The organism is Acinetobacter legionensis (assembly GCF_057165765.1).
Window position 1 is genome coordinate 2,998,916 of the sequence record NZ_CM169896.1, and the last position, 115,343, is coordinate 3,114,258.

101 protein-coding genes, 1 other RNA gene and 3 pseudogenes (2 of these 105 running past the window's edge) are annotated in these 115,343 nt (G+C 39.0%); 25 read left to right on the forward strand and 80 right to left on the reverse strand.

Annotated features, from left to right (window positions below):
• Window positions 1-404, reverse strand: partial view of a translation elongation factor Ts gene (tsf, locus tag AC2G3J_RS13715; protein ID WP_004722025.1) — the 5' end (the start) only. 472 nt of this gene lie to the left of the window's left edge; only the first 404 of its 876 coding nucleotides appear in the window; its start codon is at window positions 402-404; its stop codon lies beyond the left edge, outside the window.
• Window positions 405-543: 139 nt separating this feature from the next.
• Window positions 544-1,296, reverse strand: coding sequence for a 30S ribosomal protein S2 (rpsB, locus tag AC2G3J_RS13720; protein WP_004722027.1), 753 nt, complete (start codon window positions 1,294-1,296; stop codon window positions 544-546).
• A 219-nt stretch (window positions 1,297-1,515) separates the two neighbouring features.
• Between rpsB and map the strand changes: the two genes are divergently transcribed.
• From map to AC2G3J_RS13740, 4 genes and pseudogenes are all read left to right on the forward strand, one after another.
• On the forward strand, window positions 1,516-2,343 hold the full coding sequence (gene map, locus AC2G3J_RS13725; RefSeq protein ID WP_336953900.1) for a type I methionyl aminopeptidase: 828 nt from the start codon (window positions 1,516-1,518) through the stop codon (window positions 2,341-2,343).
• Window positions 2,344-2,672: 329 nt separating this feature from the next.
• Window positions 2,673-3,722 (forward strand): OmpW family outer membrane protein, encoded by a 1,050-nt coding sequence (locus AC2G3J_RS13730; protein ID WP_336953901.1) that lies wholly within the window; start codon window positions 2,673-2,675, stop codon window positions 3,720-3,722.
• 129 nt (window positions 3,723-3,851) lie between these two features.
• Complete coding sequence (locus AC2G3J_RS13735; protein WP_419328158.1) at window positions 3,852-5,078, forward strand: MFS transporter; 1,227 nt, start codon at window positions 3,852-3,854, stop codon at window positions 5,076-5,078.
• Window positions 5,079-5,346: 268 nt separating this feature from the next.
• Window positions 5,347-5,460 (forward strand): annotated as a pseudogene (locus tag AC2G3J_RS13740) (glutathione S-transferase); the annotation flags it as partial.
• A 69-nt stretch (window positions 5,461-5,529) separates the two neighbouring features.
• Here AC2G3J_RS13740 and AC2G3J_RS13745 read toward each other — a convergent pair.
• The 6 genes from AC2G3J_RS13745 to AC2G3J_RS13770 form a co-directional block, all read right to left on the reverse strand.
• Complete coding sequence (locus tag AC2G3J_RS13745; protein WP_336953903.1) at window positions 5,530-6,774, reverse strand: NADH:flavin oxidoreductase/NADH oxidase family protein; 1,245 nt, start codon at window positions 6,772-6,774, stop codon at window positions 5,530-5,532.
• 131 nt (window positions 6,775-6,905) lie between these two features.
• A complete protein-coding gene (locus AC2G3J_RS13750) occupies window positions 6,906-8,501 on the reverse strand; it encodes a dipeptide ABC transporter ATP-binding protein (protein WP_483770132.1) in 1,596 nt (531 codons plus the stop codon).
• Window positions 8,473-9,489, reverse strand: a complete 1,017-nt coding sequence (locus AC2G3J_RS13755) for an ABC transporter permease (RefSeq protein WP_483770133.1) — start codon at window positions 9,487-9,489, stop codon at window positions 8,473-8,475. The genes AC2G3J_RS13750 and AC2G3J_RS13755 overlap by 29 nt, the downstream gene beginning before the upstream one ends.
• Window positions 9,489-10,559, reverse strand: coding sequence for a microcin C ABC transporter permease YejB (locus AC2G3J_RS13760; protein ID WP_483770134.1), 1,071 nt, complete (start codon window positions 10,557-10,559; stop codon window positions 9,489-9,491). Before AC2G3J_RS13760 ends, AC2G3J_RS13755 begins: the two co-directional genes overlap by 1 nt.
• A 96-nt stretch (window positions 10,560-10,655) precedes the next feature.
• A complete protein-coding gene (locus AC2G3J_RS13765) occupies window positions 10,656-12,515 on the reverse strand; it encodes an extracellular solute-binding protein (RefSeq protein WP_419820689.1) in 1,860 nt (619 codons plus the stop codon).
• A 72-nt stretch (window positions 12,516-12,587) separates the two neighbouring features.
• The gene (locus AC2G3J_RS13770; RefSeq protein WP_483770135.1) at window positions 12,588-15,860 is read right to left on the reverse strand and encodes a LysM peptidoglycan-binding domain-containing protein; all 3,273 of its coding nucleotides are present in this window, start codon (window positions 15,858-15,860) and stop codon (window positions 12,588-12,590) included.
• 215 nt (window positions 15,861-16,075) lie between these two features.
• Here AC2G3J_RS13770 and dnaQ point away from each other — a divergent pair, with 215 nt between their 5' ends.
• The 3 genes from dnaQ to nudC all read left to right on the forward strand — a co-directional run bounded on the left by dnaQ (window position 16,076) and on the right by nudC (window position 20,026).
• Window positions 16,076-17,497 carry a DNA polymerase III subunit epsilon gene (dnaQ, locus tag AC2G3J_RS13775; protein WP_483770136.1) on the forward strand — a complete coding sequence of 474 codons (1,422 nt, stop codon included), beginning with the start codon at window positions 16,076-16,078 and terminating at the stop codon, window positions 17,495-17,497.
• Between the two features lie 127 nt (window positions 17,498-17,624).
• Window positions 17,625-19,268: a chemotaxis protein gene (locus AC2G3J_RS13780; protein ID WP_336953909.1), complete on the forward strand. Its 1,644-nt coding sequence runs from the start codon at window positions 17,625-17,627 to the stop codon at window positions 19,266-19,268.
• Window positions 19,268-20,026 carry an NAD(+) diphosphatase gene (gene nudC, locus AC2G3J_RS13785; protein ID WP_336953910.1) on the forward strand — a complete coding sequence of 253 codons (759 nt, stop codon included), beginning with the start codon at window positions 19,268-19,270 and terminating at the stop codon, window positions 20,024-20,026. The genes AC2G3J_RS13780 and nudC overlap by 1 nt, the downstream gene beginning before the upstream one ends.
• Window positions 20,027-20,068: 42 nt before the next feature.
• On the opposite strand, the gene AC2G3J_RS13790 is transcribed toward nudC, so the two are convergent.
• From AC2G3J_RS13790 to AC2G3J_RS13805, 4 genes are all read right to left on the reverse strand, one after another.
• Complete coding sequence (locus tag AC2G3J_RS13790; protein ID WP_336953911.1) at window positions 20,069-20,971, reverse strand: alpha/beta hydrolase; 903 nt, start codon at window positions 20,969-20,971, stop codon at window positions 20,069-20,071.
• Window positions 20,955-21,662 (reverse strand): BON domain-containing protein, encoded by a 708-nt coding sequence (locus AC2G3J_RS13795; protein ID WP_336953912.1) that lies wholly within the window; start codon window positions 21,660-21,662, stop codon window positions 20,955-20,957. The genes AC2G3J_RS13790 and AC2G3J_RS13795 overlap by 17 nt, the downstream gene beginning before the upstream one ends.
• Before the next feature lie 105 nt (window positions 21,663-21,767).
• Window positions 21,768-22,184 (reverse strand): YraN family protein, encoded by a 417-nt coding sequence (locus tag AC2G3J_RS13800; RefSeq protein WP_483770137.1) that lies wholly within the window; start codon window positions 22,182-22,184, stop codon window positions 21,768-21,770.
• A 13-nt stretch (window positions 22,185-22,197) separates the two neighbouring features.
• Window positions 22,198-23,148 carry a penicillin-binding protein activator gene (locus AC2G3J_RS13805; protein WP_336953914.1) on the reverse strand — a complete coding sequence of 317 codons (951 nt, stop codon included), beginning with the start codon at window positions 23,146-23,148 and terminating at the stop codon, window positions 22,198-22,200.
• Window positions 23,149-23,158: 10 nt separating this feature from the next.
• On the opposite strand from AC2G3J_RS13805, the gene rsmI reads away from it, so the two are divergent.
• Window positions 23,159-24,004, forward strand: coding sequence for a 16S rRNA (cytidine(1402)-2'-O)-methyltransferase (rsmI, locus tag AC2G3J_RS13810; RefSeq protein WP_336953915.1), 846 nt, complete (start codon window positions 23,159-23,161; stop codon window positions 24,002-24,004).
• A gap of 461 nt (window positions 24,005-24,465) precedes the next feature.
• On the opposite strand, the gene AC2G3J_RS13815 is transcribed toward rsmI, so the two are convergent.
• The 3 genes from AC2G3J_RS13815 to ubiH form a co-directional block, all read right to left on the reverse strand.
• Window positions 24,466-24,717 (reverse strand): hypothetical protein, encoded by a 252-nt coding sequence (locus AC2G3J_RS13815; RefSeq protein ID WP_336953916.1) that lies wholly within the window; start codon window positions 24,715-24,717, stop codon window positions 24,466-24,468.
• Between the two features lie 175 nt (window positions 24,718-24,892).
• Window positions 24,893-26,131, reverse strand: a complete 1,239-nt coding sequence (locus AC2G3J_RS13820; protein ID WP_483770138.1) for an FAD-dependent monooxygenase — start codon at window positions 26,129-26,131, stop codon at window positions 24,893-24,895.
• Window positions 26,128-27,339 carry a 2-octaprenyl-6-methoxyphenyl hydroxylase gene (gene ubiH, locus AC2G3J_RS13825; protein ID WP_034614245.1) on the reverse strand — a complete coding sequence of 404 codons (1,212 nt, stop codon included), beginning with the start codon at window positions 27,337-27,339 and terminating at the stop codon, window positions 26,128-26,130. Before ubiH ends, AC2G3J_RS13820 begins: the two co-directional genes overlap by 4 nt.
• A 918-nt stretch (window positions 27,340-28,257) precedes the next feature.
• Between ubiH and AC2G3J_RS13830 the strand changes: the two genes are divergently transcribed.
• Window positions 28,258-29,121, forward strand: coding sequence for a hypothetical protein (locus tag AC2G3J_RS13830; protein WP_419361025.1), 864 nt, complete (start codon window positions 28,258-28,260; stop codon window positions 29,119-29,121).
• Between the two features lie 5 nt (window positions 29,122-29,126).
• A complete protein-coding gene (locus AC2G3J_RS13835) occupies window positions 29,127-29,372 on the forward strand; it encodes a hypothetical protein (protein WP_336953919.1) in 246 nt (81 codons plus the stop codon).
• Here the strand turns inward: AC2G3J_RS13835 and AC2G3J_RS13840 are convergent.
• The 4 genes from AC2G3J_RS13840 to AC2G3J_RS13855 form a co-directional block, all read right to left on the reverse strand.
• Window positions 29,366-29,569, reverse strand: a complete 204-nt coding sequence (locus AC2G3J_RS13840; RefSeq protein WP_483770139.1) for a hypothetical protein — start codon at window positions 29,567-29,569, stop codon at window positions 29,366-29,368. The two genes, AC2G3J_RS13835 and AC2G3J_RS13840, sit on opposite strands and share 7 nt — an antisense overlap.
• Before the next feature lie 201 nt (window positions 29,570-29,770).
• A complete protein-coding gene (locus AC2G3J_RS13845; RefSeq protein WP_483770140.1) occupies window positions 29,771-30,019 on the reverse strand; it encodes a GNAT family N-acetyltransferase in 249 nt (82 codons plus the stop codon).
• 206 nt (window positions 30,020-30,225) lie between these two features.
• Entirely contained in the window at window positions 30,226-31,548 is a 1,323-nt protein-coding gene (pepP, locus tag AC2G3J_RS13850) for a Xaa-Pro aminopeptidase (protein WP_483770141.1), read from the reverse strand.
• Window positions 31,549-31,874: 326 nt separating this feature from the next.
• Window positions 31,875-32,507 (reverse strand): UPF0149 family protein, encoded by a 633-nt coding sequence (locus AC2G3J_RS13855; protein WP_336953923.1) that lies wholly within the window; start codon window positions 32,505-32,507, stop codon window positions 31,875-31,877.
• Window positions 32,508-32,571: 64 nt separating this feature from the next.
• Between AC2G3J_RS13855 and AC2G3J_RS13860 the strand changes: the two genes are divergently transcribed.
• The 3 genes from AC2G3J_RS13860 to ssrS all read left to right on the forward strand — a co-directional run bounded on the left by AC2G3J_RS13860 (window position 32,572) and on the right by ssrS (window position 33,692).
• Window positions 32,572-33,123, forward strand: a complete 552-nt coding sequence (locus AC2G3J_RS13860) for a hypothetical protein (RefSeq protein WP_336953924.1) — start codon at window positions 32,572-32,574, stop codon at window positions 33,121-33,123.
• 2 nt (window positions 33,124-33,125) lie between these two features.
• Window positions 33,126-33,410 (forward strand): cell division protein ZapA, encoded by a 285-nt coding sequence (locus AC2G3J_RS13865; protein ID WP_336953925.1) that lies wholly within the window; start codon window positions 33,126-33,128, stop codon window positions 33,408-33,410.
• A gap of 100 nt (window positions 33,411-33,510) precedes the next feature.
• Window positions 33,511-33,692, forward strand: a non-coding RNA gene (gene ssrS / locus AC2G3J_RS13870) — 6S RNA.
• Between the two features lie 689 nt (window positions 33,693-34,381).
• On the opposite strand, the gene AC2G3J_RS13875 is transcribed toward ssrS, so the two are convergent.
• From AC2G3J_RS13875 to AC2G3J_RS13885, 3 genes are all read right to left on the reverse strand, one after another.
• Window positions 34,382-34,846 (reverse strand): hypothetical protein, encoded by a 465-nt coding sequence (locus AC2G3J_RS13875; protein WP_419820696.1) that lies wholly within the window; start codon window positions 34,844-34,846, stop codon window positions 34,382-34,384.
• Between the two features lie 250 nt (window positions 34,847-35,096).
• Window positions 35,097-35,312 (reverse strand): hypothetical protein, encoded by a 216-nt coding sequence (locus AC2G3J_RS13880; protein WP_336953927.1) that lies wholly within the window; start codon window positions 35,310-35,312, stop codon window positions 35,097-35,099.
• Window positions 35,313-35,524: 212 nt separating this feature from the next.
• Window positions 35,525-36,433 carry a LysR family transcriptional regulator gene (locus AC2G3J_RS13885; RefSeq protein WP_483770142.1) on the reverse strand — a complete coding sequence of 303 codons (909 nt, stop codon included), beginning with the start codon at window positions 36,431-36,433 and terminating at the stop codon, window positions 35,525-35,527.
• A 94-nt stretch (window positions 36,434-36,527) separates the two neighbouring features.
• On the opposite strand from AC2G3J_RS13885, the gene AC2G3J_RS13890 reads away from it, so the two are divergent.
• Entirely contained in the window at window positions 36,528-37,505 is a 978-nt protein-coding gene (locus AC2G3J_RS13890; RefSeq protein ID WP_483770143.1) for an alpha/beta hydrolase, read from the forward strand.
• Between the two features lie 173 nt (window positions 37,506-37,678).
• Here the strand turns inward: AC2G3J_RS13890 and AC2G3J_RS13895 are convergent, their stop codons facing one another.
• Together AC2G3J_RS13895 and AC2G3J_RS13900 are read right to left on the reverse strand one after the other, a co-directional pair.
• Entirely contained in the window at window positions 37,679-37,819 is a 141-nt protein-coding gene (locus tag AC2G3J_RS13895) for a hypothetical protein (RefSeq protein ID WP_336953930.1), read from the reverse strand.
• Between the two features lie 378 nt (window positions 37,820-38,197).
• On the reverse strand, window positions 38,198-38,419 hold the full coding sequence (locus tag AC2G3J_RS13900) for a hypothetical protein (protein ID WP_004722098.1): 222 nt from the start codon (window positions 38,417-38,419) through the stop codon (window positions 38,198-38,200).
• A gap of 505 nt (window positions 38,420-38,924) precedes the next feature.
• Here AC2G3J_RS13900 and AC2G3J_RS13905 point away from each other — a divergent pair.
• Window positions 38,925-39,095 (forward strand): hypothetical protein, encoded by a 171-nt coding sequence (locus AC2G3J_RS13905; protein WP_336953931.1) that lies wholly within the window; start codon window positions 38,925-38,927, stop codon window positions 39,093-39,095.
• A gap of 384 nt (window positions 39,096-39,479) precedes the next feature.
• Here the strand turns inward: AC2G3J_RS13905 and AC2G3J_RS13910 are convergent, their stop codons facing one another.
• The 5 genes from AC2G3J_RS13910 to kdpA form a co-directional block, all read right to left on the reverse strand.
• A complete protein-coding gene (locus AC2G3J_RS13910) occupies window positions 39,480-40,187 on the reverse strand; it encodes a response regulator (protein ID WP_336953932.1) in 708 nt (235 codons plus the stop codon).
• A 27-nt stretch (window positions 40,188-40,214) separates the two neighbouring features.
• On the reverse strand, window positions 40,215-42,854 hold the full coding sequence (locus AC2G3J_RS13915) for an ATP-binding protein (protein WP_483770144.1): 2,640 nt from the start codon (window positions 42,852-42,854) through the stop codon (window positions 40,215-40,217).
• A gap of 244 nt (window positions 42,855-43,098) precedes the next feature.
• Window positions 43,099-43,704: a potassium-transporting ATPase subunit KdpC gene (gene kdpC, locus AC2G3J_RS13920; RefSeq protein WP_336953934.1), complete on the reverse strand. Its 606-nt coding sequence runs from the start codon at window positions 43,702-43,704 to the stop codon at window positions 43,099-43,101.
• Window positions 43,705-43,724: 20 nt separating this feature from the next.
• On the reverse strand, window positions 43,725-45,770 hold the full coding sequence (kdpB, locus tag AC2G3J_RS13925) for a potassium-transporting ATPase subunit KdpB (protein ID WP_419328167.1): 2,046 nt from the start codon (window positions 45,768-45,770) through the stop codon (window positions 43,725-43,727).
• Window positions 45,771-45,780: 10 nt separating this feature from the next.
• On the reverse strand, window positions 45,781-47,505 hold the full coding sequence (gene kdpA, locus AC2G3J_RS13930) for a potassium-transporting ATPase subunit KdpA (protein ID WP_419820699.1): 1,725 nt from the start codon (window positions 47,503-47,505) through the stop codon (window positions 45,781-45,783).
• A gap of 307 nt (window positions 47,506-47,812) precedes the next feature.
• Here kdpA and AC2G3J_RS13935 point away from each other — a divergent pair, with 307 nt between their 5' ends.
• The gene (locus tag AC2G3J_RS13935) at window positions 47,813-48,613 is read left to right on the forward strand and encodes an undecaprenyl-diphosphate phosphatase (RefSeq protein WP_419361035.1); all 801 of its coding nucleotides are present in this window, start codon (window positions 47,813-47,815) and stop codon (window positions 48,611-48,613) included.
• 408 nt (window positions 48,614-49,021) lie between these two features.
• Here AC2G3J_RS13935 and hfq read toward each other — a convergent pair.
• Both hfq and AC2G3J_RS13945 read right to left on the reverse strand, forming a co-directional pair.
• Window positions 49,022-49,234 (reverse strand): annotated as a pseudogene (hfq, locus tag AC2G3J_RS13940) (RNA chaperone Hfq); the annotation flags it as partial.
• Between the two features lie 285 nt (window positions 49,235-49,519).
• Window positions 49,520-49,714, reverse strand: a complete 195-nt coding sequence (locus AC2G3J_RS13945) for a hypothetical protein (protein ID WP_336953938.1) — start codon at window positions 49,712-49,714, stop codon at window positions 49,520-49,522.
• A gap of 150 nt (window positions 49,715-49,864) precedes the next feature.
• Here AC2G3J_RS13945 and AC2G3J_RS13950 point away from each other — a divergent pair, with 150 nt between their 5' ends.
• From AC2G3J_RS13950 to cueR, 4 genes are all read left to right on the forward strand, one after another.
• A complete protein-coding gene (locus tag AC2G3J_RS13950; RefSeq protein WP_483770145.1) occupies window positions 49,865-50,548 on the forward strand; it encodes a heavy metal response regulator transcription factor in 684 nt (227 codons plus the stop codon).
• A complete protein-coding gene (locus AC2G3J_RS13955) occupies window positions 50,538-51,923 on the forward strand; it encodes a heavy metal sensor histidine kinase (protein WP_483770146.1) in 1,386 nt (461 codons plus the stop codon). The genes AC2G3J_RS13950 and AC2G3J_RS13955 overlap by 11 nt, the downstream gene beginning before the upstream one ends.
• A 456-nt stretch (window positions 51,924-52,379) precedes the next feature.
• Entirely contained in the window at window positions 52,380-54,863 is a 2,484-nt protein-coding gene (locus tag AC2G3J_RS13960) for a heavy metal translocating P-type ATPase (protein ID WP_483770147.1), read from the forward strand.
• Window positions 54,864-54,885: 22 nt separating this feature from the next.
• Window positions 54,886-55,356, forward strand: a complete 471-nt coding sequence (cueR, locus tag AC2G3J_RS13965; protein ID WP_336953942.1) for a Cu(I)-responsive transcriptional regulator — start codon at window positions 54,886-54,888, stop codon at window positions 55,354-55,356.
• A gap of 71 nt (window positions 55,357-55,427) precedes the next feature.
• Here the strand turns inward: cueR and AC2G3J_RS13970 are convergent, their stop codons facing one another.
• Window positions 55,428-55,616 carry a heavy-metal-associated domain-containing protein gene (locus AC2G3J_RS13970; RefSeq protein ID WP_483770148.1) on the reverse strand — a complete coding sequence of 63 codons (189 nt, stop codon included), beginning with the start codon at window positions 55,614-55,616 and terminating at the stop codon, window positions 55,428-55,430.
• Between the two features lie 1,798 nt (window positions 55,617-57,414).
• Between AC2G3J_RS13970 and AC2G3J_RS13975 the strand changes: the two genes are divergently transcribed.
• Both AC2G3J_RS13975 and AC2G3J_RS13980 read left to right on the forward strand, forming a co-directional pair.
• Window positions 57,415-58,335, forward strand: coding sequence for a LysR family transcriptional regulator (locus AC2G3J_RS13975; protein ID WP_483770149.1), 921 nt, complete (start codon window positions 57,415-57,417; stop codon window positions 58,333-58,335).
• 518 nt (window positions 58,336-58,853) lie between these two features.
• Complete coding sequence (locus AC2G3J_RS13980) at window positions 58,854-59,729, forward strand: LysR family transcriptional regulator (RefSeq protein WP_419360890.1); 876 nt, start codon at window positions 58,854-58,856, stop codon at window positions 59,727-59,729.
• Between the two features lie 138 nt (window positions 59,730-59,867).
• Here AC2G3J_RS13980 and AC2G3J_RS13985 read toward each other — a convergent pair whose 3' ends face one another.
• The 18 genes and pseudogenes from AC2G3J_RS13985 to AC2G3J_RS14070 form a co-directional block, all read right to left on the reverse strand.
• Complete coding sequence (locus AC2G3J_RS13985) at window positions 59,868-61,025, reverse strand: fimbrial protein (RefSeq protein WP_483770150.1); 1,158 nt, start codon at window positions 61,023-61,025, stop codon at window positions 59,868-59,870.
• A 3-nt stretch (window positions 61,026-61,028) separates the two neighbouring features.
• On the reverse strand, window positions 61,029-63,608 hold the full coding sequence (locus AC2G3J_RS13990) for a fimbria/pilus outer membrane usher protein (protein WP_483770151.1): 2,580 nt from the start codon (window positions 63,606-63,608) through the stop codon (window positions 61,029-61,031).
• A 120-nt stretch (window positions 63,609-63,728) separates the two neighbouring features.
• Complete coding sequence (locus tag AC2G3J_RS13995; RefSeq protein WP_483770152.1) at window positions 63,729-64,439, reverse strand: fimbrial biogenesis chaperone; 711 nt, start codon at window positions 64,437-64,439, stop codon at window positions 63,729-63,731.
• Between the two features lie 31 nt (window positions 64,440-64,470).
• Window positions 64,471-65,082, reverse strand: a complete 612-nt coding sequence (locus AC2G3J_RS14000; protein ID WP_419360894.1) for a fimbrial protein — start codon at window positions 65,080-65,082, stop codon at window positions 64,471-64,473.
• Between the two features lie 875 nt (window positions 65,083-65,957).
• Window positions 65,958-66,208: pseudogene (locus tag AC2G3J_RS14005) on the reverse strand (transposase); the annotation flags it as partial.
• Between the two features lie 417 nt (window positions 66,209-66,625).
• On the reverse strand, window positions 66,626-69,049 hold the full coding sequence (locus AC2G3J_RS14010) for a glucose/quinate/shikimate family membrane-bound PQQ-dependent dehydrogenase (protein ID WP_483770153.1): 2,424 nt from the start codon (window positions 69,047-69,049) through the stop codon (window positions 66,626-66,628).
• A gap of 16 nt (window positions 69,050-69,065) precedes the next feature.
• On the reverse strand, window positions 69,066-70,391 hold the full coding sequence (locus tag AC2G3J_RS14015) for a carbohydrate porin (RefSeq protein WP_483770154.1): 1,326 nt from the start codon (window positions 70,389-70,391) through the stop codon (window positions 69,066-69,068).
• A 17-nt stretch (window positions 70,392-70,408) separates the two neighbouring features.
• Window positions 70,409-71,869, reverse strand: coding sequence for a right-handed parallel beta-helix repeat-containing protein (locus tag AC2G3J_RS14020; protein WP_419328174.1), 1,461 nt, complete (start codon window positions 71,867-71,869; stop codon window positions 70,409-70,411).
• A 20-nt stretch (window positions 71,870-71,889) separates the two neighbouring features.
• Complete coding sequence (gene aroD / locus AC2G3J_RS14025) at window positions 71,890-72,729, reverse strand: type I 3-dehydroquinate dehydratase (RefSeq protein ID WP_336953953.1); 840 nt, start codon at window positions 72,727-72,729, stop codon at window positions 71,890-71,892.
• A gap of 282 nt (window positions 72,730-73,011) precedes the next feature.
• Window positions 73,012-73,641, reverse strand: coding sequence for a protocatechuate 3,4-dioxygenase subunit alpha (gene pcaG / locus AC2G3J_RS14030; RefSeq protein ID WP_336953954.1), 630 nt, complete (start codon window positions 73,639-73,641; stop codon window positions 73,012-73,014).
• A 12-nt stretch (window positions 73,642-73,653) separates the two neighbouring features.
• Entirely contained in the window at window positions 73,654-74,379 is a 726-nt protein-coding gene (gene pcaH, locus AC2G3J_RS14035) for a protocatechuate 3,4-dioxygenase subunit beta (protein ID WP_004722139.1), read from the reverse strand.
• A gap of 10 nt (window positions 74,380-74,389) precedes the next feature.
• Window positions 74,390-74,803, reverse strand: coding sequence for a 4-carboxymuconolactone decarboxylase (gene pcaC / locus AC2G3J_RS14040; RefSeq protein ID WP_336953955.1), 414 nt, complete (start codon window positions 74,801-74,803; stop codon window positions 74,390-74,392).
• A 44-nt stretch (window positions 74,804-74,847) separates the two neighbouring features.
• Complete coding sequence (gene pcaK / locus AC2G3J_RS14045; RefSeq protein ID WP_336953956.1) at window positions 74,848-76,200, reverse strand: 4-hydroxybenzoate transporter PcaK; 1,353 nt, start codon at window positions 76,198-76,200, stop codon at window positions 74,848-74,850.
• 42 nt (window positions 76,201-76,242) lie between these two features.
• Window positions 76,243-77,022 (reverse strand): 3-oxoadipate enol-lactonase, encoded by a 780-nt coding sequence (gene pcaD, locus AC2G3J_RS14050; RefSeq protein ID WP_336953960.1) that lies wholly within the window; start codon window positions 77,020-77,022, stop codon window positions 76,243-76,245.
• 8 nt (window positions 77,023-77,030) lie between these two features.
• Window positions 77,031-78,389: a 3-carboxy-cis,cis-muconate cycloisomerase gene (gene pcaB / locus AC2G3J_RS14055; RefSeq protein WP_336953957.1), complete on the reverse strand. Its 1,359-nt coding sequence runs from the start codon at window positions 78,387-78,389 to the stop codon at window positions 77,031-77,033.
• Between the two features lie 8 nt (window positions 78,390-78,397).
• Window positions 78,398-79,606 (reverse strand): 3-oxoadipyl-CoA thiolase, encoded by a 1,209-nt coding sequence (pcaF, locus tag AC2G3J_RS14060; RefSeq protein ID WP_483770155.1) that lies wholly within the window; start codon window positions 79,604-79,606, stop codon window positions 78,398-78,400.
• 13 nt (window positions 79,607-79,619) lie between these two features.
• A complete protein-coding gene (locus AC2G3J_RS14065) occupies window positions 79,620-80,273 on the reverse strand; it encodes a 3-oxoacid CoA-transferase subunit B (protein ID WP_336954157.1) in 654 nt (217 codons plus the stop codon).
• Between the two features lie 2 nt (window positions 80,274-80,275).
• A complete protein-coding gene (locus AC2G3J_RS14070) occupies window positions 80,276-80,959 on the reverse strand; it encodes a 3-oxoacid CoA-transferase subunit A (RefSeq protein ID WP_483770156.1) in 684 nt (227 codons plus the stop codon).
• A gap of 250 nt (window positions 80,960-81,209) precedes the next feature.
• Here AC2G3J_RS14070 and pcaU point away from each other — a divergent pair, with 250 nt between their 5' ends.
• Window positions 81,210-82,034 carry an IclR family transcriptional regulator PcaU gene (gene pcaU, locus AC2G3J_RS14075; protein ID WP_336952606.1) on the forward strand — a complete coding sequence of 275 codons (825 nt, stop codon included), beginning with the start codon at window positions 81,210-81,212 and terminating at the stop codon, window positions 82,032-82,034.
• Window positions 82,035-82,233: 199 nt separating this feature from the next.
• On the opposite strand, the gene AC2G3J_RS14080 is transcribed toward pcaU, so the two are convergent.
• The 13 genes from AC2G3J_RS14080 to AC2G3J_RS14140 all read right to left on the reverse strand — a co-directional run bounded on the left by AC2G3J_RS14080 (window position 82,234) and on the right by AC2G3J_RS14140 (window position 98,154).
• Window positions 82,234-82,887: an ATP-binding cassette domain-containing protein gene (locus AC2G3J_RS14080; protein ID WP_336952607.1), complete on the reverse strand. Its 654-nt coding sequence runs from the start codon at window positions 82,885-82,887 to the stop codon at window positions 82,234-82,236.
• Window positions 82,874-83,572: a molybdate ABC transporter permease subunit gene (modB, locus tag AC2G3J_RS14085; protein ID WP_483770157.1), complete on the reverse strand. Its 699-nt coding sequence runs from the start codon at window positions 83,570-83,572 to the stop codon at window positions 82,874-82,876. The genes AC2G3J_RS14080 and modB overlap by 14 nt, the downstream gene beginning before the upstream one ends.
• 11 nt (window positions 83,573-83,583) lie before the next feature.
• Entirely contained in the window at window positions 83,584-84,327 is a 744-nt protein-coding gene (modA, locus tag AC2G3J_RS14090; protein WP_419820727.1) for a molybdate ABC transporter substrate-binding protein, read from the reverse strand.
• Window positions 84,328-84,355: 28 nt separating this feature from the next.
• Complete coding sequence (locus AC2G3J_RS14095; RefSeq protein ID WP_336952612.1) at window positions 84,356-85,648, reverse strand: molybdopterin molybdotransferase MoeA; 1,293 nt, start codon at window positions 85,646-85,648, stop codon at window positions 84,356-84,358.
• On the reverse strand, window positions 85,645-86,568 hold the full coding sequence (gene moaCB / locus AC2G3J_RS14100) for a bifunctional molybdenum cofactor biosynthesis protein MoaC/MoaB (RefSeq protein ID WP_336952614.1): 924 nt from the start codon (window positions 86,566-86,568) through the stop codon (window positions 85,645-85,647). Before moaCB ends, AC2G3J_RS14095 begins: the two co-directional genes overlap by 4 nt.
• Window positions 86,569-86,636: 68 nt before the next feature.
• Window positions 86,637-87,335 carry a molybdenum cofactor biosynthesis protein MoaE gene (locus AC2G3J_RS14105; protein ID WP_419328462.1) on the reverse strand — a complete coding sequence of 233 codons (699 nt, stop codon included), beginning with the start codon at window positions 87,333-87,335 and terminating at the stop codon, window positions 86,637-86,639.
• 1 nt (window position 87,336) lies between these two features.
• Entirely contained in the window at window positions 87,337-87,648 is a 312-nt protein-coding gene (locus tag AC2G3J_RS14110) for a MoaD/ThiS family protein (RefSeq protein ID WP_336952616.1), read from the reverse strand.
• Between the two features lies 1 nt (window position 87,649).
• Complete coding sequence (gene moaA, locus AC2G3J_RS14115; protein ID WP_336952618.1) at window positions 87,650-88,759, reverse strand: GTP 3',8-cyclase MoaA; 1,110 nt, start codon at window positions 88,757-88,759, stop codon at window positions 87,650-87,652.
• Window positions 88,760-88,945: 186 nt separating this feature from the next.
• The gene (gene mobA / locus AC2G3J_RS14120) at window positions 88,946-89,581 is read right to left on the reverse strand and encodes a molybdenum cofactor guanylyltransferase (protein WP_336952620.1); all 636 of its coding nucleotides are present in this window, start codon (window positions 89,579-89,581) and stop codon (window positions 88,946-88,948) included.
• Window positions 89,578-92,373: a molybdopterin-dependent oxidoreductase gene (locus tag AC2G3J_RS14125; RefSeq protein ID WP_483770158.1), complete on the reverse strand. Its 2,796-nt coding sequence runs from the start codon at window positions 92,371-92,373 to the stop codon at window positions 89,578-89,580. The genes mobA and AC2G3J_RS14125 overlap by 4 nt, the downstream gene beginning before the upstream one ends.
• A 94-nt stretch (window positions 92,374-92,467) precedes the next feature.
• Entirely contained in the window at window positions 92,468-94,093 is a 1,626-nt protein-coding gene (gene nirD / locus AC2G3J_RS14130) for a nitrite reductase small subunit NirD (RefSeq protein ID WP_483770159.1), read from the reverse strand.
• 99 nt (window positions 94,094-94,192) lie between these two features.
• The gene (gene nirB / locus AC2G3J_RS14135) at window positions 94,193-96,739 is read right to left on the reverse strand and encodes a nitrite reductase large subunit NirB (RefSeq protein WP_336952624.1); all 2,547 of its coding nucleotides are present in this window, start codon (window positions 96,737-96,739) and stop codon (window positions 94,193-94,195) included.
• A 38-nt stretch (window positions 96,740-96,777) separates the two neighbouring features.
• Window positions 96,778-98,154, reverse strand: a complete 1,377-nt coding sequence (locus tag AC2G3J_RS14140; protein WP_336952625.1) for an MFS transporter — start codon at window positions 98,152-98,154, stop codon at window positions 96,778-96,780.
• 431 nt (window positions 98,155-98,585) lie between these two features.
• On the opposite strand from AC2G3J_RS14140, the gene AC2G3J_RS14145 reads away from it, so the two are divergent.
• Window positions 98,586-99,173, forward strand: a complete 588-nt coding sequence (locus tag AC2G3J_RS14145; RefSeq protein WP_419328451.1) for an ANTAR domain-containing response regulator — start codon at window positions 98,586-98,588, stop codon at window positions 99,171-99,173.
• Window positions 99,174-99,176: 3 nt separating this feature from the next.
• The gene (locus AC2G3J_RS14150) at window positions 99,177-100,169 is read left to right on the forward strand and encodes an ABC transporter substrate-binding protein (protein WP_483770160.1); all 993 of its coding nucleotides are present in this window, start codon (window positions 99,177-99,179) and stop codon (window positions 100,167-100,169) included.
• 112 nt (window positions 100,170-100,281) lie between these two features.
• Here the strand turns inward: AC2G3J_RS14150 and AC2G3J_RS14155 are convergent, their stop codons facing one another.
• The 17 genes in view from AC2G3J_RS14155 to AC2G3J_RS14235 are tightly spaced (at most 57 nt apart) and all read right to left on the reverse strand, a layout consistent with a single transcriptional unit that may run on beyond the window.
• Complete coding sequence (locus AC2G3J_RS14155) at window positions 100,282-100,716, reverse strand: excinuclease (RefSeq protein WP_105713037.1); 435 nt, start codon at window positions 100,714-100,716, stop codon at window positions 100,282-100,284.
• A gap of 15 nt (window positions 100,717-100,731) precedes the next feature.
• Window positions 100,732-101,952, reverse strand: a complete 1,221-nt coding sequence (locus AC2G3J_RS14160) for a beta-ketoacyl-ACP synthase (RefSeq protein ID WP_419819514.1) — start codon at window positions 101,950-101,952, stop codon at window positions 100,732-100,734.
• Window positions 101,952-102,677, reverse strand: coding sequence for a 3-ketoacyl-ACP reductase FabG2 (locus AC2G3J_RS14165; RefSeq protein WP_004722179.1), 726 nt, complete (start codon window positions 102,675-102,677; stop codon window positions 101,952-101,954). The genes AC2G3J_RS14160 and AC2G3J_RS14165 overlap by 1 nt, the downstream gene beginning before the upstream one ends.
• A 13-nt stretch (window positions 102,678-102,690) precedes the next feature.
• Window positions 102,691-103,116 (reverse strand): hotdog family protein, encoded by a 426-nt coding sequence (locus AC2G3J_RS14170; RefSeq protein WP_004722180.1) that lies wholly within the window; start codon window positions 103,114-103,116, stop codon window positions 102,691-102,693.
• A complete protein-coding gene (locus AC2G3J_RS14175) occupies window positions 103,113-104,327 on the reverse strand; it encodes a beta-ketoacyl-[acyl-carrier-protein] synthase family protein (RefSeq protein ID WP_483770161.1) in 1,215 nt (404 codons plus the stop codon). Before AC2G3J_RS14175 ends, AC2G3J_RS14170 begins: the two co-directional genes overlap by 4 nt.
• A complete protein-coding gene (locus tag AC2G3J_RS14180) occupies window positions 104,311-104,907 on the reverse strand; it encodes a DUF3261 domain-containing protein (RefSeq protein WP_419819516.1) in 597 nt (198 codons plus the stop codon). Before AC2G3J_RS14180 ends, AC2G3J_RS14175 begins: the two co-directional genes overlap by 17 nt.
• Complete coding sequence (locus tag AC2G3J_RS14185) at window positions 104,907-106,211, reverse strand: NAD(P)/FAD-dependent oxidoreductase (protein WP_419819517.1); 1,305 nt, start codon at window positions 106,209-106,211, stop codon at window positions 104,907-104,909. Before AC2G3J_RS14185 ends, AC2G3J_RS14180 begins: the two co-directional genes overlap by 1 nt.
• 16 nt (window positions 106,212-106,227) lie before the next feature.
• A complete protein-coding gene (locus tag AC2G3J_RS14190) occupies window positions 106,228-108,540 on the reverse strand; it encodes an MMPL family transporter (RefSeq protein ID WP_483770162.1) in 2,313 nt (770 codons plus the stop codon).
• Window positions 108,515-109,114: a LolA family protein gene (locus tag AC2G3J_RS14195; protein ID WP_419820728.1), complete on the reverse strand. Its 600-nt coding sequence runs from the start codon at window positions 109,112-109,114 to the stop codon at window positions 108,515-108,517. Before AC2G3J_RS14195 ends, AC2G3J_RS14190 begins: the two co-directional genes overlap by 26 nt.
• A gap of 57 nt (window positions 109,115-109,171) precedes the next feature.
• Complete coding sequence (locus tag AC2G3J_RS14200; protein WP_034613982.1) at window positions 109,172-109,591, reverse strand: acyl-CoA thioesterase; 420 nt, start codon at window positions 109,589-109,591, stop codon at window positions 109,172-109,174.
• Window positions 109,581-111,140 carry an HAL/PAL/TAL family ammonia-lyase gene (locus AC2G3J_RS14205; protein WP_483770163.1) on the reverse strand — a complete coding sequence of 520 codons (1,560 nt, stop codon included), beginning with the start codon at window positions 111,138-111,140 and terminating at the stop codon, window positions 109,581-109,583. The genes AC2G3J_RS14200 and AC2G3J_RS14205 overlap by 11 nt, the downstream gene beginning before the upstream one ends.
• Before the next feature lie 2 nt (window positions 111,141-111,142).
• Entirely contained in the window at window positions 111,143-112,069 is a 927-nt protein-coding gene (locus tag AC2G3J_RS14210; protein WP_004722197.1) for a lysophospholipid acyltransferase family protein, read from the reverse strand.
• A complete protein-coding gene (locus AC2G3J_RS14215; RefSeq protein WP_004722199.1) occupies window positions 112,062-112,817 on the reverse strand; it encodes a glycosyltransferase family 2 protein in 756 nt (251 codons plus the stop codon). Before AC2G3J_RS14215 ends, AC2G3J_RS14210 begins: the two co-directional genes overlap by 8 nt.
• 10 nt (window positions 112,818-112,827) lie before the next feature.
• Entirely contained in the window at window positions 112,828-114,516 is a 1,689-nt protein-coding gene (locus AC2G3J_RS14220) for an ApeI family dehydratase (RefSeq protein ID WP_419819519.1), read from the reverse strand.
• An 11-nt stretch (window positions 114,517-114,527) separates the two neighbouring features.
• Complete coding sequence (locus AC2G3J_RS14225) at window positions 114,528-115,079, reverse strand: COG4648 family protein (RefSeq protein WP_353159971.1); 552 nt, start codon at window positions 115,077-115,079, stop codon at window positions 114,528-114,530.
• Window positions 115,076-115,324, reverse strand: a complete 249-nt coding sequence (locus AC2G3J_RS14230) for an acyl carrier protein (protein ID WP_004819854.1) — start codon at window positions 115,322-115,324, stop codon at window positions 115,076-115,078. The genes AC2G3J_RS14225 and AC2G3J_RS14230 overlap by 4 nt, the downstream gene beginning before the upstream one ends.
• Window positions 115,325-115,333: 9 nt before the next feature.
• Window positions 115,334-115,343, reverse strand: the 3' portion of a protein-coding gene (locus AC2G3J_RS14235) for a phosphopantetheine-binding protein (protein ID WP_004819853.1). 251 nt of this gene lie beyond the right edge of the window; the window shows 10 of its 261 coding nt (coding positions 252-261); the start codon falls outside the window, past its right edge; it ends in the stop codon at window positions 115,334-115,336.

A 115,343-nucleotide genomic window follows, 5' to 3' on the forward strand; every position in this document is an offset into this window, starting at 1 on the left:
TCACCGATTTTTTGAACAAGCGCAATACGAGCTTCTTCAACAGTTGAACCATCTTCAAGTTTCAATTCAGCAATTTGAGCAGCATCAGTTACACCAGCAGCAAGTGCAGCAGCAGCAACTTTCGCAGAGAAACCAGCAAAGTTTTCGTCTTTCGCAACGAAGTCAGTTTGACAGTTTACTTCTAAAAGAATTGCTTTATTACCTTCTTGAGCAATTGTGATCGCGCCATCAGCAGCAATGTTACCAGCTTTTTTAGCTGCTTTTGCTTGACCTGATTTACGAAGATTATCAATCGCTAATTCGATGTCACCGTCTGCTTCTGTTAATGCTTTTTTGCATTCCATCATTGCAAGACCAGTACGGTCACGTAATTCTTTTACCATGCTCGCAGTAACTGCAGTCATGTTGTTCTCCTAAATACGGTAGAATATGAATCTGTTCAACAAAAACGGCCCAAAGGTTCCTCTGGGCCGCTTTGCTTTCTCGACGCTCAATTTGTCATCATTTTAAATCACAAAAATGACAAGCTTGCGTCAAAACGCATTAAGCCTCAGGAGCTTCTTTCGCAGCTTCTTCGCCTTTAGCTTGAGCATTCGCTTGAGTTTGAGCGTATTCTTTACCAGCAAGAATTGCATCAGCCATTGCAGAAGCATAAAGTGTAACAGCACGGATCGCATCGTCATTACCAGGAATAACGAAATCTACGTTATCTGGGTTAGAGTTTGTATCAACGATACCGATTACTGGAATACCAAGGTTTTTAGCTTCTTTAATCGCGATTGCTTCGTGATCAACGTCGATGATGAACAATGCGTCAGGTAAACCACCCATGTTCTTAACACCGCCTAAAGAGCGTTCAAGTTTTTCCATTTCACGAGCGCGTTCTAATGCTTCACGTTTAGTCAGTTTAGCAAAAGTACCATCTTGTGATTGAGTTTGAAGATCTTTCAAACGGTTGATTGACTGACGAAGAGTTTTCCAGTTAGTCAACATACCACCCAACCAACGGTGATCAACATAAGGCTGACCAGCGCGTTGAGCTTGTTCACGAATGATGTTAGAAGCAGCACGTTTTGTACCAACGAACAATACTTTGTTCTTTTTGCTTGCTAGATTGTTAACAAAATTCAAAGCATCATTTAACGCAGGAACAGTATGTTCAAGGTTGATGATGTGAATACGGTTACGCGCACCAAAAATGTATTGACGCATTTTTGGGTTCCAGAAGCGAGTTTGGTGACCAAAGTGCGCGCCAGCTTGAAGAAGGTCGCGCATGCTTACGTTGTAATCTGCCATTTTCTTTACCTTAAAAGTTTGGGTTAGGCCTCCATATGTCCGCATTCTCCACCCTTTCAGGCACCCAGAGTAATGTGACGACATATGTGCGGATTTTTAAATTACCCTTATCAATATTTCCATAAACCATTCACAAAGAAAGTCACAGAAAGCATTTGATAAATTGGGCGGCTATTTATACCATAGTCACATACAAATTTCCAAAAGTTTTTAAAGATCATGAACAGTACTTACGAAGCGCCACGTCGATTAATCAAAACCGCAGATGAAATTGAAAAAATGCGTGTTGCAGGTCGATTGGCTGCAGAAGTTTTGGATATGATCAAACCGCATATCAAACCAGGTGTCAGTACACTTGAATTGGATACGATTTGTCATGACTATATTGTCAACAAACAAGACGCTATACCTGCATGTTTAGGTTATGGCGCTGCGCCTGGTCGCCCTGCATTCCAACATGTGATTTGTACCTCTGTAAATCATGTGGTATGTCACGGTATTCCATCTGCAAATAAAATTTTAAAGAAAGGCGATATTCTCAATATTGATGTCACTGTGATTAAGGATGGTTATCACGGTGATACCAATATGATGTATGTGGTTGGTGGTGAAACATCGATTATTGCTGAACGTTTGTGTAAAGTTGCTCAAGAAGCAATGTACCGTGGTATGGAAACCGTGAAACCGGGTTCAACCATTGGTGATATTGGTGCGGCGATTCAAAAATATGTTGAATCAGAACGCTTTAGTGTAGTGCGTGAATATTGTGGTCACGGTATTGGTACCGTATTCCATGATGAACCACAAGTCCTTCACTATGGTCAACCTAATTCAGGCATGGTTTTAGAAGAAGGTATGACCTTTACCATTGAGCCAATGGTAAATGCGGGTGTTTGGCAAACACGTTTAATGGGTGATAAATGGACGGTGGTGACCAAAGACCATAGTCTTTCAGCTCAATACGAACATACCCTGCTGGTGACCAAAGACGGTGTAGAAGTTTTAACCGCGCGCCCTGAAGAAGATCTATCTCGTTTTCAAAAATAATGAAAGTCATTGACTAAAATGACTTATACTGCTTAACAAAAGGTCATGTTCATATGACCTTTTGTTATAACTTGAATTTTTCCTTTTCTGCCAAGTCAATGTTTTATCATTGTTTTTAACCGAGATCGTGACTTATTTTTAGCATGTAATATCATGACAATATGATTACAGTTATATTACATATATAAACTTATGATAAATAAAACATTAAAAAAAGAACATTCACTTAAAAAAAGCCTTTGTAAAGACTACATTAATTAACAGCAAAAACTTCTAATAATAAAAACGCATAAAAATTAGTATCAATTACGGACATGGAGTCCAAACCTATGAAAAAACCATTACTTTGCATCATGACCTCATGCATGACTTTACCGATGATGGCGCATGCAGATTCACCTTATTTTAGTCTTAAAGATGGTGATGGGTTTAAACGCTTTTCTGTTTCAGCAGGTTGGCTACATGCAATGCCACAGGGTAACGCTAATCCGATCAAAGTGAATACTGCCGTTGCAGAAGGAACACAATCTAAAGTAGGTGATATTTCTAAAAAGGCAGTTTTAGACGCAGCAGTTAAAGAATCCAATCCTTTTCTTTATGGTGCAATCGGCCTTTTGGGTGACACAATTCCTGGCGCTTTAACGGGCACAGCCACAGTCAATGGTCTATCCAGTTGGACCTCTGAAGGCACTGGTCTAACAGCAAAAGATGTGGATACTTTTGGCCTGATGGGAAACTACTACTTCACTGATAATCTTTCATTAGAGTTTAAAGCAGGTGTTCCACCTAAAGTTGAGATTGAAGGCGAAGGTCAAATCTATGCACCATTGACCGGTAAAGATTCTACACCACTTGGCAGTATTGACTTAAAAAAAGATATTGCGATTACTGATTTAACAAAACATTCAAAAGCAGCATCTGCAACTGCATGGTTGCCAGCGGCAGAACTACATTATCAATTTGGTAAATCTGGTGTGAATAAACTTCGGCCTTATGTGGGTGTAGGTGTCATGTATGCACATTTTACTCACCTAAAAGTCGATAATGGCGTAAAAGACGATCTGATTGCAGCGGGTCACATGATCCAGAACGTATTAGATGGACAGGCTGGGGCAGCATTAGATGGCAAAAAATCATCTGCAAATCCTGTAGTTAAAGTAGAAGCAGATGATGCTTGGGCACCTATGGCCACACTGGGTGCAACCTATGATTTTAATGATCGCTGGTTTGGAGTAGGCTCTGTCACTTATGCACCAATGAGTAGTGATGCGACCATTACCATTTCAGACTCAAATACCAACAAACAACTTGTTACAGCCAAAACCAAAATTGATATTGATCCTCTGATTACTTATGTCGGTGTGGGTTATCGCTTCTAAAAATTAAATTTATTTTCGTTAACATATGCTGACTGATCACTGAAATTTATCGATTGATAAATTTTTATTCTATCGCGAAGTCCCATTGAATCATCTACAATTCTCGCATGATGATTCAATGGATAGCTTATGTCAGCACTATACGACGACACACGTTTCTCTAAACCACTCATTTATATGCTCATCGGTAGTGCTTTTATCTTGGCACTCTCTTTAGGTGTACGTCACGGTTTTGGGCTTTATCTTGTACCCATGAGCCATGAGTTTGGTTGGAGTCATCAGGTTTTTAGTTTAGCCATTGCCATACAAAATCTATTCTGGGGTGCAGTACAACCTTTTACTGGTGCGCTTGCAGACAGATATGGCAGTAAAAAGATTGTTGCAATAGGCGGGGTGCTCTACACCATTGGTCTATTGTTAATGTCTATCAGTTCAAATGTGCTGTTACTAGATATCAGTGTCGGCTTAATTATCGGCTTAGCCCTCTCTGCAACATCATTCTCGGTATTACTTTCAGCCGTAGGACGAGCAGCGCATCCAAGCAAGCGTAGTATGGCAATGGGTATAGCCAGTGCGGCAGGTTCATTTGGGCAATTCATTATGTTGCCCACCACTCTACTTCTCATTAAGAACTTTGGTTGGTCATCTGCGCTAGTCATTACAGCAATACTCATCGTGCTGATTGTCCCATTGGCATGGATGCTTAAAGCGCCTATGTATGTACCGCCAAATGCAATTAAACAAGCGATAAAACCCAATTTAAGCTTTAAACAGATTCTTAAAATTGCCTTTCAGCATAAACCTTTTTTATGGTTAGCCTTTGGTTTCTCGGTGTGTGGATTCCAAGTGGTTTTTTTAGGCATTCACCTACCCGGTTATTTGATTGATCATGGTTTTGATGCATCCACTGGAACGATCTTTCTTGCATTGGTTGGTCTATTTAATATTATCGGAACCTATACCGCAGGTTGGCTTGGTGGTAAGTATTCCAAACCGCATCTGCTTATGGGTTTATATGGTTTACGTGGCGTTGCGATTGTTGCGTTTCTGATGCTGCCATTGAGTATTTGGACTGTTTACGCCTTTGGTATCGTTATGGGGATCTTATGGCTCTCGACTGTACCCCTAACCAACGGTATTGTAGCCAATATGTTTGGTGTAAAATACTTAACCATGCTAAGCGGTCTAGTGTTTTTCACTCACCAAATTGGTTCATTTTTTGGTGGATGGCTAGGCGGTTTAAATCATGATATAACGGGTAACTACAACATCATTTGGGGATGCTCAATTGCCTTGTGTATAGTCGGTGTTATTGTGCATTTCTTTGTCAATGAAGAGGCTGTGGTTAATGACTAACTCATTCTCGTGGTTCAAGCTCAGTATCTGGTTGGTTATTGTTATTCTGTTCGGGCTGTCAAGTATGCTGTGGTTAAATACGCCTGAATTATTTGAATATTTTAATATGGCTTTTTGTGCGCATTAACCCATTGTCCAATAGCTAGATTAATTGCTTTCTGTCAAAGCCCTAGCTGCTTTTAGGGCTTTGTTTTGTAATAATAAGCAGTTCAACATTTTTTAATTTAGACCTTGTTGAAACAAAGCCTGTTTTGAACCTCACCCAAGATATCAAAAGTTCACTGAAATTCAGCGCTATCTTCTGCAAATAGAAAGCAGACCCGCCTTTCAAACGGCTTTAGTGAAAGGACAATGGTCTGCTGACACATTTAAATCGTATTGATCTAAAGCAGACCAATAGCAACCTTAAAATCAATTTTTTAAGTCGCGACTACGCTTCTCCCAATCTTTATTAGGCTGATTTTCGCGAGTTTACTCGTCCTTGAATCACCGCTTTGATATTATTTTTTGCATAATTAAAGAAAACCTTGAGTGGAGAAAGCTTAGGATTTGGCTTCTTCCCTTCACCAATTGCTTTAAACTGAGCGGCATACCACAGAATTTCCATGATCGCCATTTTATCAACAAAAGGGATACCCGTTTTGATTTGTTCTACTGCATATCGAACATCCTGACCAGCAATCAAGTTGTTGCTGACTTCAGGTTCTACCGCAAGAGGACGTGCAATCCCAATAAATTCACACGCACCACTGTCTAAAGCCGCATTCATTCCTTGCGCTGTACGGAAACCACCTGTCACCATAAGATGACATTTGACTTCTTTACGAATTTTTTCTGCAAAATCCAAGAAATATGCTTCACGTGCAATCGTACTTTGCTTACGTTTATCCGCTTTTGCGCCTGCCATTGCCGGTGCTTCATAGGTACCACCAGAAATCTCAATCAGATCGATCCCTGCTGTATCAATGGCTTTAAATACTTGAACCACTTCTTCTTCTGTGATTCCGCCACGCTGGAAATCTGCAGAGTTCAGTTTGACTGAAATAATAAAGTTTTCTGAGGTTTTAGCACGCACTGCAGCATAAATTTCTAATAAGAAACGCATACGGTTTTCAATCGAACCACCCCATTGATCTTGACGTTTATTGGTCAATGGTGAAAGAAATTGACTGATCAAATAACCATGTGCACCATGTAATTGTACACCTTCAAATCCTGCTTTTTCACAGATCCGCGCAGCTTCAGCAAATCGTTGAATGATATCCAAAATTTCTGCTTCATTAAGTGCACGTGGTGTACCAAATGTCGTCGCCAACATTGGACTAAAAGGCACTGCTGAAGGCGCAACAGTTTCTTTATTGAGCCCTTTTGGACACTGACGACCTGGATGTGATAACTGAATCAGTTGTACCATCCCGTGCTTTTTACCCACATTTGCCCATTCAGTCAGTTTGGCAAGATCACGTTCAGTTTCAACTACAACAACACCCGGCTCATTCTTAGCACGGAAATCAACCATCACATTCCCCGTAATGGCACAACCCAAGCCGCCTTTCCCCCAAGCATCATATAAACCTAAATGCAATTGGTTCGGTTGCCCTGCATGGTTGGCCAATGCTTCACTCATCGCACCTTTAATAATTCGGTTTTTAAATGGTGTGTTTTTTATTTCTAATGCTTGTGCAAGATGGCTCATGGTCAAATCTCTTTAGTGATTAGAGCTTTTACTCTAATTTAAATTTATAATAGTTCAAGCGTAAATCTGACAATGCATTTTGTCAACTTTGTTAATGTGAATATTTTTTAAACTAGACCATCTATACAGCGTTAATACTGACTCGCGGCAATTAATCGCTTGGTATAGTCATTTAAAGGTTTATCAAATAAGGCTTGAGTGTCATGAAATTCGATAACTTTAGCATCTTTTAATACCAGAACTTTCTGACAAAGTGCTTTTACAACCTGTAAATCATGACTAATAAATAAATAACTCATCTGATAATCCTGTTGTAACTGACGCAGTAATTTTACAATCGCACGCTGTGTGGTCCGGTCAAGTGCTGAGGTTGGTTCATCGAGAATCAATAATTTAGGGCGTAATACCACAGCACGCGCTAAAGCCACACGTTGCCGTTGACCGCCAGACAACTCATGTGGATAACGCTGTTTAACTGTTATCGGGAGATCTACTTTATCTAAAATTTCATTGATACGAATCAGCATTTCAGCTTCTTTTAGACGTTGTAGTGTTAAGCCCTCTCGAATAATCTGGTCAACAGTCATACGTGGATTTAAGCTGCTTAACGGATCTTGGAATACAATCTGAAAATTGGATCGAAGTGGACGTAATTTACGCTGGCTCAACCTGTTCAAGTCTTGATTGAGTAGGAAAACATTACCCGAGCATTGTTTAAGTCGTGCGATTGCCAACGCCAAAGAGGTTTTACCAGAACCACTTTCTCCAACAATGCCAATGGACTCAGCTCGATCTAAACGTAAATTGATCGGTTCAACGGCAACAAAATAATCTTTAACTCGATTAAATATCCCCTTTCTTATTGGAAATTTAACCCCAACACGATGCAGAGATAAAACTAAGTTACGTTTATGTGGTAAAGCATTGGCTTCACCAAAATCATGATCCAATAAATATTGGGTATAGCTGGTTTTAGGGTTTTGAAAAATATTTCGAACTGTGCCTTTTTCTTCAACCTGTCCCTGATTCATCACAATCACTTGATTGGAATATTTACGCACCAAATTCAAGTCATGGCTGACTAAAATCATCGCCATTTTATGGTTTAGAATAAGCAGTTGTAATAAGTTTAAAACTTGCGATTGCAATGTAACATCTAAGGCTGTTGTGGGTTCATCCGCTATAATAATTTCAGGCTTTTGGGCCAAAACTGATGCAATCAAAACACGCTGTCTTTGACCACCTGATAACTCATGTGGATAACGATTCAACTTATCCTCAGGTTCTTCCATCCCGACATCACACAATAAATCATAGACACGCTTTCTGACTTTTTCCTTGGACATCCCATCTAAAAGTAAAGTCTCACCAATAATCCGCTCAACTTTATGTAGTGGGTTGAGTGCAGTCATCGGTTCTTGAAAAATCATGGCAATTTTTTTACCACGGATCGCCAACTGCGCATTTTGATTAAGAGACAATAGATTTTGCTCATCATATAACGCTTGCCCAGTCACAGTTAAATTTTCAGGAAGCAAGCCAAGTAACGCCAAACCACTAATTGATTTGCCTGAACCACTCTCCCCGACAATCGCAACAGTTTCCCCAACATGTAGGTCAAAGTTAAGATTATTGACCAGCACCTCTTTACGCTCATTTTCAATATGGAGATGTTGGACAGACAACAACAAAGATTGATCATTTTTGACGTCTTGGATCGAATGCATCGCGTGTCGCCTCCCCAATATAAATCAATAAAGATAGCACCAAGGCCAAAGTAAAAAATCCGGATAAAGCCAGCCACGGCGCATTTAAATTATTTTTACCTTGTAGTAATAATTCACCGAGGGAGGCTGCATCTGGTGGAAGCCCATAACCTAAAAAATCCAATGCAGTAAGTGCGGTGATATTTGCAGTCAGCATAAATGGAAGTTGAGACAAACTTGAACTGATCACATTGGGCAAGATATGTCGGAACATAATCACCAAGTCACTCACCCCTAAGGCACGTGCTGCTTGAACATAATCTAAATGACGGGCGCGAAGAAATTCAGCACGCACTATACCGACCAACTCTGTCCAGCCAAAAATCAACATAATCAGAAATAGCCAATAAACACTCGGGGTAAATATACTGACCAAGATGATCACCATAAATAAAGTCGGCAAACCACCCCAAACTTCAAGCAGACGTTGCCCAATTAAATCTACCCATCCGCCATAATAGCCCTGTATCGCCCCAACACTAATTCCAATAAATGCAGCAAATAGTGTCAATGCCAAACCAAACAACAGTGATATGCGTAGACCATAAAGAATACGGGTAAATACATCACGCCCTTGATCATCTGTACCTAACCAGTTTTGTGCGCTGGGTGGTGATGGAACAGGAACGGCTAAATCTAAATTGGGAGTTTGGAAGGAATAACGAACCAGTGGCCAAATCGACCAGCCTTTTTCCTCAATCAACTGCTGAACCACCGGATCACGATAATCGGCTTCTGTTTCAAAGACCCCTCCAAAATGTGTTTCAGGATAAGCCTTTAAAACCGGCATGTAATAATGCTGATCGTATTTGACCAATAAGGGCTTATCATTGGCAATAAATTCGGCAGAAATTGAAAGGATAAATAAAACGATAAATACAATGAAACAGACAAAACCCAAGCGATTATTCTTAAATTTCTGTATTCGTGCTTGCATGATCAGTGACATTATTTTGCACCTCTCGATTCAAAATCAATTCGCGGATCAATCACACGATAAACCACATCACAGATTAAACGTAAAATCAGCCCAAATGAGGTTAGAAAGAACAAAGCACCAAAAATCACAGGATAATCACGTTGTTGCACGGCTTCAAAACCCAGCAAGCCTAAGCCATCCAAGTTAAAAATAATTTCAATCAGTAGATTTCCAACAAAGAACACTCCAACCAATACTTCGGGCAAACCGGCAACAATCACCAACAATGCATTGCGAAACACATGTTTATATAACACGTCATTTTCAGTTAAGCCTTTTGCTCGTGCTGCAAGCACATACTGCTTATTGAGCTCTTCCATAAATGAATATTTTGTCAGATAGGTTAAACTCGCAAATCCACCCAGCACCATGGCCAACAAAGGTAAAGCCATGTGCCAAAAATAATCTGCTATTTTTTCAAATAGATTGAGGCTGTTAAAGTTGTCCGAAACAAAACCTTGTAAAGGAAACCATTGTAAATAAGAACCACCAGCAAAAAAAACGATCAACAATATTGCAAATACAAAAGCGGGAACGGCATAGCCCACAGCCAAAAGTAATGAAGTTGATTTATCAAAAAATAAGCCATGTTGTTTGGCTTTTTTAATCCCTAAAGGAATTGAGATTAAATAAATTAAAAAAGTACTCCACGCACCCAAGGAAATGGTGACTGGCATTTTTTCCCATAACAGTTCAGTCACCGGCTTATCTTTAAAAAAACTCGTGCCAAAATCTAAAGCTAAATAGTTTTTTAACATCAACCAGAATCGTTCATGTGCAGGTCGATCAAAGCCATATTGCTGTTTGATTTTATCGACCATATCTTCGCTTAAGCCCTGTGCACCACGATACTCATGGTTATTTACCGAAGATGATAGACCTCCAGCAGTCATATTGACCCCTTGGAAGTTTTCTGCTTGTTGAATCGCTTGTTCAACAGGCCCACCAGGTGCAATTTGAACCACAACAAAATTGATCAAGAGAACAAAGAACAATGTCGGGATGATCAGTAACAGCCTTTTGAGTATATATGTGCCCATTGAAACGATGTTCCTTATGACCTCATGAGGGTAGATATGTCAATTTAAACATCACTCACGTTGAGCCACTGATGTTTTAACCATGAAGATTTAAAATTATGCTTTTTTAAATGCTCGATTTTTTAAATATTGCTCTACTTTTTTCGCTTGATCTGCATCTACCCACCAATACTCTAAACCGAGGGATAATTTTGGTTTAACTTTGGGTTGCTGATACATATTCCAATAAGCATACCAGTTTTTATCATTGCCATAAGTCAGAATTTGATAATAGCCTGCACGTAATACCCGATCCAGTGCTCGGGTACGAAGTACCAATTGTTCACGGTTTGGTGCATAAATAATCTGTTGAATCAGCTGATCGACCACTGGGCTTTTGACCCCCGCATAATTGTAATTGCCCACTTCATCGGCAGCTTTACTGCCCCACATCTGTGCCTGTTCAGCACCTGGTGTTAATGATTGCGGCATATCGATAGCGGTCATCTGAAAATCTAAACGGCGCATACGCTCTGTATATTGTGGTAAATCGACTTGACGAATATTTGCCTGAATCCCAAGTTTTTTTAAATTACGAATATAAGGCAACAAAGTCCGTAGTGCACCATCTTGATGAATCAGAAATTCAATTTGAATGGGGCGACCTTGTCTATCCACCAATAGTCCATTGTGAAAACGATAACCCGCCTTTAATAGCATCGAACGTGCAATCAATAAATTCTGTCGGTTAAAACCACTGGCATCTGAAACTGGGTATTTCCAATCTGCCAATACACCTTGCCGTTGTAATGCGGGCAATTGCTTTAAATAAGGTGTTAAAATTGCAAGTTCTTTCGCGCTTGGTTTTCCAGTCGCAGCAAGCTCACTGTTTTGAAAGTGGCTTTGCAAGCGAATATTTTGACCATATAACAATGCTTTGTTGATCCATTCAAAATCATAAGCATAGGTTAATGCTTGGCGAAAATTGAGATCATTGAATGGCGCCTTTCGGGTATTAAAAACCAAACTTTGCGTGAGCGCTGGTGTTTCAATCTTAGAAATATATTTTTTCACCAAACCTTGTTTTACCGCAGGAAAATTATATTCAGTGACCCAGTTACGGGCATTTTTTTCTTGATAAAAGCGATATTGTCCAGATTTAAACCCTTCAAAAGCGATTTCAGGGCTTCGATAATAAACATATTTCATGCGATCAAAGTTATAACGACCACGATTGATGGCTAAGTCCTTTGCCCAATAATTTGGATTGCGCTTATAGCTAATACTGCGCCCAGAATCAATATGCTCAATCAGATAAGGCCCCGATCCTAAAATCGGTTGCAAGGTCACTTTGCTATAGTCTTTATTTTTCCAATCTGCTTTTGAATAAATCGCAATTTTTGCCAAAATAAGGGGCATGTCTGCATTGTGGTCTGATTTAAATGTCATTTTCACTTGGTATTTAGACAATACCTCAGTCTTGGCTAAATCAGACAAATACATTTGAAAGCCTAGATTGGCTTTACTTTGAATGGTATCAAAACTAAATTTAACATCCTCAGCCGTGACAGGTGAACCATCACTAAAACGGGCTTTAGGATTTAAATGGAAAATAACAAATTTGGTTTTAACAGGATCATAAGTGACTTTTTCAGCGAGAAGCGGATATAACACACCCGGCTCATCCAGTGAGCTATCCATTAAGCTATCAAATAGATAATTAATCCCTTCAGTTGAACTGCCTTTGCCATTCATACTGTTGAGATTATCAAAGGTGCCTATACTCGCTGTACTGATATAGCCGCCTTTGGGTGCATTGCTATTGGCATAAGGCATCGCCTGAGCTTTGTCATACTGTGGAGCATTATGTACAGCAATATATGCTGTTGTCTGTAGAGCAGCATCAACATTTAAGCTTGCAACATATAATCCCAATGCCAGCCCGATCGGGCTGACACATGCAAAACTTAGGCGCATTCCCCTATTTTCCTTTATTCAAAAAATTTTTTGAAATGTTATGCTTTAAACGTTGCTCCAATAAAATGGCGCTTAAAGATTCGGAACTTTAATTATGCTGCCAATGCGTAATGACGCGTTTGGTTTTATTTCATTCATCTCAGCAAGTGCACTGGTATCAATCCCAAACTTGCTGGCTAAACGAATCAATGAATCACCACTTTTCACTTTGTATTCAGTCACTGTTTTAGGAATACGAATAGATTGTCCACGTTGTAAACCCGCACGTGGGCTCAGATCATTCAATTCAGCCAGTTCTTGAACTGACATACCAACACGGTTTGCAATCGCATTTAACGACTCACCAGACTTCACCGCATAGCTTTCAGTATTCTTACTCGAAGCTTTAGCTGTTGCTTTCGCAGTCGCCTTTAGGTCTTCTTTTTCTTTAGATAGTGTGGATTTACTGGGTAATTCCCCATCAAGCTTTAAGCGTTGTCCAATATCCAAAGCCTGATTACGCGACAAACCATTTAATTCACTTAAATAAGACAACTGCAGTTTATATTTTTTTGCAACGCTTGCCAGTGTTTCACCTGATTTGACCACATGGATATCTTTACTAGCGCCTTCTGATTTCGATTCATTTCTCGCTTGTGTTTTGTCTTTACTGCTGCTTTCAGGCGTGCCAGTCAACTTCAATTTCTGCCCAACAAATAAACCAGATGTACTCTTTAAACCATTTAAATCGGCAATTTGGTTAACTTGCAAATTATATTTATTTGCCAGCGCTATCAGGCTATCACCAGATTGCACAGTATAGGTTTCTGGTGTTGTTGTTCCAACAGGGATCTTAATGATTTGACCCACAAGCAAGTTTTTAGATGTCGAAATTTTGTTTAATTCAGCTAATTCTGCCAAGCTTAATTTAGACTGAACCGCAATACTGGATAAGCTATCGCCACTTTGAACTTTATAATTCTCAGTTTTATAGGTTGTTTCAGCTTTTATATTCTTAAACTTACTTTGATCAATCACTTTAGAGTCAAGTTTAGCTTCTGGCTCATTGACTTCACTGAGTGGCACATTGATCTTTTGCCCCACAAATAAGCTACTTGAGGTATCTAGACCTGGAGTCAAATCAGCGAGTTCATGTACGGATAAAGCATAACGATCGGCAATCACTTTAAGATATTCGCCACGTTTAACTGCATAAGCCTTGGTTTTGATTTTTGCAACAGGCTTAGAGGTATCCGCACGAACAACTGCTTTATTGATTTCAGATAATTTATCATCTGAAGCATCTTTAAGCTTTAATTTCTGACCGACAAATAAATTACTGTTACTATTCAGATTATTATAATTTGCCAATTGTGAGACAGATAAATCAAACTGATTTGCCACACTGGTTAAACTGTCATTTGGTTTAACCACGTAATTGGTAGGAGCGGAATCCGTGGTTTTGCGAGAAACCACAGGGGTATCAATTTGTGGTTTGGCATCATATAAATACAAAGTCGCCCCAACAAATAAAGTTCCATTTGGATCAACTTGGTTCCATTTGGCAATATCGCGCCAATTTACGCCATTCTTTAAAGCAATCGTTGCTAAAGTATCCCCTGCCAAAACGGTATAAGTACTGCGTTTACCTCTTGGTGGTTCAACCACAACTTCAGTTTCAGTTTTCTTAAAGTTCTTATCCTGATTCAGTTTAGCTTCTTCCGAGTTTGCAGGTGTGGTATCTGCTAAACCTTTAGGATATGAGAATCCAACCGTATTTTCTTTACCTTGAACCTCTGCAACAGATTGACTGGTTTGAATTGCAGTCAGTTTAATTTTACCATCATATGGATCAAGTACTTCTGTCCCTTGTGGAGCAATCGCCTTAATCTCTTTGACCACTTCTTCTTTTTCAGCTTGAGTGGCTTGAGGTTCTAAAACTTGCTTGACCGTTTCTTTTTCACCTTCAGCTTTTACTGCGGCAAGGATTTGTGCTTTTTCATGTGCAGAAATTGGAGGTTCCGCTGCAACAGGTTTAACATTGGCTGCATTTGTCACAGCAACAGGAATACGTGGCGCACTAGGAATATCAGCATTGGCAGCAAATTGCGCTAATGCATTCGAGCCTTGTGGTGTATTTTTGAGTGTGCTCAATGAGCCTGTGGTTGTGGTTTTTGCTGTTGTTAAAGAAGGTGGCGTTGCTTTACTTGGAGTAATCGATTGAGTGACTGTCGAGGTTACCGCTGTAGGCGTTAAAGTTCGTGTAGCTGTGGTTGGAGCAGTATTACTTGCCCATAACCCACTATCAGAACCCGGTTTTAACCCTCTTAATTTTGCATCAATCGTCGGACTAAGATCCGCAGGAATCAAAATACGCAAGGTACTTGATGGGTCAACCACTTCACCACGATGACCAGGGTTTAACGCGTATAATTCAGCACGACTTAAATTGGTAATTGAAGCAATTTGATTGAGTTGTACGCCTGGTGGCACCGCAACTTCTCTAAAGTGCGGACGATTGGCAATCGGTGGTAAGCTCACCCCATATTTAGATGGGCTTTTAATAATCTGCGCCACTGCTAAAAAGCGTGGTACATAGTTCATGGTTTCTTGTGGTAATCTCAATGACCAATAATCTGTTGGTAAACCCGCAGCTTGGTTACGGTTAATTGCTTGCTGGATCCGCCCTGGACCTGCGTTATATGCGGCCAAAGCCAATTCCCAAGAGCCAAATTGATTGTATAAACTACCTAAAAACTCATAAGCAGCACGTGTTGATTCAACTACATCACGGCGCCCGTCATATAAACTGGTTTGTCTTAGACCGTAGATTTTTCCTGTGCTTGGGATAAATTGCCACATCCCTGCTGCTGCTGCACTACTGGTTGCTGCTGGATCATAAGAACTTTCAATAATCGGTAACAATGCTAATTCAGTAGGTAAACCACGACGTTCAGCCTCTTTCACCGTATGATAAAGATAGCGTGATGCGCGTGCGCTTAAACGGTCAATATAGGGTTGGCGGGAAACAAACCAGCTCCTTTGCGCATCAATACGAGGATCCCAATGATTTTCATCCATTTTAAAACCGACTGACATCCGCTTCCATACGTCACCGTGTTTTAAAATCAGTAGGCGATCGCCCTCTACTGCACGAATATCTGTTGCAGAAAGTAAATCTTCTAGAGAGTCCAAACTGCTGGCATCCAACATACCTGCTGACTTTGATGTTTGAACTTTTGATGTTGTCGACGTTGAAGAACACCCTGCAGTCAACCCTAATGCTGCGAATGCAGATGTTAATAATGATAATTTAAAGAAAACAGTCGCAGTAGGTTGCCACACCATTGTGGTAGGTTTAAACATAAGAGTTCCGAACAACATTTAGTAAATTATTTTATCATTGCCATTTTAGTAGAGCTAAACGCGCTTACAAGGCAAATTTTGAATGCGAATTGCATACAAATGTTACAAGAAATTAAAAAAATCTCAGTTCATGCGTAGAAAACGCCGATTTGCGTATACAATAAATTCTTAAACCGCGATGTTCAACTCTTAATTCACTTTCATTGGTTATTACTATGTCACAAACAATCACACTTTATGTCGACGGTGCTTGTAAAGGCAACCCAGGTCCTGGTGGCTGGGGCGCTTATATCATCACTGAAACAGAAGAACATAAGTTGTGTGGTGGTGAACTTGATACAACCAATAACCGCATGGAGCTTACCGCAGCCATCGAAGGGATCGCATTTTGCCCAATCGAAGCAAAATTAGTGCTTTGGACCGATTCAAACTATGTAAAACGTGGCATTACCGAATGGATTGAGGGTTGGAAAAAGAAAAACTGGAAAGATGTAAAAAATCCAGATCTTTGGAAAAAGCTTGATCAAACCTGCCAAGGTCGCAAAATTGAATGGAACTGGATTAAAGGTCACGCCGGACATGCAGGCAATGAGATGGCAGACCAATTGGCGAATTTAGGTACACAGCAAATACTCGACGCAAAAAAAAACAACACTGCGCCAACCAAACTGACTCAACCTATGACAGTGGCTGATGATAAAAAAAAAGATGAAAAAGACTGGCTGCTTGACGATCCCTTTGGATTTGACCTGATTGAATCAGACGAAATGATAGAATCGGAAATTAGCCCTCAGCAGGATGTCATGCCAGCGCATAAAATTGTGATGGAACAACCATCAACCCAAGATATCAATGAAAATGATGAGCCAGCAATGAGCCAACCCGCAATGCGAGATATTCATCCACAAATTGTGATTACACCTGCTACTGTCAAGTTACATGGCCCTAAACAGTTTATTTTGGATACGGAGACCACAGGTTTCTATTATCAGGACAGTGACCGAATTGTTGAAGTTGGCGCTATTGAAATGGTCAATCGAAAACTGACCGGCAGTTCGATTCATATTTATATTAATCCAGAGAAACCAGTTGGCGATTCAGAAGCCATCCATGGTATTACAGATGAATTTTTAAAAGATAAGCCAAAATACAATGAAATTGCCCAAGTTTTATTTGACTACTTAAAAGGCAGCGAAATTATTGCGCATAATGCAAGCTTCGATATGAACTTCTTAGATATGGAGTTCAAGCGCAGTGGCCTACAGGCACTCTCAGAAGTATGTGAAGTGACTGATACCTTGGCGATGGCGAAAAGCAAACATCCTGGGCAAAAGAACTCTTTGGATGCTCTAGTTCGCCGTTATGAAATTCCGCAACGAGATCGTACTTTCCATGGTGCCTTACTCGACGCTGAAATTTTAGCTGATGTTTATCTTGCCATGACAGGTGGTCAAGTATCCTTTGACATGGATGCTCTTTCTGCACATACTGATCAGGCTCAAAGGAATACAACTCGGAAAAAAATTGAAATCAATGCCCCAGTCATTTTACCTTCAGATGAAGAATTAGAAGCACATGAGAACTGGGTCAAACAATTTCAAGAAAAACATGGGGAAGCCTGCATTTTTGCAAAATAAAATTTAAAATTGAGGGCTATTTTTTCTGTAAAGATGGTCTTCTTCGGCTATATTAAAACTTAGAAAATTAGCCTCATTTTGAGGCTATGAAATAAAACATTCAGATACCCAGGATAGGTGCAGATCAATGTCTTACCAAACCTCTATACATTTTGATCCGACAGCATTACTTATTATTAAAAAAGAAGTCGATAATTCAATTTTACAGGTAGAATCTGCTGTCAGTAGCTTAGTTGAAGACCAAACTTTACCCTTCGGTATTGATGATGCTTTGCTCCAATTTGAACAATGTGTAAATGTGCTGATGCTCATCGATATGCCGCATGTTGCTAAAATTGCGCAACTCTCAGCAGCGGTGATGCGTAAAGTGATGCAAAACCCACATGAGATCAATACTCAAGAAGTCATCGCTTTGAGTGAAGGCACCACCATGCTCAAACGCTATATTGAGTTTATTTGCCTTCGTGAAGTCAGAGCGCCACAATTTTTGCACGACACCTTAAATCGCTTAGAACTTTCTTTAGGTCTAGAGCTGACCCCAGAAGGCCAAGCGATTATTCCATTGCTCGACTGTGTTACACCGAATTTTAACTTGCAGCAATCACCTGAGTTAGAGCATTCAGTGTATGTACATAAGCTGTATAAATTATGCTTACATAAACTGCTCAAACAACAAGAAACAGATTTAGATTTACAGGGCATCAAGCTGGTTGGGTCTTATTTGGCAAATGCAGCCAAAGGCCAAGCAAGTGAGCAATATTGGGCTTTGGTTTCAGTTGCTTTAAATCACATTGAAAATATCATTCTCAATGATACACGCCTCAGAACGCTAATCAGCATTGAAACCAATATGTCTTTATTCTTTAAAGATCTATGCGGATTCAATCCATCTTTATTAGATACTGCCAATATCCTAAGTATTTGTATCAGCCAAGAAGATGAAATATCACAACACATCCGTGAACAGATTAATGTTGGTGAAGATATTCTGACTGACACTCAACTACAAATATTTAGTCGCCATTTATATGGCCCTGACTTTGAAACCATTCATAGTGTGAGCCAACTGATTACGGATGAAATGTCGCAAATCCGTAATGATATTGAGTTTAACTACAAAAATATGAGTGATGAAAAAACGCAAGAATTGAAAAGCAAACTGACCGATCTTGCACATGTATTTAAAGTCTTGAATCTTAATGAAGCCTATAGCGGACTGAAACAACAGGCTGACCTACTGTCTCAAGACAACATGCTCAAAGATGAAAATTACGCACAACAGTTGATGAACAGTATTTTATCAGCAATGAATTCGATTGGTATCTTAGAGCGTAATTACACATCGAGTCGTTTACAGTTAAAAGTGAATAACTTGCAGATTTCATTAGATCGTCTAGATGAAGCACATGCAGCATTATTGACCGAGACTAAAGCATTGGTTGATTTAAGCTCACAAACATTGGTGCAATATTTACAAGATCCTCAAAGTACAAGTTTAGACCAACTGCCATCACAATTAAGTGAAATTGGTGGTGCGCTGTTGTTCCTTGCAGCGAAAGATGGTCAAAAGGCATTGCTGCTTTCTGCGGAGTTTATTCAGACGAGTCTTAACAAAGAACAAGCGTTTAACCTTGCGCAAGTCAATAAACTGCTTGATGTTTTAGCCAGTGCAGACATGATGATTGAAAATCTACAAAACAAACAACCTGTTTTACAATCCATGTTTGATGTAGCATTAACAAGTAGTCAAAGTTTAAAATCGGTAGCCTAATGTCAGAATTATCACTTGCATATATCTTTCACCATCAACAACTTTTAGTGGATGAAAATTTACAACTGCCTAAAGTAGAAAAATTAGCAAGTGATATCAGCTTTAACTCGGGCGATCAGATTATTGCCCGGGATCTTTTTATTGAAGATCAAATTCCAGAGGGATATCAATTGATCCCAATTCGACAATTGATTTCACAATGGACAAAATCTGAGTTTGAACAAGCCAGTCGTGCTGTACAATTGCTTGAATGGCGAAGAAACCATAAGTTTTGTAGCCACTGTGGCCACGAAACCGAGGTTCATCCCAATGAATATGCTATGGTCTGCCCTAGCTGTCGTTATCATCAATACCCGCGTGTACAACCGTGTATTATCACCATAATTACTCGTGGCGATAACGAAATTCTATTGGCAAAAAATGCCAAGAATAAAAGCAATATGTATGGTCTTATTGCGGGTTTTGTTGAGGTCGGTGAAACACTGGAAGAAGCGGTTAAAAGAGAAACTTTGGAAGAAGTTGGCCTACATGTCAAAAATGTCCAATATTTATCAAGCCAACCTTGGCCTTTTCCAAGTAATCTTATGTTGGCCTTTAAGGCAGAATATGAATCTGGTGAAATCGTCTTGCAAGAAGAAGAAATTAGTGAGGCTCAGTTCTTTAAATTTGATCAGCTACCCGAAACGCCTTTTAGTGGCAGTATCGCCCATGCCATGATTGAACATGTGATTCACAATAGACCTATGCATAAAGACTGATCTTGATTGAGATATGTTCAAATCAAAAATGTCTAGCGATCGCTAGGCATTTTTCATTGCTTCATTTAAAACCTTAATAATTTCAGGTCGGGTTTTATAGAATCGACTAAATAGACTTGAAACACTGCCCATAATTGAAATATGACCAGTTTTAGGAATCGTGTAAATTTCACAATGATTACCTTGTTCAAGTAATTGCTGTTTAAAATCAAAAGAGTTTTTAGCTTTAACAATCTGATCATTTTCAGCCAAGAACAAATAATGCTTTACCTCATTTTTTTCAACAAAATAATACGGCATTACTTGTTGGTAAGGAATGCTTTGATCAAACGCATTTTCGGCTAAAGCATCACCTTTATAATCGAAATGATAAGGTCCAGCGATTCCAATCAAAGCTTTAATATTTTGTTTGATGGCTAGTTGGTAGTGCTTAGGATGATAAAGCAAAGACGCAATATTAAATGCGCCTGCTGAATGCCCCATCAAGGCAATTTTATCCATTGAAATACCAAACCGTGCTTGTTGTTGCTCCAAATAATTCAATGCAACAGCAAGATCATCAATATAGCTTGGAAATTTATGCTCAGGTGCCAAATGATAGTTCAGCACTGCCACGTTATAGCCAAAACGACTAAACGCCTCACCTACAAATTTATAAGCACTTTTATCACCATGGCTCCATGCCCCACCGTGAACAAAAAGAATCAGCGCATTTTGTTGCTTTTTATTAGAAATATATAGATCTAAACGTTGTCTCGCCTTTAAGCCATAGGCAATATTATACTGAATGGAATAGCCCTTTTTAGGGGTCAAGCCATTAATAGTTATACTACCTAAATCGTATAAACGAAAATCTTGATAGTGCGATTTAAATTGAGATTTTAGGTATTCAAACTGCTTTCCAAATCTAACTTTTAAAGCTTTTAACCTATTGTTGAATAACATTATTGTTTGGCTCTGTAGCATTAGGATCAATCGCAACAGGTGTCTGTACATCAGGCTGTTGTTGTACATTATTTACCACAGGTGCTGTGAAAGATGAAGTTTGGACTGAATTATTCGTTTGTTCGATGTTATCAATCAAGGTCACAATTTTAGTCACATTTCCAACTTTTTGTAAAACATCATTTAAATCTGCTATTTCAGCATTATTTAAACGACCTAAAACATACAGTATGCCGTCTTCTGTATGAATCAAAACTTTATTGTCTGAAACCACTGGTGCTTTCATCACTAAACCACGGGTATTCACAGTGACCGATGCATCTTGCATAATCGTGCTATAACCGATCTGATTACCCACAGTAAGATAATTATGAACAGTTTTAACATCACTCATTGCCCGTAGATTATCTTCAGCTAATTGCTTTAGATGTGCATCAGGCACTTGACCTGTGAGTAAGACATTGCTGTGAAAACTATTAATATTGACACGAGATTGCTTAAATCGAGCATCAAGCTTATACAAGTTGATTTTGGCAGTCCGCTCAATAGAGGAATCAATAAACACTTGTCCTAAAGATCGAACACCACTATCTGTTCCCACTGGTGAAGAACCAGTACCACCTGAGATAAAACTCGCGCAACCAGATAAACTTGCTACACACATCATGGTGATGACAATACGTTTTAACACTCAGCAAGACTCCTATTAATTTCAGCCTGCTAAACAACCATTTTAAACGCTGTTAACATGCTGGAAAATATATTTATTTTTGAAATAACTGTACCTAAATTTCAGTCACAGATTAATCAAGTCTGCATCCAAAGTAAATGCATTTTCAATCCAAGATTGATCATAAGAGATTTTACTGAGATCTTGCTGTACGTTTTTTGCAATTTTATGATGTAAATCAAAACCAATCACATCAAAACGGCAATAATATTGTTCATATTGTGGATGTTCTTGTAAAAACTTAAACGCCGTTTTAATCATTTTTTGTTGTTTTGATTGATTTAACGTTTCAAAAGCATGCCCCATCTGTGTCGGAGTTCTTGCTTTCACCTCAACAAAAATTAACTCTTGTTTAGATTGGGCAATAATATCTATTTCACCAAAGCGCGAGAAATAATTCAATTTTACGATATCGTAGCCATGTTGAAGCAGTAATTTCACTGCTTCTTGCTCCGCCCATTGTCCTAAATTATTTTTTGCCATGAGAAACCTGTCATCACAAAGGTACTAAATTATTTTTTGAACGTTCAAAACATTGTGGAATACGTTCAACACGATTTCCATCAATTTTAATTTTTCCAGTGCGCCCATTAAAGGTTAAGCTTTTTACATTAGGGTCCAAAACAAATTGTTCAGCAATATGCCAAGCATCTCCACCAAAGGCATATAAACGCTGATACGGTAACGAGGTCGGTTTATCTTTATAGGCTTTGACCACATCATCCCATTCGGCGATGTATAAGGCTGGAACATCACAGAATTTCATCCCTTTAGGCAAGGCCTTTTTTTCATCGACGGCAATGGCTTGGGTATAAATTTTTTTCTTCTGCAATTTTGGAAAACTGGTCAACCATTGGTTTGAACCTAACAGTAAAATACCCTCTCGCTCCGAAATCGACTTTGGCATATGCTCTACAGGATCAACTTCACCCATATAATTGGCAAATAATGCATTTAAAAAGTTAATAGATTCTGCTTCTGTGCCTTTTTCACGCACCACATAGAGTTTGCTAACTTTATCATGCTGGATATAATCAAGCAGCGCCAATGCATCGTCATTTTTAGAAAGACTATATTGCCAAACACTTTTATAGCTTGGATAAACTTCATTGAGTGCCAATACAGGTACTTTAGGCTTTAAATTAATTAAAGCCTCAACATCAGGACGAGCCAAAGGCCCAATAATCATTTTAGTCTTTTTATTGACATGCTGTTTTAACAGCGCTTTGATGGTCTTTTGATCTGAATCGACAAATTTTAATGGTATTTCATTCTTTGATGTCTGCGCGGCACTTAATATTCCTTGTTTAATACTCAAACCCGCTCGCGACATAGGGCCTGTTTCAGGTAATATAACCAGAATTTCTGCGTGAACTTGGATTGCGAATCCAACCATTCCCAACATAATCACTCTTTTAATACTGTTCAACACTAACTTATTCTTCATGGAGACCTTTATGAGTGCTCAATTATTCGTCGTAGCGACCCCAATTGGGCACTTAGATGATATGACTTTTCGTTCTATTGAAGTTTTAAAGTCTGTTTCTGTTATTGCGGCAGAAGATACACGTCAATCTGCTCAATTATTAAAGCACTATAATATCTCAACTCCGCTCACTGCGTGTCATGATCATAATGAAAGTAACAAAATTGATATACTTATCGAAAAATTAAAAAGTGGTCAGAATATTGCACTGGTCAGTGATGCTGGTACACCATTGATTAGTGACCCGGGTTTTAAATTGGTACGCGCTGCTCAGGAGAATGGTATTCGCGTCATTCCTGTACCGGGTGCATGCGCTGCTATTGCTGCGCTAAGTGCGGTGGGTCTACCGAGTGATCGTTTTAGCTTTGAAGGCTTTTTATCATCAAAACAATCGCAACGATTAATTCAATTAGAAAAATTAAAACATGAGTCACAAACCATGATTATATATGAAGCACCTCATCGTATTTTAGATAGTGTCAAAGATATGGCTGATGTTTTTGGCGCAGATCGCCCTGTAGGTTTTGCACGTGAAATTACCAAAACATTTGAAACAATTAAAAAAATGACATTGGGCGAGTTGGTGACATTTATTGAAAAAGATCGTAATCAGCAAAAAGGTGAAATTGTGTTAGTCATTGGTGGTGCACCAGATGCCAAAGATCAAGACGTTGAACAAGAGAAGTTAGATCAACTTTTAAATCGCTTATTACAAGATTTATCTGTCAAGGCGGCATCACAACTTGCTGCGGATCTAACCGGCATCAAAAAGAAAATCGCCTATCAACGTGCTTTAGAGCTGACTAATCAACAATAATTTTATTTCTTGAGTTGAGAAAGGCGTGTATAGGCATTTCTCAACTTACTTTATATATTAACCCACATTATTTCGCTATTCTGTTTGTTTTTCTACTTGCTTGCTCTCTCAACGCACTTTATTCCTCAATCTGCATTGCTGCAGGCGACTGATTGTTCTGGTCGCTTTTTTACCTCCCTTAATCTTTTAAAAAACAATAAATTTTAATCCCACACTGATCAATCTGGCACGTATAAAAATAGATATAGGAAAACAAATAATCAAAAGTACAACATTCCTGATGATTTAATCACTCATATACTTAAAGCAAGCAGCAAGGATCCATAAAAATAAAATAGTTCATTAAAATTTCAAGTAAAAAGCCACAAACACTAAAATTTTTTAAGATTAGGATTTAAACATCGAAAAAATAGACAGCATTTCAACCAAATTTAAAAAAGCACCTTTCGGTGCTTTTAAAATCAATCTTTAGCAGATTCATCAGGTGGAACTTCGGTAATTCTCCCACCACGCGCTAAAAATGCAGCGACCTCATCTTCCAACGCTTCACGCTGTCTTTTTTTCGCTGTCACAGTGAGTGTTTCAGCTTCAGCTAAATCTGTATCTGAAACTATAGAATCACTTGCCGCAGCACCTTTTTCAGCCGCTTTAGCTTCATCATCGTCTACTGCATGATCTTCTGAATTATCATCATAATCATTTGTATCTGTCATCTTTAACTCCCCATCAATGACGTCAATGTACCATCCGAAAAATGGTGATGTTTTACAGAGAAATGTATCAAGCTCTTCGCCATTCGACTAGTATCTAGATACACAAAATCGTATTTTTTTTCATCAAATTCGTAATGTTGTTTAAATGATTGGTTAAAAAATATCAGAAATCCAATTAAATGGCATATTGCGTGCTTTTTAAAGTTGCTAGCCCATTGGCTTGGGCCATAAATTGATCTTTTAAAAATGGCATATTTTCAACTTGTTTTAAGCCAAAGTTACGCGCCCAAACCAATGGAAATATTTCCGCAGTTTCTAAAAAACCAATCATTGACATACTATGCATCATGGCATCATTTTGCCCTTTGCGTTGGTGTTCGTAACGCTTTAAGGTTTGTTCATGTGCCCAGACGCCACGCTGTTTATCTTTAAGTAATACATCACACAGAATAGCAGCATCTAAACAGCCAATATTTACACCTTGTCCTGCTAAAGGATGAATCACATGCGCTGCATCACCAATCAAGGCCAACCCATCTTTTACATAACGTTGTGCTGCGCGTGCCTTGAGTGGAAATTGAGCCCGTGGGGTTGCTTCAACGATCTTGCCCAACATATGATGACTTTCACGTGTCAATAACTCACAAAAATCAGCATCATTTAAGCGCGCATATTCCTCTGCATAATCATCTGGTAAGGTCCAAACGATTGAAATCCAGTGTTCAGCTTGTTCTGGCTTTAAACTCGCCATCGGTAAAAATGCCAATGGGCCTGTCGGATGGAAAATCTGACGAGCCACATATTGGTGTGGTTGTGTGGTACGAATCGCACAGGTCAAACCTGCCTGTTGATAATCTAAAACATCAAGATCGATAAATGCTTGATCACGAACAAATGAATTTGCACCATCTGCACCAATCACTAACTTGGTCTTTAGCTCAGTCCCATCTGCAAGTTTAATGATCCAGCAGCCTACACCCTGCTCTACTCGCACAACTTTAACTTGAGTACGATAATCTTGCAGTTGCTCCAACATTTCCTGTTGGATGGCAAGGTTTAATAAACTTGGTTCAACCATTGAACCTAAGCTTTGCTCAGCTGTGGGAAAGTTTTCTGAGGCTTGCCCAAAGTTAATTTCGCCATAGCCATTTTTATTCCAGACTTGCATGCCTGTATAAGGCATTTGGCGAGCGATTTTTTCCCATACATTCACCGTTTTTAACAAGTGAATCGTGGCTTGGCTCAAGGCTAAAACCCGTGGATTAGCAACAGCTAAAGTCTTTTCTGCATCTAAAATAGGGGCTGCATCTAAAACAGTGGCTTGCATACCACCTTTTGCTAAAAGTAATGCGGTTAAGCCACCCACCAGACCACCACCAACAATCACCACATCTAACATATCTTGCTGTGTCATGCTTTTAATCCCATCGCATAATTGGCAACCAAAGGTTTAATCCCCGGAATCACATCAAAAGCCACCAAGCCGGTATTACGCAATAATTTTAAGACCGGATTTTGATTACTAAATCCACGCACTACAGAATCACAAAATTTAATCACACGCTGCTGATCAGTTAAGCGAGATTGTTCATAGGCCTTTAACATCTCAGGTTGACCAATATCATCAGATTGCGCAATTTGCGTTGTGATATAACGCATCAGCACATCTGCATCACGCATACACAAGTTAAAACCTTGCCCAGCAACAGGATGAATGGTATGTGCAGCATTGCCCATCAAAATTACCCGACCCACCGCTTGTTTTTCAGCAAGTACTTGTGCCAATGGGAAGCTAAAACGTTTGCCTGTTTTTTGGAATTTTCCTGCGCGATCACCATAGGTTTGCTGTAAAGCATCAAGGAAATGTTGGTCATTTTCATCCCCTAACCATTCATCTTCAGTGCCTTTTTTCACTGGCCAAACCACTGAACGACGACATTCCCCCGGCAATGGAAGCAATGCCAATGGACCTAAATGGCTAAAGCGTTCAAAGCCCACTTGATGATGTGGTTTCGAGGTTTGTACTGTTGTGACAATTGCCACCTGATCATAATCATGTACATCCACACCAACACCTAAAGCTTGGCGGCAGAAAGAATCACGACCATCTGCAGCAATCAACAATTTGGCTTTAAGTGAATGGGTATATTCTTCACCACGATTGGCTTCAACATATACATAGTCACCCTCTTGTTTTAGTGAAGTGACTTGTACACCGTCAATCAATTCAATTAAAGCTTGCTGGCGAACTTGAGTCAGTAGTACACGGCCTAGCCATGCATTTTCAATCACTTGTCCAAAACTTTCGACTTTTTCTTGATCTGCGACTAAGCGAGCTTTACCAAAACTGCCTTGTTCAGTGATATGTACTTCGAGAATAGGAGTCGCATGTTCTTGCAAAGCATCCCAAAGACCGAGTTTTTGATAAATTTGGACGGTACGACGTGATAGCGCGGTATTTCGTGCATCAAAACTGGAATGATAGGGTGCAAGATTGGCATCATCATAATTTGGATATTTCACAGCCTCTAAAAGCTTTACCGCAATATTGGCTTTAGCCAACATCAGAGCCAAGCTCAGCCCAACCATTCCACCGCCGACGATGATGACTTCTTGTTGCATGCTTTTATCCTTTCTATATGTGATTCAGCGTACTGAATACTTATAATCTTGATTGATTTCATATTACATCATGGAAAGTTATTTTTATATTGAAATAGGAAATTGTTGGCTGTATTTGTACTGAATCAATACGCTATTTTTAATAAAAGTATGAAAAATGAAAATTTCAGCCAAAGGATTAAGCAATAAAACCTAACAGCCATCATCATGTTTATTCTTAGTATCGCACTCCTACTTATCCCATTTTTTGCAACCATCACGCCGTGGCTTACCCTTATACCCATTGCAATATGAGAAACTCACGGTTGGGCATTAAAAATTCAACAAAATGAACAACAAATTTTAGTCAGAAAAAACAGGTGGTTGAAATTTAGCTTTTACACTTAATGAGTCAGCCTTATATGTAGGAGGTGCCTTAGGTGCCGGTATTGGTAGAATATTCTTTTATTTCCAAGTTCCATTATTTTTACTGCCCAAGCTTGCCAGCGCTGTTGTTTTTATTGGTTTTATTTATCACTTAATTATATTTTAAATGCTTAAAAACTCGATCACTCAATCGACTTACTAAAATAAGGTTTTAACTACAAAAATAAAGAATAAATTACATCCAATAAAGACCCCAAATAAAAACCCGCTATAGATTAAGCAATTCACCATGCGATAATAATCATATAATTTAATTTAATAATAAATTTAATTAACAATTAAAAATGTTTAATTAAAAACAAAACATAATAAATCTATATAAAAATTTAAAAACTTCAATTCCACTTAAATACAATTAACATAAAATATCCATTAAATATAAAATAAAAAATGTAATTATTAATATTTTGTATCAATTAAACTCCCCTGAGAATTGCATCATAAATCTAATTTTGATAAAAACTTAAATACAAAAAACTTGAGCATGCATTCATGAAAAAAATTAAAATATTAGGTGTTGTTTTATTTTTATTAAGTTCAACAGCATATACAGATAATCTAAATATTAAATCATATGACACCTTTAAAACAGTTGAGCATATATCATCAGACACAACAATACAGTCTCAATTACGAATAGTACTGGGTCAAGATTATTCAAAGTTTTATCAAAATATAGAAACTTATGCTTCTCCATACAAACTAAAAACTGCTAATGCACTTTATTATGAAGGAAGAAATAAAGAGGCTACAGCCTATTCAGCAGCGACTATTTATGAGGATGGAAGAATATTTGCTGCGACATTTGATCAGGAAAATAATATTCTAAAATATTTTACAAATGATGCTAGCTGTACAACAGATTTACACCCAACAATCAAAGCCTTTTCAAAACAATTTATCACTCCTAAAATTGTTTACGCTAATTCAAATAACAATTCAATTCTTAGATTTAATATTAATCAAAAATCCAACTGTAGCTCCTATATTACGCCATCAACTCAACTACAAAGTAAAATTAAATCAAGAGCCTTCGGTAATCAAGAAGCTGCAAGAAATGTTGCAACAGATATATGGAATGCATCTATTGCAAATTCTTGGGATTATAATGAAGAAATTGGAGTAGTTTTATCACAAGCAATCAACGCTATTAAAACTTGTTCTGCTAATTTTAATTTAGTACCAAAGCCACCTGGATATGGATCAGCTCCTGGACTTAAATATATCGGAAAATATTTCACTAACATCTTAGCTTATATTACTGGTGTTAAAACACAACCAATATATAGAACTTGTATTGTCACAGTAGCAGCGAGCTATAGAACAGCTATGCAACTTGCCTCATTAGGAATATAGCTAAATTGAGCTTATCAATTTGGATTATACTATTCTTTATTAATTCATTATTTTGGAAATGGGTTATCTCTTGGGGTGGTGCAGAATTGATTAAAGGCTGGAAAGCTGGTCTATTTTTTGATTGGCTTGTTGCAGATTTAAATACTGAACAAATTAGAGCCTATGCTTTATTGGTTTGGATAGTTTCAGGAATTTGGTTCCTTGTAGGAATTTTTATGCCTGAACTTAGATTCTATAGTTTGAGTCAATAAAAAACGATTGTCCAATCAAGTGATAAAAAATTCATTCCAGCAGGTTGGCGATCTATAGGAGTATGGCTATATTGAATAAAATCTTTTAGGCCTTGCTCACCAAAATGTAGGTGGATAACGTCTAATTGCTGGCTTGTTAATTGAATATTCTTATTTGTGATGTTACTTGGCTGAAATGCCAACAAAGAAGAGGACATTACTGTCAAAAAAGTTGCAATAAAACTGAATCTCATATGTATCACTATGATTTACCCTTATTTCTATTTAAATATTTTTATTTATTTCAATCATAAAACCTAGACAATCTCTCTTATTATCTCCCAAAGCTGGAAATATAGCCCAATGCTTTAACAAGATTATTTCAGTAAATCCTGTTTCAATCAGAACCTTTCGTGATTTCACATTTTCTGCATCATAAAAAGTCTCAATTCTTTTAAGCCTACTGTTATTTTTAAATAGACAATGACAGCAGTGATCGCCTCTCTCATAAAGCCCTGCCCTTGAAACTCACTTCCAAGCCCAAAATGAATTTCGCCATAATCTCCTTTGTGAATAAACATCACGAGCCCTATGGCTAAATTGGTTTTGCGCTCGCCAATAATCCAAGCAAAATCTTTATCATTATTCTCCCATTTTGACCACTCCAATTTTCGAACATACACTTCGTTTGCTCAATATTGGCATGGGGTAACCTTTGTAAGTATTTCGAAGACTCCCTGTCTCCGCAATACTCATTAAAAATTGAGATTTCATCACCTTCAACAAACTTTCGTAGAATCAAACGATTTGTTTCTACTGGCTTAACTAAAACGGTGTAAGTATCCATACATACTCACCTTTTAAATTGAAAAACTTATTCTGACTTTGCCATCAATGCTTCAATCTCTTCAATCGACTTCACCACATTTTTAGTCAAGACCAAAGGACCCTGTTCAGTTGCAACCACATCATCTTCAATTCGGATACCTATACCACGCCATTTTGCATCCACTGTTTCATCATCAGGTGCAATATATAAACCGGGTTCTACAGTAACAACCATACCCTGCTCATAGCTACGCCATTGACCATTTTCATTTTTATATGCGCCAACATCATGCACATCCATACCGAGCCAATGCCCTGTACCATGCATATAAAACTGACGATAGCGTTCAGATTCAATAATTTGATCGACATCACCTTGCATAATACCAAGGTTGACCAAACCTTCCACCATGATCCGTACTGCAACATTATGCGGTTCTTTATAAGAATGACCGATTTGAATTGCATCAATCGCAGCAATTTGTGCATCTAAAATAATTTGATATAGCGCTTTTTGTTCAGGACTAAACTTACCATTTACAGGAAAAGTACGGGTGATGTCTGAGGCATAGCATTCATACTCAGCAGCCGCATCAATCAACACCAAATCACCATCTTTTAAGGGTTGATTGTTCTCAACATAATGTAAAATACAGCCATTTTTCCCACCACCCACAATACTGTTATAGGCAGGTACACAACCCTTCTGACCAAAGATATAATTCAACTCAGCTTCTAAAGCATATTCCATCATCTCAGGATGAACTTTTTGCATGGCACGCATATGTGCATCTGCACTGATATTTGAGGCGATTTGCATCAATTCAATTTCTTGAACTGACTTATGCAAACGCATTTCATCTAAGATTTGATCAAGTTGAATCAACTGCGCTGGAACGCCAAAACCACGTCCAGATTCATTGGCTTTGGTGATCCAAGTACTGACCTTGGCATCAAAATCTGCACGTTGACCAATACGATAGAATAATTTTTCTTTATTTAAAATTTTGGCAATAATTTCTTCATCAAGCAAATCAATCGCATAAGCTTCATCCGCTTCATAATCATCAACCGCACCATCGATTCCAGCGCGGTAACCATTCCAGATTTCCATTTCACGATTACGTTCACGACAGAACAAGCTATAGATATATTCCTCACCTGCTTCGTCTGTTTCTATCACTGCGACTGCTTGTTGTTCCGCGAAACCAGTTAAATAGAAAAAGCTACTGTCAGCACGAAACTTATAATCTGCATCTCGGTTACGCATGACTTCTGGACTGGTTGAGATAATTGCAATGCTATTGGGACCCATTTGTTCAGCGAGGCGGTCACGACGTTCCTGAAAATCTGCTTGAGTTAATTTCATTCTCTATTCAGCTTGTATTTCAGATGATTAATTTGGAAGAAGCTTTAACTTACAATTACGCTTAGATGAATGCAAATACTGATGATTCAATATCTGCATTTTTTAAAGTAATTGTATTATTACTCTCGTTCTGCGCTAAACCTCGACAACAGAACAAGGGAAACATTCCAGGCTAAAAAAATTAACCCTTTGCTGCACGACTTGATTCAACTTCTATATTTTCAAAGTTAATAACCTGACGCCGCAAAGGGAGCTGTAAAACTAAGTACTCATCAAACAGATGATGTTCTTAAAGTTTAAGTTTCTTAGCTTGCTTTATCTTAGTTTTAGCTTGGACGATGTGGAGTAAACATCTCTACAACATTGTTGCTTTCAGAAGCATCAATCGCTTGTTTCATTTTGCTATGAAAATTTTGTAATAGAGGGCTTTCAGATACTGGAACTTTTTTTCGTCCCATTGATAATGACACAGGGATCAAGCGTACAAATTCATACAATTCAAGATAGCTTGCTTCCCCCTCGTCATCGTCATCTGATTCATCAAACTCAACAGACGCTACATCTTGTAAACTTTCAATGAGCTCTTGTTCATCTGCACGAATATGACCAGAAGCCAATCCAAAGCCAAGTACAACCCCAGCACACCAATCTGCCAATGATTGCACACGCTCTGCCAAAGTATGCTCATCATCTGGGAGCATCGGAAGATAGTCTAAATCATCATCCGAAAGTGCATGTGACACATCCTCAGCTTCTTCTGACAATAGCGCAAGCACTTCATCGTCTAATTTTGGAACATCAAGCGTAGATAAAATTTGTAACCATTCATCTCGAGTTGGAACTTCAGTAACACAAACTATACCTGTCAGTATGCCATGTAACTCACTCGGGCTTGAAATTTCCTCAATCCCCTCAAAATTTTGATTCCAATCTGACCAACCTGAAATATCGTCTTGCATTCGTTTATCCAATCTCTATACTTCTGTATATATTACCTTTGATTGCAAATCTGTGCGACCCGTTATGTTAGAACAATTACAGCGTCTACAGACGCATATTGGTGTTTTAAAAACACGAATTGAAACTGTTGAGAAAGAAAATGCATCGCTGTTAAAAGAAAAGGATAACAGCGAAGAGCAAGCTCATGCTCAAATTAGTCATAAAAATAGCATTATCACCCAAAAACAAGATGAAATTGATACGCTCACTGAGCAACTCTCTCAGTTACAAAATCAGTTTCAACAGCTCAATACAGATGCCACATCTTTGGCGGAGCGTTATGGGCGTTTGGAAAAAAGCTGTACCGATTTAAAAAATCGTTTTCAGGAAATTTTAGCTGAACGTAATGAATTACGCGTAGTCAAAGAAAAGATGGCAAATGAACAGCGCCATCACTTACAAGATATCAAAAATCTTCAAGATGAGCGTGAACGTTTAATTCAAAAAAATGAACATGCCAAAACAAAAGTAGAGGCCATTATTCAACGTCTTTCGATTTTAGGGACTGAACAAGATCATCATGCGCAAGAAATCCAACAGCTTGCTCATCCATCAGAGTCTAATGAGGAGGTATGAGTATGTCTGAACATGTGACTGTAGAATTACGCTTAATCGAACAAAGTTTTCGTTTAGGCACCACAACAGATAAGCAACCAGAACTAGAACGTGCGGGTCGACTTTTAAACGAAAAGTTTCAAGAGTTTCGCCGTAAAGCACCCAATGTTGAACATAATAAATTGGTAATCATGGTGGCTTTAGAACTGATGCAAGAAGTTTTAGGCATGAATAAATCGTTACAAGAATATGCACAATGCGAACGTTTATTAGAAACAATGCTAGAAGATGTTGAAAAAGCGGGATAAACCGCTTTTTTTTCGTGCAATCAAGTGGCTTTTTTGCATTGTATTTATAAATTTTGAGCGTTGGTGATTTGCCACAATCCCCAAATTATGTATACTTAATATAACTCTAGGGTGTTCGCCAGTACGTCTATTCCCCTGCCGATACTTAAACTTATGGATGTGTTCTGTATATTTTGAGTGTATGCCCACCTTGAGTGGGAAACCCATTAAGTGTACGTCGCGTCCACCTTGAACTCATCGGGTTCAGGGTAACGACCATGCAGCGGCATCTCTGGAGTGTTTTATTTTAAATAATAACAATAATTTATGTGGTTTTAATTTGTTTTAATAAATCGTTTCAACTTATCCCATTTAATGCTTTGTATTCTTCATCCTTAAGAATTGAAACAAAATCATCTTTGATTAGAATTCATCACTTTACTGGCACTAAAAGCATTTTATTATTAGTTAAGTTAATAATGAAATGATTTGGATGATCTAGACTCAAAGCTAGGTCAATTCCTAAACTCATTACAGCATTGAGAATATTCATTTTCTGTATAACAAAAAATGATTTCATTTAATTCACCAAAAAAACCCAATTAAATATTCACTGCGTTTATGAAAAAATCAAAAGTGGATTACCATCACTACGTCCACTAGAGCTGAAATATAGCTATACCCTACATGAGCTTGGTACTTAAACTTATGTTACTATCTCTGAATTCTTATGATGTCTAAGCTTAAGAGAAATATAGGAACAACACCAATCCTAGAATGATCAAAGATATGATTAGCCATACATTTATACAATTAAAACTTTTAATGAAATTCCACATTTTGCTATCCCTTAGAAATGGCTAAGGAATTCTACTTTTTGGAATTTAATTTAAAAATTATAAATTAGTCTGAGCTACAAAAAAATTCGACTGTAAAATAAGTATTTAAATATATGGCAATTATCCTAATATATTCATTTAAACACCGAATATCTATAGACATTCTTTATAGTTGATTGTAAAGCTTTTCAAAAACTCACCTTTAGCATTATTTAATTGATAAACAATATTGCCTTGTGTGGTTTTTTTAAAGACATCAGACTCAAATAAATCACTTTTACTACAGATGTTATTTTTGGTCAGATTTTTATACTTGTTTTCATCAAATTTCTCTGTTAAATCTTCTGTAGACTCAATCCCCTTTAAATCCGATATCAGCAACAATCCATTGCTGGTTAATCTAATTCTAGAAATGCTGGCTAAGTCATCTGTTCGATCAGGCTTAATTTGCGAAAAATTATAATTAATCACTTTGACTAAATCATTATACAGTTCGAGATTAATGATATTGAATTGATCATCAACTGCTCCAATTTGCAAAAAAGGTTGGTCTAATGAGCTCTGAGCTTTCAATTCAGCACATAGTAAAAAACTGAGTATAAATAATAAATTTCGCAACTTGTTTCTCCTCATCAACAATCCATCCATTGAAGTAAAACACTGCAAATACAAGTTTAAACTGCTGTATTACTAAATTCACGATAGCAGAAATACTCAATTTGTTATGTATACAACCAAAAATTGTTGCTGCTAACGTGTATATTCATCCTTTGTTCATTGAAAGAAAAAGTTAGATGCTGAATAGATTCAAAAATCTATTCTTTCATACACTAAAAAGCCCACCTTTCGATGAGCTTAAGTCTAAAAATTATGAGTTATTCCACTCATTAGAGTGAACACCCAACTCATCATCACCTGTCATCAGAACTGCTGTTAAAATTGGAACTGCTAAAATAACAGGGAAGAGAACAATCCATAGATCAATGGATAGCTGATTCGAAAAAACAAAATGAATCACGATCGCGATTAAAGCCAATATTCCAAACAAAATACTTGCGAATCGAGTGGCAAATTTTGAAAGCATTATTTATTCCCCTAGTAATTAAAAATTTTCACTCTAATAGTTATGTCCTATTTTTCGAAATTAAGCAAAGTACTTTGACAAAAACCCTAAAAAAAATATGGATTTCTATAAAATACTTTTTATTTTTTCCTTAGAGGTGAATAACTTCGGTTCTACAATCACATCTTTTTTGTCAAGCTTTCTTCAACAATTGGGAAAATGCATAATAAATATCAATAACCCAATGAATCACGAAGCATATTGATAAGCGCCTTGAGTGTAGTGGATACATGACGATAACCTGGATAGTAAAGGCTAAGACCACGATAAATTGGGCTAAACTTTTCCAAAACAATACTTAATTGTTGCATTTCCACAGCATTTTTCACCAAATGATCAGGCACAAATGCGATACCAATACCATCTATTGCAGCGTCAACCATTAATGTTTGATCTGTAAGTGTCAGTGGGCCTTTGACGTCTATTTTTTCAATAATGCCATTCATATCAAATTCCCATCGAAAGATTAAGCCACTATCAAAACGGAAACGAATACAATCATGTTCATAAAGATCATGCGGAACAAGTGGCGTGGAATTTTTTAATAAATAGTCAGGTGATGCGACAGCTACAAAGCGTGCGGTTTCAGTCAAACGGATTGCAACCATCTCTTTAGGAATATCATCTGCAAGCCGTATGCCTGCATCAAAATTTTCTCCAACGATATTGGTTAATTTACCATCACACACAATATCTAAATGAACCAATGGATAATGTTGTAAGAACTTTTTAAGAACGGGCTTTAAAACCAACCTAACTGCCCCTTCACTGGCATTAATTCTAAGTACACCACTCGGCTGATCTCTAAAATCATCTAAATGATTCAGCGCATTTGAAATATTTTCCATGGATGGTCGAAGTGAATCAACCAATTTGATTCCAGCATCAGTCAAAGAAACGCTACGTGTGGTTCGATTAAAAAGCCGAACACTTAAGCGGCTTTCCAAACCTTTTATGGCATGACTAATTGCTGAAGGTGTGACGTTTAACTCAACCGAAGCTGCACGAAAGTTTCGATGAGAGGCCACAGATAAAAAAATGGTTAAAGCAAAGAGTTCACCGCTTTTCAATTGATGAGCCATTTTCACTATTCTATAAAGTTTTATGAGATTGTTCTCAATAATATATTTATATAGGCTGAATGAGTACTCAAAATTGATGATAAGGAAAATTACAATGCCCAAACATGGTAACTATGCTGTAGAAAAAATAACATTTGATTCACATGGCGATGCCGTAGTTGGCGATTTATATAAACCAAATACTGATGGGAAACTCCCTATTATTATCATTCTTGGGCCATATTCTTTTCAAAAAGAACAGGCACCCACTCAGTATGCGACGCGTTTAGCAGATGAAGGTTTTATCACCCTCGCATTTGATCCAAGAACTGTTGGCGAGAGTCAAGGCATGCCACGACGTCTTGAAAATCCAAAAATGAAAAATGAAGATGTCATTGCTGCAATTGATTACATCTGTACCCGTAACGATATCGATACCGATAAAATATTTCTATTAGGAGTTTGCCAAGGTGGACCTGAAATGCTAGATATCGCTTCTTATGAAGATCGTGTCAAAGCCGTTGTTTCTGTTACTGGATACTATCGAGATAAAGAAACTGATTTATTTATGCTTGCGGCAGGTGTTACAGCAAATCCATTTGATGTTGAATCTGCACCTACGATCGAAGAGTTAGAAGCACTATTAGCGATCCGTTTAGAGAAAGCACATAATGCCAAAATACTTTATGAAACAACAGGTGAGGTGATCTACCAACCCTTAGTATCGCCAGACCTTGGTGATCGCGTCAAAGGCTCGAATGCAGGTTTACCTGGTCCAATTATATGGAGTTGGTATGGAGCATGGACGCTAAAAAACTGGGAGAATCGCTACGCGATTATGAGTGATCTTGATCATTTTTCTTATTCAACTGTAGCGGGTGTTGCAAAATTAAAGAAACCTGCGCTTATCATTCATTCAGATACCTGTATGAATCCAGCAGCGGCCCGTCGTCATTTCGAGTCAATTCCAACATCAGATAAAAAGCTTATCTGGGAAAATGGAACCAATCATTTCCAGTATTACGAACAACCTGACATTGTTGACAGAACAGTTGCACATGCAACGGATTGGTTTAATCAACATCAAAATTAAGTCCGATTCGCTTTAGCTCTGAGCTATCAAAACAAAGCCCTTTAAAGGGCTTTTATTGCCGAAGCTTGTTGTTACTTTAAAGTACACTTTTCTAGATTATGTTTTCCATTGCGTTAAACAAATGAAAAAACCACCTACTTGGTGGTTTTTTCATTAAAAAGTTAGTTTAATACTTATGCTAAGGACTCTTTGTGAGCATCCTCTTTGGTTTTCGCTAAATTTTTGCCCTTGGTTTTTTCAGCATTATTTTTATGAGACCGATAGTAATAAGCAATTGCAACGCCTGTCCCTAATAATGCTACTGTCTTAAACATGACATACCTCATACTGAATTGAATAACGTGTATTAGTGATACCATCAAATTCTACATAAAGTATTTCGATATGTGAGTTATGCAAGTTTGTGTGAAACTTTATTACATTTAATTTCAGAAATATAAGTAATTCATAGAATTTTCAGTATCATGCGTGATTGAAAAAAATCCCCCATGTAACCAAACAGTCACATGATAAGTTTTTATCATTTAGACATTCCTTTTCAGTTCAATTATTTTAAAAATGTACAATATTCATCAATAAAAACAGATTAAAAACGATGGCTTAATTTTTAGTGTTCAAGCATCCAGGATATGCTTTTCGCCCATAAAAAAAGCCCATCTAGCGATGAGCTTTTTTAAAATATCTATTACGAGTTATATCGCAATTCGATAGAGTTGATTTTGGTTAAGATAGAAAGATGAACCATCAATATTAAATTGACGATCGTCACCAGATTCTAACTCAATCTTTTTCCCTACTTCGACCCAACTCATACCAGTGCGGTTGCTTTGTTGTCTTTTTAAAGGAACGATCTTTACGCGAATTTCATCGCCATTTACTGCAGAGGCTATTGTCCAGCCATTTAAAATATTCATTTTTCACTCAATTGTTTTGAGCTTTTGCAAACAGAGAAGTATTTAACTATTAAGACCAACAGATATATTTTTGGAACTAACGATAAGAAGGCATCTAACCTTAATTTAAACTTTTGATATTTACATCAGCTTGATATTGCAGAAGTCAGAGTTGAAGCCAACCTTCAAGTCTTGCTTATATATTAAGCACATCTACTTTAGTATTTTCCATACTACGCTAAAGCAATATAATATGCAACTTAAATAACATTTAATTATTTTAAATTAAAAATAGCCTTTTATATAATGGCTTTGTAATGTTTATGTACGTGGCTGTATTTACAAATTATTTATATCGCCATTTAAAACAATACACTACAAACATTTGATATTTTTATAAATATATTTTGTCGATATAAACTCAGTCTACCGAACATATCTCCACATATGGCTCTCACAACTACCTTAGTGTAAGTAAATTTAAAGACTACTATACAGACTCACTTCACAATTTAAGAAGACTAGAATGTCATTTAAAAGTTTTTCACAAAATTCAACTCAAGCAAATTCAGATACTAAAAACGTTGAGCAAACTCCACCTAAAGATGCACCTCAAGCAACACCAGGGGCGACACCTCCTAATCCAAATCAGGACAATAAAGAAGTGAAAAAACCTGATACAACTCAACCTAAATAATATCTAAAGCTTAATCTAAAAAACTTACCGATGTTCGGTAAGTTTTTTTGTGTTTTTTATAAAACTATAATTCATATAAAAAATCAAGATTATCACAAGATGTAAAAAAGCCCACAAAAATGCGGGCTTTTAGATCGGCATGCTGCGAACTCATGCTCAGCGTTAACTGCTTAGGTTTTAAATCTATTTAGAGGGAATACGCAATTCCTGTAACAACCTAAACACTTCCGTTTCGCTTACGGATTCGATCAAAGCTAAGGTAACACAAATCAGTAGCTTAAACTGGATAAAATATATTTCATTACGCTTTATTTATTAAACTATAATTGCACCAAATTTAGACTGTGTGTTTCACAACTATAAAGATACAGTTAGACGTAAAATTTATCCCACAAAGCGTAGCCCTACGCCTGGTTCAGTTACAATATATTTGGGTTGTACAGCATTATCATTCAGTTTTCCACGTAATTTGGCCACCAAAATTCGTAGATAGTGGGTATCTTCCTGATGGGTTGGACCCCATAAATCACTCAAAATCTGAGGTTGAGTAATCAACTGACCTTTGTGCTGAGCCAATAAAGTGAGAAGTTGATATTCTTTTCGGGTTAGAGAAATAAGTTGCTGGTTTAAAAACACTTGTCTTTGGGCAAAATCAATCTTTAAAAACCCATCATCAAAAAATGCTGACTCCACAGCAACGTTTTGAAATTGTCTGAGCAACACCCGAATCCGAGCCATAAGCTCCTGAACACTAAAAGGCTTGGTCACATAATCATTGGCTCCAGCATCTAGCAATTTGACTTTTTCCTCTTCATTGGAACGTACTGACAAAACAATCACAGGGACATGCGACCAAGCCCTTAACTCAGATAAGACCTCTAAACCATCTAAATCCGGCAGTCCTAAATCTAGAATAATTAAATCAGCTCCCTGTAAAGCCAAAAGCTCTAAACCCTTTTGTCCATTTTCAGCCAACAGTGTCTTATAACCCTGCGCTCTAAGTGCAATATCAAGAAACTTACGAATTTGAGTTTCATCATCAATAATCAACACATTGGTCATGGAGCTTGTCGATACATTTTGTTCTGGCATGCTTTTTCCTAAAATTACTAAATGCACTTATCCAATCTGCTGGATAGGCAATTGCATACGGATGCAAGTCCCTTGATTATTTTTGGCTGAGGATGCGCTAATTTTACCCATATGCGCACCAATAATTGCTTTGACGATCGTTAAACCTAATCCTGTGCCATACTGCCCACGGTCCCCTCGTTCCATAGTATAGAACATATCAAAAATACGCTCACGTTCATCTTCTGGAATTCCTAAGCCTTGATCACTAATCGAAATTTCAAGTTCATTTTCATTCAGTTGTAGAACTTTAATACTGACCGCTTTATGTTCTGGTGAAAACTTGGCTGCATTTTCCAATACATTAAAAATCGCTTGTTCAATTAAAGCTGCATGAACAAATAGGCTGAGTGTTTGGTCGGGTAAATCAACGTCAACAAGACTATTTGGCATATAACGTTTTAAACGGCGCACCGCTGAACCAATCAATTCATCGACACCAATCCAGTCTCGTTTAAGCGTTAAACCTTCATGCCCTAAGCGTGTCATATCTAACAAATTTTGAATATAGCGATCGAGTCGCTCACCTTCTAAATGGATGGCTTCTAACAAACTATCTTGATCTTGTTGATCCATCGAGTGACGATAATTGCTCAAAGTATCAGCCGCACCAATCATAGAGGCTAAAGGTGAGCGTAAATCATGAGAAACGGATGATAACAGTGCCGAACGTAATCTCTCGGTTTCTGAACTCACATTAGCAATTTCCAATGCTTTGGTGAGTTGGGTTCGAGAAATCGCTTGAGCAATATATTCAACCATGGCTTCAGTCAGTTGCTTCTGTTCAGTATTTAATACAGATGCGTTTTTGAGAAACTTTACGCCCACCACCCCGAAACATTGCTTTGAGGCCAATAAGGGTAAAAACCACCAATCATTTTCAGTCAATGTTTGGGTAAATCGTCCTGAAGGTTGATGGTTTTTGAACGTCCAATCTGCTGAAATTTTTTCTTTACTGTTGATAACTTCAAGCGAAGACGTTGATGATTCTGGGAAATAAAACCAGACCTCGGCCGATAAATTTTTACTTAAACTACTTTCTGCTATTTTCTGGACTTGCTCTAAATCAATCGCTGTGGACAACTTTTGACCTAAATCTTGCATAATACTATTATAGCTATTGGCAGCTTTTAAAGCCATGACTTGCTCTTTAAGTCGTGAAGCTAAACGACTGGAAATCAATGCTGCTCCTAAAAAAGCAACCACGGTAATCACGCCCTGATGTGCCGAAATCTGTAAGGTAAATTTAGGTGAAATAAAGAAAAAGTTATAAGCCAAAAAGAACAACAGCGCTGAAAATACCGCAGCCAGCATTCGTGTCCTAGATGCCACAAATACCACGGCAGTGATAAAAATTACGGAAAGCTCTTCAATCCCTAAATACTTTTCGCCTAGACTTGCAATCACAATACTGATAACAGTGGTGGCTAAAACAAAAAGTATTTCTCTAAGGTTTAGAAACGAATGCGTATCGTGGAAAAAGGGCTGCCGACTTTGTTCAGCGAGAATCGGGACAATACTTAATTCAAAATTTGGCTGGTATTTAAGTAATTGATCAACAAAATTTAAACCCAAAGGAAAGACTTGCCGATGAGATTGCGCCAATACCAAAGTTGAAATGCCTCGATCAATCACATAGTCAAAAAGCGTTTTTGCATGTTGCTGACCATAGAGTATTTCAGTCATTCCACCCAATTGACGGGTTAAGTTTAGAGCTCGTTCAATTTCTCGACTCGATAAATTATCTTGTTTTTCCGTTATTTTTGAATCTTTAGAAAAAATTACCACAGTCCAATTTGCCTGACGATTTTCTGCAATTCGACAACCAGCACGAACCAAAGCCTCCGCCTGTCCATTGCCTTCAAGCATAATTAAAATATGATTTTTCAGAGGAATGGGAACAAGCCCTTGTATGGCAAAATTTTCTCGAACATCGGTATCGACATGACTAGCAACGGTTTGCATTGCCAATTCACGTAATGCTGTAAGATTTGAACTGTTGAAAAAGCGTTGCAATGCCTGTTCAGCTTGCTCAGGGACATAGACTTTACCCTGATTTAAACGCTCAAGTAATTCATTGACAGGTAAATCAATTAATCGAATATCACGAATCCGCTCAAACACTCGATCAGGTACGGTTTCAGTCACCCGAATACCCGTAATTTGATAGACCACGTCATTTAAACTTTCTAGGTGCTGAATATTCATGGTGGTAAATACATCAATACCCGCATCCAATAGCTCATTGATATCTTGCCAACGTTTTTCATGACGACTATTTGGCATATTGCTATGCGCAAATTCATCCACTAAAACAATACTGGGTTTGCTTGCAAGTACAGCATCAAGATCCATTTCTTCAAGATAATGCCCTTGATATTCAATCGCCTTTCTTGGAATGATCACCAAACCTGAGATGAGGTTTTCAGTTTCAATGCGACCATGGGTTTCAACATAGCCAATTACAATGTTGACACCTTGCAAGGCAAGTTCATGTGCACGCACTAACATTGCAAAAGTCTTCCCCACGCCAGGTGCAGCACCTAAAAATATGGTGAGGCGCCCAGATTGATATCGCTGAGTGTGTTGCAGCAGAACATCTGCTTTATTATTTCTATAATCGGTCATCACCGTCTGCTTGTTTAATATTTATGAATCGAGGTCCAGTTGTGTCGCTGTACTGCCACTCAATAGCACAAATTCCCATTGGGAAATATCGTTGGATTGCACTTGATCCATCTATGAGCAAAAGCAAAAAGAGAGGCTGTTTGAATTCACACTAAAAATAGAATCCTAATAACCCCCTCTTTAAAATTAGGGAAATACTGTGCCCTCATCCTAGGTTCATTTCAGTTTGATGCTCTTAATCAATTCATTTTTTTACAATTTGATCCAAAGCCAAATTTAATTCAAGTACATTGACTCTGGCTTGCCCTAAAATTCCAAATGTCGGTTGTAAGCTACTTTCTTGTACTAACCTTATCACATCCTGTTCCTGCAAATGTCTTGCTTTAGCGACACGTTTCACCTGAATCATTGCAGATTGAAGACTGATTTGAGGATCAATTCCACTCCCTGAAGCTGTGACCAAATCAGCAGGAATAGCACTTTTTTCAATGTGCTCCTGCATCGCGATTTTATCTAAACGTGCATCTACAGCCTTATGCAAATCAGGATTGGTTCGTGCCATATTACTTCCCGCCATTGCCATAGGATCATAATTGGCAGCAGATGGTCTTGGTTGAAAATATTGCGCTTGCACAAAAGGTTGTGCAACCAGTTGAGAGCCTAGTACTCGATCATTTTCAACAATCAAACTCCCGTTGGCTTGTTGATCAAAAAGAATTTGCCCCAGTCCTGTTGCGGCGGCACTGTAGACAAACCCACATAGGCCCAAAGCAACGATGGTTAGTCCGAATGATGCTCGGGTTAAGCCAACAAACGCTGATTCAACCAATAGATTATTTTCAGTCTTCATTTCTATCATCCTCAAAATTTCTAAAGCGCCAATAAAGGGCTGATCATTAGATCAATCACTTTGATAGCGATAAATGGCAACAACACACCACCCACACCGTAGATCAACATATTTCGACGTAATAATTGCGTCGATGTTGAAGGCTTAAACTTCACCCCACGCAATGCAATTGGAATCAGTAATGGAATAATGATGGCATTGAAAATAAGTGCAGAAAGAATTGCACTTTCTGAACTTCCCAAGCGCATAATATTTAAGGCGCCCATTTGGGGAATGGCTGCTACAAATAAAGCAGGTAAAATTGCAAAGTATTTTGAAATGTCATTTGCCAATGAAAAGGTGGTCAATGCGCCACGCGTAATCAACTGCTGTTTACCTATCTCAACCACCGATAACAATTTAGTTGGGTCCGAATCCAGATCCACCATATTGCCAGCTTCTTTTGCTGCTTGGGTCCCAGAGTTCATAGCCAAACCAATATCAGCTTGCGCCAAAGCAGGTGCATCATTGGTTCCGTCTCCAACCATAGCGACCAGATGACCTTTATTCTGTTCATCACGAATACAATTTAACTTGTCTTCGGGTTTTGCTTCAGCAATGTAATCATCGACACCGGCTTCAGCCGCAATAGCAGCAGCGGTTAAAGGGTTATCACCTGTGACCATGACTGTTTTGATACCCATTTCACGTAAGCGGGCAAATTTTTCCTTGATGCCTTGTTTAATCACATCTGAAAGTTCAATTACTCCAAGAATATTCTGATCTTTTGCCACAACTAACGGCGTAGCACCTTTTGAAGCCACCTGCTCTACACGGGTTCTCAACTCACTATGATTCTCAAGATTCTGTGAAACAAATTTAAGAATTGCATCTAATGCCCCTTTGCGAATTTGAGGTCCATTCAGTAAATTTACCCCAGAGATTCGAGTTGCTGCATTGAATGCAATAAACTCGACTTGTTCAGGCTCAACAATATGTTCGCCTTGCTCTTTTGCCAAAACTACAATGGATTTGCCTTCTGGGGTTGGGTCTGCAAGTGAGGTCAATATTGCGGCTTGACGAAGTTCCGACTCAGTCACGCCTGTCAGTGGGAAAAATGCTGTTGCCTGACGATCACCGTAAGTGATGGTACCTGTTTTATCGAGCAGTAATACATCCACATCACCAGCCACCTCAACGGCTTTACCCGATTTGGCAATCACATTGGCTTTTAAAGCCCGATTCATCCCCGCTATCCCGATTGCAGGCAACAACCCTCCAATCGTAGTTGGAATTAAACACACCAACAGCGCCACCAAAAGAATAGGATTGATTTCAATTTTTAAGAAATGTCCAATAAAAGGTAAACTCACCACCACTGCAATAAAAGTGACAGTCATAACAGTCAGTAAAATGCCCAGTGCGATTTCATTGGGTGTTTTCTGACGATTAGACCCCTCAACCAAAGCAATCATACGATCAAGAAAGCTGTTACCCGCTTCTGCGGTGACTTGTACCACAATACGATCGGTTAAAACTTTAGTTCCCCCAATCACACCCGACTTATCTGTACCTGCTTCACGTAATACAGGTGCTGACTCCCCTGTCACCGCTGCTTCATTAATTGTCGCAAAACCATGAATAATTTCACCATCCGCTGGAATAAGTTCTCCTGCACGGACTTCAATCAAGTCATTCATTTTTAATAAGCTTGCAGCAATTTGTACCCCATCTACATCCTCTTTAGAGCTGAGTCGACGTGCGGTCAAATTTTGACGGGCTTGTCTTAAAGAAGAAGCTTGACCACGACCTTTGGCTTCTGCAATGGCTTCAGCATAGTTAGCAAACAATACGGTGATAAATAAAATCAAAGTCACAGATAAGCCAAATATTATATTGGCTTTGCCCGCTAAAGTACTGACTAGTGTGATGATGGTGCCCAGCCAAACAATCGCCATCACCGGATTTTTAATGGCATGTTGTGGTAACAATTTAATCAAGGCATTTTTCCAGGCTTCGCCTTGGAATAAAGTTGATGATATATTTTTAGTAGAGTGTTTTTGAATAGATTGTTTTGAATGATTCATTGTCTTCACCTTAGCCTTGTACCAATAACAGCTGATCAGCAATAGGCCCTAAAACAAGGACTGGCATAAATTGTAATAAAGTCAACATCACCACAATTGCGATCAGAGTGAAGGCAAAAGTTGGGGTTTCCACTTTTAAACTACCACTGCTTTCAGGAGCTTGACGCTTTGCAGCTAAACGAGCAGCAATCATTAGCGGGATGATCAATGTTGGGAAACGTCCAAGCAGCAAAGCAATGACACAGCTAACATTCCACCACACTGTATTGTCAGCTAAACCTTCGAAACCGGAACCATTATTGGCAAAAGCCGAAACATACTCATACAAGACTTGGGAAATGGCATGATATTGCGGATTGCTATTACCTGTAAGCTCAGGGAAAAACAAAGCAATTGAGCTTAAACCCAGAATCGTAATCGGCTGAATTAAGATCACCACAGCAAGTAATTTGATTTCACCTGCTTCAATTTTGCGTCCAAATAATTCCGGCGTACGTCCTGTCATCAACCCAGCAATAAATACAGCCAAAAACAAATAGATCATAAATTGTTGTAAACCACAGCCAATCCCACCCCAGATCGCATTGATTAGCATATTTGCAAGCGCAACTAAACCAGTTAAGGGAGATGCAGAATCATGCATCATATTGACTGAACCGTTGTTGACCTGTGTAGTTAATGCTGCCCACAGCGCAGAAGATGCTTCACCAAAACGTACCTCCTTGCCTTCCATGGCATAAATTTGCATTGCTGAAGATGAAAGGCTTTCAGACCAGATTGCCGTTGTGGCGGAAATCACTGACATCAGCAACATCGAGCCAAAAACAAAGCCAGCAAATTTTGCCCGTTTGGTTAAAAATCCCAACATAAAAATCACGGCGATAGGAATAAGTAAAATCGCAATCATTTCTAAGAAATTTGAAAATGGGGTTGGATTCTCTAATGGCACACTACTGTTAGGCCCATACCAACCACCACCATTACTGCCCAATTGCTTAATCGCAACCATTGGTGCAACTGGACCAAGTGGAATTTTTTGAGTTTTTAATTCAGCGGCTTGGTCAATGACTTGAACTTCTGGGCCACCTTGAAAGGTTGATGGCACACCTTGGCTATTCAGTAATAATGACCAAATCATGCATAACGGAATTAAAAACCGAAAGGTTGGGCGAATCACGTCGGCCCAATAATTACCCACATTGATTTTTTTAACTTTATTTTCAAAGCTTAGATTTTGATCTGATTCTGATAAAGTATTTGATTGAGGATAAAACAAAGCACGTACCGTTGCCACCACCATTGCCAAACCCATCATTGGAGTAATGATTTGCAACCCAACAATTCCAACCATCTGTGATAAATATGACAGTTGTGCCTGACCTGAATAATGTTGTTGGTTGGTATTGGTCAGAAATGAAATCATGGTATGTAGTGCTAAATCCCATGACATATTGGGTGCATTATTTGGATTGAGTGGCAAACTTGCTTGGCACATAAACAGTACCCAAGTCACCAATCCAATCACAATACAACTCATCACAAAGCTGAGTGAATAGGTCTTTGCATTCATGCCCTGTTTAGGATTTGTGCCAAAAACACGATAAATTGGCTTTTCAATCCAGCTAAACACTGGATCAATTTTCATGTCTTTATTTTGCATGATACAGGCAAGATATTTCCCTAAAGGAAAAGCCAAAAGCACCACAATCACCAAGACTAAAATCAACTCTAACATGACATTCCCCCCCAACTTGAATGACTCAAATTAAAAATGTCGATATTGCAATGATTTATATGTTTTTGAAGTAAGCATAATTTTGGATGCTGTACTTGTTGATGCGCTATAAATTTAGCACTCATCTTTTTTCATCCTAAACACTGGGATATTCCACGACTCAGTATCTAAAAATTCCCCGTAAACTCTCTATTTACAGTCAGATCAGCCGCGTAAAAATTTCGTAAAATTTTGTCTTTTTTCATTTATAAACAGCCCTAAATACATTACAAAGGTTCAAATTTTAAAACGCTTGTTTATTTCATTTATGGAAAATTTTGAACTGCTTAAAGCTTTATTTTTGGGGTTAATCGAAGGTTTAACTGAATTTTTACCGATTTCCAGTACAGGTCATCTGATCTTATTTGGTCATTTAATTGATTTTCATTCAGATTCTGGACGCGTGTTTGAGGTTGTGATCCAATTGGGTGCAATCTTAGCGGTATGTTGGCTTTACCGACAAAAAATCATTGAGTTAATTCGAGGTTTTTTCTCAGGGGATGTTCAGGCTAGACGTTTCGCAATTAATGTTTTGGTTGCTTTCATTCCTGCTGTGGTGATTGGTGTGTTAGCGGTCGATTTTATTAAACAGGTTCTATTTAGTCCTTTGGTTGTAGCCTTTGCTTTAATCATTGGTGGTTTAATTATTTTTGCTGTGGAAGCGAGAAAGTTTGAACCCAAAACTATAGAAGCCACTGACATTACCTTGAAACAAGCTATTCTGGTTGGATTTGCTCAATGTCTTGCTATGATTCCAGGAACCTCACGTTCAGGCGCAACCATTATTGGCGGAATGTTGTCTGGTTTATCACGTAAAGCGGCAACTGAATTTTCTTTTTTCCTTGCGATGCCAACCATGTTAGGTGCTGCAACCTATGATTTGATTCGAAATGCAGACGTTTTAACTTCAGACAATCTCATCAATATTTCGGTGGGTTTTATTGCAGCATTTATTGCAGCATTATTAGTGGTCAAAGCTTTAGTGAAGTTTGTTGAAAAACACACCTTGAGAGTGTTCGCGTGGTATCGTGTGGTGTTGGGTATCATTTTGCTGTTGGTATTTTTATAAAATCTCATCGATGCTGAATAAGCGCTCGTTGAGAGATCTTGTTATTTTATCCTGTTGCCCTACATTTAGCGTGGGGCTTTTTTTAAGTTGTTTTTCTCATTTTTTATGTGGTTTCTTTTTTGCTTTTCTCATTAAGTGTATGAAAAGAAAATCCACAATGTACAGATCAATAATTGCATAGCTCAATGCTATATCTTAAATCTTAATTTTCATACAACTTATATCCAGTCTAAATTTATAATTTGCTTTTTTTCATCTTTTGAAAAATTCTTTAACTGGTATTTCGTCATTAAAGCCATCTTGATAACCATAATCAATTTGGCTCTAGCTATCTTGAGTACCAGCGTCATATGAATTGTTGAAATTATTTTGATCATCGAATCTTGCAAGAAAAACATTAACATTTACACGAATATTCCGTGTAGGCATTATGCTAGAAATTGAATGTTTATATATGATTTGTTCTTGACCTACGCTGTTTCTTAACATCAATACATAGGAATCAAAAGACTCAATATATCCTTGCAATTTAATTCCATTCACAAGAAAAATAAAAACTGCAATACGTTTTTTTCTTAAAATATTTAAGAACGGATCTTGTAAAGTTTGAATATGAGACATATAAAACTCCAAAAAATTTTAAACACTTAAAAGACTGTTATTTTTAGATAAATTTTTCATTAAACGCATCCTGCAAATTATGCTTTGTTTGACGATGATAAGGTCTCACCTCTCTTATTTATGCTTCAATTTTCAAAACAAAGTTTTATTAAAATTATCGAATAGGTGTAGCTAACCTCTCATATTTGCATGATTCATCCTCATCGTCGAAGAGTCCATTTAAGCATTGTCGTTGGATGAATTTTTGCCATCGTGGATAAGTGAACGTGCTGGTGTTGTGTATGTTCATTGGTTGAGGCTTCGACTGGGTAGTACATTACACCGCTTTATTAAACACTGCTTTTGGATTGTTTGTGTTGCATGAATATTCGTATTTTCATTGAGCGCCATTTTAGAAACATCCGCCCAAGATTGCTGAGCAACAATTGAAGTACCAACAAAGATAAACAACGTGGAACTGATGTACAAAATTGTGCGCATTTATTTCTCCGAGATTGAGAGACACTTATTAAGAGAGTAAATCGAAGAGTTGATCATCTAGATGACCTGAAAATGACATTTTTGTAATCAATATCCAACTTATGTTTTATCACGCTATTATGTTTCTAAAAGGTATTTTAGGACACTAAAATGAGAATCTTATTAATAGAAGATGAGCAAAAAACAGGTGATTACCTTAAACAAGGCTTATCTGAAGCGGGTTATATAACTGATTGGGTCACTGATGGGCTCACGGGTAAACAATATGCACTTACTGAGGAATACGATGTCATTATAATGGATGTAATGTTACCCGGAATGGATGGATGGCATATTATTGAAGCTGTACGTAAAAGCGGGAAAAACATGCCCATTTTATTTTTGACAGCTCGGGATCAAATCGAAGATCGAGTAAAAGGTTTAGATTTGGGCGCAGATGACTATCTGGTTAAGCCATTTGCTTTTGCCGAACTCCTTGCAAGAATAAAAAGCTTACTCCGCCGAGGACAGCAAAGAGAAGACCATAACTTAATCAGTATTGCCAATCTCGAACTTGATATCAGAAAACGCCGTGTTACTCGCGCAGGACAACGAATTGATCTAACGGCAAAAGAATTTGCGCTGATGGAATTATTTATGCGTAGACGTGGAGAAATTCTGCCGAGAGCGCTGATTGCATCGCAAGTCTGGGATATGAACTTTGACAGTGACACCAATGTAGTCGAAGTCGCAATTAAACGTTTAAGAAATAAAATTGATAGTAACTTTACACCTAAACTGATTCAAAATATTCGGGGAATGGGGTATGTTCTAGAGATCGAAGATGAGGCTTAAAGTCTTCAATGCGATCAGTTTTCGAATCGCGATTCTTTTTTCTCTCTCAACGGTCACCATCTTGATCATCATGGGCTTCGTGATACTTCTTGGTGTCTCGCAGCACTTCGAAAGTGAGGATCGAGTGCTACTTGAGGGAAAAATTCAGTCTATACAAAATCTCTTAAAACAAAACCCAACCAACACATCTAAACTTAATGCCTTATTAAAAGATTCTCTTATTGGGCATGATAATCTGATTGTTCAAATTGAACGACCTGTAAATCAAATTGTATTCAATTCCGCACAAATTGTCCTCACGCCACACGGTACTACCGACCAAAATCAATGGTTAAAATGGGAAGTACAAAATAAAAACTATCGTGGGCTGGCCTATCAAAATATTTTTGAAGATGATAAAGATGCACAATCTACACAAATTATTGTTGCGATTGATACATCAGAACATATATCTTTTTTAAAAGCATTCAAACGCCAGCTATTCTATATTTGTTTAATTGGCGCACTATGTTTAATGTTTTTAGGATGGTTTGCTGTTTGGCGAGGATTACGCCCGATCAAAAAAATAGCACAAGTTGCCGAAGGGATTTCAGCCCAGCATTTATCTGAGCGTTTAGAAGTTGAGAATACTCCAACAGAATTAAAACCACTAACCATCGCCTTTAATGAAATGCTGGACCGTTTAGAGTCGGCTTTAGAAAAACTTTCAGACTTTTCATCCGATCTTGCGCACGAAATTCGCACTCCAATCAACAACTTAATGACTCAAACCCAAGTATGTCTATCTCGCAGTCGTGATATAGAGGCCTATAAAGAAGTCTTATTTTCTAACTTAGAGGAATGTGAACATCTGGCAAGAGTCGTTTCAGATATGCTGTTTTTGGCTAAAGCAGAAAATGGTCTTAGTCTTAAAAACTTACAAACAATTAACTTGTATGAAGAATTTGATAAATTATTTGAATTTTATGATGCTTTCGCAGCACAAAAGAATATCACATTTCACCTTTTCGGTAATGGAAAAGTAAATGCAAATATTACTATGCTACGCCGTGCGCTCAGTAATTTAATATCTAATGCGATTAAATATGGCAAGCCAAACTCGGTCATTCAAATTAAATGCCAGCAAACAGCAGATTACAATAGTTTTTCAATTGAAAATGAAGGCTCAACCTTGTCAGCTGAACAGTTGTCTCGATTATTTGACCGTTTCTATCGAACTGATGCATCTCGACAACGCATGGAAGATGGGACAGGTCTAGGGCTTGCTATCACCAAGTCGATCCTGACACTTCATGGTGCAACTATCCAAGCTGAATCACGAGATGGTTTAGTAATTTTTACGGTTATTTTTAAAAAACAAGATCTTTCAACATGATACGTAAGGAAAAAGACTCATAAATAAAATGAAATTAGAAATAAATAAACCTTAACAACAATAAAGGGAGCAAAAACCCTCTATTGAGTGAGAATTACATCGTGTACTTTCGCCGAACGGTGATAGCCAATATCACTTCATGATAAAACGACTATGCGTGATTATACAAAGCAAAAAACAGGTTAATTTATATGCTTGTCATTATCAGGATTAATCTAAAATGATGATTTTTGACTCACGCAAGAGGCCTAATAGATAAAACAATAATGAACTATGATTAAGAATAAAGGGTTAAAGGTGAATTATGTTCAGAAGAATATCGTCTTAGGATAGGTTTGCAAACCAAATTTATAATTGCAACAATATTTTATAAAAAATTGAACTGTTTTACTTGACCTTAACATTATGTAAGAGTTTAGGATTTAGATCATGATATAAGACTTATAGGTGTGACTTATGGAAAATAGATCAACTGATCGTGTTTCCGGTTTAAAAAGTAGTTTACAAATCAAGGGAATGAGCTGTGCTAGTTGTGTAAGTCGAATAGAAACAGCACTTAAAAAAGTCAATGGTGTAACCAATGCATCGGTTAATCTAGCCACTGAACGTGCCGATATCACCTCCAATACTCCTATCGACCGTGATGCCTTGATCAAAGCCGTTGAACATGCTGGATATGAAGTGGCTAATGTAACCACAGAGTTGTCAATTGATGGCATGACCTGCGCCTCATGTGTCAGCCGGGTTGAGAAAGCTCTTAAAAATGTACCCGGCGTAAAAGAGGCCAATGTCAATCTTGCCACTGAACGTGCCACCATTTTCGGAACAACCAATGTAGCAGCATTAATCTCAGCCGTGGATAAGGCAGGTTATGATGCGAAAGAAATTCAAACGGCTATTCCAAATCAAGCAGAACACTTAGAAAAAAAAGATCAAGAACGCGCTGAATTAAAGCGTGATCTGACACTTGCTACTATCTTTGCCTTACCTGTTTTTATATTAGAAATGGGTTCGCATCTTATTCCGGGCATGCATCATCTAATTGCTCAGACGATTGGTGTACAAAATAGTTGGTATTTACAATTTATTCTCACCACATTGGTTCTAGTAATTCCTGGACGAAGATTTTATATACATGGTTTACCTGCTTTATTACGTTTAGCACCAGATATGAACTCTTTGGTTGCAGTTGGAACATTGGCTGCTTATTTATTTTCAATTGTCGCAACATTTATACCAAACGTCTTACCTGCTGGTACAGTGAACGTTTATTATGAAGCTGCTGCTGTGATTGTGGCTTTAATCCTATTAGGTCGTTTTCTTGAAGCCAAAGCCAAAGGTCGAACGTCAGAAGCCATTCAGCGTTTAGTCAGCCTACAAGCCAAAGTTGCTCACGTTTCTCGTCACAACCAAATCATCGACATACCGATTGATGAAGTTGTTGCTGGTGACTTTATCATTGTAAAACCAGGTGAGCGTGTTCCCGTTGATGGACGAGTCATTGAAGGCAGAAGCTTTGTTGATGAATCTATGATTACTGGTGAGCCTATACCTGTTGAGAAGAACATCGACAGTGATGTAGTCGGTGGTACTATAAATCAAAATGGGACCCTAAGCTTTACCGCAGTTGCGGTCGGTGGCGAAACCATGCTCGCACAAATTATTCGTTTAGTTGAGCAAGCGCAAGGCTCCAAAATGCCAATTCAAGCTGTGGTTGATAAAATCACCTTATGGTTTGTCCCAGCAGTAATGGTGGCTGCTGTACTGACATTCTTGATCTGGTTGATTTTCGGTCCTTCTCCTGCTTTAACCTTCGCTTTAGTGAACGCGGTAGCTGTCCTTATTATTGCTTGTCCTTGTGCCATGGGTCTAGCAACGCCAACCTCGATTATGGTCGGAACAGGTCGTGGTGCAGAGTTAGGGGTATTGTTCCGTAAAGGTGAAGCATTACAGTTACTCAAAAATGCCAAAGTCGTTGCGGTAGACAAAACAGGAACATTGACAGAAGGTCATCCTGTACTCACTGATTTTGAAGTTACTGAATCATTTGAACGTGATTACGTATTGAGTCGAGTTGCAGCTGTTGAATCTCTTTCAGAGCACCCAATTGCGAAAGCCATCGTAGATGCAGCAATCAAAGAAAACCTCACTTTGCCAAAAGTAGAACAATTTGATTCTGTAACTGGTATGGGGGTTTATGCTCAGATCAATGAAAATGAAGATATTCATATTGGTGCAGACCGCTATATGTTGCAACTCAATATTGATATCTTACCATTTACCAATGCAGCTCAACGTTTGGGTGACGAAGGTAAATCACCATTATATGTTGCAATTCAAGGCAAACTCGCAGCAATTATTGCTGTTGCAGACCCAATTAAATCTACAACACCATCTGCGATTAAAGCGTTGCATCAACTCGGTCTAAAAGTGGCAATGGTTACGGGAGATAATGCGCGTACAGCACAAGCTATTGCTCAGCAATTAGGTATTGATGAAGTCATTGCCGAAGTACTCCCTCAAGGCAAAGTAAAAGCAGTTCAAACATTGAAAGCAAAATATGGCAATATTGCATTTGTCGGTGATGGTATCAATGATGCGCCTGCTTTGGCTGAAGCAGATGTGGGGCTGGCCATTGGTACAGGTACGGATGTTGCAATTGAGTCGGCAGATGTTGTGCTGATGTCAGGTAATTTACAAGGTGTCGCTAACGCAATTGCCTTATCAAAAGCAACCATCGGCAATATTCAGCAGAATTTGTTCTGGGCGTTTGCTTACAATACCCTGCTGATTCCAGTGGCTGCTGGATTATTGTACCCTGCTTATGGCATTCTGCTTTCTCCGATATTTGCAGCAGGCGCAATGGCCTTATCCAGTGTATTTGTTTTGGCGAATGCCTTACGTTTACGTCGCTTTCAACCCGCTTCTACTTTCGAGTAGAAGCTTGTAGAGAGAAATCTTAATGAATATTGGAAAACTGTCTCAAAGTGTGGGGATATCAGCCAAAATGATTCGATATTATGAACAAATTGGTCTTATTCCTATAGTGGGTCGAAGTAATGCAGGTTACCGCTCATATACAACTCAGGATGCTGAACGCTTAAAATTCATTCGAAGTTCAAGATCGCTTGGATTTTCAGTTGCAGAAATCGCAGATCTGCTGGATTTATGGAACAATAAGAATCGACAAAGCGCAGATGTCAAACAAATGGCACTCTCACATATCGAGAAGTTAGAAATTCGGATTCAAGAACTACAGAAAATGACCAACACTTTACAAGATTTGATTAATTGTTGTGCTGGTGATGAACGACCGAATTGTCCTATTCTCGATGGATTGCAACAGCAAAAAATTGCATTAGAAGAAACCTATCATCAAAATGATTCTTTATCTTTTTCACCCCTTGCTCAACAAAAAGTAAAAAAAGATTGAATGCTTAGCTCTAAGAATGACTACTCAAATAAAAAAGCGACCCATTTGGTCGCTTTTTTATCATATAGCCTTCAGCGTGGGGGATAACCCACTGCGGTTAAGTTGTCTCTTAAATCATCTTCAGAAACACTGGTTTTCACTTTGAGGCTGCGACTAGGTGGATCTGCGATAACTTCCGCCTTAGTATCTAAAGACTGAATTGCTTTAGTGATACGACGCGCGCAAGCACCACAAGTCATGTTTGCGATATAAAATTCCATGCTAGACTCCTACATTAAATGGTAACGCCATGATAAAAGTTTCCATAATTGTAAGGTCAAGCAATTCCGTATCTTATTTTATAGTCTATTTGGGACATTTCTTTTAGCTACAACAATTATACTCATTCCCCTGTTGCATCATATACATGTTCAGCAAAAACATCGTTTGTATTACGCTTAATTTACAGCGGTTTAAGCTAATATTTTATATCCCTAAAGTAGTACTGCTTTGTCTAGCTATAACTAAACACATTAATCCCTAACAAATGCAACTTTAACCAACGCCTTAGTTATCAATTTCATTCTAGACTCCTAATCAAGATTAATCCGTAGAAAGCTTCTTGCTCGAAAAGTTCGAGCTGTAGGTTGGTTATCTGTTGCAACGATAGGTCAATGTTAAACTAAGCTTACAATCATAATATTTATTGAAATGCTGTTTGAAATATTCAATTGCAAACGTGCATTTGCATCTAAACAGGCTATATGTTTGAAATTTACTGGCTAAGCAAATACACAACTTGAAATCACCAAGCTGCTATTAAAATGGGCTATGCCGACAAATACATAATTGTCTGCATAGCTATTCATAGACCAAAACATACCCACTACACAGATAATTATTTACTCATAGGAAATCAACACATTTTTATGATAAATCCAAATTAAAATTTTAATTTATCTTGAGTTATCACTGATCTCAAAGTTACATCATCATTAGCTTTACAGACTGTAGAAACACCTATTGTTATAAGGCGCTGTCATGTATTTGTACCCTCATTGAGTGCTTTTCAGTAGAATGATTACTCCCCTCAACAGTTAAAATTTTAGAATCAGGATCAGAGATTTCTATACCCGCATTTGTTGTAGCAGATCCATTACCAACATCACCATTTACTGCCAAGCATTTACTGTTTGTACTTACTATTCAACCAATGAATGCAAAAGAAATACCGCTAGTTATATTTAAAGCATCACAATCAAGCAATTAAATATTGAATGATATAGCCGTTAATTTTTCAATATCAGTCGCTAAACTCGTTGTACAGTGCGGATTTAAATCAATAACTTGATCCTCATTATCAACACTTAGCCTATAAGCTACATTGAGTAATGTCATGTTGAAAGTAACGTATTCCGCCATTAATAATCACAATAAAAAATCTAATTTTCATCGCAAGACCGTCATAAAAAGTTATGGTTTATGTTAACTTCAATACATCTTTCTAATTTAGTCATTTATAAAAATAAATAGTTACGATGAATCAATTTTAATTTCATAAATCATCAAGAATAAAATTCAACCACATTAAAATAAAAAAATAGTAAGATCATTCAAATAAATAAATTACTTCACCCCATCACAAAAACCATCAATATTTCAAACTACTTTTGAACCACATTAATCAATAAAAATAAATTATAAAATTTAAGAAACCCAAAAAAACAATTTAAAAAATAAAAAAATTTTTACAATATTTAGATTACATTTCACACTTCCACAACTATTTAAATAATTCATGTTAAAATGAAAGATTTACTAAAAACCTCACTTACAATTCAAAAAATATGAAAAATTTATTCGCATAATATAAAATTTAAAATTTCTTAAAAAAATTATAATTTTAGTAAATGTTTTGGATTAGATTTATCAAAAAATTATCCATTACTTTTTATCACAACTACACATGATTAATTATCAAATTATTTTTATTGCTAAGTATATCTTCACTATATATTATTTAAGATCGGTCTTAGTGATCACAATCAAGCTTATTTAATTTAAATATGAGAAACTTTTATGCTAAAAAAAAGAATTTCCTTAAATTCTTTTAAGTTTTTTTATTATGCAGCAATTTACGAAAGTTTAACAATTGCTTCAAAAAAGTTGAATGTTACTCATGGTGCAGTCAGTCGTCAAATTAAGAATTTAGAAGATAATTTAAATACGGTGCTTTTTATACGCAAAGGGAAAAAGATTGAAATCACCAATGAAGGTTTATTATTACTTAACTGTTGCCAAAATATTTTTCATGAAATAGATAAATGCCTCATCAAACTAAACAATAGAGATACAGAATTAAATGATCTGGTTATTTCATGTGAATCCACGCTGTGTATGAAGTGGCTAATCCCTCGTTTAAAAAGCTTCAATAATCTAGATAAATCATTTAAAATCAAAATTATAACCAATAACAAATTATACGATTTAAATACTACTGATATCACAATTTGTCGAGATGATTTTCATTGGAAAGAACATATTTATAGCATTAAATTGGTCAATGAAATAATGTTCTTTATTCAAAATCCTAATCATATTGGAGATAATTTATTAATTTCTTCATCAAGACCAAAGTTTTGGGGAAGTTTGCTAAAAATGAATCAAATTAAAGATAGAATAAATCATCTCAAATATAAACAACTTGACCATTTTTATTTATGTATCGAAGCATGCTTATCTGGTTTAGGAGTAACTTTTGCTTCCGGCTTTATGATCGAAAATGAATTAAAGCATAATAAACTTCAACCTATTATTGCACCATTTTATGATAATTCATCTTATTATCTTCTATCTTCCTCTCCATTTGAAGAAGATTATCGCAAAATTGTATTTAAAAATTGGCTCATTGAGGAATTACATAAAACTCAACAATACTTGGAAAAATATATTCATTCATATGACTTTAATAATGTTATAGAACACTCCAAAAAAAAATAATGAAAATTTATTTTTTCTGATTTCAAATCAAGCACAATATACTAAAAGAGGAACCAAATGTTTAAACCAGAAATATCATTTAAAACAAGAAAATGGACCTGAAAACACTGCGGTTTATTAAAAAGCATATCAAAGTTGCAAATCAAAGCCGGAACAGAAGTCTTTTTCAATATTAGGTTTTTCAACAAGAATTTTGATAATACATTAAAAACAATAAGTGGAACTACTTTAGACCGACAGAATAATTTTCTCACTATTATAGACAAAAAAAATCAAGATATCTATTTTATTGATCAAGCTGAAGTTCAATTAAAATATTTACCTGCACTATTTTTATATAACATGTATGGAAAATGTGTATGTTATAGCAAAAATTGAGTTAATTTTATTTTACTTTCTTAACACGCAAATATATTGATAATTATCACATAAAGTAATAATATGAATTAGTTTATGTAATAAAGAATTAATATCTATTTACAACCTTCAATTCAATATGGTTTACCAGGGTTTTTAGTATGATAGAGAGGTTATCACTTAATTCACTAAAGTTTTTTTATTATGTTGCTATCGAAGGAAGTGTCACGATCGCTGCTGAACGATTGTATGTGACACAAAGTGCTGTAAGTCGACAAATTAAAAATTTAGAAGAGTTGTTAAATATTACTTTATTTGAAAGAAAAAATAAGTCTTTGATTCTTACCGCTGAAGGCAAGGTTTTGTTAGATTGCTGTCAAAATGTATTTAATCAACTCGACAATTGTATTATCGGTATTCGCCAACAAAAATATAAAAACAACAACTTAACAGTGTCTTGTGAGGCAACGATTTCAATGAAATGGTTAATTCCAAGAATGATGAAATTTAATGAGTTAGACCTTGGTTTTGGCATCACACTTTTAACTGGTGGTGGTCACTTAGATTTTCAAAATCAAAATATAGACCTTGCCATACGAAGAAATGATTTTGTATGGGCAAATCATCTTTTTAGCGAGAAAATTGCAGATGAATTTATGTTTTTAGTAAATTCCAACCAACAGAACGCCTCTAATTTAATCTTAAGTACCTCAAGACCAAAATTTAAAAACTATTTATTCAAAGCACATCCTGAAATTTCAAAGCTTAATACGATTGAGCTGGACCATTTCTACTTATGTATCGAAGCCTGTTTATCTGGCTTGGGGCAAACTATCGTATCGGGTTTTATGGTTGAACATGAACTGGAACATGATTTTATTCAAGTCGAAAAATATCTAGATTTAGATGATTCAGCATACTACCTACTCTCCTCCACACCGATTGAAGAAGATCATCGAAAAATTGTTTTTAGAGATTGGTTAATTAAAGAAATGCAATGCACCCAACAAAACTTGTTTAATAGATTTAGCTTTTAAAATGGCAAGCAATCTAAATATATATAATATTTTAAATAAATCAGTTTTAAATTAATTTTCCTCTGGAATATCAAAACCTAATATTGAAATATGATTTTCAATATTAAGCCCAATACTTTTTTATTACATAAGTTTAAATTATTTGTAATCTATAAATACTGTCGCTTGGGCTTGTACTAGACCTGGTGTCGCTATGCTTGCTGAACGGAAATATCTCGCTTTTAGCGCTTTGGTAAAAGTGGTCGAAGTAGAGCCTGTGGGTACTATGTAAAAAGAACTTTGGCTACCAATCGCCATTGGTGTGTCAGTCGCATCTCGTAATTGCACATCCACATTACTGCGGTTTGCTAAAGCAGGATGGTTTTTTAAAATACCCTTATTATTTATATTATTTGGTGTATAGCTATCTGTAATCATTGCCAATAATATTTTATTAGGCATTGTAGTCGTACAGTTTATGCTGACATTAAAATTCTTTTCATTGGCAGTTTGATTACTGCTTAATATGCTGGTGGGTACAGTCGCTAAATTTACGATTTGATTCGACATTGTACAAGTCGGGAGTGTAAAGCTCATCCTTAGGTTTACATATACTTCTGTTGTTCCTGTTTTAGGGACCCCACTTGGCTTGATTGTTGATCCATTATAATCATCAAACTTATAGCTGATTGTACCCAAATGAATTTGAACTATAGCATTATTCAAAGCATCAATCACTGCAGCAGAAGGTTTATAAGTCGAAAGTAATTTAAAATTGAATATTGAGGATCTTACAGCAGCAATCGCTGTTCCAGCATTTGTTGATCCTCTAAAATAAGATTCACCTGCAATTGTCACAGGTGTACCTAAACCAGTATTGGGTAAAATATTATAATCAGTATTCATAGATAATATATTTTGAATCATTGGAGGGCTATGATTACCATCATGCAAATTAAAAGAAATTTTTAAATTATTCATTAACCAAATCTTGGCTGCTGCTAAAGCTGTAGGATCTGTAATTGAACCTATAATTTTAATATCGGGTCCAACTGAAAAAGGACTGTTGCCCACCAAATCTGTCCTGCCTGTTATAGCAGCAAATGTAGAACGTACCGCCACAGATGGAGTGCAACTCAGTAACATAGATTCCGAATCTAAACTATTAATGGCCTGATCATAAGGAAAATTACTAATTGTCCCAACCACTCGATTAAAAGTCACTGAACTAGATGTGTTACAGTCCGCAATAGTCGCAAGTACAGACTGTGATAATGTAAATAATAATGGAACAGAGAACCAAAAAAGCTTATTCATAATTTATTTACACTCCACATCAACAATATTGAAGTTCACTGTGGTTTTTTGTTCGAGTTGCTGTTTAGAAATCGGTGCAATCTGACAACTTTCATTTTCACTGCTACCCCAGATCACACGACTGGTATTCATTAATGGCTGTTCTTTGTTAACAATCACTTGATTGCCTGCCCCAAGAATTCCAATTGTATTATTCTCGCTATCTTTAAACTGACTGCCCATTGGCAAATCTTGCCGCTGCGTTGAATGGATACGCAATAGTAAATTACTGGATTTGTTGGCTTTAAATTCAACCAACTGCGAACTGTATTTACGCGGAATTACATCGCTCTGATTGGATTCCAATGTCACGTTTGTAGGTAAATTCTTCGGATCCAAAGTAATGGTATTTTTGCTATAGGCGGAGTTAAATGGGTAGATAGCGTTACCAAAGCGATCGACTTTTACGCCCCATGCATTTTCCACATTGGCACCCTTGCCATTTTTAGCATGGATGATGGTGTATGTTTCTGGCAAGCTGTTAACAGGGGTTAAGCCATAACGATGTCCAACCACTGCACCCAGTGTTGACAATGAGTACTGTATGCTATGTGAATCAGACGAGATCGTTGACCCAACATTCATCATAGGCAAGAGGTAACTAATATTGCCATTATAACGGGTATTGTTCTGTGCATCGGAAACACCTAAACCAAATGTAATCTCATTATTGGCACCTGCTATACCAGACAAACTTGCATTTGAAGTGACTTGATCATTTTCGTTACGCTGTACACTAGAACTTGCATACATCTTCTGTTTACGCCATTCCAGTGGAATCGAGATAGAAAAAAAAGCGGTGGTGCTGCGTTCATGCTCACGATTAGTGTAATCGGTACGGCTTAAGCCAATATTGTAGCTGGCTTTTTTCCAATTATTACCATAACTTAGGTTATATTGGTAATAATCCTGGTTATCATCCCAATAGGTGTTTCTACGCGCACTCAGGTTTATATTTCCCCACCGAGTATCCGCTAAGGATTTAGAAATACTGATGCCGATATTTTCTTTTAAATTATAGTTATATAAAAAGTTATCATATTCACTTTCAGTTAGTATAGTTCGATTACGCTGATAGAGGTGTGAAGAAATACTCATGTAATCACGATTATATTTGGCATAATCTGCATATAAATATAAACTTTGAGGAATCCATGCATAACGATAATTTAAGGCATATTTCGTCCCTTGGTAACTTTTACCAAATAGCTCTGAGTTTGTATGCTCAATGATCGTAGTCACACCACCAATAGGGATATTTAATGCCAACATCCCCAAGCCGCTGGCATAGCCATTACTGATATTTAAACCAGCACCGAGGGTCAAACTATTAGTCAAACCATAATTAAAACTACCTTGGAATAATTTATCATCGGTGATTTCTGTTCGAGTACGATAACGACCACCCGCAACGCTGTAGTTATAACGTCCTTGGCGAACTAAGTCTTGATTACTTTGCAGAGACACAATAAATGTCCTCTTTTCTCCTCCTGTTTCGGTGATTTCAACAGTTAAATCACCGTTTGCAGCATTGAGATCATTAATCTTAAATGCGCCACGTGGGACTGTACGCTCATAAATTTTCTGTGCATTTTGAAATATCCTCACCACCGCATTGGTGTAGGCGAAGTTTTCAATCACAGGTGCATACTGACGATAAGCCCATGGCAACATGTCTTGTTCAGAGCTGATTTGAGCACCGACGATCGGCAAGTTATCCAGACGATACGTCATGGTATTAAATTGCCCCACACTCAAACGTGAGTTTATTGGAGTAATATCGCGGTAGAGAATATTTTGATCTGAATGGTATTGGCCCAAACCTGAGTTTTTTGACTCAAAAGCACCTGAGTGACGATAAAACCAACCCGCTAAATTTAAACCGCCATTTAAGCCTAAATATTTACTTTCTTGATCTTCATCACGATTGTAGTTAAACGCATAGCCAATAAAACCAGAGTTAACACCATTATTAAATAATTTAGGATTGATATAACCTTCTGGACGTTCCTCACGTAAAGCCTGAGGAATAGATAAAGCCAGTTTTAATTCTGCAAGATTAAAATCTTTGTAGGCATCGGCATCCAATGTTTTCATGGTCAAACAGGGTTTATTCGGCAACGTTGCACGGAAGTTATCTTTTAAATCCAAACGATCAAGCAAGTCTGGTGATAAACATAATACTGCCGATTTCTGTCCATCCAAGTGATCAAAATGCACATTTACAGTGTCCAAAGATTCACCATTTACTGACAAATGAACCAAATACTGACCAGGCGCTACAAAGTTTCGAGAGGTGAAACCACTTAAATCTACATTGGTTTGCTCACCAAACAATGAGGCTGCATTAAACGTAGTAAAGTCATTATTACTAGCCGTTAATTCATTATAGTTCTGAGCAATAAGCTGACTATTATCTTGGGTAATTAAATGACCATCTGTATTTGTATCAGCATGAGAAAATTGCACGTCTTCCGCTGAAGTCTGAACAGTAACAGTTGACATCAACATTAAAAAAAGTTCAGACTTTTTAAAATTCAGCATAGTAATAACCTGCTCATCATTACTGTTTTATTGCTAGCGCCCTATAAAAAAGGCAACAGAACTTCAAAGCTATTTTTCAAATTCTTAGTGAAATTATTAAAAAATGTCTTAATAATAAATTTATTGGATTGTTGTTTCGTATGTTTGTAATGTACCTAAATCATTAAGCACCTCGTAAACGATTTTTTTAGTTGAGGTATCCAGTTTAAAATCTTTCAGAATTACATGAGTAAAAGGTGCCAACATAATGGCTTGGTCTGCTGAGCTAAATGCCTGGTTTTTACCACTTTCAATTTGAACCACGGTCAGATAATAAGGTGTTGGATTATTCATACTTACGTTTTGAGCACCTTGATCATATTTAAACTGCACGCTTTGCTGTGCCAAAAATGCTGTCATGGCTAACTCACTAGGTCGGTAAAATAGTTTTATCCGCGTTCTTACTGTAAAAGATAAATAGTTTTTATCTTTCAGTGCTGGATCATCTGGTGGAATATCCATCATATTGAACCAAAAAATAGATTCACGATCCTGCGGTAATTTTTTAATATCCAAAGGAATAACTCGAATAATCTGACCTTTTCGTGCTTCAACTCGAGTCAATGGCGGATTTAGAATAAAAGGAACTTCACTTGCCTTGGGAATCTTTTCTGAATCCCCTTTATCTATCCACACTTGTACAAGTGATGGAGTGTCAAAGGCATTTCGGAGCTGGACATTTACACTTTTGGATTCAGCTGGGAAAATGATGCGAGTACCATCTATTGAGACACCGGCATAAGCAAATGACATCATCAAGTAAATGAATCCAGCAATTTTTAGGTAACGCATTATTTCCCCCTCTAGCAAACAGATTCAAAAATTAATTGTATTGCAACGTATAGTTGACAACTGCAGTCACGTTTTGTCCACTTACAGTTCCTGTCTTGCTCGCATACTGTGCTTTGTAAAGCATGGTGGCGGTACCACTACCATCCGCTGCAAGCCCTGTAATTGCACTTTTAGCTTGGACACCCCAAGGCTCAGAAAGATTAACAGCAATATCTGCATCTGTTAAAATTTGGATATAAACTGGATTTGCTATAGAAGCACCACCTTCTGTTGCTTTATTCACTAATAAAGTTTTATCAGTGGTGTCTAAGTCAGCTGTAGAAATTGGACTCAGGTATAAACCTTTTAGTGCTTTATTTGTTGATGCGTCGCAATTACCTGTACCTGCAGCATTTTTTAACTGTAGGCTAAAGTTTTTTTTCGCTGCAGTCATATTGGCCGCAGTAAAGGTTGACTTAAGTACAGTGTCTAAGGTCAAAACTAAATTTTGACTGCCGTTTACTCCAGATCCAGAGCCCGCTAATGTACAAGTTTCATCAGTTATCATACCGTTAATTGTAATTGTTCCGTCTGCTGCAAAAACACTTGAACATGCTAAACTTAAAGCTAGAGTGCCTAATGCTGGCAATGTTAACTTCTTCATTCAATAAACCTCTTCAACTTTTAAAAAAAATGATAAGACGGTTTTATTATGTCGTGCATATCACGCTTAAAATCGATAGCCACAAAAAATAATACCCCCTACAAAACCACTTTCAATTTATTTTAATCTTCACCTTACACTTATAAATAAAGAACAGTTTAAAATAAAAAAACATCCTAGCAAAAATAAATAAATATCACAATATCTATTATTTCAATTACTTATCACGCAAATAAAAATTAAGAATCATGATTATTTTATTTATTTACCTTAAATAATTCATAAAACAAAATAATATAAATCAAATAATTTTTCACAATTAAAAATGCTATTTTTATTATATAAAAATACAAACACAGATATTCTAAAATTTATCCTTAAACCAAATATAACAATATCACCCACCTCAATAACACTCAAAACATATGATTAAGCCAAATCACCCAAGATACATTTAAATTAAAAATCAAAATTTATTAATAAAATTCACTCATACTTTCCATTTATTTTAAGTTAAATATTGCTGAATTTTAATAAAAATCCTTCATTAAAATTAATTATCACAGATAAAAAAGACTAATTAAATTGCTATACATTATTATAATTTTCTCGAATTCCTTATAAATTTATGCTTCTAATGATTACTTATTTTAAAAATAAGCTTGGTATTCACTTATTTTTTATGAGCATTTAATGATCAAATGCTCTTTTTTAATGAAAAAAATCTCATTCATATTAAAAATAAGACTTAAATACAGAAATAAACGCTGTTTGAAATATTAGAAACTATTTTTTTCAAGAATAAAGTATAGAAGTTGCAGTTCTTTGGCTTTGTAATACAGAAATTTTTTCAATGTTGTTGAGCAATCTCATCAGCAAAGAAGAATGAGACTTTGAACAAAGCCGTGACCATACCTAAAGACAGACGGAATAAGGATTTCATCATTAAACAACATTAGATCGCTATATCTGAATAGGTTTGATTTCGACCTTGTTTGCCTTGCGGTTGTTCATACCACTGAGTATTGGGATCAAACCAAATGGCAATATTGCCACGATTAATGAGAGCTTGGTTGTATGAAGACCAATTAAGAGTACTGTAAATTTTAGGGCGAGGCTTATTCATTTGAAAATTATAGTATGGAGTCAACCTTTAGAGATAGGATTGCGCAACAAAGCCTATTGAGTGATCAAAGTTTTCTTTATAGTGTATATTAAATTTTTTTTACAAGAAAATCAGAATTTATTTAAAAAATAAGCGTTATTCGAAATTCGTAAAAAACAAATATTGAAGTTGTATTCTCGGTTTAATTCACTCAGATATCGAGCTTTTTGATGATGTTGTGTAGATAACTCTATTTACATTATCGACAGAGGAAATTGCTAAACTCGGTGTCTGTTGCTTCCAACGATGCTTAAGTCAAAAATTATTATTATTTCGATGAGTATACAAATGTATGTCTAAGCTCTTTAAATTTTAAACCCATAAAAAACTGCAACCGTTGAACGATTGCAGTTTTGTTTTTTAACGTTTTACTGCAGCTTATTTCAAACTATAAGCAATCACATAGTCACCATGATCAGGAGATTGCCGAGCACCGCCGGCAGTGATCATCACATATTGTGTGCCTGTTTTTGGTGAAACATAGCTAATAGGTGTTCCTTGGCTACCGACTGGTAAGCGTGATTTCCACAACTCTTGACCTGACGATGAATCCAGCGCGCGTAAGTAGTAATCTTGCGTTGCGGCAAAGAACACTAAGCCACCTTGTGTTGCCATTGGGCCCCCAATCGTTGGCATACCAATTGGTACCTTTAAGCCCATTTTTATGCCCATTGGTCCAGTATCTTCAACCGTTCCCATTGGAACTTGCCAAGCAATCTGGCGCGTTTTCATATCGATGGCGGTCATAGTACCGTATGGTGGTTTTTGACATGGAATATTTAACTTAGACCAAAAACGATCTTTATTGACTTTATACGGCGTACCTTTCATTGGTACAGCGCCCATGCCTGTATTGACTTTCTCGCCACCACTTGCCTGAATTGCTAAATCTTCAGGTGTCTGCTCAATCAACTGAATCCATAAACCTAAACGCATGTCGTTGACGAACATGTATTGATGACTTGGATCAAAGGCGATACTGCCCCAGTTCATGCCACCTAAAGAGCCTGGGAAGCTTAAAGATTTGTCTTTACCTGGTGCTGTATATAAGCCTTCATAACGCATGGTTTTAAATCCAATACGGCACATTAGTTGGTCAAATGGTGTAGCCCCCCACATATCCGATTCAGTCAAAGTTTGATTACCAATTTGTGGCATTTCAACTGAACGTGGTTGCGTCGGGCTATATTGTTCACCGGGAATATCGGCAGCCTTCACTGACTGTTCGATCACTTTGGTTAAAGGTTTACCTGTTAAGCGATCCAATACAAAGAATTGTCCAGATTTGGTTCCAATCACCACGGCTGGTTGATTAGTCCCATTTTTCGCAGGGAAATCAACCAAACTTGGTTGCATTGGTAAATCAAAATCCCATAAGTCATTATGAACGGTTTGATAAACCCACTTTTCTTTACCTGTGGTTGCATCTAAAGCCAATACAGATGAATTGTATTTATGATCCAAAGGTTGACGATTGCCCCCCCAAACATCCACAGAAGAGCTCCCCATTGGTAAAAATACCGTGTTCATCTTAGGGTCATATGACATTGCAGCCCAAGAGTTTGCTGAACTGCGTTTATAGGTTTCACCTTCTTTTAACACATAGTTTGGATCAGGATTACGTGGATCAAATGCCCAGCGCAATTGACCTGTGATCACATCATAAGCACGAATCACCCCACCTGGCATATCTGCGGCAAGGTTATCTGCAATACGACTACCAACCACAATCACTGTGCCCGCAATAGTCGGAGCGGAGGTCACTTCAAAACGTGGCGCGGTGGTTCCTTCACCCAAACCTTTAAGTAAATCAACCGTCCCATCAACACCAAAATCTTTACAACGTTCACCTGTGTCTGCATTGACCGCAATTAAGCGTCCATCAGGTGTGTTGGTATAAACACGGCGTAAGCAAGCGGTATTGTTTGCCACAGCTTGGACAGGTGTTGCACCCGCCAAAGTCGGTTGACTTAAAGGTTGAGTTGAATCGAAGTAGGCAACCCCACGACATCGTTCCCATGCATCTGATTTCGAGTTGACCTCTGCTTTCCACAGTTGTTTACCCGAATCTGCATCTAAAGCAAAAATATTGTTATGTGGCGTACATAAGAAAATCTTATTACCCACCTGTAACGGGGTCATTTGATCTTCTGCCCCATTACCTGAGCCTGTGGTAAAATCACCAGTACGAAAACGCCACGCTTCTTTTAATTGATGAACATTGTCGCGGGTGATTTGGTCGAGTGCGGCAAAACGACTGCCCCCAGCATCCTGACCATAGTGTTGCCAATTGCTTTGTTTCATATCGGTTTTAACAGGAACTAATGGCAATTCTTGACCTGATGCCGCCACCGTTGGATGCGGTTGGAACATTTGATAAAGTCCAATCAACATACCAAGAACCGTAACTATCCCTAAGCCATACGCAGGTAAGCTTGCACTCGGTTGAAACTGGTAGCGACGAATTGCGGGTAGGCTAAACATCAATGCAGCAAAGAGACCTGCTGGAAACATTAGTCTCGAAAATAAAGGCCAAAACTCCCAACCCGCATCTAGCAATGACCAAATGATGGTTCCCACAAAAACTAAGCTAAATAGCCAGACTCCCAGTGTTTTTTTCTTAAAAATAAAAATGGCTGATGCAAGCGTCAACACACCAGAAATCACGAAATACCATGATCCTCCGAGTGTCACTAATTTTGCACCGCCAACGGTAAAGAATAGCCCTGTCAGTAGCAAAGCCAAACCTAATATAAAACACCATATTTTTAATACGGTATGAGGGCTTGTAGACTTAGTCATAGGTCATACTCCTAGATTAGAAATTCACACGCATGCTCAAACCTGCAACCCATGCATCATCCACTTCTTTTACACCCGCAGGCTGATGGATATATTGTAGGTTCGGTCGTAACATGACCGCAGGTGACCATTGGTAGGTGTAGTTCAATTCAACATTGAGTTCATCACGTTGAACGGGCACATAATCTGCCGCAAACATGTCGTATTGGTCATAGCCACGGCTACTATTGGTTTCAATTTGGCGATTTTTATAACGATCATTGACTATATAGTTTGCTACACCAAATCCAATTGAATCATTTGGACGACTGTCAAAAGGCCCTTTATACCAAAGCGCAAGTTGTTGCGTACTTTGTACTGCGGTTGTGGCTTTATCATTAACAACGGCGTTAAAGCTTAGGAACAAACCATGTTTTGGATCCTGCCCTTTTTGGCTGAGTTGTTGTTGTGCATTAATCCAAAAACTATGTTTGCTATCATGTACCTTTCCAGCGATCGCGATATCATTGGCTTCAGCGGTCGAGTAAAGTGCACCAACTTTATACTCGCCTGCTAAACCATCAAATGCTGCTAGTTTTGGTCTCCATGCCAGTTCTACTGGAATAATGGCACCTTTGACATTATTCATATCCAAGTTAAAACCATCATTTTTGCCAGTTTTAATATTGTCAGGATTCACCTCATAAACACCAACACCCAATGTCCACTCAGGTGCGAATTGGTATTTGACATTGGTTCCCCATAAGCCTACGGGTGAGTTGTACCAAATTGAGCCAATGGATTTGCCAAGTTGCCCACCACAAAGTAATAAGTTTTGGAACTCACATTGTGAACCATTAAAGTCATCTGACATGCCCATACGTCCAACCTTGAATTGAATGGTATTGTCAGCAAAACCTTTTTTTACCCATGCTTGGGTTAAACGCCAAATTTTGCCGCGTCCATAAATTTCTTGTGAATTGCCTAAAGCGCTAGAACGAGGGTCTTTGATACGCTCCAAAGTTAAAGCGTTACCGTCACGTTTGGTAATTAAAATATTGGCGGTGGTGTCTTTCCAGCCTGCAATTTTATTTAAATCAAAGTTTACGCCTAAAGCCAGTTGTGCTGCGTTTTCAAAGCTGTTGTCATCGTTATAGCCACCATCTAAATTGGTCGCAGCTTGACTCATGATCGAAGCGGTAAATTTATAACCATCTTTTTCCAGTTGTTGGCGTTGTCCATTCCAATCGCCCAATAACCATTGGCGATCTTGTGACCAGCCTTGCTCAGCAAAACTGCTCTGAGCCGTACAAACTGCAACTACCAAGCAACTAAGTTTAAGAGATAAAGAATTTGTACTCATATTAAGCATCCTTACTTTTATTTAAGTTTTAGCGCTGAGCTAAGTTCAGATGTTGCACCTAAACGATCTGTGATACTGGCGGTGATCGATGCAACTTTCACTGTCGGTTTCCAAGTAACGGTTGCTGTGCCTTGAGCATTGGTTGCAACAGTGCTTGAGCCTAAATAAAACTCGGCTTCATGTGCGCTTGCTTGTGAGTTTCCAAAAAATTCAACTTGGTAACGTTGGTTCGGTTGTCCTTTTACCTCTACCGCAATTTGACCTTTTGCTAAGGTCAATTTAGGTGCTTGAATATTTTGATTCGGTTGGGCATTACAGCCTTGTTCATTGGGTTGCTGGCAGGTCTTTTGTAAGTTTGCTGGGTCAATTTTCACGCCATGCCCCCGTGAACCGACAAAGTGCGCATGTTCTAATCCCGGAATATCAAAAATGATTGCACCTAAACGTTGATTGGGCACACAGCTCCCACCCGCTTCACAGCGTTTGATGTCTTTGCCATTATTCCAAATTTGGTTTTTGGTTAATGTGATACGCGCATTGGCATCTTTTTCTGAACGAATGGCAACCCCAACACGATTGCCATGGACTTTATTGCTGTCAAAAATATTGCCATCACCCGTGAGGTTAAAGCCGTTGGAATTATTGGTCAGTTCGTTATAGGCAATATAATTGCGTTTGCCCCAGTTGATCTGTAAGCCATCTGAATAGTTTTCAAACTTGTTGCCAATCACTGCATTGTCATTGCCCCATAGAATTTCAATGCCTTGTGATGGCTCTGGGTTTGCCGTGGTTGAAATAAAGTGGTTATTGGCAACCAAGTTAAATGCCGCACCACGAGTTAATTCAAGTCCATCACCATTGTCTTGGAAATAGTTATTTAACACTTTGTTGTTATTGGTGGTGGTCGCAGTCGGATTACCTTTACCATCATCCCCTGTCAACATCACCCCTGCACCGCCATAGTTGTGCATAATACGGTTATTTTGGATCAGGTTATTGCTTGCACGGTTCATCAATATCCCAATACAAAAACGACGAATCTCTAGTCCTTGAATGCTCACCCCGTTGATGTCACGTAACACAATACCCGGTAAAGTTGTGGTACGAACATTGGTTCCGAACTGCCCTTCGACAGCACCCGGACAAGCTTCTACGCCTGTACCTTTAATATAATTTGAGCCATCAATCGCAATAAACTCACCTGTTTTTGCCCATTGTGTACCCATGATTTTTACAGGTGCTTTAATTTCTGGCAGTGGACTGTTGACCTTAATCACATACGGTGCTTGCCCAACTGCTTGAATCAAAATCTCACTAGCTTCACTCGGTTTGCTGTTGGCTTGTTCAATCGCCCAACGTAATGAGCCTTTTTCTGTATCATCTTGATAGCGATCTACTACATAGCTTTCTGCCATTGTTAAACTAGAAACCGCTAAGCCAAGTGCCAATGTGGTTAAACGTAACGAAATCATTTTCATGTCTAAAAAATCCTTTTAAATTATGGTGTAGGTTGAACTACTTTTAATAACTGTTTAAGTTGGGTCACATCAATTTGGCCAGGCGCAGAAGCTTCACCGATCATGCCAAAACTAAAGCTGCCCCCCATATTGGCGGTAGCAATGCGAGAAACCGTTCCGAGTTTACCCATCGACATCGTCAGCAATGGTTTTTTAGATTGTTGACTGACTTTTAAGGTTGCATTCATTAAGGTAAATACATCTTGTTTGCTTTGTGGCATTACTGCGATTTTAAGAATATCTGCACCAAGCTGATCTTGTTTAAGCAAACGTTGCACGATCTCAGCTTCTGGAGGTGTTTGTTTAAAATCATGATTGGACATCACAATCAATACTTTTTGTTGATGGGCCAATTGAACAGTGCTTTTTACCACTTGCTGATCTCGAAACATTTCAACATCCAGCATGTCCATAAAGGGCTGGCGTAAGTAGGCTTGATAGGTTTTGCCATAATCCGCATCACTTATGGTCAACTGCCCCCCTTCATTATGAGTACGAATGGTCGCAATCATGGGCTTAGAACCCAGAATCTGTTTAAGGTCATGACCCAATGCAATCACTTGTTTGGTGTTATTGGCAAAGTTGAGGAGATCTATGCGGAACTCAGCCAAATCGGCATCTGGATTATTGGCAATGATTTTTGCTTGTGCTAAGGCCTGCTCTTTGGTTTTTGCTGTAATCGGGACAATGGTTTTTACTGGGAGTTTTGCCAGTTCTGCAAGTTCAACTGGGCTTTGTGAAACAGGTTGCGCCTGTGTCATTTGAAAGGTAAATATGGAGCTAAGTGCAAGCGTCAATGCTGCAAGTTTTTGTAGTTTCATTTTTTCATCTTCCTTAATAGATTTGTTTTGGTTTTTTGGAGTCTTACCAAGTTTCCATTTAATGACAGGATAAACCTTCGGTTCGACCTCCTTTTCTTTCGGAAAAAGGAGAAGTGAAGCTTCGCAAGAAAACCATCTTGCGGAGCCTTACCCCTCACCACAAAACCTGTTCAATCCTTTTAACTATCCTGTTTATCGCAGATAACAATATCTTGTTGATCCAACGAAGGTTACGGATAATGTTTCCAAGTATCTAATTTGATCCTAAATTTTTTAGGCGCGTTAAATATCAAAAAATACGGTTTCGTCTTCACCTTGAATGCGAATATCAAAGCGATACACGATTTCACCATCTTCTTCACTGCGTTTTGCAATCAGAGTTTGGCGGCGGACTGCCCACTCAATGCTGTTCAGTACCGCATCATTGGCATTGGCTTCAACTTCATCGTCAAAATAAATACGGGTATTCAAACCAATGTTTATCCCACGGGCAAATAACACGACTGCAATATGCGGTGCTTGAGTCGTACCTTTACGCCCTGCCACAGCACCCGGTTTAATGGTGTCAAAACTCCAAAAACCTGTTTCAAAATTTGCGCCTGTACGTCCCCAGCCCTGAAAATGCGCATCCGCTGTTTTGCCTTGGGTATCTGCCCGACTTGGATAAACCCCATTGGCATCGGCTTGCCAGATTTCCAATAAGACATCTCGTAATGGTAAACCCAGCCCATCAAACACTTGACCTTCAATACGGATACGTTGGCCTTGGGTATGTTCCTTCACCAACTGGTTATCGAAGCTATGTTCAAACACTTCAATATTGGCTTGTTGTGGCAATAAACCAATATGCACATAAGGACCACCTGTTTGTGATGGGGTTTCCTTAATTTCCTGAAAATTCCATGCATTCATTGTGTGAGTTCCTCAAGTCAAATCATTTTCAAAATAAGTCGCACGACGACCACGCAGATGAATATCAAAGCGGTAACAACGACTATCTGATTCAATGAAATTGTTTTTATCTTCTAATGCGATCAAGGCACGACGCTGATCTTCAGATGGAATGGTTTTTAAAATCGGACAAGTATCTATCAGGGTATCGCCCTCAAAATAGAACTGTGAAATTAAACGTTGTGCCCAACCATCTGCTATTAATGAAAAATGGATATGTGCGGGACGCCATTCATTGATTCGGTTACGCCACGGATATGGACCCGGTTTAATGGTACGAAAAATATAAAAACCATTTTCATCGGTTAAGGTACGACCACAGCCACCAAAGTTAGGATCCATTGCGCCAATAAATTTATCATTTGGATGGCGATAACGACCCGATGCGTTGGCTTGCCAAACTTCCAATAAGGCATTTTTCACAGGGCGACCAAACTGGTCACGCACATAACCATGCACAATAATTCGCTCACCGACAGGGAGCCCTTCTTTGGCATAGTTCAAAATCAAATCATTGTCTTTTGCACCAAAAATTTCAGGTGAAAAATGCGGTGAAGTTACTTCAGTTAATGTTTCATTAATCGAGATCAATGCATTTTTTGGCGAGCGTAATACACTGGTTTTATAGCCAGGTGTATATGCTGGCGGGTGATCTTCTGTATTTCGTTGCGGATACGCACCCAATGTATGACTTAACATGCCTATCTCCTTAATCCTGTTGTTGTGCAGCGACAGGTTGCACTTCTATTCCGAGTTCTTTAAAAACATCTTCAGCCATGTGCATTGCAGCATTTGCGGCTGGCAGTCCTGCATACAATGAGCTGTGTAAAATCAGTTCTTTGAGTTCGTCCTTGGTAACACCATTGTTAAAGCAAGCACGGAGATGCATTCTGAGTTCATCTTCTCGTCCCAATGCCAACAGAATAGCAATGGTGACTAAACTGCGGGTATGACGTGGTAAACCTTCACGTGACCACACCTCCCCCCAAGCAAAACGGCTAATAAAGTTTTGAAAATCTTGGTTAAAGTCATTCAAATTTTCTAAAGAACGACCGACATGTTTTTCACCCAATACTTCGGTGCGAACCTTTAGCCCTTGTTGGTAACGTTGTTCATCATTCATTGAAATTGTCCCCCCTTTGTGATCTTATTTCTGATCTGAGAAAGTTAGGTTGCATCGGTATGCGCCACTAAGGATTTAACAAAAATTGCCACAGCCGCAGCGGTTGCAGGAATCATCAATAAGCTTAAGATCGCGGTAAAAGACCAATCATTGCCCAACAAAACAGCACCAATCCAAGCCCCAAACACTGCGCCAAAACGACCAATCCCTGTCATCCATGCCACACCAGTTGCACGACATTGAGTAGGGTAAAAACGGGCACTTAACGCTGGCATTGCAGACTGTGCCCCATTGATTGCCACACCCGCACATAACACCAGAATTGCCAATAAGGTTGGGTTACTGAGACTTTGACCTACGGCAACAGCAAATAAGCCTGCAATAAAATAGAATGCTGAGATAATGCGGTTAGGGTTAAAACGATCCATTGCCCAACCAATAAATAACGCACTCAATACACCACCAAACTGGAACAGACCGCCGATAAATGCTGCGCGTTCCATGGTTGCGCCCGTTTCACGCATCAAGGTTGGTAACCAACTGGTCAGTAGATAAATCACGACCAAGCCCATAAAGTAGGTTGACCATAACAATACGGTGCCTTTGGCAAATTTTTGAGAAAACAACATGCCAAATACATTTTTCTTTTGTGCTACAGCAGACTGTTCATCTGGGATATAAAAACTGTCAGCAAGCTGTACTTTTTCAGGAGCAATATGACTTAGGATTTTGCGAACTTTTACAGCATCTCGCCCCTTAACAATCAAGAAGCGATATGACTCAGGTAACAGCACAATCACCAATACCATTAGGATTAAAGGTGAAATACCGCCTAGCAAGAATAAGCTGTGCCAACCAAAGGTAGGAATTAGCCAACTACTGACAAAACCACCTGTTGCCATACCTAAGTTATAGCCACAAAACATACAGGTCACGAGCAGTGAACGAACACGGTTCGGACAGTATTCGGAAAACAATGTGGTGGCATTTGGCATTGCTGCGCCTAGACCAATACCCGTTAAAAAGCGCAGTACAACCAAACTGTCTAAGTTTGGGGCATAGGCGGATGCCAAGGTAAAGCCACCAAAGATCAACATTGAAATGGTTAATACAATCTTGCGTCCAAAACGATCCGCAGTAGGTCCTGAAACCAACGCACCAATGATCATTCCACCCAGTGCTGCACTCATCACAGGTCCAAGTTGAGAGCGATCAATCCCCCAATCTTGTGCTAAAGCAGGGGCAATAAAACCCATTGCAGCAGTATCGATTCCATCAACAAATACAATGAGAAAACAAATAATTGCAATCATCCATTGATACTTGCTGATTGGTGCATCATTAATGAGTGCCTGAGCATCCATACTATTTTTTGGGGCAGCAAATTCCTGTGCCATAGTTGCCTCCTTGTAGGCGAATTCCTTTCTAACCCTAGACGGTTATATGTTCTGAATAAACTTGGACAATGCCTGATTGAACACTTGTGGTTGTTCAATATTGGACAAATGAGAAGCCGCCAAGATTTCAAGTTGACTGTTTGGAATGAATTGATGCATAAATTCTGCATCTTGAACCGTCGTTATAGGGTCATATTGACCTGCGATAATTAAAGTTGGGATTTGAATTTGATTGAGCTGATCTCGAACATCGGCATCTGCCAATGCTCGACACGCATTGGCATAGCCTTGTGCAGGTGTCACCGCTAAACTTTGAATGGTTTTTTGAGCAAGAACATCATGTGCATAATCAAAATGCTCACTAAACCAGCGGGTATGTGTAGTTTTGACAATTTCAGCCAATCCTTGTTGTTCAACGCTATCGGCACGGACTTTCCACGCCTCGGCTGTGCCGATTTTGGCTGCTGAGTTTGCAACAGTAATGCTATAAAAACGCTCAGGATATTCAATCGCCAGTGTGAGTGCTGTAATACCACCCATTGAAATTCCACAAAAATGGGTTTTTTCAATGTGCAAGCTATCTAAGATATCAATCACATCTTCAGCAAAGTTATGCAATGTTCCATTGGCAATCACATCACTTAATCCATGCCCACGGGTATCATAAGTAACGATTTGATAGTGTTGCGCCAAAGCATCTACTTGAACTTGCCACATACCATGATCAGTTCCCAATGAGTTAGAAAACACGATCACTGCTGCATCTTTTAAGCCTTGGACTTGAACGGCAAGTTGATGTCCTTGACGGTTCTTAATTTTCATACTGGTTTTCATGATTCAGACACTCCTTGTGCTGCTTGTAGTACTGCATCAATTTGTGCCTGAATATTGCCCAAGTAAGATGCTGGTTTAAAAATCTCATCTAGGGCTTGTGAACTTAGATGAACATTCACCTCAGTCATTTCTGACAACACTGTTTTTAAATGCTGCTGTTGCGCGAGGGCTTGCTGACAAGCTTGTTCGACCAAATGATGCGCATTTAATCGGCCAATTTTGGGTGCCAGTGCCATCATTGCTGCTTCTGCCATGATCAAACCCTGAGTACACTCAAGGTTACGCTGCATGGCTTGTGCATCGACTTGCATATGTTCAAGCACATCCGTAGTGCGTTCTAAAGCCCCTGCACATAACTGGAAAATTTCAGGAATCACTAACCATTCTGCATGCCAAGTGCCTAAAGCACGTTCATGTTCTTGCAACATGTTTTGGTAGGCACTTGCCATTAATGCAGGGACACGGTTGGCTGCTGCAAGTACGCAAGCGGCTGCAACTGGATTACGTTTATGTGGCATGGTGGATGAGCCACCACGACCTTTTGCAGTGGGTTCAAAAACTTCAGCAATTTCAGTTTGCATCAGCAAAGACCAGTCTTTTGCCATTTTGCCGACATTACCCACAATCAGGGCAAGTACACTGGCAATTTCAACGATGCGGTCACGTTCACCGTGCCATGTACACTCAGGTGAAGTTAAATTCAATGCCGCGGCATAGGCTTTAACTACGGCTGAACCTTGATCTTGTAACGATGCCAATGAACCCACAGCCCCACCGAGTTGAGCGGTAAGCACTCGGCTTTTCATCTCGTGTAGACGGTCTAGATCACGTTTAAATGCTGCAGCCCAACGTGCAAACTTATGCCCTAATGTGATCGGTAAGGCTTGCTGTAACCAAGTCCGTCCAATCATGACTTGGGCACGATATTGTTGTGCTTGGTCTAATGAAACTTGATAAGCTTGTTGTAATTGTTTTTCGATCAGCCCTAATGCATCACGGCATTGCAGAATCGTGGCTGTATCGATAATGTCTTGGCTGGTTGCGCCCCAATGCACATAACGTGCTGTGTCATCATCGTATTGTTTTACAATCGCAGTAAATTGCTTTACGAAAGGAATCGCAATATTTCCCGCAAGTGCTGTAGCAGTTGCCAGTGCTTGAAAATCAATTTTTGCTAGGGCTTGTTGTCCAACTTGTTCAATGATGGTAGCAGCAGATAGTGGAATCACCTCCACTTGTGCTTGTGCTTTTGCCAAAGCCACTTCAGCTTGGATCATGTAACCTAATAAGGCATGATCGCTAAAGATTGCTGTGACATCAGGCTGATAAAATAAGCTGGCGTATAACTGGCTCATCGGATACCTCACTCAACACGTTGAATAATGAGCGCGATGCCTTGCCCGACACCGATACACATTGAACATAAGGCATATTGCCCCTTGATCTGTTCAAGCTGATTTAGGGCAGTGGTCACCAGTCTGGCACCTGATGCGCCCAAAGGATGACCTAAGGCAATCGCCCCACCATTAGGATTGACACGTGCATCATCATCTGCCAAACCTAAATCACGGGTGACAGCCAAAGCTTGGGCAGCAAAGGCTTCATTTAGCTCAATCACATCCATTTGCGCTAAACTAAGATCGGCTTGTTTAAGCAGTTTCTTGATTGCAGGCGCGGGTGCAAAGCCCATAATTCTTGGTTCAACCCCCACAGTGGTTGCTGCAATAATTTTCCCACGTGGTTTTAATTGGTATTTTTCTACAGCTTCATCTGAAGCAATCAATAAGGCCGCTGCACCATCATTAATTCCCGATGCATTACCCGCCGTGACCGTGCCATCAGCTTTTACCACACCTTTAAGTTTTGTCAGTGCGGCTAAAGTCGTTGATGCACGTGGATGTTCATCGGTATCCACAAGCACAGCATCGCCTTTACGCTGGGGAATAGTGACAGGCACAATCTCATTTTTGAAAAAACCTTGAGCTTGTGCTGCCGCAGTACGTTGTTGGCTGTTTAGCGCAAACTGATCTTGATCCGCACGGTTAATATTGAATTGCTCTGCCACGTTTTCAGCGGTTTGTGGCATGCTGTCCACACCATACAATTCTTTGAGCTTTGGATTGATAAAGCGCCAGCCCATAGTGGTGTCTTCAATCTTTTGACTGCGTCCAAAAGCACTGTCCGACTTACCCATCACATAGGGCGCACGGCTCATACTTTCTACACCACCGGCAATGATTAAATCAGCTTCGTTGGCTTTGATGGCGCGAGCTGCCATGGCAATCGCATCCAGTGATGATCCACATAAACGGTTCACTGTAGTGGCTGGCACTTGATAAGGTAAGCCTGCCAATAATGCTGACATACGCCCGACATTACGGTTGTCTTCACCGGCCTGATTGGCACAGCCATAAATCACATCATCGACTTGTTGCCAATCTACTGTTGGATTACGTTGTATCAATGCTTGAATTGGAATAGCACCGAGATCATCTGCACGTATTGGCGCAAGACCACCGGCATAACGACCAAATGGGGTACGGATGGCATCTATGATGTAAGCGTTTTTCATGTTGTCTATATCCTTAAGCCGGTATCGCGTCAATCAATGGAGCACCCGTCAAAGCCTGTAATTCTTCAAAGCTCAGACCTGCAACTTTTTCAAGCACTTTTAAACCCTCTGGGGTCACATCAATCACGCATAAGTCAGTATAGATACGATCAACACAATGCTTACCTGTCACAGGATAGCTCAGTTCTTCAACAATCTTAGGTTCACCTTGCTTGGTTACATGGTCTGTGGTGATAAAGACTTTCTTGGCCCCTACAGCCAAATCCATTGCACCACCTACCGCAGGAATCGCATCCGCCGCACCGGTATGCCAATTGGCAAGGTCGCCATTGGCCGCCACTTGGAATGCACCCAATACAGCAATATCCAAATGTCCACCACGCATCATGGCAAAAGAATCACCGTGATGGAAAAACGAGCCACCCGTTAGCATGGTGACATATTCTTTGCCTGCGTTAATCAGCTCAGGATCTTCTTCACCTTTGGCGGGTGGAGGACCAAAAGCCAATAAACCATTTTCAGAATGCAGGAATACATCTTTGTCTGTTGGCAAGTATTTTGAAATCTTGGTCGGTAAACCAATACCTAAATTGACATATGCACCATCGGGAATATCTTGGGCAACACGTTCAGCAATTTGGTCACGGCTTAGTTTTTGGTAGCTCATTGTTATTCTCCATTACCATTGGCTGCATCAACTGCAACCACATGCTGAACAAAAATTCCTGGGGTAATAATATGCTCAGGATCAAGTTGTCCTAGTTCAACCACCTCTGATACTTGTGCAATAGTGACGTCTGCTGCCATCGCCATGATTGGACCAAAGTTACGTGCTGATTTGTTATAAACCAAGTTGCCCCAACGGTCGCCTTGATGTGCTTTAATCAATGCAAAGTCTGCTTTAATCGGATATTCAAGTACGTAGTCTTTGCCATCGATATGACGTGTTTCTTTGCCATCTGCCAATAAAGTACCAAAGCCTGTTGGGGTAAAGACTGCACCTAAACCCATCCCCGCGGCTTGAATACGACAGGCGAGATTACCTTGAGGAACCAGTTCCAGTTCGATCTTGCCCGCATGATAGAGTTCATCGAATACCCAAGAGTCAGACTGACGGGGGAAAGAACAGATGATTTTACGGACTGCACCTGATTTAAGTAGTTTCGCCAGACCGTAATCGTCATTGCCTGCATTGTTATTGACAATCACCAGATCTTTAACGCCAAGTTCAATCAGCCCATCGATCAGCTCTGCGGGCTGTCCTGCTGTTCCAAAGCCACCAATCATAATGGTTGCACCATCTTTGATTTGGGATAGAACCTCAGTCAATGAGGTGGCATTTTTATCAATCATCTGACTACTTCCTGTACTTTGAATCACTCATTCATTTCATCCTAGAAACCGATGAAACTAAGCCGAGTGTTTTGTTCGGATTTCTAATCTTTATTCTTGATAAATTTTGTATTTACTTCTAGGCTTAAAGTTAGATTTTGTTCGATCATTATTTTTTATGTTCGATGATCGAACATTATCCCACTAAAACGGTCTGATTTGGATTGAGTAAAATTTTAATGTAATTGGCTTTAAATTAAGGATCTGCGTTATGGACGATGAACACAACAAAACTACCCGATTAATCCATCATTCTGAAAATAAAAAGATTATTCGCCATGAAGATTTTATTGCAGGGATTGCAAAAGGGTTGGCGATTTTGGAATGTTTTGGGCCTGAACGACATCGCTTGAATATCAGTACTGCGGCTGAAAAGACAGGAATGACCCGAGCAGCAGCGCGTCGCCAGTTACTGACCTTAGAGTACTTAGGCTATTTAGACTTTGATGGACATTACTATTATTTAACTCCCAAAATTTTAAAGTTCTCTGGTGCTTATTTAGATGGTTCACCTTTACCCAAAATTTGCCAACCTTTATTAAACTTATTGACCAATCAGACTTCGCTGATTTACTCGGTGATGGTATTAGATGGTTATGAGGCAATTACCATTGCACGTAGTGCCGCACATCAGCAAACAGACCGTGTTAATCCTTACGGCTTACATTTAGGCAATCGTCTTCCTGCACATGCAACTTCTGCGGGGAAAATTTTATTAGCGCATTTAAATGTGGAAGAACAAAAGCAATGGCTGACCCAGTATCCATTAAAACGTCTTACTAAATATACTTATACAGAAAGTGAGGCGTTTATCGAATTACTGCATGAGATTAAAGAACAAGATTGGTGTTATTCATGTGAAGAACATGAATTGGGAGTTCATGCTGTTGCGGTTCCAATTTATGACTCAAACGCGGTAGTTGTGGCCGCATTAAATATTGTCTCCCCCACTATGCGCACAACAAAAGATTATTTAATTACTCATATTTTACCGTTACTGCAAGAAACAGCACGTGATTTACGCCAAGTGATTTAATAGATATCTTGAACAAGTATATTTTTAGATCATTGCTAAATGAGCTAAACCTTATAAATCATGGAATTTAGACCATTTCATAAAGGTGAGTTTATCAAAATGTAGAGTTTGTACTGCGTATCTTGCATTTAAATTTAAATACATTTGAACAGACAATACTTCCTTTTTCATGGATAAAAAGATCTAATATTATTCAAGATTAGTGAGTTTTTGGGATTTCAGTGATGCTTCCCTGATCCATATAAACCACCTGTGCATTTAAATAAGCCAGCTCATCGGCATGATGGGTGACATAAATCATGGGTAATTGAGTTTCTAGTTTAACGCTATTTAGAAAAGGTAAAATTTGATCTTTTAATTTGTAGTCCAGCCCAGTCAATGGTTCGTCCAAGAGCAATAAATCAGGAGAAGATAAGAGCGCGCGACCAATCGAAATACGTTGTGCCTCGCCACCAGACAATTGATAAGATGCACGTTGCAATAACGGCTTGAGTTGAAGTAAATCAACAATCTGATCAAAGCTAAATTTCTTGTTCTGATCTGGACACAAATTTTCTGCATATTTTAGATTTTGTTTCACATTCATATGTGGAAACAGCCATGCATTTTGGAAGACTAATGCTATTCGACGTTTGTGCATGGGTAAATTAATTTTTTTTTGATCGTCGAAAACACACTGCTGATTGAGTAAAATTGAACCCTGTTGTGGCTGTAACAAGCCGGTAATGTTTTTAAGGAATGTTGATTTCCCACTGCCTGATGCACCCATAATGCCCAGCAATTGTTTTTGCATTTGCAACTTTACCTTTAAATTAAACTCAGCATATTGAAATTGAAAATCACATTGCAGCATCTTTGCCTCCCAATTTTCGCTGATAATTCTGAAGAATATAAGCATTTGCAATCAAAGCACCAAAGGCAACCAATATGGATAAGATCACTAAACGCATAGCGCCCTGCTCCCCATCAGGTTGCTGAATCAGCGAGTAAATTGCTATAGGAATGGTCCGAGTTTCATCGGGAATATTGCCCACAAAAGTAATGGTTGCACCAAACTCACCTAAGCTACGACTAAAACACAAAATACTTCCAATTAAAATTCCGGGTAAAGCCAAAGGTAGGCTGATACTGCTAAATACCCGTACAGGGCTTGCACCCAAAGAACCTGCAACCTGTTCCAGTTGCTGATTGATCATTTGAAAAGATAGCCGAATGGGTTGCACCATCAATGGAAAAGCCACGATCATGGAGGCTAAAACAGCTCCTTTCCAATTAAATGCCAATTGAATACCTAACTGATTGAGATATTGTCCAATCCAGCCATTGGCACCAAACAGGATTAAAAGCAAATAACCTAAAACCACTGGAGGTAACACCATGGGCATTTGTAACAGTGCTTCCACCACAAACTTTAATCTAAATTGATAACGTGCCAAAATCCAAGCGAGCATGATTGCAAATGGTAGACAGAATAAAGTTGCAATGAAGCCCACTTTCACCGACAAATACAATGCACTCCACTCTTCTGAACTTAGCATAAAGTAGGATCCTATAAACCAAAACCATACTGAACAAAAATCTTTTTAGCTTGCGCATTTTCTTTTAAATAATGGTTAAATTTCACTGCTGACTGATTGTTGATACCTTGTTGTGTCAAAGCAAGCGGATAGACAATTGGATGATGGCTGTTGCTTGGAAAAACTCCTGAAATTTTGATTTTTTTACTGATCAATGCATCGGTCTTGTACACAATCCCCACTTGACACTCACCACGTTCAACAAATGCCAACGCTGAACGAACATCATCCGTCCCCACTATTCGACCATTTAAACTGTTCAGCCAATTGAGTTTAATCAGACTTTGCTTGGCATATTTACCTACTGGTACAGACTCCATTTGCCCTGTGCATAAATGCCCTTGAAATGATTGGGCAAAATTAAATGTAGGCACAGCTTTAAACTGTTGTTTGCTTTGCAAAGGGCTAATCAACACCAATTGATTAAACAAAAATGGTTTAACCTGATTTACCTGAATCTTCTGTTTTTGGACTAAATAATTCATCCAGTCCTGATCAGCAGAAAAGAAAATATCACTGGGCGCACCGGCCTCAATTTGTTTTGCCAGTGCTGAAGATGCACCAAAAACAGTCACTATTTTAACCTCTGGTTGCTGCTTCTCATACAATTTAGCAATATCTGTCACCGCATTGGTTAAGCTTGCTGCAGCATAAATTTTGATTGTTTCAGCGTGTAATATGCTCATACTCGGCAGAAAATACAGGCCCAAGATCATTTTTAACGACCTACGCATCTTTTATCCCCTAATCTTGAATAAATAAACCTTGGAGGACTTGCCCCTGTTGTATGTTTTGATCTGAGGGTATACGCACAATACAATTGGCATCAATCAGATTACTCAACATATGTGATTGCTGTTTAGTTAAACTCTTCAAACTTAATCTTCCTTGTTCAAATACAGCATGCATTCTTAAAAAGCGCTCTCGCGCATCAGACTTCAGCGCATGACTCATAACGCCTGTCATCCAATTGAGTGGATGCTTTTGCCCCTGTAAAGAATTCACTAGAGTCGCCACATAGACTTGCATACCGATATAAACCGCAGCAGGATTGCCGGGTAAACCCAATAGGTAACAGTGAGTTTGATCTTGTTGCTGTTCTTGTCCTTTTCTTTCTTGTCCTTGTTTTTTTTGTTGAGAATACTTGGCGAAAAGCATCGGTTTACCCGGCTTTTGTTTGACCTTCCAAAAAATTTGCTGAAAACCGAGTTTTAATGCTGCGGGACGAACAAAATCATAATCTCCTACAGACACCCCACCTGTAGTAATGATTAAATCGTATTGTTCCTTAAGACGATCAAACAACTGAATTACACGATGTTCGATATCTTCAACATGAATTAAATTAACTGTTTGATTTCGGGTTTGAAACCATGCGCGGATCATGGGTGTATTTGCATCAAAGATTTTGCCTGAATTTAAACATTCGATCATATCTGCAACTTCGTCACCTGTAACGACCACAGCAATTTTGGGATAACGATAAACTTCTACTTGCTTTACACCTGCCATACTGAGTGCTGCAATAACACCGACATTGAGTTTTTGTCCTACTGATGCAATTAATTGACCGAGTGCAACTTCTTCCCCAACATCTCGAATATCAGCATGACTGTTTAAAGACTCAGTGAGTTTTATATTGTGTAAATCGATGAGCTCAACAATCTCTTGTCGAGCAACCGTTGTGGTACCTGCTGGGATTTTTGTCCCTGTAAATATTCGAATCGCTTGCCCTTGTTTCAATTCGACCTCAACCCTTTGTCCTGCACGAATCTCTCCAATCAATTCGAATTTAGAATCTGTTTGAGTCACTGCACTTGCATTGATCGCATAACCATCTACCGCACTTTGCGAAAAAATGGGTAAATTAATTTCTGAAAAAATATCTGCTGCAACATAACGATTAAGCGCTTGGTTTAAGGGGATGGTTTCACTACCTAGACTTGGAGTGTGATCCACAAGTAACTGCAATGCTTGATCAACTGAAACCAAGCCTTTTTCATTGCCACAATCATGAGCGACCGCAATCTGATTCATTGATAGCCCCCAAGATGTGGAATATTTTTTTGCACATCAAAAAGATGTACCAAGGCTGGTAGAATGGCAATCAGTGACTCTTTAGCACCTTGGCGACTGCCTGGCAAAGTAATCACCAAACTATTGTCAATATAGCCCGCGACCCCTCGGCTGAGTGCTGCATAAGGGGTACGTCTTTGACCAAAACTACGAGAAGCTTCCATCAAACCTGGAATTTCACGTTTAAGTAAAGGTTGAATGGTTTCAACAGTTAAATCTTTAGGGCCTAATCCTGTTCCACCCACAGTCAAAATAAGTGGATAGTGATTCTTTTGTTGTTCAATTAACGCCAATAACTGTTCTGGAGAGTCGGCAATTACTTGATAATTCACCTGACTAAAATTGGCTTCTTCAAGAATTTCTAAAACATTTTGCCCAGCTGTATCAGGCTTTTTCCCTGAAGCCACGGTATCGGATAAGACAATAACCGATGCAGATAAAGTCTCTTTCAATACACGGGTAAAATGTGATTTACCGCCTTTTTTCAGTTGTAATTTACATTGGTCAAGGCATAAGTCTTCAGGTTCACAGTGCGGCTTAAGCATATCGTATAAGGTTAAGCCTGCTAGACTGACTGCCGTGAGTGCTTCCATTTCTACACCTGTAGGACCAATGGTTTCGACAGTCGCAATAATTTCGACATGTTTTTCATGCAACTCATATTCAACATCTGCACGATAGATCGGTAAGGGATGGCACAAAGGAATTAATTCATCAGTGCGTTTTGCTGCCAAAATTCCAGCAATACGTGCGGTTTTTAGTGCGTCCCCTTTTTCTGTACTTCCAGTGCGTAATAGTTCTATGCAATGTGCAGGTGCATATAAAATTCCTGTTGCTACGGCTGTACGGTAGCTTTCTGCTTTCATACTCACATTTTTCATTGCCTGTTCCTTCTCTTACGATATTACTTACATGGCCAGACATATTTAGCTGAGTTACTCAATCAGGTTTACATATGCCATTGGTAAATCGTCTGTTCACACTGGTTGCTCAGCAACATTTTCTGTTTTGCATCATGTTGTAGATTGTTCTGTGCTGTATGTCTGTGCTGTGAATCTTGGTAATGGGAATGACTTGGTAAAGAATGATGATGCTGCGCGGCTCCATGCCTATGCTCAAAATCGCGCCCACAACTATGCTCAGAATCATGTTGACTCAATGAATCCGTTTGTGTGGCTGTATCCTGTTCAACATAATCTTTCCGAATACAGCACCCAGCAACATATTGGCTACTACCATCTAAATAAAACTCCTCTTTCCATACAGGAACTTCGTGTTTTACTCGTTCTACCGCTTCTTCACATGCGGCAAAGGCTTCACGTCGATGTGCTGCATAAGCAATCGCAATAATGGCTTTTTCGCCGATATTTAAGGTACCAATACGATGAATCACCCGTACATAAGCCACAGCGAATTTCTGTTGAATCTCTTGCTCAATTTGACGAATCATTTTTTCTGAAACCGGCGCATAGCTCGTATATTTCAATGCTTTCACCGCTTTGCCTTCATGGTGATTACGTACTGTTCCAATAAAGATGCCAATACCACCGCATTCAGGAAAGTGTAGGATCGGATCAAAACTCTCCTGAGTTAAAGGAGTATCCTGAATCCTATTAAATTGCTTGAGTGTAGAATCAAATGTACTCATCTCAACCTCCTGCAACCGGTGACAGTAAAACAACTGTACTATCAGATGTTAATAGGGTCTGACGCGGAATAATGTCTTCCCCCATTGCACATGCACAGTGTTGAATCATTTTTCCTGCGTCTGGATATGCACGCACCACGTATTCTAAAACATCAGAAATGAGCATGTTTGACTCACATTGCAGGATTAAATCTGCTGGCAATACACGTTCAATTGCACCAAAGCATTCAATTTTTACCGTCATCTGCTGCGGTATATTCTTCAGTTGATTAACATTATTTGGCGTATTTAGAATTTTAAATTGATCTGACATATTAACCTCCAATCATATACATACTGATTTTTCGAGATGACGAATGTTTTGAATTTAGCTGTTGATGAATCTCATTAAAGCCTTGCTTTTTCTGCCAAATATAATCAGACAAAGTATCTTGTAATTGTCTGGGTTGCGGTAATTCTAGATTTATTGGCGAATATACAACTGCATTTGGTGAGTGACTTTGAACAAACTGAGTCTCAGCGAAATAATGTGAATCATGGTGCAATGCCTGAATTTGTGTTTTCAGGCTAATTCCCTTTGGAGCAAATAGGCAGTTATAAAAATCACCTTGTGCTGTTAACCGTATACGGTCACAAGTGCCACAAAATGAATTGGTTATGGTCGAAATGATGCCAATAGGATAATCATTAATAAAATACTGTCGTGCAGGCTCGGAAGATTGTCCTTGTTGTAAAGTGACAGTAAAGTCTTGCTTTAATTGCTCTAAAATTTCCTGCTCAGTGACAATATCGGCTTGCGTCCAAAGCCCCTCTCCATCTAAAGGCATAAACTCGATAAAACGCATTGTAAGATGCTGTTGAATGGACCAATGTGCTAAGGGTAAAACCTGATCATCATTGATTCCTTTGATCAATACAGCATTGATCTTGATTTTAAAACCTGCCTGCTGTGCTGCTGTAATGCCTTCTAATACTGGTTGTAACTCTTTTTGAGTCAAGGCCTTAAATTGTGCTTTATCTAAACTGTCCAAACTAATATTCAAATCATCTAAACCCGCTTGTTTTAACTGGGTTGCGTATTGTTTAAGGTAGTGTGCGTTGCTAGTCATTGAGATCCGTTTTAAGCCCAGTTTTTTTAATTTTTGTAGTTGATCAATGAAATGCACCACACCTTTACGCATTAATGGTTCGCCACCAGTGATTCGAATCTGCTCAATCCCATGTCGCACCATAAACTCGCAAAAAATATACAGTTCTTCAAAACTGAGTAAATTATGCTTTTTGATCCATTCTGGATGTTCAGGCATACAATAGACACACTTAAAATTACAGCGATCTGTCACTGAAATTCTGAGTTTGCGCTTAGTGCGACCATATTGATCGACAAAGGCGGCACCCTCTTCGTATTGTGTCATTGCATTCATATACACATCCCAAGCACTATTTAAGTTCAAGATTTTTTAATACTTAAAATCTGCGCTATTTTATTGACATTGAAATTGCAAAAAGTGTTCCAACTTTGATCATCTACAGCTAAATGTGAGCTAAAACCGATTTGACCTCTATTAAAAATGCCGAGATTTGCAAAAAATTAAGCAAAACTAAGCCAGTCAATTTAAAAACTTGAGCTGTTGGTATTGTTGTAATTCATCCAAAGAATTGATGCTGTGGAAAAACAGTGCATGATTCTCAAATAATGCTTCCTGAGCGTGCAAATCAGAAAAACATATCTTTAAACTGCGCTGTCCTTGTTCAAGATGAGTACAGATTCGATTGAAAGCGCTCCGTTTTAATAAACAAAATGGATATAACGCTTTACCATTGATATTGACGTAAGCCACTTCTGCCAAAGGATGACTCGCTAAAGTGACATGTAAGCGTTCAATGACCTCAGGTGGAATAAATGTCACATCACAGGGCACAAAAAGTACATAGTCAGATTCAACATAAGACCAAGCACTTTTAATTCCCATCAAAGGACCATAAAAGCCAGTTTCATCATCTTGATAGCAATACAAACTTGGAATAAGCTTCTGATAAATTGAATAATCGCGATGACTATTGACCCAGACCTGTGATACTCGGTTTTTTAATTGTTGATGGATCTTGATGAGTTGAATTTGATCATCAAACTTCTGTAACAGTTTATTGATCCCATTCATACGTCGCGCCTGACCACCAGCGAGAATCACAAGATCAGTTTGTGGATATTGCTTAGCTTTCTTGGGTTTTATAATTCTTTTCATAGAGTAAGCTCCGCTTGACAGGCTTTAATCAATCCGCGAATTTCAGGTAGACATGAACCGCAATTACCACCTGCTTTTAAACATGCAGTCACTTGTTTTTCATGATTGATATTGTTTTGTTTAATGGTTTCAATAATTCGATTTTTGCCTACCTTAAAGCAACTACATACCAATGGCCCCTCACTATTGCCTATTGACATGACTTGTCCAGCAAGTAAGGCTTTACGATGCATCGCACTTAAACGATCACGTTTAAACAAACTTGCGACCCAATCACGATCTGGTAATAATGCTTTAGGTGCGATATATAAACTTGCAATAAGGCGCCCCTCTTTTAGCACTACACTATGGCTGATATGTGCAGTTTGATCTTCCAAGTTAAGCCATTCAAAACTTTCATCGTCAAAGGGTAAAAGTTGCTTGAGATTTTGGGAGGTGTGGGTAAAACGACGACGATCTGCCAATTCATACCGCACTGCTTTGGCAGTCTGAATTTTTGTCCACCACACCGTATTTTCAATGCTATTTTTAACAATGTGTTCAAAGCCTTCACGAACATAAAATACCCCTTGCCACTGGGTATAAAATGGCTGAATCAACACAGGGGTATGTTTGAATTCTGGCTCCCCTGAGATTGCGTCCACCACTGGATTGACCACTTTGCCAATACGTGCATCCGAAGCATATTGATCATTCCAATGAATCGGGGCGAAAATTTGTCCACGGCGGATATTGTCACTGAGTACAGCACGCAAGACACAATTGCCCCAAGCCGATTTGATTTCGACCAATTCGCCTTCTTTCAAGCCATACTTCAATGCATCATTGGGGTGAATTTCACAAAAGGGTTCTGCTTTATGGGTGCTTAAATTGGCAGATAAACCTGTGCGAGTCATAGTGTGCCACTGATCTCGAATCCGTCCTGTATTGAGAATTAAAGGATATTCAACAGTGCTTTGATGGACTGGATCTATCGCCATTGTGGCAATAAATTTAGCTTTGCCATCTGCATGACTAAATTGTCCCTGTGAAAACAATTGTGCGAATGCATGTTCAGTCTGATTGCGCATGATCACAGGCCATTGAATGGGTTCCAATTGATCATATTCATCTAATGAAAGATCAGTTAAACCTTGTAAATTGAAGTAACGAAAGCTTTGGGTATTTGATCGCGCATTAATCTCTGCGTTTTGATACGCAGATAACAGAGCATGTTCTTTAAAAATCTCGTGGCTATTTGCAAAATCAAAGCCAGTAAATCCGAGCTTTTGAGCCACTTGTGCCACAGCCCACCAATCCGCTTTGGCCTGCTCAGGCGGGTCTAAAAAAGCACGTTGTCTTGAAATACGACGTTCTGAATTGGTGACCGTACCATCCTTTTCTCCCCACCCCAACGCAGGTAAGAGCACATCGGCAAACTGAGTAGTGTCGGTATCTTTGCAAATATCGGAGACTACAACAAACTCACAGCTGTTTAAAGCACGTTTGACCTGATCGGCATTGGGGAGGCTGACTACAGGATTGGTTGCCATAATCCAAATTGCTTTAATCTTGCCACTTTCCACTGCTTCAAAAAGATCAACTGCTTTTAATCCCATATGCTTGGCAATGCTTGGACTGTTCCAAAAATTTTGTACAAGCTGTTGATGTTGTTGATTGTCTAAGTCCATGTGTGCTGCCAGCATATTGGCAAGCCCACCCACTTCACGTCCGCCCATTGCATTGGGTTGTCCTGTCATAGAGAATGGAGCTGCACCCAACTTTCCAATTTTGCCCGTCAACAAATGACAATTGATGATGCTATTGGCTTTGTCCACGCCACGTGAAGACTGGTTTACCCCCATTGAAAATAGGGTCATGACTTTTTCAGTTTGGGCAAACTTTTCAAAAAAGAGTTGAAGTTTTTCTAGCGAAATTCCTGTTTTCACTGCAACATCTTGGATATCTGTTTCAGCTTGCGAACTTTTTAGTGCCGTATCTAGCCCTTGAGTATGTGCCTCAATAAATGCGCTATCCGCATAGTTATGTTGATGTAAATATTGTAATAGCCCATTAAACAAGCAAACATCTTGACCCATTAGAATAGGCAAATGTAAATCAGCTGCTTCACATGTAGCCGTAAAGCGTGGATCAATCACCACCACAAATAAATCACTTTGCTTTTGTTGTCTTAATTCTTTGGCTTGCATGATGCGTTGATACATCACGGGATGACACCATGCTGTATTTGAACCAACCAAAATCACCATGTCAGTATGTTCAAAATCGTCATAACTTGCAGGTACCAAATCCTCACCAAAAGCACGCTTGTGTGCGGCAACTGCCGAAGACATACACAATCTTGAATTGGTATCGATATTGGCTGTACCCAAATAGCCTTTAACGAATTTATTTACCACATAATAGTCTTCTGTCAACAACTGACCAGAAACATAAAATGCGACACTGTCACGACCATATTGCTCGATATAGTGTTGGAATTTATTGGCGATTAAACCTGTTGCGCTATCCCAATCTGTAACTTGCTGATGGGGATGACGTCCAAGCATCGGCTGTAAAACACGTGTGCCCAACCCCAGCGTATCAGCCAAATTACTGCCTTTAATACACAGTTTTCCGTAATTCGAGGGATGCTTAACATCGCCAACCACAGAAACTTTTTGTCCTAGCGTAGTGTCTTGCACTGTTGCTGTTACACCACAGCCTACACCACAGTAAGGACAAGTGGTTTGTGTGCTTGTGATCTTATATTCTGTGGAGCTCGGCAGTTCCATTACAGGGATACTATTCATTGCTGCTGTGCTCCTCAATGCTATACATTCACTTGAATATGGCTTTCATTTAATCTTCCCCTCCTTTTAAGATGAAGGGGTTAAGCGATATAAATCAGCCTGCTTTTTTTAATGCAAAATCCCGACCAAATAACAATTTATTGCGAATCGAAGAAATTGGGGTTTGATCAGCAATCAATTCAGCGTACCAAGTGCCATCCTCTGTATCACCAAACAGTACCGCACCAACGACTTTATCTTTTTGAATAATAATGCGTTTGTAGATTTGACGTTTTTCATCATTCAGAATAATGTCTTCAAAATCTTCTATAGGCTGACTGTTTTCTAAATCAATACGGCCTGCTGAAAAAACATCACAACCACTGACTTTTAACTGGGTAGGAACCGTCGGTGCTTTAAAGGTCAAACTGCCGTGTTCGGCCAAATGTGATGCACAGATAAAGGCTTGCCCCCATAAAGGTTCTACCAAACCAAACGTTTGGTTACGATGCTCAATACATTCACCCACTGCATAAATACTTGGATCATAGGTTTGCATGGTGTCATTAACCAACACACCGCGATTACAGCGTAAACCCGCACTTTGTGCCAATGCCATATTGGGACGAATACCCACGGCAAAAACCACCAGATCTGCATCTAAAAGTGTGCCATCTTGTAACCGAACTTGGGTGACATGACCATTTTCACCAAGTAATTCTTCTGTATTGGCTTCTGTGATGATCGGAATACCTTTTTGCTCAATTGCTGTTTTCAACATTTGACTGGCCTTGGCATCAAGTTGGCGATCCATAATACGATCCATCAAATGCAAAACCGTCACATTCATACCACGTTGCTTTAAACCATATGCGGCTTCTAGCCCCAATAGCCCCCCACCAATCACCACTGCATTATTTTTAGATTTACAGTAGTCGAGCATATTATTGACATCATAAATATCACGAAAGCTCAAAACGCCATCCAATGCTGCGCCTTTGACCGGTGGAATAAATGGTTTTGAACCCGTTGCTAAAATCAAACGGTCATAGCTCACCACCACACCTTTTTCGGTATAAACTTGCTTACGAGGACGGTCAATACGTAACGCAGCATCACCCGCAATAAAGCGAATATTTTTATTCGCATACCATGAATGGGGGTGCAGCATAATGTCGTCAATGGTTTTATCCCCTGATAAGACAGGCGACAGCATAATCCGGTTATAGTTCCCCCAAGGCTCCTCACCAATCACCGTCACTTCATAACGATCAGGTGCCATATCAAGCAAATCTTCCAAGCAACGCATTCCTGCCAATCCGTTCCCCACCAGAACTAAATTGATTTTTTCCTGAGCCGTACCATTATTGGTGATATAAGTTTTTTGTGGGGTTGGACTGACCCAGACACGACCATTTTCAATTTTGCTTGGAAAAACCAGTAATTTTTGATCTTTGTCTTCTAAACAACGGCCTGTTGCTAAACTAAAATGTTGCTTATAAATCGGTGATGCAACTACACGTTCACCTTGTAAATCACCAATTATTCCACGTGACATAACAAAGGCTTTGCTAAATGGGTCTTGGTTGCTCAGCGCATACACACGCTTTTCACTGCCTACCCGAAAAATAGCCACTTGTTGTTGCCCGAGCAACGCGCCTACACCAGTATTGGGCGTAATGTCTTGCAATGCACAAATATCGAGCCAGTCGAGTTCGTTCATATCTTTTAAAATGGTCATTGTGTTTATCCTTTTAACAACGTTTATCAGCTCTTCCACAAGGCTTGTTTTAAGCTGTGGAATTGTGGAGTAAGGCCAATAAAGCAAGTATTCATATGCTTATGCTTCAACTACAGGAATACGGCTCTGATCACGTTCTGAGTCAGTTTTTGGGCGAATTTGCCCACGTACTTGAGCAAACTGAATATGTGGATCTTGCTGTTGCTCAGCTTTGGCATTAATAAAGGTCACAAAACGTTTACGGACTTCAGGATCTTCCACCGCAGTTCGCCATTCGTCTTGATAAGTACCCACCACATGGCTCATTCGGCGTTCTAGTTCAGCAGCAACTCCTAAAGAATCATGCACAACAACATCTTTTAGATAATCCAAACCACCTTCCATATTGTCACGCCATACCGAAGTCCGTTGTAAACGATCCGCTGTTTGGATATAGAACATAAAGAAGCGGTCGATATATTGAATTAAAGTTTGCGTATCTAGGTCAGAAGCTAAAAGTTCTGCATGGCGAGGTTTCATTCCCCCATTGCCACAAACATATAAGTTCCAGCCTTTCTCAGTGGCAATCACCCCAACATCTTTGCTTTGTGCTTCGGCACACTCTCGTGTACAGCCCGAAACTGCCATTTTTAATTTATGTGGGGAACGCAAACCTTTGTAGCGATTTTCAAGGAAGATGGCTAAACCGACCGAGTCATCGACACCATAACGACACCATGTGCTCCCAACACAAGATTTAACGGTACGTAATGACTTGCCATAGGCATGACCAGACTCAAAACCAGCATTGATCAGCTTTTCCCAAATTTCTGGCAATTGATGGACTTGTGCTCCAAATAAGTCTACCCGTTGCCCACCGGTTAGCTTGGTATATAAACCATATTCTTTGGCAATCTGCCCAACTGCAATCAAACCATCTGGTGTCACTTCACCACCTGCCATACGCGGTACAACAGAATAAGAACCATCTTTTTGAATATTGCCTAGGTAGTAGTCGTTACTATCTTGCAACCCAGCATGATTTGCAGTGAGAACAAAGTCATTCCAACAAGATGCCAAGATATTGGCTACTGTCGGTTTGCAAATATCACAACCTAAACCATGCCCATGTTGTTGAATCAAATCATCAAAAGTTTTAATTTCATTGACCCGTACCAAGTGATACAACTCTTGGCGTGAGTAAGCAAAGTGTTCACAAAGATGATTATTGACCGTTACCCCTTGGCGTTGTAATTCAGATTTTAAAACTTGGGTCACTAAGGGTGCACATCCACCACATGCGGTTGCGGCTTTGGTACATTTTTTTAACGCACCTAATGAGGTCGAACCCTCGGCAATGGCACTACAAATATCTGCTTTAGACACGTTATTACATGAACAAATCGTGGCACTGTCTGGCAATAAATCTACACCACTACTTCCCGCTTTTGCCGTAGATTGTGCATAGCCTGGCATGATTAAACTTTCTGGATTTTCTGGTATCGCTAAGCCATTCAACATCATTTGCAATAAGTCGTTATATTCTTTGGCACAACCAACCAGTACCGCACCAAGTAATTGGGTTTTCTCTGCATTGACCACGATCTTTTTATAGACCATTGCATCCTCATCAGCATAGAAATAGCTCAATGCATTTGCAGTCATGGCATGCGCATCGCCTACCGATGCCACATCGACACCCATCAGTTTTAACTTGGTGCTCATGTCTGCGCCAGCAAATGTGGGGCAACTTTGTTGCATCACATGTTTTGCTGCAATCCTTGCCATGTCATAACCGGGTGCAACTAAACCATAGATTTTATTGTTCCATAATGCACATTCACCAATCGCATAAATATCTGCATCGGAGGTTTGGCAGTAATCATTAATCGCGATACCGCCACGTTCACCTAACGCTAAACCACATTGGCGAGCCAACTCATCACGCGGGCGAATCCCTGCAGAAAATAGAATAATATCTGTTTCAAGTTCTGAACCATCCGCAAACTTCATCACATGGGTGCTATTCACGCCATCTTCTATCGATGAAGTGGCCTTTTGCGTGTGAACCTTTACCCCTAAATTTTCAATTTTGGACCGTAAAACTTTCCCGCCCAAATCATCAATTTGTACTGCCATTAAACGAGGTGCAAATTCAACGACATGGGTTTCTAAGTCTAAATCACGAAGTGCTTTCGCGGCTTCTAAACCGAGTAAACCACCCCCAATCACCACACCAGATTTTGCAGATAGACTTGCTGCCCGTATTGCATCTAAATCATCAATGGTACGGTAAACAAAACAGTTTTTACGATCATGCCCCGAAATTGGTGGAACAAAAGCATAGGAACCCGTCGCAAGCACCAATTTGTCATAGTTGATCACATCGCCATGATCGGTGGTGATGCATTTATGGATGGTATCAAGATGAGTGGCTTTGGTATTTAAACGCAGGTCAATTCCATAAGCATCTGCAAAGTCCGCACGACAAAGAGTTAAATCTTTGACAGATTTACCTGTGAAATATTCAGTCAAATGTACCCGATCATAGGCCAAACGGGGTTCTTCTGCCAAAATCGTGATTTCAACCTCATCACCTGCATGTTCTAGCACAGATTCAATAAATTTATGCCCAACCATTCCATGACCAATCATCACTAATTTCATATCGATTCTCCTCGATTGTTTTTGCTCTTGTTATTCAATTAAGTCGCACTGTTTTGTTTAAGACTTACAGCATTTTGTTCCATGCTATTTCGCTCCAGTACAGCAGCTTCAAATAACTTTTGCTCTTTCTCTTTATGTTCAACCGAGAAACGGATCATCAATACACAACTTGCAGCAATCACTACCAAACCACCTAAAACCATCAGCGTCGTTTGAATATCCAACATGCCTTTTAATAAGAAACCCGCAGCAACAGCACCGACATTACCGCCTGCCCCGATAATGCCCGCCACACCACCCAAAGCATCACGATCAATAAATGGAACCAGTGCATAGGTCGCACCGCAGGCCATATGGGTAAATAAAGCAAATACGGTCATGACCAGAATCGCCAGAATCGCGGTATTCATTTGTGAAAAGACAATCAGGAATACGCCTTCTAACAGGATCATGGCAAACAACACTTTCGTGCGACCATCGAGACCTTTTTTAGTCGCCACCTTGTCAGAAACGATACCACCAAGCGCACGGGCAAACAGTGCAAGTAAACCGAAAATCCCTGCTGCCATCCCTGCTTCTTTTAAACCAAATTTAAAATGATCCACGTAGTACATTGCGACAATGTTATGAATGAAAATTTCAATACCAAAACACGCTGCATAAGCACCAAATAGAATCCAAACGCGGTAGTTTTTTGCAGCATGCATCAAAATTGCCATACCGCCTTTTTTATCACTCCCCACATGCAGACCTTGTGCACGAAGCTCTTTAAAATCACCTTGTGGACAGTCTTGAGTAAACTTCCAATACATTGCACCGACAATTAACATCATCACACCAGGTACAATTAGTGCAATTCTCCAGCCCATGGTTTGTTCAACACCGAACATCACCAATGCTGCGAGCATCAAAGGCATCAAGGCTTGAGTTGCGCCTCCACCTGCATTACCCCAACCTGCTGTGGTTGCATTTGCAGTGCCTACGACATTTGGTGCAAACATAATACTGGTGTGATATTGGGTGATAACAAAGCTGGCACCAATTGCGCCAATCAAGAGTCGGAAGAATAGAAAAGACTCATAACTATTGGCTGATGCCACCCCAAATACAGGGATACTGCCGATAATCAATAATGCGGTATAGGTTTTACGTGGGCCATATTTATCGCATAAAGGACCAACAATCAGACGCACTACAATCGTGATTGCAACAGCAGCAATATTAATATTGGCGATTTGATCTTTGGTGAGATGGAATTCACCTGCAATAACAGGCATTAACGGCGCACAGGCAAACCATGCAAAGAAACAGACAAAAAAAGCAAGCCAACTCATATGGAAGGCCCGCATTGCTGCACTGCTAAAATTGAAAAGATGAATCTTTGTTGCTTTTTTCGCATCTAAATTTGAAGACATAGCTTCGATCTCCTGAACTGAACGCATATAAGTTGCTGTTATGCACGAGGCATATCAGTAACGATCAGAACGGACGTCGTTGGCCGTCTTACAAATTTTGAAAGTCTTCATTGACTTGATTTAAACTATGCATAGTTCATGCCAGTTTAATATTTCTAAATATCTAATTTTTTATTTTGCTTGAATACTCAGTACTTATGATTGAATAGTTGTACCTTTATCCTGTAATACACGGTCATGCTTTTTATCCGCACGGATAAAATGTAAATCATAAAACTGCATGTTTAGAAGGCAAATTGCGTCAATAAAGTGCATCAATTTTCTTTAACATCCTGTGACTATGCTTTAAAACAGCACTATTCATGCGAAATATTGGCATCTAAATTGCTTATATGCTGAAAGTTCATGTCAGGACATACTTGAGTAGCGACATGCCAAAATTAAGAATTGCCCTGATCGATGATGATATAGAGCGGGCATCTTTTATCAAATCCTCTTTGATCGAACATGATTTCGAGGTGGTCGCATGTCTGATGATTGACCATTTAAACAGTACCGATCTTCATCACTTATATGCTGATGTGATTTTGCTGGATATGGACCATCCACATCGAGATATTATTGAAAGCTGTGTAAGTCAGTTTGATTTACCCACTGTGCTTTTCACTAAAAACTCGCAAAAAGACACCATCAAAAGTGCTATTGAAGCGGGTGTAACCGCCTATATTGTTGATGGGATTGATCCTGAAAAACTGGAAAGTATTTTAGAAATTTCGATTGAGCAATTTAAAAAACATAAAAAGCTCTTAAAAGATCTCAATGAAACCAAATGCAAACTTGCTGACCGTAAAGATATTGAAAAAGCCAAAGTGATGCTGATGCAGATGCATCAAATTGAAGAAGAACAAGCTTTCAGTTTGTTACGAAAAAACGCCATGAGTCACCGTATCACCATGGGGGAAATGGCAAGAAAGTTAATCGATGCTCAAGCCTTGCTCCAAGCAAATTTCAAGGAATAAACAATGAACACACTTGAAACCACGGACATTGAATTAGGCTATATTCCTTTGCTGGATTGCACTGCAATACTTTGGGCACAACATCAAGGTTATTTTACTGAGCAAGGTCTGAAGGTTAGGTTGGTGAAAGAGCCTTCTTGGGCCAGTTTACGTGATCGTTTAGCTTTTGGCATTTTAGATGCCGCACATTGTCTTTCTGCCATGCTTCCCGCTGCTGCGACAGGCAATGATCAGCTGGGTATTCCCTTACAAACCTCATTGGTGTTGAGCACCAATCGTGCATTTATCAGCTTGAGCCAAAAACTCTGCTATGAGTTAAAAATTCACACGCAAGATACTGCGCAAGCGTCAGCAATGAAAGTAGTTCAAGCCTTAAAACAAGGCGACAAAATACAACTGGCCCATGTATTTAAACAGTCCATCCACCATTATTGTTTAAGAGAATGGTTGGCTTTGGCAGATCCAGACTTGGCAAAAAAATACCAACCATCCACTCTGCCCCCTTCCTATATGGTGGATGCGATTTCATCACAACTCATTGATGGATTTTGTGTCGGTGAACCGTGGAATATCCAATCGCAGATTGAAGGTTATAGTTATGTAATTGCTGAGAGTAAACAGATTATTCCTGAAGTGGCGGATAAAGTTTTAGCCACCACCCATGAATGGGCAAACAAGCATCCGAATACGTTAAATGCATTGCAGACGGCGATTCAAAAGGCACAACATGATTTAAGCACCTTGCAATCACTACAACCCATATGGCATATGCTAGAAGTGAGTGACATCATCCGTTTCAATTGTTCTCATCTAGTGCATACCTATGCGTTTCATAAAATACAAAATATTATTCGCTCTTTTGGTACACAGGACCGACCAAAACCAGATGATTTTGAATGGATTATTCAACAAATGTGCAAATGGGATAACTTAGAACTCGATACGGCACAAATCAAAAAAATTTCGACACAATGCACAGGACATTTAATTGAATAGGCTAATGAAATTTTTAAACGTAAACTATTATTTTTTTAATAGATTCAAAAGTATGAGCCGATGTCCAAACCTTATTCTAAAAGATTACTAGACATTGGCACATGTTTACAGCTTAGAATTTAACGATATCGCCTTTTAAAGCCACACTCGCAAGTGCTGTACCTTTATAACATTGGTATGTGGTGGTGTTTTTTGATTCATTTGCTTTGAAATAGCTCACAATATTGGTCACTGCATTAGCACCTTTATCTTTTGCTGCGCTTTGCAATTGGATTAATGCTGAACGTAATACATGATCACAAGCCTTTTCCGCAGACTTTCCAAAACCATTGGTTTTTTTATTGCTAACAACCGCTTTTTCTAAAACTTGACCGCCAGATTTAGTCCCAGCAAGATAAAATTTTACCGATCCATCTAAAAATCCATCAGCCACAGCTCGATCTACAGCTTCTTTAAAATTGAGATTATGAACAGTGTCCGCAGCTTGTGCAGAGACGATTCCACCAAAGCATAAAGTTGAAACAACAACCAAGTGTTTAAATGACATCGTTTTTTTCCTCTTTTAAGTATGTTTTAAAATAATGGAGGTGTTGATCCCTCCGAATGCAAAATTATTGGTCATGATGGTTTTTGCATTCATATCTCGTGGCTCTCGCACGATATAATCCAAATCACCACATAATGGGTCAATTTCATCCAAATTTAAAGTATGGATAAACTGTTGGCGTTGTAGCATTTCTATACTCAACCAAGCTTCGATTGCACCACATGCGCCTAGGGTATGTCCAAAATAACTTTTTAATGAACTGATCGGTTTTTTACCAAATATACGCGCAGTGGCTTGAGTTTCTGCAACATCGCCTTGATCTGTTGAAGTCCCATGCGCATTGATATAATCAATCTCTTGTGCAGAAATCGCAGCATCTTTGAGTGCCATGCGCATGCATCTTTCCATCATTTCTGAATTTGGACGAGTGACATGCTCACCATCGGTATTGCTGGCATAACCGATGACTTCTGCATAGATCGTTGCACCACGTGCCAGTGCATGTTCATACTCTTCTAGCACTAAACAGCCAGCACCTTCACCAATCACCAAACCATCACGATTTTTATCAAATGGACGTGGTGTTTTTTCAGGTGTATCGTTCATCCCACTGGTGGCTAACAACACATCAAATACTGCTGAACCTGTCGCGCTGAGTTCCTCAGCACCACCCGCAAGCATCAGCTTTTGTTTACCTAATTTAATCGCTTCAAATGCCTGTCCGATGGCCATTGAACCTGAAGTACAGGCACTTGATGTGGGTAAGGTTAAACCTTTTAAACCAAAATAAACCGTCATATTCACAGCGCTGGTATGTGACATCATTCGGATATACGTGGTCGCATTTAACTGACTCATGTCGTTGTCTATGAGCATTTTCCCAAACTCTTTGACTGCATCGACACTCCCCGCAGAGGAGCCAAAAGCAACGCCAGCATCGCCACTTTTCAAAATAGGATGATCGATCAAGCCTGCATCTGCCAATGCTTTTTCAGCACAAATCACCGACATCAATGCAACTCGTCCCATACCTCGCGTCACTTTACGATTAAAATGTTTAGGAACCTCAAAATGCACTACTGGGCCTGCAATTTTACATCGTAGATCGGTATAAATATCCCAATCAGGCATCGCACGAATGCCATTTTTTGACGCTTGGAATTGGGCAAAAATTTCATCTGCCGTTTCACCCAGTGAAGTGATTCCCGACATTCCCGTCACAACAACACGTTTCATTAAATCAGTCCCCCATTCACCGAAATCACTTGCCGAGTAATATAGCTTGCGTGATCAGAGCAGAGAAAGTTCACGGTATGCGCCACTTCATCGACCTGTCCCATACGTTGTAATGGAATCATTTTTAAAGCATGTTCTTTTACTTCTTCTGTGACCATTTCCGTTTCAATCAATCCCGGTGCAACGCAATTCACCGTAATTTTTCTTTTTGCCAGTTCTAAAGCCAAAGCTTTGGTCGCACCAATCAATCCCGCTTTTGCCGCACTATAATTGACTTGACCACGATTACCCATAATGCCAGAAACAGAAGAAAGCGTGACAATACGCCCGCCTTGTTTTAGGCGAATCATCGGCATCACTAAAGGTTTTAATACATTATAAAAACCATCCAATGAGGTCGAAATTACTTCATCCCAGTCATTGTCGGTTAAAGCTGGAAATGCGCCATCATGGGTTAAACCTGCATTTAGCACCACACCATAAAATGCACCATAAAGCTCGATATCTTGTTCCAGTATCTGTCGGGTGTTTTCACGTTGTGTGACATCAAAAAGTAGCGCATAACTGTTTTGCCCCAAAGCTTGGATTTCAGCGACCACTTGCTCAGCATCAGCACGTCTAGAACGTGCATGCACAACCACATCAAAACCAGATTTTGCTAAAGCTAAAGCAATTGCTTTGCCAATCCCTCGACTAGATCCCGTAACTAATATTCTTCTCGACACACTTAATTCCTACTTATTGCTCAGCTTTCACAGGTGGTTCATAAACACTTAAAACTGCACTAATTTTATGTTCTTCATAGCTTATTTCACAAGAGAATTGTGCCAAGCCTTCATGTAAATATTGTTGTTCAGCTCGAATGGTCAATGTTTTACCAAATTCAAAATAAGCCAAAGGTAAGTTTAATTTGCGTGTTCCCAGCAAATAGCCGATTTGTGGCGCTTGCCCCGTTTTTTGTCCTTTTGCACCAGCAAAGGCACTAATCGTTTGTGCCATGAGTTCAATACTACTCCAAGTCGGCAAACCATGTTCATCACTAAACATCAATTCAGGTGTAATGGTTAGGTTGGCAAGTGCAAAATTCTCGCCTAACTCAAGCAGTTGATCAACAAAAACCATCGGTTTTTCATGCGGAATAAATTGAATAGCATCTAAACTCATCTGATTTCAGTTCCAAAAATAAGGCTGACATTACTACCGCCAAAGGCAAATGAATTACTCATCACAAAACGCACAGGATCAGATTGAGCAGTTTGAGTTAAATCATCCTGTTCAACGTAATGCTGATCATCCAATTCAGGGTCAATCATGCCATTTTGATGAAGGGGTAACCAGTTTTGATCTTTAAGCACTTGCGTACAAATATAGGCTTCCAATGCACCCGCAGCACCCAAGCAATGTCCGGTTTTATACTTAGTGCTACTCAATGGAACAGCATAGTCCTGAAAGACCTGTCGGACTGCTTTAATTTCCATATCATCATTATGCGTGGTTGCGGTGCCATGCAAATTAAGGTATTGAATATCTGAAGCTTTTAACTGTGCCTGATCCAGTGCTTTTTGCATTGCAGTTGCAGCACCTTTGCCTTCTGGATGCGGTGCAGAAATATGCCATGCGTCCATAGATTCCCCCGCAGAAATCAACATGACCGGTGCTCGTTCTTTACTGAGTAAAAATAAGCTTGCGGCCTCACCAATATTGATCCCATCCCGCTGATATCCACATGGGCTACAGATACCTGCACTCAAATTTTCCAAGCTGTTAAAACCATTTAAGGTCAGCTTAGCGAGGGTATCTACGCCACCCACCAATACAGCATCGGCAAGGCCTGCATTAAGCAACCGTTGCCCACTGGCAAAAGCTTTGGCACTTGAAGAACAGGCCGTAGAAATCGTATACGCAAGACCGTCCCAGCCCAAATAAATTTGCAAAGCTTTGGCGAGATTACCCATTTCCTGCTTTTGCTGTTGAATCACGGTTTCAGTTTGGCCTTGAAAGTAAGCTTTTAATAAGGGTTCATTGTCCGAAATACCCGAAGTTGAAGTCCCAACAATGATTGCAAGGCGTTTTTTATCAAACTTAGCCACATAGTCACGTAACTGAGATTCACATTGTGCAAGCGCAGTTAAGGCAAAACGTAAATTACGCGAGTCATAGTTTTGCAGCGCAACTGGAATATCGCTACATAACGGATGTGCATAAGCACCCACCCATACAGGCTGATCAAAAATCAAAGATTTATTCTGGGTTAAACTGTTTTCCAATGAGGTCAATTGTGCCTTGACCTGCTCAGGATGATCACCTAAAGCTGATAAACTGGCTGAACAATGAATGCCTACAGCGGGATGATTTAAATCAATCTTTTTTGTCATTTTTTTGCAGATCTTCCACTTCACTTTGCTCTAATAAATTGTCTTTCAAAGTATTTTCCACAGGACTAAAGATCATTTGATAAGGAACTTGCAGATTATCCAGCTCAATATGATCAGCACGCGTTTTTATCGTTAAAACGTTTTTTTGATCGATCTCAATTTCAGTCTGATCAACGCCCTGTTTCACTTTAACATTTTCCAAATGATTTTTTGCAAAATCAGGATAAGTTGCAAACAGAATATCTCGAACCACAAAATCAAAGGGTAACAAACGCATCGGTTTTATCCTTTCATGCACCTGCACTTTTTGACCATCGAAATCCAGTCTAAACAGTTGCTGTCCAGTTAAGCTTAAAGCAAACATTTGCAAGTTTTTTGCCTGTTGTTCTTGGTAGAGCAAAAAGCTAAAACTTTGATTTTTCCAGACAACTTCAACTTGATCTTGACGCTGATAATGCGCCAAGGATGGATCAGCAGACCAAACCACAGGAACCAGACCTTGTGGCTGTGGATACATACTTTGACAGGCACCCAGCGCTAACAACAGACTGATGCTCATTGTTTTTAACAAAATTTGCATTATTCGTTCTCAAGTATTTTGCTCTGTTCCAGATCATGACGACAATATTCAGCCAAGGTATTTAAGCGTTGTCGTGCATTGCGATAGATTGGATTAGTTTCATCCCAAGCATAGCCCGCCAATAATGATGCAATCATACGACGGATTTTTTCATTTTGATTTTTTGAAAATACCACATCTTGAAACTCACCGTCGTACCATGCTTCTACATAAGCACGAAATACTTTGATTCCTTTACGCAGAGGTTTTTCATATTCTTGCATCCAGTCTACTTGCCCACCTTGTAAGACTTGATCGACTAAAGGTACCGCCAAACTTGAAGACTTGAGTGCAATGGTCACCCCAGATGAAAACACAGGATCTAAAAATTCACCCGCATTGCCCAGCAAAGCAAAATTGCGCTGTGCCAAGGTTTTAACATTTGCTGAATAGCCCACCAAAGTGCGGATTGGCGTATCAAACTTCATATTGCGCAGTACATGCGACAAACTCGGTTCATCTGCAAGAATATCTTTAAATAAAGCCAATAAGGCTTCAGGCTCATCAGAGATATAACCATAATGATCAAAGAAATCCTGTTCAGCAACAATCCCAAATGAACAGCGACCATCCGCAAACGGAATTAACCAATACCATCCACGATGATCTTTTTCATGTACCGTAATCAGGATTTTATTTCGGTCGAATTCAGGATCATCCAAGATCCCATCTTCAATATGACTAAACACCGCACGGCGTACTGGGAAATTTGAAGGACTTTCCAGATCAAGAAGTTTCGGCAAAATACGACCAAAGCCACTGGCATCCAGTAAAAATTTAGCCTGAATTTGATAGATATTTTCCTGCTCATCTTTAACGGTTAATACAGGATGATCAAGCTCAACATCAACTGCAACAACCTCATGCCCAAAACGAATTTCAGCCCCATATTGTTCAGCTTGCTGTGCTAAAAGATGGTCGAAATTGGCACGTCTAATCTGCCATGTCGTTCCAGGGCCTTCACTAAATTTTTGAGTAAAATCGTAGTAGCTCCGTTCATGACCACGTAAGAATGCTGCACCATTTTTAAACTGAAATGCATATTCTTCAACATGTTCATGAACTGTGTCTAATAAACCGGCCTCTTCTAAAAACACCATACATTGTGGCAAAAGTGATTCACCGATCGAAAAGCGAGGAAAATGCTGCTTTTCAATGATCACCACTTGATAACCTTTGTGCCTAAGCAGTGCTGCTGCGGAACTTCCCGACGGTCCTGCCCCGATGATCACCACATCTGTTTGTTGTAAATCTAAACCCTTCATGTATTCACCTTAATGTTCAGTTCTTTGACTGATTAATTGATTTTGAGTCTGCCGGCGTAAAAAGCGTGGCATAGATAAACGAAAAAATTACCCCAAAAAGAACCGTTAACCCAAAACAATGTATTGCATAGGTATGGCTTAACGCCAATAGACCAAACCCCAACAAAGTCGACATCATACAGAGAAATAGTGCCATCCCGACCACATGCGAATGATCGTGCCCTTGACGGTAGAAAATGGCGTAATCCACACCAATCCCCAAGATGAGAAAAACCCCCATTACACTAAATAGATTAATCTCAACGCCCATCCATGCCTGTAATGCAAAGGTGCTCATCAACGCCAAAGTCACTGGCACCATCAGAGCAAACACCGATTTAATCCCATAGATCAGCATTAAACCGATCGCTAAGGCAATTAATGCATAGACAAAAAGATATTCAGCTTGGATACGATGGTCTTGGAATAAGCTCGATAAATTATGTACAGGGCGAACCAGCTTATTCTGCTGATCTTGCAAAGCCTCTACGGCTGTTACATCTTTTATGCCTTGAATCAAAATTAATCTTTGCTGCGGATTAACCTGTAAAAATGCCAAAGGATGGGCAGCAAACTGATCTAAATTTAACAATGTTTGTTGAGACAATCTTGCTTGCCAACTCAGGACATCTTTCGGATCAAGTTGCATCGCGCTTGCATATTCCACCAGTACTGATTTTGGAATTTTCTGTAGCGCTTCAACATTCTGCTGTTGCTGTTCTAGCGAAGGAATCGTTTGTCCTATTGCTTGAAACCCATCAATTTTGCCCTGTTGTTTTAACTGAGAAAGCGCATGAATTAAGTGTTGTTCTTGCCTTGCAAGGTCTTTTGCTGAATTTGCATAAATTGCAAAATAATCACTGCCCTGTGCTTGCCCAAAACGAGAACGAATATATTGATCTTCCTGCTTTAAATGTTGATCCATGCTTTGCAAATTACGCACATCATCATTACTTTTAAGCAACAGTAAACTTGATCCTGAAACCACAAAGATCACAAAAATCAGCAGATAACGCTTTGTTGCGTGCGCTAAAAAATAATTACGCCATGTGCCAATAAAGCTTAATCTGCGTATTGCGGGTTCAGCATTTAAGGCAGGTAAACGCGGTAGTAATAATAGACTGGTGATCCCTGCAGCAGTTAAGCCCACCATTGAAAATACTGCAATCTGCTTAAAGCCCGGAAAAGGTGTAAAACTTAAAAATAAATAAGCCAGCAATGTGGTTGAAAGCCCGATCAACAAACTGGGTAAAATCGGCTTTAATACGGCAAATCCATTGAGATGTCGTTGCTGTGATTGCATCGCCATAAAGTAAAAGGAAAAATCGACACATACCCCAATCAGACTTGCACCAAAAACCAAAGTCATCAGATGTATTTCGGAAAATATCCAGTGGGTTAGCGCAAAAGCCACCATTGAACCTGTGGCAACCGCAATAAACTCGGTCAACATCGGGCGAATAGAGCGGAAACCAAACCAGACCAAAAGTAAGACACCGATACTCGAACCCACTCCGATTGTAGAAATTTCATTCTTTGCAGATTGGGTACCAAAATGCGAAAAAACAATTGTTCCAGTCCAGTGCGGTTTCACCCCGATCTTGCTCAATTGCTGATTAACATTAGTCATCCATTGGGCAGTTTGTTCTTGATACTCAATATCATAAGGACTTTTTAAAAGTTCTAAATTAAATAGTCGAGAATAGCCTTGCTCATCAGAAATTGTGGCAAAACCATCTTGTATTTCGATATTTGAATGCTGTTGCAGGCTTGCAAGCCCCATGGCATAACGTGGAAATAATAACAATGGATCTTGTTGAAGCAAGCTTTCAGTAATTGGCATGCCCGGACTCATGATTTGCATCAAACTTTGTTCAGTCAGTGCCGCATAATCCTGTTGTTTTAAGATTGCTTGATCTTGCGAACTAATTAAGCCTGCATGATGTGCATATAAAGTCTTGGCAAAATCTTCAGTATCAACTTGCGCTTTTAATGGCTTAAACAAATTCGACTGTTGGACACCAGCCCTTAATATCTGTGTTGCTTGCTCAATTTGTTCAGATGATTTTGCATCAATCACCAAGAACACTTTATTGTTCAATTGCTCACTGACATAGTGTTCGGTTTGCTCAAGCTGTTTATCCTGCTTTACTTTTGGCAGTAAAGCAAAAATATTGGTCTGGATGTGAATGCCTTTTTGCATCCATGTAAATCCCAGCCCGATCGCAATGATGACTAAAAATATCAACCAAATTGCAGTGAGTTTATTTTGCCAATTGGAAAAGTGCATTCTCAGACGCCGATAAAGTTTGAGGTTGAGCCGTCTGCTGACTAAAATTAATAATCGTCATATTATTGGCTTGTTCAGTAATCACAATACGATTGACATAACGTCCACCTTGCGCATTCACTTTGACAAACAATTTTTTAAACAACGCACTTTTCGGGGTCAATGTGACATCCCAAGCTGATGTTGTGTAATTGGCTGCAACCACATTAAAATTTTTGGCTAAGGCTGTTTCATCGCCTGCCATTAACTGTAAAAACATGGTCGCCACTGAACCATATTGACTGTTATCAATCTCAAGTTGACTCATAGTTCGCTGGGTTTTTTGTAGCAACTTTTTTGGGGTAACAATCAAATCTGCTTGAACAGGCTTTTTAATCTGCCAAATCACCCCTTGGCTTTTGGAAAATAAAACCTGCCCATTTGAGCTAAAAGTTTTATTTAAGGAGGTGAGCTTTTTTTGCTGCTCAAAATGGGCACGAACTACAGCTGTTTGAGAAAGCTGTTGAAAAATTTGCCCAACTTTAGAACTTTCCGCATAACTTGCCAATGGAAGTGCCGTCACAACCATAAACATCATACTGGTGATGATCAGTTTGATTTTATTTTTAAAATTCAACATTTTTCATGCCCCCTATTTGGTCTTAAATTCAGACCATGCATACAGGCGGTCCAAAAATATTTGTGGTGACTGAAAGCACATTTCTCGTGTTTCTATCTCAACTGCCACCTGACTGGTAAAACCTTTAGTGAGGCGTTTACCTGATTCTGCATCAAAAATCTGGTACTCGATTTTCAAACGGTTTTCCCATTCTTTTAAAGTCGCACGTACTCGGATATGCTGCCCAAAAATAATACCTTGCGCATAACGGACATAACTTTCAATCACTGGCCATGCATAACCAGAATCTTTCATTTGATTATAGTTATAGTCAAATTGATCCAGCAATTTACAACGTGCAATTTCAAAATATTTGAGATAATGCCCATGCCAAACCACATTCATGGTATCGACATCATGAAATGGAACATCAATAATGACATCAGCATACATCAGCGTTCTCCTGCTTGTGCTGCAAAAGATTGCAGTTTAACAGACTGAGATTTTCAAGATGATCGACAATCGCTTGCAGTTCTTTTTGCAATGGACGATCTTCTTCAACAAAATGAAATTCTTTCAGTACCCATTGTCTAAATAGACCCAACACTGGGCTTAATTGCTGTGCCAAACCTCTCAGTTCAATTGCTTGAACCGCAGCACAGCTCAATGCAGCAATCACTTGTTCAGTCAATAAAATCACCCGACTGGCATCACGTGCGGCAATCGTGCCCATACTGACTTTATCTTGATTATGGCATTCGGTTGAACGTGAAAAAATTGAAGCAGCAAGTGTTTGCTTAAGTGCTTCGGCAGTCCAAGCTGACACCCCTATCTGTACGGCTTTAAAGCCATGATTGAGTGGTAAGCGATCGGTTTTAGCACCAGTCAAATTACGTGGTAACCCATGATTCATTTTATGATCGACCAACTGTGCAAGCTGACGATCCATCAAATCAGCAATATTGGCAATCATAATTTTTAAGCTATCCATAGCCTGAGCGATATGTCCACCATAGAAATGTCCACCATGTAACACGCGTAAATTGATCGGATCAATTAAGGGATTATCATTACTTGAGTTCAATTCATTTTCAATAAATTGTCTAAGCCAAGTTTTAGAATCTTCAAAGATTCCAATAATATGTGGTGCACAACGCAACGAATAACGATCTTGCAAACGTGGGCTTTGATGCTCTGTTTGTACTTTATCGTTTAACCATTCACGCAGTTGCTTGGCGATCTCCTGCTGACCTGCATGAGGTTTCTGAGCAAATAACACCTCATCAAAATGGCTTGGATTGCCCTGTAATGCCAACACATTTAATGCTGTGATTAAAGTACTTGCCAAACTAATCTGCTCAGCTTTTTTATAATTTAAACAGGCCATTGCGGTCATTACCGCAGTACCATTCATAATGGCAAGTCCCTCTTTGGGTCTGAGTGCCAAAGGCTGTATCGCATATTCAGCATAAACATCCGCGACTGCAACGATATTACCTTGATAGTAAACATCCCGTTCACCGACCAATGCCCCTGCAATATAGGACAATGGGGTTAAATCACCACTGGCGCCGACTGAACCTTCTGAAGGAATCACTGGAATAATATTTTCATTGAGCATCCAAACCAAACGCTCAAGTAAAGCATGTGATACCCCTGAATAGCCACGCGCCAAAGAACATAATCGAGTCACCATCACAGCACGTGCAGTGATCAAGTCCAGATTTTGCCCCAAACCACAACCGTGAAAACGAGATAAATGCAAAGGCAATTCATTGACCTGATGTGCAGGCACTTCAACCAAACAAGAATCGCCATAACCTGTGGTTACACCATAGATGACGCCTTCTTCTTGCAATAATTGATCAAGAAAATCAGCACCTCGTTGAATCAATGCCTGCCAACTTTCAGAGTTAGGCAGCGCCACTTTGAGCTGTTGATTTGCGACAGCAACAACCTCTTCAATTGAAAGTGGTTTTTCTCCGATGACAAGTGTCTGCATTTTTATTTGTTCCAAAAATTATAAAAATTAAACCATTGATAAGGTGCATCTACGCAATGCTGTTCGACCAGTTGAACATAGCGTTGTATGACTTCAGCTATGGCTTGGTTGCGGGTTTGCCGCGGAAAATTAAGTTTTTGAGCGATTGAATGGATATGCACATGAAAGTTGTCTTGCTTGCGATAACAGAAAACCGCCAATATCGGAACTTTCAGCAAACTCGCTAAAATCCAAGGTCCTTGCGGCCAAGCGGACTCATCAGCTAAAAATTTAAGATTTTCGACACGTTGCGATTGAACTGGAACGCGATCTGCTGCCACGATGATCCACTCACCCTGATCCAGTTTCTCCTGCAAAAGAATCGCAGTATCAACGCCAAGTTCATCAACCGAAATCAGATGCACATCGGCTTTTTGATTGAGCTTTTTAAGAAATTCATTAAATTTACTGGCATGCTTTTGATAAACCAATACATTGATTTTTTGCTGATGATCAGATTTGATCGCACGTAGCAGTTCGATATTGCCAAAATGCGATACTACAATGATCGCCCCTTTTTTATAATTTTCCCGAAAATGCGCATGCCCATGCAAGATCAGCTTTTCTTCTGCGACTTTTCCCAGCCAGCCTTCAATTTTATCCAAAATACACTCACCAAATGTCATCAAATGAATATACGAATGACTCATATTCGGTTGATGTGAAAATGGTGACTTTTCTTGAGCAAAATGATGCAACTTTTGTAAATAAAGTAATGAAGCCTGACGCGCTGTTCGAGAAAAGATCCAGTACCACATGATAATGAAATACAGCACCAGCTTACACAAAAAACGCCCACCAAAACGATAGAAGCAAAGCATTAACATCAAAGGTAACATTCCCCCCTTTTCTTTAAGCTCACTCCATCTTTTTGTATGTGATTCAGTCATGTGCTGAACCTTTGGTTTTTTGTGCCAATAATTTAGGTAAGCGAATCAACATGCCTGCAAAAAGTCGTGCATGTGCTTTACTGAGTCCTAAATTATCTTTCCACAAATTAAAATGTGAAATACCTTGTTCTGGATAAATCACGGCAGTAGGTACGTTGATAAACTGAACTTGTTCCCACTTTAGACGCACTAAAATTTCACTATCAAAACCCATACGTGGTTGGAATTTTGCTCGATTGAGGACTTGAATGGTTTGATCAAGTGGATAAATACGAAAACCGCACATACTGTCTTTGATCTCAAGTGACAGACTATTAATCCAAACCCAGACATGGGTGACATAACGACCATACAAACGCTTTTTCGGCACCGTTTCATCAAAAATCGGCTGTCCCAAAATCATTGCTTGAGGATGTTGTGCTGAGATGGTGATAAATTTTTCAATATCCTGCCAATCGTGCTGCCCATCTGCATCAATTTGTAAAACATGTGTCCAGCCGAGATCTTGTGCTTGATATAAACCTGTCATCACGGCCTGACCTTTGCCTTGATTGGTCGCATGCTCGACCAGATATACATTTTTATGCTGCTGCGCCAATTCTTGCAACAAGGTCGAACATTCAATATCACTACCATCATTGACCAAAACCACTGGCAAACCATAAGGGTGAATATAGTCCAGTAATGCTTTGATATAATGCGGATGGTTATACACAGGAATCACAAAACCCAATCGATATTGCTGCATCATCAGTCTCCTAAGCGTTAACCGTAGTAGCAAAAACCAAACGTCCTGATGCTAAAGACTGTTCAGCCTGCTGCAATTGAAAACTGATTTTATCTGCTTTACGCTCAAGTTTAAGCAAAACCACGGCATGCGGTTGGATCAATTCCTGAAACTTAATTTGTTCTAATGCTGTACACCAATCTAAATCAGCCCAGATCTCTTTAGCGAACTTTTGAATAAAAGCAATTTGCCCAACACCAGGATAAATCGGTTGACCAGGAAAATGCCCATTAAAAGCAGCCAGTTCAGGAATAAATTCTAATTTAAATTCTGCGCTATTGGCATCAATATGCGATGCTAAAACCACGGGTAAATTTAAGTTTTCAAATAATGATTTCATATAATTTTTATTGAGCTTTGATTGGGCGTTTTTCGGTAATTGGCTTAAAAAACGCCATTGCCTCGGTATCGCAATATATTCCAATTTATCTGCAAGTTGTTGTTTTATTTTTGCGACAAATGCACGCTTATGACTGTGTCTAAGTTCTAATTGAGCTTGTTCAGACAATACCGCCACACAAGCCAAAATTTGTCGATGATCTTTTTCAAAGATCAATGTATGACATTCACTGACTTCTGGCAATTCAACAATACTACTTTCAATAGAATCAAGACTTAAACGCTTTTCTTCAAGCTTAACAATACGGTCTAAGCGGCCTTGAAGCTGAAACTGACTTTTTCGATCATCAAGCACAGATACTTCGACTTTATCTGCGGTGTAGATCCAATCATTGATATACGCATGTTGAGTCAAGACACCCAGTTCACCTGCATCTGTAACGCTAATTTCGACATCTGCAAACGGCGTCCAAAGCGCCTCATCTTGTGTGCGATAGGCAATACCGCCCGTTTCGGAACTACCAAAAATTTCGGTGATACTGGCATTGAGCAGTGGACGTACTCCAGCATCTAATTTACCACCTGAAGAATAAACCACTGAATGCTGTTCAAGTAATACATCAGAGGTCCAACGTTTTAAAAGTGCTGGGCTGGAAACCACATAATGATTTGAACCAAAGTGATCGTGACTTAAATGCTGTAACTTTTTTTGTGCTTCAACCACATCTTCAGGAAATGCCAATTGTGGATTATAAAAAGCTCTGCCACTGGCAAGCGGCCAAAGTAATTTAAACAATAAACCATAAATATGTTGATGACTGACTGTAGCAAGCGCCAGTGCATTTTCTGCTAGATCAAAACTTTGATCTAAACCTTGTACTTCATTAAGCAGCTGTTTTAGGCTACGTGGAATCTTTTTAGGTTGTCCTGTAGAACCCGAAGTATAAAAAAACACTGCTGCACGATTTAAAAATGCATCATTTAGATCAATGTGATGAGTATCTTCAACCACAGGATTAATCTGTTTATATTGTCGTTCAATAAAATAAATATTCTGAGCTGCTAAGCTTTTTTCCAAATCACGCACACGATTTGGCGGGAGAATCACCTGTTTATCCGCCAGCAAAACTGCAAAAAATAACACTAAAAAATCATAACTGTCATTTTGCCACAAGGCCCATGCACTTTCAGTGGATTGTTCAATGTGTGTTTTTTCACTCAACACTTCCTGCCAAAATTGGGAAAATGTTTTGACACTAAAATCAGAGGTGATACACAGACATTTTTCAGCATGAATGTGGCTTTGAAAATGACACAACATAAGCGTTTATTTTAACTCGTATGATTTTTAGCTTGATGAATTTTTCGCAGTACAAATTCACCTGCAAATAACAAACCCATCAAAAGATAAGAAATAAAACCATTATAAAGTACCCACATTTGGGTACTGCTAAATAACACTGTATAAAGCGCAATACAGGCATTTAAAATAAAAAAGCCACACCAAACAATCGTGACATTTTTGGTCCAGATCACCCCAGACGCGGGTAAATCAGGTTCAACCAAACGTGCAAAACGCTCAATCATTGAGGGTGGTTTGATTAAGGTGGTCGCAAAAATTATCAACGCGCCCACACTCATCAATACTGGATACAGTTTTAACCAAGCATGATCTTTTAAAATCAAACTCAGCCCACCACAAATAATGGCAAACCAAGTTAATGGCCACATAAGATCACTTTTTTTAAAAAATAAGCGTGATCCACCAAGCAGAACCAACAAAGCACTCACCCAAATAAAATGACCATGCGCTAGGCTGTAGCCCACGATAAATGGGTAAAGTAGAAATAAGATGGTGACTCCGCTGCGGATCAAATGATTCATTCTGCAGACATATTTTGAATCACAACCACAACATCTTGCACTGTTCTGACATTTTTAAAATCTTCAGGTTTAACTTGCTTACCGGTTAATTCTTTAATTTTAACAACTAAATCAATAGCGTCGATGCTATCAACATCTAGATCAGAATACAGGTTTGACTCAAGCTGAATATCAGCAGGTTCAATTTCAAATAGTTCTTCCATCCACTCACGTAGATTTGTTAAGACGATTTCTTCAGATAACATAACGACCTCTTAAGCAGCG

Coding starts and splice junctions, on each gene's coding strand:
- AC2G3J_RS14140 (WP_336952625.1), bottom strand. CDS start 98,154: ATGTCTTCAAATTTAGATGCGAAAAAAGCAACAAAGATTCATCTTTTC.
- pcaB (WP_336953957.1), bottom strand. CDS start 78,389: ATGAGCCAGTTATACGCCAGCTTATTTTATCAGCCTGATGTCACAGCA.
- kdpA (WP_419820699.1), bottom strand. CDS start 47,505: ATGTTAGAGTTGATTTTAGTCTTGGTGATTGTGGTGCTTTTGGCTTTT.
- AC2G3J_RS14190 (WP_483770162.1), bottom strand. CDS start 108,540: ATGCACTTTTCCAATTGGCAAAATAAACTCACTGCAATTTGGTTGATA.
- AC2G3J_RS14230 (WP_004819854.1), bottom strand. CDS start 115,324: ATGTTATCTGAAGAAATCGTCTTAACAAATCTACGTGAGTGGATGGAA.
- AC2G3J_RS13980 (WP_419360890.1), top strand. CDS start 58,854: ATGATAGAGAGGTTATCACTTAATTCACTAAAGTTTTTTTATTATGTT.
- nudC (WP_336953910.1), top strand. CDS start 19,268: ATGTCAGAATTATCACTTGCATATATCTTTCACCATCAACAACTTTTA.
- AC2G3J_RS13750 (WP_483770132.1), bottom strand. CDS start 8,501: ATGCATTCGATCCAAGACGTCAAAAATGATCAATCTTTGTTGTTGTCT.
- AC2G3J_RS14010 (WP_483770153.1), bottom strand. CDS start 69,049: ATGACTAAGTCTACAAGCCCTCATACCGTATTAAAAATATGGTGTTTT.
- AC2G3J_RS13975 (WP_483770149.1), top strand. CDS start 57,415: ATGCTAAAAAAAAGAATTTCCTTAAATTCTTTTAAGTTTTTTTATTAT.
- kdpC (WP_336953934.1), bottom strand. CDS start 43,704: ATGAAGACTGAAAATAATCTATTGGTTGAATCAGCGTTTGTTGGCTTA.
- AC2G3J_RS13910 (WP_336953932.1), bottom strand. CDS start 40,187: ATGCCAGAACAAAATGTATCGACAAGCTCCATGACCAATGTGTTGATT.
- AC2G3J_RS13815 (WP_336953916.1), bottom strand. CDS start 24,717: ATGACAGATACAAATGATTATGATGATAATTCAGAAGATCATGCAGTA.
- moaA (WP_336952618.1), bottom strand. CDS start 88,759: ATGAATGCAATGACACAATACGAAGAGGGTGCCGCCTTTGTCGATCAA.
- AC2G3J_RS13880 (WP_336953927.1), bottom strand. CDS start 35,312: ATGCTTTCAAAATTTGCCACTCGATTCGCAAGTATTTTGTTTGGAATA.
- AC2G3J_RS14200 (WP_034613982.1), bottom strand. CDS start 109,591: ATGTATGCTGATGTCATTATTGATGTTCCATTTCATGATGTCGATACC.
- AC2G3J_RS13735 (WP_419328158.1), top strand. CDS start 3,852: ATGTCAGCACTATACGACGACACACGTTTCTCTAAACCACTCATTTAT.
- AC2G3J_RS14170 (WP_004722180.1), bottom strand. CDS start 103,116: ATGAGTTTAGATGCTATTCAATTTATTCCGCATGAAAAACCGATGGTT.
- nirD (WP_483770159.1), bottom strand. CDS start 94,093: ATGACCATTTTAAAAGATATGAACGAACTCGACTGGCTCGATATTTGT.
- AC2G3J_RS14225 (WP_353159971.1), bottom strand. CDS start 115,079: ATGAATCATTTGATCCGCAGCGGAGTCACCATCTTATTTCTACTTTAC.
- AC2G3J_RS13855 (WP_336953923.1), bottom strand. CDS start 32,507: ATGCAAGACGATATTTCAGGTTGGTCAGATTGGAATCAAAATTTTGAG.
- AC2G3J_RS13885 (WP_483770142.1), bottom strand. CDS start 36,433: ATGGCTCATCAATTGAAAAGCGGTGAACTCTTTGCTTTAACCATTTTT.
- kdpB (WP_419328167.1), bottom strand. CDS start 45,770: ATGAATCATTCAAAACAATCTATTCAAAAACACTCTACTAAAAATATA.
- AC2G3J_RS14105 (WP_419328462.1), bottom strand. CDS start 87,335: ATGAGTACATTTGATTCTACACTCAAGCAATTTAATAGGATTCAGGAT.
- AC2G3J_RS14155 (WP_105713037.1), bottom strand. CDS start 100,716: ATGTCATTTAAACACTTGGTTGTTGTTTCAACTTTATGCTTTGGTGGA.
- AC2G3J_RS14220 (WP_419819519.1), bottom strand. CDS start 114,516: ATGTTGTGTCATTTTCAAAGCCACATTCATGCTGAAAAATGTCTGTGT.
- AC2G3J_RS13840 (WP_483770139.1), bottom strand. CDS start 29,569: ATGTCCTCTTCTTTGTTGGCATTTCAGCCAAGTAACATCACAAATAAG.
- AC2G3J_RS14080 (WP_336952607.1), bottom strand. CDS start 82,887: ATGCTGCAATGTGATTTTCAATTTCAATATGCTGAGTTTAATTTAAAG.
- AC2G3J_RS14185 (WP_419819517.1), bottom strand. CDS start 106,211: ATGAAGGGTTTAGATTTACAACAAACAGATGTGGTGATCATCGGGGCA.
- pcaH (WP_004722139.1), bottom strand. CDS start 74,379: ATGTTAAGTCATACATTGGGTGCGTATCCGCAACGAAATACAGAAGAT.
- AC2G3J_RS13895 (WP_336953930.1), bottom strand. CDS start 37,819: ATGTTTAAGACAGTAGCATTATTAGGGACAGGCGTTGCAATTGCTTAT.
- AC2G3J_RS13800 (WP_483770137.1), bottom strand. CDS start 22,184: ATGGCAAAAAATAATTTAGGACAATGGGCGGAGCAAGAAGCAGTGAAA.
- AC2G3J_RS14015 (WP_483770154.1), bottom strand. CDS start 70,391: ATGAGTACAAATTCTTTATCTCTTAAACTTAGTTGCTTGGTAGTTGCA.
- AC2G3J_RS13990 (WP_483770151.1), bottom strand. CDS start 63,608: ATGCTGAATTTTAAAAAGTCTGAACTTTTTTTAATGTTGATGTCAACT.
- AC2G3J_RS14195 (WP_419820728.1), bottom strand. CDS start 109,114: ATGTTTATGGTTGTGACGGCACTTCCATTGGCAAGTTATGCGGAAAGT.
- AC2G3J_RS14215 (WP_004722199.1), bottom strand. CDS start 112,817: ATGCAGCAATATCGATTGGGTTTTGTGATTCCTGTGTATAACCATCCG.
- AC2G3J_RS14000 (WP_419360894.1), bottom strand. CDS start 65,082: ATGAAGAAGTTAACATTGCCAGCATTAGGCACTCTAGCTTTAAGTTTA.
- modA (WP_419820727.1), bottom strand. CDS start 84,327: ATGATCTTGGGCCTGTATTTTCTGCCGAGTATGAGCATATTACACGCT.
- AC2G3J_RS14205 (WP_483770163.1), bottom strand. CDS start 111,140: ATGCAGACACTTGTCATCGGAGAAAAACCACTTTCAATTGAAGAGGTT.
- AC2G3J_RS13890 (WP_483770143.1), top strand. CDS start 36,528: ATGCCCAAACATGGTAACTATGCTGTAGAAAAAATAACATTTGATTCA.
- AC2G3J_RS13770 (WP_483770135.1), bottom strand. CDS start 15,860: ATGTTTAAACCTACCACAATGGTGTGGCAACCTACTGCGACTGTTTTC.
- pepP (WP_483770141.1), bottom strand. CDS start 31,548: ATGAAATTAACTCAAGCAGATTTTCAGGAACGTCGTGACCGCCTCGCT.
- pcaC (WP_336953955.1), bottom strand. CDS start 74,803: ATGAATGATGAACAACGTTACCAACAAGGGCTAAAGGTTCGCACCGAA.
- pcaG (WP_336953954.1), bottom strand. CDS start 73,641: ATGAATGCATGGAATTTTCAGGAAATTAAGGAAACCCCATCACAAACA.
- AC2G3J_RS13970 (WP_483770148.1), bottom strand. CDS start 55,616: ATGGAATTTTATATCGCAAACATGACTTGTGGTGCTTGCGCGCGTCGT.
- modB (WP_483770157.1), bottom strand. CDS start 83,572: ATGCTAAGTTCAGAAGAGTGGAGTGCATTGTATTTGTCGGTGAAAGTG.
- cueR (WP_336953942.1), top strand. CDS start 54,886: ATGAATATTGGAAAACTGTCTCAAAGTGTGGGGATATCAGCCAAAATG.
- AC2G3J_RS14210 (WP_004722197.1), bottom strand. CDS start 112,069: ATGACTGAATCACATACAAAAAGATGGAGTGAGCTTAAAGAAAAGGGG.
- AC2G3J_RS13960 (WP_483770147.1), top strand. CDS start 52,380: ATGGAAAATAGATCAACTGATCGTGTTTCCGGTTTAAAAAGTAGTTTA.
- AC2G3J_RS14065 (WP_336954157.1), bottom strand. CDS start 80,273: ATGAGCTACCAAAAACTAAGCCGTGACCAAATTGCTGAACGTGTTGCC.
- AC2G3J_RS14110 (WP_336952616.1), bottom strand. CDS start 87,648: ATGTCAGATCAATTTAAAATTCTAAATACGCCAAATAATGTTAATCAA.
- pcaD (WP_336953960.1), bottom strand. CDS start 77,022: ATGAAAATTAAGAACCGTCAAGGACATCAACTTGCCGTTCAAGTCCAA.
- aroD (WP_336953953.1), bottom strand. CDS start 72,729: ATGAAACTACAAAAACTTGCAGCATTGACGCTTGCACTTAGCTCCATA.
- map (WP_336953900.1), top strand. CDS start 1,516: ATGAACAGTACTTACGAAGCGCCACGTCGATTAATCAAAACCGCAGAT.
- moaCB (WP_336952614.1), bottom strand. CDS start 86,568: ATGAAAAATGTGAGTATGAAAGCAGAAAGCTACCGTACAGCCGTAGCA.
- AC2G3J_RS13995 (WP_483770152.1), bottom strand. CDS start 64,439: ATGCGTTACCTAAAAATTGCTGGATTCATTTACTTGATGATGTCATTT.
- AC2G3J_RS14020 (WP_419328174.1), bottom strand. CDS start 71,869: ATGAAAATGATTTCGTTACGTTTAACCACATTGGCACTTGGCTTAGCG.
- AC2G3J_RS14095 (WP_336952612.1), bottom strand. CDS start 85,648: ATGAATCAGATTGCGGTCGCTCATGATTGTGGCAATGAAAAAGGCTTG.
- mobA (WP_336952620.1), bottom strand. CDS start 89,581: ATGAAAAGAATTATAAAACCCAAGAAAGCTAAGCAATATCCACAAACT.
- AC2G3J_RS13755 (WP_483770133.1), bottom strand. CDS start 9,489: ATGTCACTGATCATGCAAGCACGAATACAGAAATTTAAGAATAATCGC.
- rpsB (WP_004722027.1), bottom strand. CDS start 1,296: ATGGCAGATTACAACGTAAGCATGCGCGACCTTCTTCAAGCTGGCGCG.
- AC2G3J_RS14125 (WP_483770158.1), bottom strand. CDS start 92,373: ATGAATAGTATCCCTGTAATGGAACTGCCGAGCTCCACAGAATATAAG.
- AC2G3J_RS13955 (WP_483770146.1), top strand. CDS start 50,538: ATGAGGCTTAAAGTCTTCAATGCGATCAGTTTTCGAATCGCGATTCTT.
- pcaF (WP_483770155.1), bottom strand. CDS start 79,606: ATGAAAAACGCTTACATCATAGATGCCATCCGTACCCCATTTGGTCGT.
- dnaQ (WP_483770136.1), top strand. CDS start 16,076: ATGTCACAAACAATCACACTTTATGTCGACGGTGCTTGTAAAGGCAAC.
- AC2G3J_RS13945 (WP_336953938.1), bottom strand. CDS start 49,714: ATGCGCACAATTTTGTACATCAGTTCCACGTTGTTTATCTTTGTTGGT.
- AC2G3J_RS14160 (WP_419819514.1), bottom strand. CDS start 101,952: ATGAAACGTGTTGTTGTGACGGGAATGTCGGGAATCACTTCACTGGGT.
- AC2G3J_RS14150 (WP_483770160.1), top strand. CDS start 99,177: ATGAACACACTTGAAACCACGGACATTGAATTAGGCTATATTCCTTTG.
- AC2G3J_RS13730 (WP_336953901.1), top strand. CDS start 2,673: ATGAAAAAACCATTACTTTGCATCATGACCTCATGCATGACTTTACCG.
- AC2G3J_RS13865 (WP_336953925.1), top strand. CDS start 33,126: ATGTCTGAACATGTGACTGTAGAATTACGCTTAATCGAACAAAGTTTT.
- pcaU (WP_336952606.1), top strand. CDS start 81,210: ATGGACGATGAACACAACAAAACTACCCGATTAATCCATCATTCTGAA.
- AC2G3J_RS13900 (WP_004722098.1), bottom strand. CDS start 38,419: ATGAATATTTTAAATGGCTGGACAATAGCCTCTGCAGTAAATGGCGAT.
- AC2G3J_RS13860 (WP_336953924.1), top strand. CDS start 32,572: ATGTTAGAACAATTACAGCGTCTACAGACGCATATTGGTGTTTTAAAA.
- AC2G3J_RS13780 (WP_336953909.1), top strand. CDS start 17,625: ATGTCTTACCAAACCTCTATACATTTTGATCCGACAGCATTACTTATT.
- AC2G3J_RS14180 (WP_419819516.1), bottom strand. CDS start 104,907: ATGCAAATTTTGTTAAAAACAATGAGCATCAGTCTGTTGTTAGCGCTG.
- AC2G3J_RS13820 (WP_483770138.1), bottom strand. CDS start 26,131: ATGACACAGCAAGATATGTTAGATGTGGTGATTGTTGGTGGTGGTCTG.
- AC2G3J_RS13950 (WP_483770145.1), top strand. CDS start 49,865: ATGAGAATCTTATTAATAGAAGATGAGCAAAAAACAGGTGATTACCTT.
- AC2G3J_RS13935 (WP_419361035.1), top strand. CDS start 47,813: ATGGAAAATTTTGAACTGCTTAAAGCTTTATTTTTGGGGTTAATCGAA.
- AC2G3J_RS14145 (WP_419328451.1), top strand. CDS start 98,586: ATGCCAAAATTAAGAATTGCCCTGATCGATGATGATATAGAGCGGGCA.
- AC2G3J_RS13765 (WP_419820689.1), bottom strand. CDS start 12,515: ATGCGCCTAAGTTTTGCATGTGTCAGCCCGATCGGGCTGGCATTGGGA.
- AC2G3J_RS13790 (WP_336953911.1), bottom strand. CDS start 20,971: ATGTTATTCAACAATAGGTTAAAAGCTTTAAAAGTTAGATTTGGAAAG.
- AC2G3J_RS13985 (WP_483770150.1), bottom strand. CDS start 61,025: ATGAATAAGCTTTTTTGGTTCTCTGTTCCATTATTATTTACATTATCA.
- AC2G3J_RS14070 (WP_483770156.1), bottom strand. CDS start 80,959: ATGATTGATAAAAATGCCACCTCATTGACTGAGGTTCTATCCCAAATC.
- ubiH (WP_034614245.1), bottom strand. CDS start 27,339: ATGCAACAAGAAGTCATCATCGTCGGCGGTGGAATGGTTGGGCTGAGC.
- AC2G3J_RS13745 (WP_336953903.1), bottom strand. CDS start 6,774: ATGAGCCATCTTGCACAAGCATTAGAAATAAAAAACACACCATTTAAA.
- pcaK (WP_336953956.1), bottom strand. CDS start 76,200: ATGGCACAGGAATTTGCTGCCCCAAAAAATAGTATGGATGCTCAGGCA.
- AC2G3J_RS13805 (WP_336953914.1), bottom strand. CDS start 23,148: ATGAAGAATAAGTTAGTGTTGAACAGTATTAAAAGAGTGATTATGTTG.
- AC2G3J_RS13830 (WP_419361025.1), top strand. CDS start 28,258: ATGAAAAAAATTAAAATATTAGGTGTTGTTTTATTTTTATTAAGTTCA.
- AC2G3J_RS13915 (WP_483770144.1), bottom strand. CDS start 42,854: ATGACCGATTATAGAAATAATAAAGCAGATGTTCTGCTGCAACACACT.
- AC2G3J_RS13905 (WP_336953931.1), top strand. CDS start 38,925: ATGTCATTTAAAAGTTTTTCACAAAATTCAACTCAAGCAAATTCAGAT.
- nirB (WP_336952624.1), bottom strand. CDS start 96,739: ATGAAATTAGTGATGATTGGTCATGGAATGGTTGGGCATAAATTTATT.
- AC2G3J_RS14175 (WP_483770161.1), bottom strand. CDS start 104,327: ATGACAAAAAAGATTGATTTAAATCATCCCGCTGTAGGCATTCATTGT.
- rsmI (WP_336953915.1), top strand. CDS start 23,159: ATGAGTGCTCAATTATTCGTCGTAGCGACCCCAATTGGGCACTTAGAT.
- AC2G3J_RS13760 (WP_483770134.1), bottom strand. CDS start 10,559: ATGGGCACATATATACTCAAAAGGCTGTTACTGATCATCCCGACATTG.